The organism is Quyinboa ferrireducens (assembly GCF_042436675.1).
GTDB lineage: Bacteria > Bacteroidota > Bacteroidia > Bacteroidales > UBA5342 > JBHJHP01.
Genome location: NZ_JBHMVA010000006.1, coordinates 57,672 through 173,014, shown reverse-complemented (window position 1 = coordinate 173,014; position 115,343 = coordinate 57,672). Strand labels below are relative to the sequence as shown.

Genomic DNA, 115,343 nt, shown 5'->3' with positions numbered 1-115,343 from the left:
ATAAACCAGGTCGTAAAACAGCTCCAGCCAGCTGACCCGTCTTTCTTCCTGAGGGCGGTCAAATTTTTTTGGCGGCCCCCACCATGATGCAGAAGTTGTAGGTAATCGCATAATAGTATGTTTGCCGTGGGATGAGATAAATATACGATGAATTGGCGGTAATGCAAATAGGAATTTAATTTGTTAGGCAATTTCTAGGTCCATCATCTAACGAAGTATTCTTGTGATTTCGATACTACTTTCAAATTATTTATGGACTTATATTTAGAAGGCTAATGTGTAATTTTTGTAAGTGGCTAATATACATCAATTTCCTGACCATCGTTTTCAGGTAAAGTTGAATCTATGAAAATAAGTTCTGGCTCGAAATACTTCCATTTGCCTAAATCGAATTCAATATTTAATGGATATACTTTTTTTAGGGAATCTAACATTTGAGAATTTATATCGCATAAACTAATTCCTTCCTGTAGCATTAAACCTTCAATATAATCAGCGTGCGTTTTTGTAATGATGTTTAATACCTTGTCAATAATTGAGCTATCTGAAATGTTTGACCAGATTAATTTATAATTCACTTCACTGTATATTTCGGGAACATTTGGATCATTACCTACACTGTTAAGATAATGTTCTATTTGATAAGATAATGAATCCAATGAACAGGGTTCTTTTTCTGCTAAAAGTTGATTTTGTTGATTGATAATAATATCAAAATAATACCTGCTCCTGAATGAAACAGGACAGTCCTTACAAACAGGAAAGCCATAATCCACAAGAACACCCAGATATCCGTTCTCTTCATTAAACACAAAAGGAACCTTAATTAAAACACGAGTACAAATTTCACAAAGATCTGACCCATAAGCCTCACTAATTTCTTTACGTATGGTTTCTGAATTCTTTGTATAGTCGATTGCAAAGCTCCTCTCTGCCACACGATATCCGATTAAATCCAAATGTTTTACACACTTATTTTCTCCTATACAACTCGTTAAAAGAATTAAAACGAACATATAAAACAGAATTTTCTTCATTGGCTTTAACAAATTGACAATTGAGTATTTAATTGTTCAAATACTATAATTCATCTTTGATTTTTCTTAACTATAGCTAACTTTAAATTACTCTTTGGCTTTTTTTAATTCACGCTAGCGTGCTGAAAATGTTTAGTGCAGGTTTTCGAAGCTCCAAGCTATCAAATCGCAAAATTGGTTATTAAATGCTTTAAGGCTCAAATTTAGTACATCACCCCGCATTACGTATATTTTTTGTTGGCAACCGTTTTTTTATAAATCAAATTTCTTATTATCATAAGTACCCCAACCCTCTGTAATATTTTTATACAATTTATTCGCTCTATCAATGTCCTTAATCCAGTAAAATTGTCCATGATGCCCTTTATTTGGATACTTATTCATTTCTTCACATGTCGATTTTATACCCGATAATCCATCCTTAATTATTAAATTCAGCTCTTTACACTCACCTTCATTAAGATAGCATCTAAAACCAAAATAAGCTTTAGACGAATAATAATATAATTTTGCTGTTAATAATGTTCTTTCATATAAAGAAATCAGTTCTTTATAATCACTTTTAGAGGTAAAATATGGTTTTGCACTTAATATTTTGTTCACAGCCCATTTGGCTTTTTCCACTCCAAATTCCTTTTCACGAATAATATAATTAAGATATTCTTTATTCATCTTTTCGCTAGGACTAACCCAATTGCTATCAATTGCCCAAGGTGCTTCTCTAAATAGAATAGATTGTATTCCAGGGCTTATCTCTTTTGATTTATATCTTGCAGGAGATAAATGCTCAATTATATCTTTCCAGTAGTGAAATTTTTTATTCACATTATGCTCAACTTTAACAGTTGGATTGTCTAACCATTTCCCACTACAATGCCTGGAATAATTGCTTTGGTAATCAAAATCGAGTCTGCTATGAGAATTTGTATGCAGGCCTAAAGTATAAAATATAGAGGTTATTATATCATCTGTCTCAAGGAAGACATCTTTTAAATATGGGACTAGTTTTTCTCCATATTTTTGAGTTATAAATTCTTCTGTTATTACCTCTGCTGAGAGTGAAGTATCTTCAGAAATTCGTTTAAGCGCATAAATGTTTATTTCAGTTGGCCTGCCAATGTTTTGAGATTTATCGTATCTGTCAGTACGAGCAACATATCCAATTACATTTTTTTGTTTCGCATAGTATTTCCATCTATTAATTGTTACCTCAGGCAAGATACTGGCAATAACTCCTTGTCCGTTATATTCATGACCCAAATCAAATTCAATTATCACTTCCTTATCAAATTTTTTTATAAATGTAGAAACAGGATGGGTAAGGAAAAAATCATGAGGGACTTCTTTGGTCATAATTTTAACCTTTGGATTTCTAATCAAATTGACACAATCTATCAAAGCATTCAATTCTTCTTTGTAATACATAAATGTTCTAATATAGAGTTGCATGTTCCGTTCGTCAATTACTACGCTTGCAATTGAGTCTACTAAATTTGCCAGCTTTTCTGAATCTGTTGTCCATTTTGTAGAATATTGATTTTCAATGCGGGCACCGGTCTCTATAAACGTAAGAACTATACCGTTCAAATCAGGTATACAATCCAGCATTGACCTGTAATCATTTTTAAACCATTTCCAAAATTCAGGATCGTCTAAATTGATTAAGCCTTCTTTATTTTTAAATTTATCTGGATAGTAATCAAGATCGTATATGGCATGATCCCAAACTAATACATTTTGAATACCTGACCGATGTGCTTTTTTAATCAATTTACAAGTCGCCTTTAATTTTTTCTTTTTTCTCACATCTTTTAAATCCATTATCAATTCGTGAGAAAGTTGTAAATGATTAATATTATAATATTCTGCAGAGTTGAGGGCTACGTTTCCTTTTTCAACTTCACTTGATAAAATGTTCCAACCTCTAATTTTTAAGTTTTCATAATCATTAGTGGATTCATTATTCTTTTTGGAAGTACAGCTTAAAAATCCCAGAAAGACGAATAAGTAAAGTAATCTATAGAATTTCATATTAATCAGAAAATTATGATCAAATTTGGATTTAACACTATTTTTTAATTTAAAGGGTTGCCAACGTTCCCGCGGTATGGTGTCGTGCGGTTGACTGTCCCACGAAGTGGAGACTGTCAAGCCGAAAACGACGGCATACGGAATAAGGTTTTGCAGATTAAAACAAAACCGCATGCACTATGACTTCTTGTTGGCTGCCGTAGTTTCATTTCGTTTTCAATTTTCAACATATTCTTTAATAAAATCTTCGTAGGTAGTAATAAGTTGATTCTCTGTGCCTAAAACATCCTTTAAATAAAAGCTTACCATCTGCTTACTTTCTTTTGAATTGTTAAACATATTTGGATAAATAAAATCACTAAGTTTTTCTATTTTGGTATCAATCATACCTGATAAATAATTCATAAGGATAAGTTTCGACATCATCTTGAAGTCGATAGAATTAATCTGGTCTTTTTTATAAAAATCTAATCCTGCATTGCTTACTGTGGCAATTGTTAAACCTCCTTTTTCCTGGAATATATCGAGAAGTGTTCTGGAAGATTCTGTGTATTTGGTCAGAGAGTCTAATAAGTTAGTTTGTTTCTCAATTACTCCTTTTAAGTTAGAATAATTGTCTTGCACCTCCATATTTATGGTTCTCATTGATGCGATGTGATATTTTCGCGCATCATTACTTTCTTTAAGGTTATTCAAAAATAATGCAAGCAAAACACCAGCAGTAACTATTGTGAACTCGATTAGATAAGGCTTTATTTTTTTCATTATTAGTATATAAAATCAATAAATTTCTCAATACGTTTTTAAAATAATATTCTTTGCGATAAAACGTTCCCGCGGTATGGTGTTGTGGCAACTATCGCATGTATCATACCTTGTGTTGGCGATCGTTTTTTTATTCCAGCATAAAGTTAATGGGTATCGTATATGAAACCGGAATTAGTTTACCATGTTGTCCCCCTGGTTTCCACTTTGGCATACTTTTAATAAGCCTCAATGCTTCTTTGTCTAATATAGGGTTGACACTTTTCTCGATTTTGCAATCCATAATTTTCCCGTTTTTTGCAACGGTAAATCTAACGAAAACTTTTCCTGCAATTTTCTTTTTGCGTGCCTCTTCAGGATATCTGATGTTATCACTTAAATACTTCATTAATTCAGCGTCCCCTCCTTTAAACTCAGGCTTAGGGTCAACGACGATTATTGTGTCTTTCCCATTGGTTCTGTACTCAATGCCATTTTTCATAAATGCACTGTATTCCTCTTTTTTTTCCTGAGCATAGGTCGCCGAAAAGAATAAGATAAGTAATAAGATTGCTGTAGCCTTTTTCTGTGTCATCATTTATATAAGGTTATGGTTATTGCAACCGTTTTTTATTTAGAATTTTATATCAAAAGTCATTCTTTACACATCTCACCCCATAGCCATATTGATTATAGATATCTATGCTAAAATGACCAGGTTGATTATATACTAAAAAGAAAACTCTGGTAATGTCAGAATGATATCTTGATACAGTTGTACTCCACAATGCACTATTAGTTCCCCATGCAACAAAATGACCATTTTCACCGCGGGCACCTACCGGAAGTGCATTGAATCCACTGGTATTATTTGAAGCTTGATTATTCCCCACATCTCCTTTGTACCCGGATTCTTTCCATCCTGAAGTTGAAGATAATGATTTTCCAATCTCCCATTTATATCCAACGATATCCGACCAGCTATATCCATTTTCAATGAGATAATTATCAAGTTTCAACCAATCATCTTCACTTGGAACATGCCATCCTTCGGGACACAATTTGCTTGTATTAATGGTGAATCCATTATACAGTCTACCATATAACAGGCCAATATTTTCGTCATTATCATAATTGCAATAGGCGGCAGTAGTCAAATTACTCCATATCGTATCAACGGTTACATTTGGAATTGCTGTACCATCATTATATTTGGTTGTTCTTAAGTTTTCAGCCATCCATGCCTGGTCTCCAATTTTTATTATTTTATATATATTACCTTCAATGTCTTCTAGTGAGTCTGTCCAGGCTGTAATAAATGAATATGAGTAACCGTATCCTGTGCCAGCACTATTTGTAGCATATGCCCGAACATAGTATTTTGAATATGCTTTTAGACCTGTGATTGTATTTGAAAATTTACTTATATCCGAATTTTCCAATATAATATTATCATCAATTGTAGGTGAGATTTTAGTATTCCAGCAAAGTCCCCGGGATGTAATATCTGCACCACCGTTTGAAATAATTTCTCCTCCACATAGGGCTGATGTTTGTGTAATTTCACTTGCTCCTATTGTGGTAACTGTTGGTATTTCAACTTTTTCATCGTCATCTTTTGAACAATTGTAAGTGAATAATAAAGTAAACAGGACTAATACTGTTTTCGTTAAGTTTGTTATGTTCTTCATTACCATATTTATATATCCTTTGTTTTTTAGATTATCATTTTTTTTCTGTTATCCTGTTAAAGCTTCAGAGATAGCTCGCTTCACCCGGAATGACAGGCAGTTGCTGGCTGTTGGGCTGGAGGATGGATTGGTTTGCTACGGATTCGAAAACCACCCCATCCTCCAAGCCCATATGAACATAAGAGACTGTCATTCTGAGCGTAATAAAATGAAGCGAAGAATCATTAATTATTACCGGTTTTTTAACCGGACAACAATAGTTTTTTTCATTAATTGGTGAAATTTATTCATCTCTTATCAGTTTAATTGTTCCCTAACGGATTGGTATTTGATACGTTAGGCCTTTCGACACACTTTCCTGTCAGGTTACAACTACCGGAGAAAAGGGCCGGAACGTTCTGTTAACCACTTACTGCCAATGTTATATCTCTGATGTTATCACTCGATCTTTTTTATTCTGTCCACCGTTTTTTTCTTTTTTCTTTGTACCATAAAGCAAGTCCGAGTAGGATTATCATTAGTATTAAACCGGGCTCGCTCATTCTCTGCGTGTCTTCATCAAGGTCTAATGATTTGTTGCCTGCCAAAGTTTGTTCCTGTTTCTTTTTTAACATAGCCTTTTGCGCTTCATTCTCTACAACCAAATAGGATGTTACTGGTGTCATTACTTTTGAGATAAAACTGTATTTTACCAGATTCAACCATTCCCTGTCTGAGTTTTCAGGATGCAATTTTTGCGAATTCCATAGTCCCTGCATGGTCAAGGCCGTTTTCCAATCCCTTTCTTTAACATCCGTTTGCCTGACATCAAATACATCCTTTTTCAAAATGATATCTGGCTCATGGTTGTTTCTTAAATAGGCAATTGAATTGTCTGATAGCTTGTATTCCAAAACTGTTTCGCAAAACATACATTCTCTTAATGTTTCCGGCAGTTCTTTTTTTGGATTTTCCATTAAGGAATGTTCTCTTAAATCTCCGTTCTTATCAAGGCAAAAAAACAAGTCATTTTCAGGATATGTGAATTTGAAGTCTGCAAAATCTCTGTCCAAAACGGCATTTTGAATACTGTCGGTTACGACCACAATTACAGGATATGTTTCTGATTTGTCCTGATAGGCATTAACCAATGTTGTTTTTATTGCTCTTTCCAGGTAAAAACCGCCTTCAAAAGTTTGATTTTTATATTGTTCTTTCCAATCATTACCTAATGTTGTAGTCGTTACGTAAATATTTACAAAGCTGATTTTTGCGTTCTCCGAAAGTGGTTTATTGTTTGCTAAAACCTTTTCAATTCTTTTGATGAAATCTGTTGACTTATTGTTTTGGTTTTCAGATGCGTCAACCAAAAAATGAAAATAGGATTTGCGTTTAACAGACTTCAAATCTTGTTTTTGTTGTGCTGAAACATAAGCCATATTTTCGGTTTCAATGTTTTCATAAATTGTTTCATCAATGTTTCCTAATTCAATGACATTATGGTCAATGTTTAGTTTTACAGGCTCTTTATGTAAGAATTCAATTCCTGTTTTTCTTACTTCATCTTTTGCGAACGGAAATACTCTGAAAGCAACTCTGTTTCCTGTCAGATAATATAGAATTCCCGGATCTCGGTTTTCATTTCGGATGTTTGAAAATATCCACATTGCTGATTTTTTCTCTGCTAAAATACCCGGCTCTTTTACGTCTCCAACATAAAGATAGTAATCGCTGATCCAACAACCATAAGGTAAATCTATCGTTGTGGCATATTCAGATAGCCAGGGGTTTCCGTTTTTGTTGGTTATTTCTAAATCAACCCAACTTTTCCACGTATTTTGAGTTTTGTCGTAAGTGCTTTTTGTGCTGATATTACTGATTTGAACATTGTAATTCTGGATATTTTCAGGCGGTAACTCAAAAGATGGTGTGCCGAAAAATATTTTTTCAATTGTATTAATTTTAGCGTCAGACAAGGTAAGATTGTCCATGACCAGCCAGTTAAAATACGATGACAAATAGGGAATCCCGTTGCCAAAAATTCCACCCGTGCTAACTCTGTGGTCTTTATGACTTTTTATAACATTGAGTGTTTTTTGAAGCGAAACTTTATCAATGTCATAGTGCTTTGAGTAGTCAGGACTATATAAATAAGATAGTGTTTCATTTAAAACGCTTTTATCTTTCAGGTATGTTTTGGTAATTATTGCCGGAATGACCAGAATGCCCAATATCGAAATTCCGATAATAAGTTTTTTTGAAATCTGCGTTTTCAGGAAGGTAAAATCCTTTGAAAGTTCGTTGATGTGAATAACGAAAAGGAGTAAAGGGGATAACATTAAAAAACCTGATCCGATCACAATAATTGCAACTACTGATAGAGGCAGGAAAGGGAGAAACACCAAAAAGAAATAGAATGTGTAAGCAAATGTTATGCTTCGGCCAATAAATACAAGTAATCGGTATAACTTATTTTCAAGGTTGGGTAAACAAAGCATTATAGCATTTACAATGGCCAGAATATAAAACCAGGCATTATTGAAATCTCCAAAAATTCCGGATCCACCCGGGCCGAAACTATTAAACAGGTAACCATTGTTTACTGATAATCCCAGCAATGGTAGTACCAGTGCAATTGGAATTTTCCAGGCTAACTGGTATTTCTGCCAAATTTCCGTCTTTTTAGACGCAAGTATAAAAACACCCCTGATTAAGAAAAAGAGAAAAGCTAATGTGGCAGCAATAACAAGAACCACAATCGTATGAATAAAAAAATCACCCTCAACACGTTGCCATAACGGAAGTATGATTTGTGAAAATAAGTACCCTGAAACAGGAATCCCAATTGCAATTAGAAAATTAACCCAGGCTTTGTGTTCCCTGTTCTCAGGTGTGAAATGAGAAACTAAAACAAATAAAGAATAGACAAGCGTTGGCATCAGGAATGTTCCAACGAATAAATAGATGTTACCCGAAAGCATCCATGACGGAATTGAAAACGGAAAGATATGGTCTAAATGATAGCCGTACAGGTAAATGTAAGGTATATAACAAAGCAGGGCAATTAAACCATACCAAACAGAAATACTCTTCTTTTTTAAAGTCAAATAAACCGCATAAAAAAGATTAAGTAAGCCAAGAATTCCTAACGACAGTCCGAAAGTTTTCCAAAGCTGGATACTGTTATCATCCAATAAAGTTTTAATGATATTGAACTGACCAAAGAAAAGAATAAACAGGACCACTAACGGTAAGGTGTTTATAATAAAAAGCCATTTCGGGTTAAGTAAATTTCGCATGGTTTCGTTTAGTTATAAATTTTTTTTCAATTAGAATATAAGCCAAAATAAGGAATGACAGGTTTGTAATTATTCCAATAGCTTCATGTATGATATGTTGCTGGTTCTGGAAAATATTTTTTGTCTGTGTTTGTACAACAATTGAAGCAATAATCCGCGATGTATTTACAAAAATTGTCAGGATATATGCTCCGGTTAAAGCTGTCGGAATGGAAAGGATTTTAATTATTGCTTTATCAAAATGCCTTACGGTCAGATAAGTAAAGAGCAGAAAACCTAAAACCCAAAAGTTAAAACCTGAACAGGATTTGTCAATAATGATGTTGAGTTGTTCGTGGAAATATCCGCTATCCGAAAGATATACAGAAGGCGAACCTGTTAAAAGTCCAACAAGTTTGTCGGTCGGTTTGAGAAGAAAAATCAAATCGTTATTGTCAGCAAGTGTAAAGGCAAATTTCAGCAAGATGAAAAGGCCTGCTGCTGTCAAATAATACGGTATATTCTTGTTTGTCTGCACTATATTTTTAGTAGAGTGGTAACTAGTATATATCCCGACATTCATTCGGCTTTACGCATTTATTTGGGATGTAAAGCCCAGGTATTATCTGCTTTAATTTTTGTGTCTTATGATGATTCTTTTGCATGACAGGTTATATCAGAGCGCATCAAAACGATACAGGTTCTTTTCATTATGGTGAGACTAAAATACATAAAAAAGTGATATAAAAGACAAAAGGGGATAGGATTAACTCAACAAAAATCACTTTCGTAACCCTGTAGCATTACGTTTAAATAATTTTGGTTTCAGGGCATAATGTACTGGTCTTTAGTTCAGCAAATCTGATAAGGTATCATTTTGGATTATGAGGTATAGTCCGTGCATTGCTTGCCGGACAATCTTGTGTGTATAGCCGGGTGTAAATAATACGCTGTGACGGCAATAAAATTTACAAAACCTTAGGACTGGTCTTTCTTATTATTTTCAATAAACGACCATATTCAATATCCGCTAAATTCCAGTTGTATAATTTAGGGTCTGTTGTATTTGTAAATTGAATGACTACTGCGTCTATGTCTTTGTGGTATTTGGCAATGCTTTGGTATCCCGGAACCCAGCCTTTATGTTCATATTCATAAATGGACGAATAAATTTCCTGTTCTCCTTCATCAAACACTGTTCCATCGTTTAAGGCACGCAAAAATATGCCGACATCTTCGGCTGATGCTACCATTCCCCGGTCGTCGGTTTTTAAATCCAGAGGGTAGCCAACATGGTAGCCGCTCATCACGCTATCGGTATTGACTTCATTAACCGAAGCGAACGTGTTTTTAAGATGAAGCCGGTTTAAAATTCCCTCCTGAATAAACTGATAATGAGGATACCCCAGAACGGTATCCATAATTTCGGAAAGGAGCAAATAGTTCGTATTGCAGTATTCATACTTTTTGCCCGGCTCAAAATCAGCGGGCTGATCAAGAATTAATTCGAGGTTTTCCTGGTTGCTTTTTGGCGGAGTTGCCCAATAACCCGGGGTAGCGGTATAATTGGGTATGCCACTGCGATGCTTAATCATCATTCTCAGTGTAATTTTCTCAGCATTTTCAACCCGCCCTTTAAGCTCAGGTAAATAATCAGCCAATGTTTTATCCAGTGATAAACGTCCGCTGTGTACCAGTTTTGCGACAGCAACCGCATTATAAAGTTTACTAATACTGCCAATCTTGAATAAGGCGTGTGGGTTGGCTGGTGTTTTGTTTTCGCGGTTGTTTAGTCCGGCAGCATAAAACGCAGGTTGCTTACCAGCTTCGTCAACATAGACAATAATGCCATCAAATCCAAGGTCAACAGCTTCATTCAATTGTTCCTGAACTGTGTCAGGTAGTGGTAAAATCCAGGCCTTAACTAAAATCCACGGCACAAAGAACATGGAGGCGATTGTTCCAACCAGCAATGCTATTCTGACGATTCGTTTTATTGGTTTATTCATTGGTTCATTATTAAAAATGTATGCAATTGCAACTAGTTTATTCAGAATCTGTACCCAACATTGAATTGAGTGGCAAGATTAAATCCTAACTCATCAAACAGTTTATTTTTAGCAAAGCCCGGGTAGGGATTTTCGGAGTCTTTGCTGTAAGTGAATGATCCGATACTGATATTCGTTCCTAAGTATACACCCTTAAACGCGTTGATTTCAAAACCATATCCTCCGTTTAGAAAGAGATAATTATAAGTGGTCGGGAAATAGGTGTCTCTCGCATTATAGATGTAAGAAAAACGAGTGATCAGGTACATATTAAATTTGTTAGTGGTTCCGTTTGGAAAGTATTTATAATTCAGGTCACAGCTTAATATTCTTTGATCTTTTCGGGTAAACGGATTAAGTCCAAACCCAAGTTCCAATTGATTATTCCCTTTATTGTAGGTTACGCCCGGACCCAATCGGATTGGATTAATCTCTCCATTCAGGCCTGAATTTATCACAAATCCGAATTTACCGGTTGAGTCACTGTTTTGTGCGTCACTAAATAAAGGGATCATGCTGATCAGAGTTAAAAGGAGATAGTGCTTCATAGTTTGTTTAATGGTGTTTTAATAATCTTTTTCCAGGATCCTCACAATCCTGTTATAAACCCTTTTTAGTTTTAACCAGTACATCTCATTGCTGCTGGTATTTACAAATTGAACAACCACGGCATCTATGTCGCTGTGATATCGGGCAATACTTGTATAACCATCCATCCAGCCGGTATGCTCATATTCGTAAACAGAGGAATAAATGGCCTGTTCTTTCTCATTGAGTAACGTGCCATCGATCAGGGCCCGTAAAAATATTCCAACATCTTCCGCCGAGGCCACCATCGATCCTCCCGGCCTGGTAAAGTCGTTTGATTTCAGATCGGCTTCGTAACCGATGTAATAGCCACTCATCACATCGTTGGAGTCTGCTTCGCTGTATAAACTATATGTGTTGTTTAAGCCCAGCGGAACCAGAATATTGTTTTTAATATAATCGTGATGTGAATACCCTAAGGTTCTGTCGAGTATTTCTCCGATCAGCAAATAGTTTGTGTTGGAATACTTGTATTTTTTATCGGGAGGGAAATCAGCAGGTTCATCATATATTAATGAGGCAGTAGTTAAATAATCCTCTTCGGTATTGCTGTTCCTGAAATCGGGATCGAATAAAAAATCGGGAATACCGCTCCGGTGCTGTAACAGCATTCTCAGCGTGATCTTGTCTGCATATTCAATTCTTCCTTCAACCTCCGGAATGAGCCGGGAGAGTGTGTCATCCAGTGACAGGTACTGACCGGCAACCAGTTTGGTGGTTGCAGCGGCTATGTAAAGCTTACTGATACTCGCTATTTTGAACAGTGCATGAGGATCAGCCGGAATCTGATATTCTCTGTTCTTCCATCCGGCACTGTAAAATGACGATTTACCGGCCTGATTGACGTAAACAATCATGCCGTCAAATCCGTTCTCAACAGCTTTGTTTACTTCTGTTTCAATTGAATCGGGCAGAGCCTGCAAGTCCAGTTCACATCCTGATATCAATAATGCTGTGCTAATTATTGTAACAAGCCTGATCATTATACGAAGTTTTATTCTTTTAATCATTATGCTGAGATTCACTAACAAGCCTAAATTTTAACAACGGAGTAGCCCAAGTGTTTAGGACATGATAGCATATAGTTCTGTGAACCCGTTTTAAATTATGAGTTCTGATGCGACTCTTTCCTTTTTTTGTTCCACATTATTAATCCAAACTGACCTTAATACGGAACACTACTTTGTTTTTGGTGAGTGAACTCCGGACCGCCTTTATAGGCGGTTACTAAACGTGACTCGCAATCTTCCGGTACGTTTTGGTTTGAGCGGAGCAGACTATTTGCTTACAAATAGGAATGGCTATTGTTTTTACTCCATTGAAGAGAATTTTCTAATGCATCTTCCAGGCTGGTATTCCTGACTTTCGGGTACATTTTCTTTAATTTACTGTCATCAAGTATGATACTATTCTCAAACTGATAAAAATTTTCTTTCAGTTCTTTTAATTCGGGAATAAATAAACCCAGGATGTTCAGCATTAGCTTAGGAGCTGTTTTAACATGATCCGGGTTGCCTTGAATTTCGCTGATTTTTTTACTAAACGTTTTCATGCTGTCAACCGTAATCCCTCCATAATTAATCAGGAAGAATTCCTGCAATGTATCTTCCTGCGAAAGCAGATAGAAATATCTGGCCACATCCGGCGTATAGGCAAACTGGTGTGGAATATCGGCGTTTATCATCCATTTTACAGGTTTATTATTTACCGCTTCATTAAAAATGGGTTTTATCAGACCATTTGTAACATTGGGGCCAAAAAAATCAGGTAATCTGATAATAACTACTTTGCATTCTTTTTTATCTGCGGCTGCCTGTAAGCGATTTACCAGATTCAATCTGATTTTCCCCTTTTTAGTACCTGGTTGTGGAACCATGTTTTCTGTAATAGGCGTGCCGATGTTCCCAAAGGCATAGTTATTTTCTGGAAATAAAATGGTTGACCTGTTTTGTCCGGCGGATGCAATAACATTTGAGATGATCCTTTCCATCTGTGTTTCCCACATCTGGTAAGGGGTGTTTATCCCGCAAAAAATAAAATTCTTATTGGATGCAGCTTTCTTAAGCTCCTCACGATTGGTTACATCACCAACTATAATCTCAATCAGAGGATTGTTTCCAAACAATGCTTTTGCTTTTTCTTCATTTCTTACAAATACGGAGGTTCTTATACCATTTGCAATTAATTCATTGGTAAATGCGTAACCTATACCACCTGTTGCTCCTAATACTAAATAACTTTTGTCCATCTGTTTATTGTTTTAAATTATCAATGGATCAAAATTACAGCAAGTGATAATGGTAAGTGATTGACCTGGATCAAGAAATTATTTTGTTGCTATTTTTTTTCGAATCCTGCTCAAAGTTTCTGGTTTAACGTTAAGGTAGGAGGCTATCAGATATTGAGGAACCCTTTGAACCAGGTCCGATCTTTTTGATATTAACTTTAAATACCGCGTTTCCGCATCATCAATCATCATCGATTTTGCCTTTTCCTGGGTATTGATGAAAAGGCCTTCTGCCATAATTCTACCTACTTTTTCAAAGTCAGGATTATTCCCATACTCAGAATTTAACTGATCAAACGGTAATACCAGCAAATCGGTATCTTCAATACACTTTACATTTTTTACAGCCGGCGTATTGGTTAAATAACTGAAATAGTCTGTTATGAATTCATAATCCAAAGAAAACTCATCGATTACCTGTTCGCCATCCTTGTTGTAATAGCAAAGCATGCAGCCTTTAATAATTAACCCCAGCTCTTTTTTTAATTGTCCCTCTTTTATAAAATATTCTCCTTTCTTCAGGTGAACCCTTCTGAACTTATTAATAAAGTCTTCCAGTTCGCTATCCGATAATGGCAATATCTGCTTTAGATGTAATAATAAGTCTTGGTTCATCTTTAATTCTATTCTTTTGTCAAACGACAATTTTCGGTGGCATCTGTGTTTTTCTACTACCGGATACCAGAGCTGTTTTAGCTTACACTCTTACATACAACATATTTTTTATCCTTAAATGTTCATTATGGGTGATATAAATTAGGTACAAGGGGTGGGTTTGCAGAGGTTGGTACTGCTTACCTGGACAGAAGCTAATGCGGAACTAAGCCCCGCAGGCCACTGAAACCATCTGTTTTATGACCGTGCGTTGTGTGTCGTTTTTTTATTCATTTTTTCTATTGTAGCTAAGAACCATTTCAATCGTTTCATAATATGCAGCGTAAAGTATACTGAAAGAATAATTGCAATTTTATCATGAATCTCGATGAAAGCTTTGCGATTCAATTCACTTCCTTCCAATAAATCTATAATCCATGGAATAAATCCGGTAATTGCAACAACAACAAAAATTACCGTTAATGTAAACACTTGCTTATTTTTAGTTACCAATCTTTTTGCAATTACTGTTTTATACCATTTCCAATGCCTTGAAATATGAAAAACAGCCAAAACAGAAAGCATAATAATTGAGATCTTATGAATCACCGACCATGAAGAATAATCCAGTCCTAATGAATATTTATTTGCTATGTCATTACCATGATTACCGATATGATATTGCACTTGAATTAAAAGTCCTGAAAACACTGTTGTGAATCCCCCAAAAAGTAATCCAAGGTTTATAATGAGCCTGATATGATGTTTTTTCATCTGAATCACTTTTAGGACAGTTTAAAAATGGCACTTGCGGTACATATATTAATGCATTTCATACAACCAATGCATTCAGAACGGTTAACAAATTTAACGTGTTTATGCCATGGCAGATTAATACGGCTAATCACATTTTTGGAACATATATTTATGCATTTCCAGCATGCGTTACACTTCCGTGTATTAAGACCTAAAAATGAAGTAGATTTCGATTCTGTTTTGAAGAAGTTTTGTCTCATATTTTTTGAGCAAAGTTCTTCAATGGTTTTCCATTCAACGATAACAATTGTTAATTAATCATTTTGGTTTTCTGTTTCTAATCCGGCTAAGCGAAATGGATGTTATCCCTAAATATGATGCGATATAATGTTGTGGTATTCGTTTAATTATTTCCGGGTGATTATTAATGAGATCCTGATATCGCTCTGTGGGTGTATCCTTTATCCTTGAAAGGAAAAGCTGTCCATAATTTCTGAATCGTTGAAAAATGAAATCCTGAAATCCGGTTTTAAATGCAGGGTAGATATTTAATAATTTTTCAAAGTCTGCTTTGCCAATTGTGTGAATAGTAGTTGGTTCAATACTTTCAATTGTAAAAAGGCTGGGTTCCCGATTCATAAAGCTGTCAATTGATGCAACTGGTTGTCCTTCAAAAAAGAACTGGAATGTTATATCTTTCCCGTCTTTATTGAACCACTCACGTAAACAACCTTTTTTAATAAAATAAATATTGTTTGAAATCTCTCCCTCGTTCAACAGAACAGTTTTCGATGCAACTTCATTTTCTATAAACAAATCATGAAACTGTTTCCAGTTATCCTCATTTTGCTTAATTGTATGTATCAACTTATCTATCATTTTTTCTGAAAGTATTTCTAAGTTCATCCCCAAATTTATATTTTCATAAATCTTATTTTGGGAAAATACTTCACGTTTTTATCGTTATATATCCTTACCGAGTTAATTAAAATTAATATGAAGTTATAAACGTATAATAAAACCAAGCATGCAATTGCTAATAAATCGGAAAAATCAACCATTCCACTGTGGAAAAACAGACCTTTAATTAAAAGAGTAAAAAAGAATAATAAGAAGGGTAGTGCAATTAAGTTCCAGGTAATTTGGTAATTAACAAGTGAACTGCCAATCTTATTGATATCTTTAATTTTATCCTTTTTAGCAGTTAACATGATAAATGGAATTAATACTCCAAGAATCGGAAATAATATAAAACTGAGTGAAGAAAGATTTAGAAAAATTAAATATCCTCGATTCTCCTTAATCGTCCAATCAATCAGTTCATCGGGAGATGCTCCTAAGGATGTTGCTATTTTTTTCAAAGAATCACCTCGTGGTTCAGTTTCTCCGTTTTCAATTCTTTGAATGGTTCTTAAGCTAAGTCCTGTCTCTTCCGATAATTCTTCTTGCGATAATCCTTTACGGATTCTTAATCCTTTAATTCTTTTTGATAGTTCTAGATTTTTCATTGCTTTTGATTTTTAAAATTCGTTTCAAATCTAGATTTTACATTAAGCCACTCTAGCGTCATTATTATGTCATTTTTACGTCATGTCTGTCAAGACATTGATTATCAGATTAAATACTTTCCATTTGACAAATTTTTTTTTAACGTTTCCATTGTAATTCTTTCTTTTTCGGATAATTCAATTAATATATCAGAGGCTTGATTTACGTAAATAATATTTTTTGTATCTCCAATTTTCTCAAATAAATCTGCTACCTGTTTCCATAAAATTGCTATTTCCTCATAGTTTTCGCTAGCTTCTTTTAACTCTTTTGATTCCAAAATCATTGAACTTTCCTTAAGGAAATCGCGATACATATTCCTGAAAAGAGAACCGCCTGTCCCTCCTCGTTCCATTAACGAGGCAGACGTTTTGAAATCCTTTTCACTATTCTCACTATCCTTAAACCACTTTTTGATTTCTGAACTTGTTTTGAGAATTCCTTTATAGCCTATATTTTGTATTGGCGGATTCAGAAAATCAGTTGCATTGTTAAGAATGGCCCTTTTTATTACCTTTTTCAAATCGGGCAGTTCTCCATTTTTTGTAATTGTATAGGAGCGATTTCTTGATGACATCGGACCTCTTTCATTGCGTGCTAATTTTAAATTTTCTAAAGTCGTACGGGCATCTCTTCCTTGTTGATTCGTGTCGTTTAGGTAAGCTAATTTGTCATCATAGCCGTAGATAGATGCGTAATGCCCGGCGAAATGAATTTTATTAGTGAAGTAATCCAGGTGATAACAGTCAAGTTTAAGCCCAACCGCTTTCCCAGTGTCTAAATGGCATTTCACATTATCCCAGGCTTTTTTTATAGAAGAAGTTTCTTTTACATCAAGGTGCAGATTTAAATTTCTGCAGATATTCTCTGTTAAGACATCTGGCTTTATTCTTCCTCCTATAAACGGGAAGTCCATAATTTTCATATTCCAGAAAATGTACCCCAATCCTTCTCCGATTCCAAAGAGCATCGGCTCAGAGAGTTCAATCCCAAGCTGGTAGAGCAGACTTCCGGTTGCTGTAGTTTCGCAATGCTGTCCGTTAAAGGTTTTAAAATTTTGAATAATCATAATTCCAACTGTATGTTCGTATTAAATTGTAGCTGATGGTTTTGTAGATCCGCTATTGTGGACTGTGCCATTTTTCATCAGGTAAATAATACTTAATCCAACGAGAATACCCGAAATAATCAGCAATTCATAAGAGCCCAAATAAATATTGAACCTATCCGGTTCGCTTACTCTTAAATGATCCGACACATACTGATGCGCACTTCCAAACATTACCGCCATCCACCCAAAATGGAGAGCCCAGGAATAACCAATATGTCCGGTTTGAATTATCAGGTTGTTTCTAATAATTCCAACGAAGAATAAGGTAATCAGGGTTGCAACCTGGATAATTCCCCGATCATTAAACAACCACTTATAGAAGACAAAATGAATTACAGAAAATAATAATGCTAAAATCACCGATGCGATAATCGGTTTTAGTTTCCACTTCTGGACGAGTAATATCAGAGGCATTGCTCCAAGAATGATTTCCTCATTCAGAACATAAAATACACCATGATAATAACTTTTCCAATTAGTGAATTTAATTAATATTTCCTCCTTATCAGCGATATATTTCATTATCAGGTATGTTACGACTGTTAAAATAATAGCAGCAACAAGTGATTTAAGAATTATTATTGGTTTCATTTTAAGGCCTGTCTGTCCAAGAAAATCATTGCCCCAAATAAAGAAGCTAAAGGTCAAAATGGCTATTGTACCAATTGATGAGTGCCACCAGCCCCCAAAATAATTGTAGGATAAAAATACATACGATAATCCGAGTAAAGCAAAGAGTGTAAATTTCTTTGATAATCGAATTACTTTGGAGAAGGGATTCATTTCGATCATATTCCGGGAATCATTTGTTTGTAAAGTGTTGTCTGAATGTAGGATCTTCATTATTAATCATGGAACAAAAGAAGTTTGTTTTTTCTATAAATGGTATGTTTTTTCAAATTAATCACTTTGTAGGTTGTTATGTGGTATTGCCTATAATGGTAAATTGTGGTTTCGGATTGTATTGCATTTTCCTGCATCGCCTTTGCCAATCTATGGCGGAGCGAGGTCAAACCTTTACACAATGAGCGTGATACAAGCCTTGATATTTAAAAAATTACCTGCCAATACTTATACAAAATCTCAATTATTACTTTTTACTTTAAGTCTTTCGATTCTTTTCTTGTAGAAATCATTACCACTTAATTTAAAAGCTTTAGTTGCATATTTGATTGCATTATCAAAGTCGCCTTGTGCTTCATAATAATCAGCCATAGAATCATAAGCATTTGCACTTTCAGGATAATATTCAGTGGCAAGTTCAAAGTACATTTTCGCTTTTTCAGGTTGTTGCATGTCCATATTCATATAACCTGACATGTTTAAAAGTTCTTCCGGATAAGGCGGTTCAGGATAACCAAAATGTTCCTTGAGCTTCTTTTCTCTGTGTTTTATGATGCGAAAAAGCTCTTCTTTTGGTGTGTCAAATGAATTTATTTTATCAGTATTTTCCATTTGATACCATTCAAAAAGTGAAATTAAACCGTCCATGATAGACGGAAAAGGAATTGTACCATGTATATCTCGGGGGTAAAATTTCCATTCAAACGACAATCCGTTTTTAGCATTTTGCTTAACCAATTTTGAAAAGGCAATATTTGAACGGGCGAACAATGTGAAATCTGTTGTATCCTGCATTACATTGTCTATCGTTATTTGCGGGTTCTGCATGTGCAATTGTCCGCTTAATGACATAAATAAAGCTTTGTTTTCATATTTCCTGTTAGGAATTATTTCCCGCGCTTCGTTCAATAGTTTTTGGTCATCCCAATCCAGGCTGGGGTCAATGGCTAAATAATTCGCGAATAAATTGGGTTGATTAATTAATGTGGATATAGTGAACAAACCTCCATAGGAATGACCAATTAGTGTTCTGTAATTGGTAACCGGATATTTGTTTTCTATAAAGGGAATAAGTTCTGTTGCGATAAATTTTCTAAAGTTATTAGCTTCTCCATTTTTTTCATTAAAAGGCATCCCGTATTTAGTAGTTATAGATGACGTGGTTAGGTCTCTTAATCTGTTTTTATCATTCGAGATACCGACCAATACCATTTCAGGCGTAAAACCACCGCTGTAATAATTTTGCACATCATTTACCGTAGGAAGAAAAACTTCTCCATCCAAAATATAGGCTACAGGGTATTTTTGATTTTTCTCAGGGGTATAACTTGCAGGCAGTTGCACATAAATCTTTCTTGTCTCGTTTAGTATTTTGGAATAGAGGCTATCTAAAACGCCTACTTTCTGTAAAAACTGTTGGTTTTGATTTTCCTGAGCTTTTACAAATTGCTGAAAGAAAATAATGAGTCCTATTGTCAATACTAGTTTTAATCCTTTAATCATTTTATTGTCCTTGATCATTCTTATTTTGTTTCTCATAACTAAAATTAGCGGTTTTGCGGTATGAAATGGGGAGAACGGGGCGCGTTACTATCTGACGTTACAAAAAGTTGATGCGTGGCAGAATGCTCGAATAACCACCTTACCCCAACTGTTTTATGACCTCATATTAGCAACTTGAATTTAGTAATATGTTCTCATTTTTTTCAATGTATCTTTCGAATAATAAATATCTGAGAATTCAGCTGTAAATTTTTCACCTTTGGAACAATGAGCGGCAAATCCAATCATTAGTTTTTTAGTATCACATTTTAAACTAAAATGCCTGATAAGTTCCCATTTTATTTTATCAGTTGAATAATGAAAGGAAAATTCGTCACCTTTTTTCGCAATCAAAAAATAGACATAATCCTCTGAAATCTTTACAGAGTTACAATCATCTGAAAGGTTTCTTGTAACAACAGACACAACAGTTGTTTCTTTATTTACAGAATTTTCGAAACAGAGTTTTGCCCATAAATTATCATCCTGATATACTACCAATGATGCCACATCATATACTTCTTTTAATTTTGCAGTTATTTTCGCACTTATTATGAAGTTACTATCAGGTTTAAACAATACCATAGGTGCATTTTTTACGGAATAATTGCCGTTTGGGCTATTAAAAAGATTGGTTTTTCCAGTTGATGTTATTTCGATGATTGAGTCTCCTTTAATTTTTAAATCCAAAGGATTATTAAACACTTTTAAGTTATATGGGATTGTTTTTACTATAAGTGGATCTTTCCCCTGGGCGTTGATATTTATACAGACAAATAGTCCAATCAATAAGTAGATTGAGGGTTTAATTAAATTGCTTTTATTTTTCATTGTTTTTAATTTAGCATGGGGCTTAATCATTCTTGTTGCTAACGGTTGGCGGTACAAAATCTTTGCGCACTTAAATGCGTTTCGGTATCAAACCGCTATGCTGTTTATTAAATGTTATTTCGTTCAAATATAGCACTATCCACGCAATGTTTTATGACCGCTTGTTGTGCCGTCGTGCGTTTTTACTTTAGACTATTTAAATAAATTTCTAACATAGTATATCCATCTGAAGATATGCTATTTCTATCATCAGGATTTTTTTTATCAAGATTATTTTTATCCTCCCAATTATCAGGCATACCATCATGGTCAGAATCTTTTGGAGCAGGGATACTATTAAGTTTTGGCCATCCCCCAACGTCACTCTCTGAGTCAATGATCCCACAAATGACGGTTGTATCGGCTACCTGGAGTTCTTTTTTATAGGTTGAACCTTCATAAGTAGCAAAGCCACCCTGAACTTCCTTTATAATGCGTGTATCTATGATATCTCTTTTGGGTAATTTTGCTCCGGCATTCTCAAGTACAAGTTTATAAGCTTCTTCTGCTTTTTGTTGATTAATTGGCATTGATGGCCATGGCTCTTCAAGTTTGATTTTTTCGAAAGATAGTTCAGTTTGCACTCCTCCATTCCAATTATCAGTTGAAACTTCTTTGTTGCCCTCAACTGTATTTTCGGCAATATACCATTTACCGTAATCATCATTACCATCACCTCTGAATGACGGATTTGCAATTCTGTACATTACCTCTCCTGGTTTTGTAGCTGGGCCTGGTTTATAATAGTTAGCCACAATATTTAAGTTTGTAAAATTGAATTTATCATTTCCGCTTTGAAATTTTTCACCACCATAAAGACTTTGATAGCCCCAATTGTAAATTACATTATTTCTGTAATCTGTATTTCCACATCCTGAAGCCATACGTGGATTACGACTTGAATGATGAGCTAATAAATTATGATGATATGTTCCGTAATTACTTCCCCATATTCCACCAAATCCGTGAGAACCTTTGACATGATTGGAATGGCTCAAGCTTTCAGAAACTATACACCATTGCACTGTTATACTATCACAATGATAAATAGACATACACTCATCTACACTCCAACTTGCAGATATATGGTCTAAAATAATATGTTTACAATATCTACTCGACATTGCATCATAATCGTTGCCTGATTCATCCCCTAATCTTACCCGTAAATATCGTATTATCACATTATCTGCTCCAATATTTAGCGGGTGTCTCCGTATGCAAATACCATCTCCGGGTGCAGATTGACCAGCTATTGTAATAAAAGGGTGTCTGATAGTCAAAGCGCTTTCAAGTATAATAGTTCCTGATACTCTAAAAACAACCGTTCGAGGTTCCGAAGCTTCAATTGCAGCTCTCAGGCTACCTTCTCCACTATCATTCAGGTTAGTGACTTCATAAACTACTCCACCTCGTCCGCCTTTTGTATATTTCCCATATCCCTCGGCAGACGGGAATGCCAATTGCTGAGACCATGAATTAATTAAGGTCGTTATTAGAATTAGTCCTGTTAATATTGTTCTTTTCATTGCATTAGTTTAAATAATTGCAGAATGTTTCTCCGTGTGCAACACTATAGGAACCCCCGCAATGCAATTTACAAATTGTTGGCAGCAGTTTTTTTCTGTTCATCAATATATTTTATTATTCCTTTTAGGTCATTAAAATCATTAACACTAAAACTGTCTAACCATAGATTAATCTTCAGTCCTGTAGTCATTTCGTACTCTAATCTGACAAATCCATATTCTTCAGAAAAGTAACTTTTTAATTTTGATATCCCAATTTCTGATTTTGCAGTGCTTTCAACCACGAAACATTCTAATTCTCCTATACCAGTCTTTATGTTAGTCTTTTTAGAAATTTTATAATCATAGAATAATAACAACTTCTTTCTCCAAACGCCCCACAGCTCATTAGACCATTGGCCTCCAATTTTCATTTTATCTTTCCATTCTTTACCAATTTCGATAGGTAATTGAATATATGGAAAAGGACAAGTTTCTAAAGACATAAAAATACCACTTCGGGGAGGATGAATCCAGACATTGTTTTTATTTTCAACAACTCCGGTTCCACTCATAAATGATAAATCAGGAGTATACATATACTTAATCTCTGTCTGATTTTTATTCGTTTTTTCAGATTTTTCAATTTTTGGAATTATGAGATGTATTTTTGAATTATTCGTGTCCTTGCTTTTATTAACAAGTATAAACTTGTTGTCTGGAAGTCCTTCAATATAACTCAACTTATATACCGAATCATTTTTAATGATCTCATAATCATATATAAATGCTTTTCCGGTCTTGAATATTTTATTGTTGCTGTCAATATTTTTCTTTTCAATATTAAGGGTTTTGAATCCTTGTGAAAAGCATACTTGTCCAGTAAGGAGGAATATTAAAAACAGTTTTTGTTTCATCATTTACGTCTATTAAAATTGTTGCCAACGTTCCCGCGATATGGTGTCATGCAGTTGACTGTTCCACGAAGTGGAGGTAGTCAAGCCGAAAGTGACGGCATACACAGGTTTAAACAAAACCGCATGCGCTATGGCCGCGCTCTTGTGCGTTCGTTAGTTATTTCATAGTGTTATTATTACATTTCCTTTTTTATGTCCTTTGTCAACATATCTATGTGCTTCAACTATTTGCTCAATTGGGTATGTACAATCAATAACAGGTTTTATTTTATTTGTTTCTGCCATGTCTTTAAGAATCATTAAACTCTCTTTACAAACTGCATTAGTTCCAGGACTACCGTCATCAACAGAAATAAATTTGCCATTTATTTTCAATGCTCTTTTATATTCTATTCCAGAACTTTTTTTTCTTCCTACTGCATCAAAAATCAAATCATATTTTTCATTCTCAAGTTTGAAGTCTTTGCTTGTATAATCAATTGCGGAATCTGCTCCTAATCCTGTTATAAGTTCTAAATTTCTGCTACTGCATACGCCGTCAACTATGGCTCCATATGTTTTTGCTATTTGTATAGCAAGAGTTCCGATTGCACCTGATGCTCCATAGATTAAAATATTTTGTCCTTTTTGAATTTTTGCCTTTTGTAAAAAATAAAGAGCTAATGTCCCTCCATAAGGAATTGCTGCGCTTTCTTCAAATGAGAGATTTTCCGGCATTGTTATCACTGCTGCTGATTCGGGAAGAGAAATGTATTCTGCATAACTTCCAAATTTCATAAAGCTATGAGCAAATATTTTTTCTCCAATTTTGAATTCCGTTACTTTATCACCAACATTCTCAACAATTCCGGATAAAACAAGTCCAGGTATTGATTTTCTTGGTTTTGTAAATCCTAAAGCTAACAGAGCCGGAATTTTCTTAAATAAGGGTAAATTTAGTCTCCGAACAATGCAATCGCTTGCAGTTACAGATGTCGCAATTATCTTAATCAGAATTTCATTATTCTTCGGAGTCGGTTTTTCGATATCCCTAAGTTCTAGTACTTCCGGTTCTCCATATCTTGTGCAGACCACTGCTTTCATTTTCAAGTATCTCTTTTAATGTCTTGTTGCTATGTTTTATGTATTCACGTCTTATTGTGCTGACTTTTAACTTGTTGCTAACGGTAAATTGTATGAAGTTTTTAAATATTATCTGATTTCGTAAAAAATTCAATTACTTCTTTGTCATTTGACATCAGGTTTTCAATGTATTCGTCCATTTCCTTTGAAGACATAATTGGTGAATTTAACTGTAATGAACGTAGGGTTCCGTCTTGTTGTGGTGCAATTAGAACTATTCGCCCAATTCTTAAATCAAACAGTCTCATATTAACTATTGCATAGTTATTTCTATCTGCTGTTATAAAAGAAATAAAATCTATTTCGTTGAATTTAGTTTTAACAAAACCTTGTCCGACATAATGAGGATGGTTTCTGGATGTAATACTAACATCAGTGTGTGAATATCCTTTCAAATCAACACTATCTGTCAAAACTGCAATTGTAAAAAAAACTTCGTTTGCTTTGTTGTTTATAAATTCTTTGTTTACTGCATTTTTGTTGACATACAATGAATGATATATTACTTTCTTTCCCTTCAATTCAAATCCTTCCCAGTTTCCCGAATTCCCTAATCCATTGAAAGTGCTGTCAATTAAATCATATTCCGGGACAGGAAAAACGCCACTTATTATTGGTTTTCCCCACAATTCAAAATCTGAAGTATCAGATTCCCAGTTTTTCGAACTCCATTTTGTTGAATCATTTCTATTTTCATTATGGATTTTTTCTTTTTCAGGATTCCATTTAAATTCAATCTCTTTTTCTTGTACTTTACAGCCAAAAGTAAGAACTAAAAAAATGTAAGTTATTATTCTATTCATGTTGTTTTTTAAATTAGACAACGGTTTTGCCGTGCGAAACACTTGGTAGAACGGGCCGCGTTACTATCTGCTGTTACAAAGAGTTGATGCGTAGTAGAATGTTAGAATAACCACCTTACCCCAACTGTTTTGTGACCGCATGTTATGCACTGGCAATTATTAATATCCATAAGAATAAAACATAAATATCCTCAATGGTTTCCATTTTTTCAAATATCTATTTACGAAATTTTTCTCCTTTTCTAAATCAGAAATTAAATCAGGCATTCTATCTCGTGCTTCTGTTATCAAGTTATTAAGCTCACTATTTGAAGAAAATAATCCGTAAAAAATTTCATTTGATACATAAATTCCTTTGTTGGCATTGTCAATCAATTCCTTTACTTGAGAATCTTCCAATTTTGGATTTCGAAACTGTCTATTTTTATGATTGATATACAAATTGTAATTGTCAATACCGTAATTTAAAGTATCGATGGCTAAATTGTATTTTCTATTTGTAATTTGAAGAATATTTTCATCAATTTGCTTTTGAATCAGATTGTTCCTAACTCCATTTTTAACTATCCGTTTATTTGAATTTTCCAGTTGTACCAATTCATTTTGACCTTCAAATTGTTGTATTGAATCTTCAAATGCATAAAATCCATTTGTGTCTAGTTTTGAAAAGTCCTTGGATATAAAGTCGTTGTTATTAATCGGATTGTCTATAAACTGCCAAATTGGGTCAAAAGGCATATGATCTTTAATAAAATCTTTCGGTGATTTTAAAAAGTAGTCGTCTCTGAATTTATGGATATACTTACCTTTAAGTTCGTATCCAGCGGCCCAGGTTACATCAATCAGGAAGTAAATAGAATCAATTTTTATCCCATTCCACGCATGACTTAAATCTGCGATCTCACCAAAAACATCTCGTGTATAACCATTAATCAAGTAACTCTTTAATCCAACCGAATTGCTCATTGCGAGAAAAAGCTCTGAGTAATGCTGACAAACACCTTTTCTATTATTAAGAACTTCGTCCATGATTTCCTGGTCAGAATCATAGCGTGTGCCTGAATTAATTTGAGTCAGGTCATATGTGATATTATGAGCAATCCAAATATATATTGCTCGTGCCTTTTCCATATCTGTTTTTAAATCATTAGTTAGATAATCTGCAATTGCTTTGCAATCAGTTAACGAATCAGGAACAGTTTTTGAATTCTTATCAATCGTTGAAAAATCAGTTTGACTAAATCCAAGTGCAGATATTATCAAAAATCCTGAAAGTAAAATCTCTTTTATCATCTATAATTTAATATTTTACAGTTCGCCCTGCTTGCGCATAACGATAACCTGCACCAACACCGCAATGCAATATATAAAATGTTAGCGTTTCGTGTTTTTATTTATTATTTGTCTCTCTCTTTTTATTGTGTAGGTAGCTACTTTATCAGTTATTTTTTCCTTAGATGATAAATCAAGATAACCATAGTTTTTCATCCCATCGTGATTGTTATTTAAATCAAATTGCATTGGATAAATAAATGGAACTGCCTGAAGACTAACACCTATTTTTTCTTTTATACTGTAAGGAATGCATGTTTGAAATGCAAAATTATTATAGGACATAAAGAATATTGAATGTGGAATATTTTTTGGGCAGCAATCTTTTCTCTCTAAGATTGCGCATGCGATCTCCTTTGTTTGGATGTTAAAGGGATACATTGAAAATACCATGAATGGTTTTATGTTAGATTGGATTTCTAAATCCATTAACCATTCTAAAGTTCCTTGATAAATATCTAATTTTTCCTCTGGGATTATACTTAGGACAATTTTAATTAAACAACGATAAATATATTCCGGAATGAAGGAAGGAATTTTAATTTTAATTTCAAGGCTGTCTTTTTGGGATTCATGAATAATTGAATCTGGGACATTTGATAAAAAGATCTTCTCTTGAGTATTAGTTATCTCTGGCTGATTTTTTAGTTTGTACTTTGAAATCTTATTTTTCTTTGACTTAGTCCCTGAAAAAATATTGTGAGGCAACATAAAATTAGCGAATTCGTTTTCAAAAATATTGAAGTATTTTTTATTACATGAATCACATTCAAATTTTGAAATCAAACTTTTATTGCCAATAAACTCGGGAATAGTATGCGACTCTGATTTAAATGTAACTTCTGGGAAGGATTTGCCACAAAATCTACATTTATTAGGATTCGAATCACTTAAATACATTTTAGCATCATTATTCTTGAATCTTCTAGAAACCAAAAAGTCATAGTCTTTTGTTATTTCTGAAATATCTTTTAATGTATTTTCATTTATTGGGTAATCAGAAATAATTTTCATAATGTCCTGTTTTTGTGTAGGATTTTAACATAACTGCTAACGGTCTTGGCTATGGGCAGTGGCGGATTGCGTGCGACTTTCCGTCGGGACGACACGAAAGTCAGTGCGGGAGTCCGACGCTCGAAACACGAGCCTCACCTGTCATTGCCTATGAGCCATTGTTAGCGGCTGCCATTGTTATTAATTCTTACTACAATTTCAATTATAAATCTAGCAAAATCAGGAGATAGTTTTAATTTATCTTTGCCAAAATTAAGTGCACCTAAAGTTTTTCCTCCAACAGCCGTTATTGGGGCATTAGGATTAACTGATAGATATTTATCTTTTAATGGATTTATATGAAGATGATGTTTCCACCAATCTGTACCAAAATTTTGTGTAAGATTTTCTCCTCGAACATACCAAGGCCATCTTTCAAGCCAATCTTCATTTTCAATTTCTTCATCTGTAACATATTCTGGGAATGATAGTACTCTATAAACAGAAATGATTTTAGATGTTCCAACTCCATATGAAATTAAAATATCATTTGGTTTTACACCATTTGGTCTTTGTTTTGAAAAGTGAAGTCTTGTTTCTAATTCATTAAATAAGGTTCCTTCTACTATCGGACTATCGGAAACTCCAATAGGCTTTAACCAATATTCGATTGTATTATCCAATTCATTGGTCCAAATAGAAGAATTAAGAGAATCTGTAAGATTTAATTCAATCTCACGTTCTTCTTTTTTAGGATGTTTCGCTAAATAATCATTAGCTTTTTCTTGCATAGATAATATATCTTTCGATGATAGATTTTCATATTCTATACTATTCATAATTGAATTTTCAACTTCTGATATTTTATCTTTATCTGTAATTTCAATTCCCCATTCGTGATTTCGAACTAAACCACTTTCTGTGAAATTTGCAGATGTAATAATTGCAGAAATGTATTTGTTATTTTTCTTAAATATGTAAATCTTTCCGTGTAATTTATTATTAAGAGAAATTTGATATTTTATTTTTTCTGATTTTATCTCAGGATGGTCAATCAAAGATATTAATGAACTAATTTTTCTAATTTGGTCGAATGATTTAGGTTTTAAAGTTGTTATCAAATGAATTTTAGTAATTACAGATAAAGAAATTTCCTCTAAAAAATCTGAAAAATCAGTCATTAAGAAAGGACTCACCAAAATCACATTATCGCAATTATTAAATAACTCTTTTAATCTTGTCGAATGGTTATTTTCGGTTGTTAGGTTGTTAATTAGTTTATAGTTCATTTGTCTTTAATTTGGTTGCTGCTAACAGATGTGTATATTTCACATATATATACTTTTTTTATATCGATTGATATTAAAGTTATTCATTATTAGTTATTTAATTGTGTTTTTGCTTGTTGTGAACGATTGATATTTGCCAGGCATTACTTTCAACAATTTTATGCTCAGAGCCTTTCTGTTAGGAAAAGGAACTTTTTCAGTTTGAAATATAAAATTAATGAAAATATTAAAACGATTACATTTATTATGAATTACATCGATGATTAGGTTAAATATAATGCACTGGTTTATATCATGAAAAATCTTAGTCGGCATTTGGAAAATTTGTCCTCTGTATTCGGAGAAATACATTTAAGCCAGCCTTTATTCAAAGAGTTTTTAAACATTTTATTGTTTTTAGTCTGTTCTTTTATTCCGGTTGATTCAATTTTGTTAAATTTGGTTTGTTAACTCTTAGAGATGCAAAAATTAACGTTACAACAAAAGCTTCAGCAAAAATTATCACCGCTGCAAATTCAGGTGATAAAACTTCTTGAGGTGCCGGCTATGGAGCTGGAGCAGCGTATAAAGAAGGAACTGGAAGAAAATCCGGTGCTGGAGGAGGGAAAAGACGAGGACCTTTCGGTGAAGGAAGAGGATCCGTATGAGGAGAGTGGCGTTGATGACGACTTCTCTTTGGATGAATACATTAACCAGGATGATATTCCCGCGTATAAATTGCGGTCAAGGAATTATTCCAAAGACGATAAGAAGACGGAGATTCCGTTTTCAGTAGGGAAATCATTTCATGAATTTCTGCTGAATCAGCTGGGTGAGATTGACCTCAGCGAAGAGGATCATCAACTGGCTGAATACGTCATTGGTAACATTGATGAAGACGGATATATTCGGCGCGATGTGGAGGCCATGTCAGACGATCTGGCATTTATCATGAACCTGGATGTTCAGGATGCCCATCTGTTGAAGATTCTCAAGAGGATTCAGAAATTCGATCCTCCGGGAGTTGCAGCCAGGGATTTGAGGGAATGCCTGATACTGCAAATTCGCCGCAAGGATCGGTCACGGGATGTGATTTTGCGTGCCGAGGAGATTGTGGATGAGCATTTTGATGCCTTTACTAAAAAGCATTATGAAAAGATTCTCAAGAAAACCGGATGGACACAGGAGCAGTTTAAGGAAGCACTGGACGAGATTCAGAAGCTGAATCCAAAACCGGGCAGCTCCTACAGCAACCAGCAGGTTAAATCGGTTCAGCAAATTGTACCCGATTTTATACTTGATCTGAAAGATGACGAACTGGTTTTATCTTTAAATAACAGAAACGTTCCTGATTTAAAGGTGAGTCAGACGTATGCCGATATGCTTGAAACCTATGCATCATCCAAAGGCAAGCAGTCGCGCGAACAGAAAGATGCCGTGTTATTTGTAAAACAGAAACTGGATTCTGCCAAGTGGTTTATCGAAGCCATAAAACAGCGTCATAATACGCTGATGACCACCATGCAGGCCATTGTTGATCTGCAGCACGATTACTTTGCCGATGGCGATGAAACCAGGCTGAAACCCATGCATCTTAAGGATATTGCAGCCGTTACCGGCTACGATATATCAACCATTTCAAGGGTTAGTAACAGCAAATACATTCAGACGCATTTTGGGATTTTTCCCGTTAAATATTTCTTTTCTGATGCGATGCAAACGGATTCGGGGGAGGAAGTTTCTACCAAAGAGATAAAGACAATTTTAAGTGAAGCGATAGAGGCGGAGAATAAACGCAGACCTTTGACCGACGATAAGCTGGCTCAGCTGCTGAACGATAAAGGTTACCACATTGCCCGCAGAACAGTTGCTAAATACAGGGAACAACTGGGGGTACCGGTGGCCCGTTTAAGGAAGGAATTATAATGAAGGAGAAGTTAGCTAAGACCCTGTCCGTTTTGTTTCACCCGCTTTTTATGCCGACGTTTGGGTTGATACTGTTATTTAGTTTTGATAACCTGTACGGTTTTTTTCCGCCGGTTTACAAATGGTTTAATATTCTGGTTATTGTTGTATTTACCTTACTGATCCCCTTGATCTCATTCTGGATCCTGATGAAAACCGGCCAGATCTCTGATATTAACATCCGTGATAAAAATGAACGGCTTGTTCCGATGATCCTGACATTTCTGTCGTATACAGCTGCTTATATATTGCTGCTACGGTTTAAAGTGCCGCAGATTGTAACCCGGTTTGTACTGGGAGGTGTGCTAACCCTGTTGATTTCCGGAAGCATTACACCATTCTGGAAAATCAGTGCACACATGACCGGAATTGGTGGTTTTGCCGGTGCTGTTTTTATGTTTGCCCTGGTACTGAATCAGAATTTGTCGCCAATGGTCAGCTTTATCATTCTGATGGGAGGGAGCCTTGGATGGGCCCGGATGCAACTTAAAGCGCACACCCTGATGCAGGTTACGGCCGGATTCTGGCTTGGATTTCTTACAATGATAGCCGTATTCTGGAGTATTACATAAACCCCAAAATGTCAATAAACATTTTTGAACTTTGTGCTGGCGTTGAAGATTAAGTAATTACAATATTTTCGAATTTTAAGTAGCCTTTTCGAAATTATCCCAAATCCCATTAGGAATTATAGCCTTCCGTCAGCTGACGGAGAGGTTTGGAGGGGTAAAAAAAGAGCTACCCATAAAGAATAGCCCTTGTCCGTATTGTAATGGTTAAATGGTTTGTTTTATTGCTCTACGAACCGGTAACCCACGCCTTTAATGGTTTTGATGAAGTCATCACCGATTTTTTCACGCAATTTTCTAATGTGCACGTCAATAGTACGATCGCCGACAACAATTTTGTTGCCCCATACCGTACGGTAAATTTCTTCTCTTGTAAATACTTTTTCCGGTTTTGATGCAAGCAGCATTAACAATTCGAACTCTTTCTTAGGAAGAATAAGTTCTTCTCCATCGTGTATAACAAGATATCTTTCGCGGTCAATAATCAGATCGCCAATTTCAAGTTTTGTAGCGGTTGTTCCACCTGCTTCTGAATGATGATGACGTTTTAATAAAGCAGATACTTTGCTTTTAAGCACTTTAGGTTTAATTGGTTTGGTGATGTAATCATCTGCACCTGCTTCATAACCTGCAACCTGTGAATAATCTTCTCCACGGGCAGTGAAAAATACAACAATCGTGTCATCCAGTTCCGGTGTTTTCCTCAATTCCTCACATGTTTCAATACCATCCATCTCCGGCATCATCACGTCAAGAATAATTAATTGCGGATGTTCACGTTTTGCAATTTCAACTGCCTCTAATCCATTTCCGGCAGCAAAGATCTGATATCCCTCCTTAATTAAGTTGTATTTTAAGAATTCCAGGATATCTGGTTCGTCATCTACAATCAGGACTTTAAAGTTTGTTTCACTCATGGCCTATGTATTTTGGGGCTAAATTTATATAATTTTTTTTATATCTGTTAATTTTTTATTAAATATTTTGAACTTTCTTAGTAAATATGGGGAATTCTACCCATATGGTATGTTTATTTTAGTTCATATTTACATTATAATCTCTAATAATAGTTAATTAATCTTTGAATGATTTTAATTATAGATTAGCCGTGATTATGTAAATTTTTCTTGTGCGCCTGTTATTCAAATTTGCTTATTATCTTTGTGGCTCAAATTAAGAATTATGAATTTTATTGAAGAGTTGAAATGGCGTGGCATGTTGCATGACATGATGCCAGGAACAGACGATCAGTTAAACAAGGAGATGACGACAGCATACATCGGTTTTGACCCGACAGCTGATTCTCTGCATGTGGGAAGTTTTGCACAAATCATGCTGTTGAAACGCTTTCAGCTGGCGGGACACAAGCCTGTGGCACTTGTGGGTGGAGCAACCGGAATGATCGGTGATCCGTCAGGAAAAAGCCAGGAACGAAACCTTCTGAATGAGGAAACCCTTCAGAAAAATCTGGATGGAATTAAGAAGCAGTTGATGAAGTTTATCGACTTTGATTCGGATGAACCGAACGCTGCATTGATGGTGAATAATTACGACTGGATGAAGGAATTCAGCTTCCTGGATTTTATCCGCGATATCGGAAAACATATCACCGTGAACTACATGATGGCCAAAGACAGTGTTAAGAAAAGACTGGGAGAAGAGTCAAAATCGGGCATGTCTTTTACGGAATTTACCTATCAACTGGTGCAGGGGTTTGATTTTCTGTGGCTTAACGAAAATATGAACTGCAAATTGCAGATGGGTGGTTCGGATCAATGGGGTAATATTACTACCGGTACTGAGCTGATCCGGAGAAAAACCGGAAACGAAGCCTTCGCATTGACTATTCCGTTGGTGACAAAGGCCGACGGAGGTAAATTCGGCAAAACTGAATCAGGCAATGTTTGGCTCGATCCCGACAGGACAACACCCTATGAGTTCTATCAGTTCTGGCTGAATACTTCGGACGAGGATGCTGAAAAATACATTAAGATATTTACGCTTTTAGGCAAGGATGAGATCGATGCATTAATAGCTGAACAAAGGGAAGCACCACATTTAAGGGTATTGCAAAAACGTTTGGCTCAGGAGATTACCGTTATGGTTCATTCCGAAGATGACTACAACATGGCCGTGGAGGCGTCGCAGATTCTGTTTGGAAAAGGAACGACCGATTCATTAAAGAAACTGAATGAGAAGACTTTCCTGTCAATTTTTGATGGCGTGCCTACTTTTGAGGTGGACAAAGCATTGTTTGATAACGGAGTAGCTATTCCTGAACTGTTGGTTGAAAAGGCATCTGTCTTTGCATCAAAGGGAGAATTGAGGCGTCTGGTACAGGGAGGAGGTGCGAGCATTAACAAAGAGAAGATAACGGATAGTGAATTAGTGGTCAATGCTAATTCTCTGTTAAATGATAAATATTTGTTAATTCAAAAAGGGAAGAAAAATTATTTTATTCTCATCGCAAAATAGAAACATCAATATAAAAAGGCTGTTCAAAAAGACAAACAAAAATATTTTGAACTTGTAAATTGTAAGCAATCTTTATTTTACCCTCCAAACCTCTTCGTCAGCTGACGGGAGGCTTTAAGTCCCCTTCAGGGGATTTAGGGGTAATTTTGTAAGAACTACTTACAATCCCGTAAGGAAAGATAATTCTGATATCACTTTTTGGACAGCCTTTTCTTTTATGCATCTACACCAAAGAAAATTCTTAGTATATAACCGATCAGAAAGCTCAGGGCGCCCACCCCGAAACAGATCCCGATCATCTCAAGGAACCTCCGTTTAAAATTTACTTCTTTAACTATGGAGATGTAATAGTTGAAGGCAGCGACAATAAGTACTGCAGCAATGAATGTTTGTGCCAGTGAAAAGTAAATATCGCTGAAAACAAGGAAAGGGCTTACAAGAGCAATCACCGTAAATATGTAAGCTATACCGGTATAAATTGACGCTTTACCGGCATGCTTATCAGTTTCTTCCGATTTGGTGGATAAATATTCTGATGCAGCCATTGAAAGTGCTGCGGCAATTCCGGTAACGGCCCCGGTCAGTGCAATAAGTTTTGGATCCCGCAACGCAAGGGTTAAGCCGGCCAAAACACCAGTCAGTTCCACCAGGGCATCATTCAGCCCAAGAACGATGGAGCCCATATACTTAAGATGCTCCTCATCGATCATATCGATAAGGGCCTTTTCATGAATGTTTTCTTCTTTTTGAATGGTTGCAGCTTCGGGAATGTTGTCAATGGTGGAATATGAATCCTGTGCATTCTCTTCACCGCGTTCCATCAGCTTGATGGCAAATGTGATACCGAACAGTTTGAAGATCCAATAGAACAGCTTCACCTTAAACATGTTTGGAGTAGCCTGCTTTTTCAGATACTTTCCCCATATGATGGCATGTCGTTGCTCATCTTCTGCAATCTGCGATAAAACCTGGCTGTTTCCCTGGCTTTTGGTATGCGCAGCCAGTTTCTTATAAATCAGATATTCAGTAAGTTCATTGCGCTGAAAGGAATGGATAATACCTTCCTGTTCCCGGGTTAGTTCCATTGCTACAAATTTTATGTAAATAAAACTATTTTTTCCCGGATTTCATTATTAAAATGAATTATCCATATCCATGCCGTTACCATTTTCCTGTTGCTGATTCTGTTTTCTGTCAGGCATAAAATTATTCAGCTTGTAGGACAGCTGTAACTGAACAATAGGTGATTGCATATCCCATGTTCTTTCACTTTTGAAGTTACTGCCTGAAGAGCGCATATGGAATTTAGCCGTATTCAGCACGTCGTTAACAGATAAAGTAACGCTGAGTTTTCGTTTCATCAGATCCTGACGTACAGCAATATTGGTAAAGGCAAAACCGTCGCGTTCACCCTGAGCTGAAACAGAAGGGCTGCGGTACATGATATCCATCTGAACTCTGTTGTTTTTGAAAGGCTTAAATGTGTTACTCATACGCATACCCCAGTTTTGGCTTTCCCTTGTAACTGGTATCCCTTCAATATTGGTTTCAATTTTGTAGTTGAACAGGCTACCGTTCAGGTTCAGGCTATACCATTTAGCAACGTCATAATTCAGCATTCCTTCTACACCAAGAGCAAAGTCCTTGCCTGAATTTTCTGTTTTCATCAGGATGATGTTCGTGGCAGTATCCATGGTTACAGGATTAACATAAACACTTTGAATCCGGTCGATCCTGTTTTCTGTCATCCTGTAAAATCCTTCCAGCGAAAAGAATCCTTTCTTGAATGTTTTCTGGAAGCCCAGCTCATAAGAATCAATATATTCGGGTTGAATATTCGGGTTCCCCTGGCGGACATTATAAGCGTTCATCCATGTTTCAAACGGTTCAAGATACCAGCTTCTCGGACGTTCAATACGTTTGGAGTAACTGGCCATAAGCTGAAAGTCTGCCGGTAGTGAATATGAAAAATGGATACTCGGGAAAAGATCAAGTCTGTTAATGGTGAAGCTTGAATCTGTGGGTAATCTTGAAGCATTCTTAAAGTTGAAGTCCATGGAACGGTCGGTATATTCTCCGCGAAGTCCGGCTTTATATCCCAATCTTCCGAATTCACCTCCCAGGGTAACATATAAGGAATGGATTTGCCTGAAAAATTCTGACGTTTTATAGTTGGGAGACGATGGGGTCGGATCATAAGAATAGTTAGCCTGTGTATAATCTACACGATCGTACCATTCATTTTGCTTGTCATAACGCCACTGATATCCGGCTTCGATGCTGAACCTGGTTGAAACCGGAAGGGTGTAGTCCGTTTTGAATCGCATTTCGGTTCCATCTCCAACTTCCCAGGATTTAAGTCCGTTTAAAAAGTTGGCACCTACCTGTTCGTTAATATTTTCTTCATCTGATTTTTGATACTGATAGAAAAAGGTGGATATGAGTTTGTGACCATCACCTTTAAATTTCTTGTCATAAGTTAAATCACCACTCACATATTTCCCGTTTCCCTTGTTCAGACTTGTGCTCGTGGATCTTTCATAGTTAAATAAAGAGTCGTGTACTGTTTCCCATGTTTCGTAATCCACGTCATTTGTAAACTTACGTTGGTTAATTCCACCGTTCAGGTTAAAAGCCAGCGATGATGTTGTATCGGGTGAAAGTGTAAAACCGGTTTTAAGATTGTTGGAAGAGAAGCCACGTCCACCATCACCAATCTGTGTGTTAAAGAAGGTGGTATCGTCTTTATAGGTCTCTGTAAGTCCTTCGAAATGCCCCTTGCGTTTGCGGTCAGAACGGCTGCCACCAACATAAAAGCTGTATTTCTCGCGTTGAAAATTCAGCAAAAAGTCGCCGCCTACACTTCCGATGGAATTAGCATCAAGATTCACAATACCGTTCAAACCTTTTAATCTGGTCTTTTTGGTTATGATGTTAATAATACCTGCTGTTCCGTCCGGGTCATATTTTACCGATGGGTTAGTGATGATCTCAATATTTTCAATCTGGCTGGCAGGAACCTGTTCCAGTGCATCGGTAGCTTCGAATGGTGTTGGTTTTCCGTCAATCAGAACCGTAAAGTTTGAGCTTCCACGTAAGGTTACATTGCCTTCCACATCAACCGTAATGGAAGGTGTGTTCGCAAGGATGTCTACTGCTGAACCACCGGCAGATGTAAGATACTGGCTTGGGTTCACTATTTTTTTATCTATTTTGTATTGAATAGCCTTCTTCTCCGCTACAACATCCACACTTTCAAGATTCGAAACCGATGGGGTGAGTTTGATCACGCCGGCATTAAACCTGCGTGAATTCGGGGAGATCACAAAATTTTCGATGCGGGTTTCATTGAATCCAATGAATTTAACTTCGATGTAATATTCGCCGGGATCCAGATTTTTGATGGAAAAATTACCATTGGCATCCGTAATACCACCGGTTATTAGTTCGCCGTTCTTATTGTAAATTGCCACATTAGCATATTCGATGGGCTGGTTATTGGATTCATCTACAATTTTTCCGGTTAAGACACCCGCTGTCTCCACCTCTGTCATTTCCGGTGCGGGTTGTGAGTAGGTTTTCAGCTGAAGACCTGACATGGTGATCAGCAAAAGCAACAATTTATAACGCATATTGATTCTTATTCAGTTTCACACTTGACAACCATAAAACAATGGTTATTCCATTAATGTTACAATTTTTAAGTTTTTTGGGAAATTTTTACAATTTGGCCAGGAAAAGGAGGTGTAAAAAAAGCCGCATTAGCGGCTCATCTTAATATTCATCTTCATTAAAGAAAAAATCATCTTTGCTCGGATAGTCGGGCCATATATCTTCGATACTCTCGTATATTTCACCTTCATCTTCGATTTCCTGCAGGTTTTCAATAACCTCAAGTGGTGCACCCGAACGCATGGCGAAATCGATAAGTTCGTCTTTAGTAGCCGGCCATGGAGCATCTTCAAGTTTCGAAGCTAATTCTAGAGTCCAGTACATAATAGTTGGTTTAGCTAGTTAAATCCTGTTTATATTTTGCGCAAAAGTAAAATAAAATTCCATATAATCAAGAGGGGATCCAAGATAATTCGTCAAAATTATGATCCTGTGATAATTTTCTTCCTAATACAAACAAATAGTCAGAAACTCTATTGAAAAATATGGTGATGTGTTCGTCGATTTCGTCAATTTCTGACAGTCTGACAATAGCTCTCTCACATCTTCTCGTTACGGTTCTTGCAATGTGGCATGCACTGATTTGCGGATCACCGCCCGGGATAATAAAATGATTCAGAGGAGGCAGTAAATTATCAAGACGATCAATTTCATCTTCTATACTTTCAATATCTTCTTCAGTGATGATGGTCGCATCTTTTAAAGGAAATACCGATTGATCTGTGGCAAGGTTTCCTGCAGCAGAAAAAAACTTTTTCTGGATAAAAATAATGAAATCGTGGTCCTGTGCATCCATCGGATACGAACGAATCATTCCCAAATGACAGTTCAGTTCATCAATGGTGCCATAAGCTTCCAGCCTAATATCACCTTTTGAAACCCGTGTGCCTCCAATAAGCGAAGTCTTTCCTGAATCACCGGTTTTTGTATATATGTTACTTTTCTTCATTAATACTTTTTATGCTAAACCTGATTTTAGCCAAAATGTTCCCGAAGGTACAGAATTCTCAGATTATGAAGTAATTTTTTCAGGTGAATTATACTGATTCGTGGCATCTTTTTTGCTTCAGTTTGTAACTGAAATACATACTTCATTATTGTAATAACTTATGACCGCCTCAACAAAACAATATCTCAGGAATTACCTGATGTTTTTTGTTATGACCTTTTGTGTTAGTCTGATTGCACACTCCCAAAACAGTATGAACGGAACAGTTTTAGATGCTGTGACTCAAAGGCCAGTCCCTTTTGCAACGGTATACATTAGTGGCACAACATATGGTACCACTACAGGCTTAGATGGGACATTCACGCTTAATAATATCCCTTTTTCATCGACCCTTATTGTTAGTCATGCAAGTTATGAGCCGAAGGCATTAGAGATAGAAGGGAAAATTCCCACCGGCCTTGTCATTTTGCTGAGAGAGAAAAAAATTGATTTATCTGAAGTTAAAGTTCAGGCGGAAAATCAAAGGAACAAAAACCTTGCGATGTTTAAATCATATTTTTTAGGATCTGACCGCTGGGGAAGTATGGTTACTTTATATAACGACAGTACTTTGCTCTTTTATAATGTGTATGATACGGTTAAGGTCAGGCTGACAGATTCGGTCAGGAATGAAATAGATATGGGGCGTATGTTGAATACCTCTGAGATAAGTGAGGATAGTGCATTCCTGAAAATACCTGAATTATATTCTTTTAAGGCAGTTGCAGGAACTCCGCTTCTTTTGGATATGCCGCTTTTGGGTTATAAACTACAGGTTGACCTTGTGGCCTTTGATCTTGACCTCAGCTCACCCGGAAAGAAATGCAGTTTTCTTGGGTATTATTTTTTTCAACCATATGATTCCCTCAGGAAGTCAAAAGTCAGAAAATACAAAAGAAACAGACGGTCAGTTTATTATAATTCAGGTCTTCATTTTCTGAGGTCGCTTTATGAAAGAACGCTGGCTGAAAATGGTTATGAGATAGAGATCCTGGTTTATGATAAGGAATCCGGTATTGGGGTTAAAACACCGTTTGAACCTGATACCTGCACAACGTATATATCAGGAAACAGGATGCGGATTACAGGATTAAAAAACAGGAAACTGACTATCAACTATTATTCAAAGATTAATGGTTCACCTGTTGATCTTACAAAACAGTCAAAAAACGGGATTTGCCAGAGATCAACACTTTATTTTCTGAGAGATACGTGTTTTATTAACCGTGAAGGAACGGTTTCGAATAATGATGTTATGTTTGGGGGAGCAATCGCTACAAAAAAAGTCGGAAGTTTTCTGCCGGAAAATTATGAGCTGGAAGATCAGCATTTTTCTCCGGAACCTGTTGCTAAAAAGCTTGCAGACTATAATCGCAAAACACATCCTGAGAAACTTTTTCTTGCTACAGACAGGGATATTTATCTCTCCGGAGATACCCTTTGGTTCAGTTCCTGGGTATTGAATTCAACTGATTTTACACCGGAAAAACTTGAAAAGATATTGTATGTTGATCTGATTGGTCCCGATGGGAAAACGGTGTCAAATCATTTATTTGAAATTCAGAATGGGAGGGCATTCGGACAGTTTGTGCTGGAAGAGGCATTTAAAACCGGCCATTTCAGGTTAAGAGCGTATACAAATTTTTTGCGTAATAGTGGACCTGAATTTCTGTTTGAGAAACCAGTATTAATTTACTCGTCATTTTATAAACCCCAAACAGACCAGCAAAATGAATCAGTTTCCTCTTCCGGCCTTTATAAACAAACTGGTAATATCTTTGGTGCCACCGATTCAGACGGTATTAATGTTATACCGTTAGACGTTCAGTTTTTACCCGAAGGGGGCAACTGGGTGGAAAGCATACCTTGCAGAATGGCCTTTGCTGCAACATGTCCTGGTGATAAGCCGCCTGAATTTAACGGTATTATTTATGACCAGAACAACAATTACATTACCGTTTTTAAACCTCAGAATAAGGGGAAAGGTGTGTTTTTTATTCGGCCTGAACCCAATACCCTTTATCATGCTATTATTGAAGATGAATATGGCAATAAAACCAGGTTTGATTTGCCTGTGGCACAGAAACAAGGTTATACTCTATTTGTTAAAGACGGCATCCATTCAAATCAGCTTAAGATTGAGATTAACAGATCGGATGCCACACAAAACTATGACTTTCTATACTTTACGATAACCCAACATCACAATATTGTGCAAACAGTTTCATTCGTTCCGGATGAACAAAAAAATACGGTGTTGTTAAATAAATCTTTGCTAACCACAGGAATTGCTATCATTACACTCTTTAATCATAGAAATGTGCCGCTATGTGAACGCCTTGTTTTTATTAATAACAATGATTATTTACATTTTTCTGCAGATTCAATCCATAGCAGTAACGATTCAATTTGCTACACAGTCAGGGTTCAGGATAAAAACAGCAAACCTGTCAGCGGTTGCTTTGCTGTATCAGTAACCGGAAATTCACTTCTAGGTTCTGAGCAGGCAGGTTCAACTTCGAATATGGTTAATTATCTTTTGTTGAAGTCTGAGCTTCCGGGCATTGATGGCGATTGCAGTTACTTTTATAAAACCGACCCGGTGTCGAAATGGATCACCGATCTGACAATGATGACCAATGGCTGGCGCCGGTTTACCTGGCAGGAAGTACTGGCCGATTCAATTCACAAACCTATCTTTCCCTTAGAACAGAGATTCTATATTTCGGGAAAGATAACCAGATCAGGAAAAAATAACCCGGCAAAAAAAATTGATGTCACTATGGTTGGAATAGGTTCAGACACAATTGGCGGTCAAACCAAAACCAACATACAGGGCGAGTTCATGTTCATGGTGGATTTTTTTACAGATACCATGGATTTCTTCATCCAAACCAAAAACCGGGCTAATGTACGATGGAATTATAATATTAGTTTAACCACAAACATGGGCGATGCACAAAGCAACAGACTCAAATTTATGCACGATCAGTTGACCATGCGATCCACAAATGAACCGATACGAACCATTCCTATGAATAAGAGGAATTTTAAGTTTGAAAAAAATCCGGAATTAAATGCATTAGCATATTTATCCGGTAACGGAACGGGAATAGTTGATTCTATAGGACAACAGGTGTCTTCTGTTATGAAAGAAAGGCAAATGCCCGATAAGCTACAGCCATTGCCTGATACAACAGATGTTGTTCTGGAAGAGATCAGTGTACATGCAGAACGTATTCTGACCCCGATGGAAAAAATGCGTAAAAAGTACGGGATAGCTTCAAGGAAGATGGGTGCAGAACAATTGCATATGGTGGAGGAAAGTAACTTGTGGGGCACAGGCTTATGGAGTTATATCTTTAAACTTATACCGGATTACAGATACTTAAGCGATATTGGCAGGATATATATATTTGTTGATGGGAAGTTACATTATTTTACGCACAGGCCACGCATCCCATTTTGCGTTCCAAGTAGATCCCCGTCACCCTGGTTGGAGTGGTATATTGAAATTTTAGGTGAACTGGATATAAGCGAAATAAAAAGTGTTGAGGTTATTGAAAACCCAAAGTCAAGTCCGATTGCTTTGGCAATGGATTTGGACCCAGGGGTTGAATGTGAGGAAAAATCCGGTCCGGAATATATTATTTCCATACAAACGATAACAGGTAAAGAACTCAGACCAAATCATTATTTTATTGGTATAGCAGAAACGAATATGATTGGTTTCGCGCCCACAAGAAAATTTTATACACCTAAATATACCAATACCTCAGGTAACCGTAACAGATTTTCAACTGTGTACTGGTCTCCGGACCGATCAACCAATATTCATGGAGAGATAATGATTAAATTACCCAAAGATATTCCGCTGGAGGATTATAAGCTTCAGGTTAGTGGTTTGTCGGACGGTTTTATCCCTGGTTTTTTTAGTCATGATTTCAAAACAGGGGCATATGCTTTACTTCCTGGTTCAGATGAATTTGATACTATTCCGAATGCGGTAAAATATGCAGAATTAGGATCAGACAACAAAAATATGGATGTCAGGCAAACCGATACTTTAATCAAAGTTACTGTAGTAACAGAAAATGGACAACGGGTGGATTTTGCAACAATCAGTTCACTCAAAAACAGCTTTCCTGATCAGGCTGTAACAAACGGATCAGTAACTTTGCTTAGAAAGAATTTAATAGAAAGCGACACATTTTTAATATCTGTGCCCGGATGGGGAAACCTGTTTGTAACACCGGACGAAATGAAAGGAAAAGATTACAGGCTGACTATACCTCATCAGGTTTTTGCTGTCGATTCTGCATTTATTACATCAGAATTCATGAACAGTGTTTTTCTGAAAGTTCCGCGGAATATTAAATTAACAGGATACGATGTAGAAGGTGTTTTTCGCCAATTGATTCATAAAGAGAATAAGCTGGTACGATTAACCGATTTTGGATTCACCCATCGGTTTGAAGGTATGGATAATGTAGTCAGAAAATTCAGGCAATCTGTATCTGAACTACATCAGTATCATATCACTGATTTTAAAGAAGAGGTGCCATTCAGTCTGAAGTATGATTCTGTAAATATCATACCTGAATTAAATCCTATGGCAGCATACCTCACATTTATGTATCGTACAAGTGGGTATGAATGGAAATATGCAGGTCAGCAGTATTTCAAGGGACGTCTCTCGACAATTATTGAATTTGAAGCTGTTAGCCGTTATTCCCAGAGTTTGTATTCCGGTATAATGCTTATCGATGAAGAAACCAAAGGTATTGCGCACGTTCAGTGGCATGTGGCATCCGATAAAAAGAAACTGGCTGTTGCAGGTTATTATCTGTTTCCTCAAAAAGATCCCGGACAGTTTTCGTTAGTTCAGGATCAGCATTTTGCAACCTTTGTTCTTAAAGATGAAGACTGGAAATTAAATTGTGCTACGCAAAATCTGGTTTTTACATACAATGATGAAGAGTTTTCGGTTGTAAGTGAAATGGTTAGTACGGATTTCCCGGAAAGAAAAACAAAACGGTTTAAAGCAATAAACTTTCGTGATTTGTTAAAAGAGGAAAAAAATCTGAACGAGATCAATTATGATCCTTCCGGATGGAGAAACAGCGATGTGCTTCTGCCGGATGTTAAATTGCAGGATCAGATTAAACAACTTCACTTACAGACTGTATATAAACATAGGTAGTTAAAGAATTAGAATTGACTTTTTGTACTGATACAATTATCTTACTAATTTCAGGGTAAAGATACCTTCGTAAATTGTGTTTTGAGGTTCAAATTATAAGCATGAACAAAAAAAATATTTCAAAACTTCGTTTAATTAATCAGCAGGTTGTGGATCCGCGGTTCCCTTCGGCCAGCGAACTGGTGAAATGGATGGGTATGATGCAGGCTCAGGATCTGAGCATGGCAAAATGGGCACTTGGAGTGCGATTGCCCGGTTCAACTGAAAATGATGTTACTGCTGCCATTGATAATGGAGATATCCTTCGGACGCATGTATTGCGGTCTACCTGGCATTTTGTGTCTCCAAAAGACATTTATTGGATGCTTGATCTTTCAGCAGAGCACATCAAGACAGCGATGCGTTCACGCGATAAGCAACTGGAGTTGGATGATGCTGTTTTCGCTAAAAGCAATGCAGTAATTGAAAAGGTATTAAGTGGAGGCAACCATTTAACCCGTTTTGAGCTGGGAGACGAAATTGAAAAGTCAGGAATACCTCTTGATAGCAGCAGGTTAGGACATATGCTGGTCCGGGCAGAAGTTGATAAAATTATTTGTAGTGGTAAAATTAAGGGAAAACAGCCATCCTATGCCCTGCTTTCTGAGCGGGCAGAAAAACCAGATATTATGACCCGGGATGAAGCACTGGCAGAACTGGCACTAAAATATTTTACCAGCCATGGACCTGCAACATTAAAGGATTTTATCTGGTGGTCAGGTCTTGCTGTAAAAGAAGCAAAACGGGCGCTTGAAAGTGTGAAATCAGAGTTTATTTTTGATAAAATTGAAGATGAACACTATTGGTTTTCAAATGTCACGACACCCTATAAGACAAGTAAGCAAAGCATTCATTTACTGCCGGCATTTGATGAATTTATAATCAGTTACCGGGACAGGACTGCGGCAATACTGAGCACGGATCATACAAAAGCAGTATCAAATAATGGTGTGTTCAGACCTGTTATTGTGCAGAATGGAGCAGTCATCGGAATATGGAAGCGCATGCTGAAGAAGGATAAGGTTTCATTGAAAACTGAATTTTTTACTTCCGCTCACAAAAATTTGCAAAAGAAAACAGAGAAGTCATTTGGGGCATATGCTAAGTTTTTAGGATTGAGCAGCTTTAATATATCAAGTTGATAAGGTATTACAACTGCAAGGTAGAGTTTGACTTAAATTCTGTATGACTAAATTATTATTAACAATCCGTTATTTCCTTTTTGTGCCTCTTACATTATCTTTATTTTTGAAGGATTTTTAATTCAGACTTAAGATTTCAGACACAAGACTTAAGATTAAATTTGTCTTGGTTCTTATGTCTTACGTCTTACATCTAAAAAGATGATCGTTTGTATAGCAGAGAAACCCAGCGTAGCACGTGACCTGGCCCGCATTTTAGGAGCCGGATCACGAAAGGATGGCTATTTTGAAGGCAGCGGATACCAGGTTACCTGGACATTCGGTCATTTGTGTGGTTTGAAAGAGCCGCATGAATATAATCCCGGCTGGAAACGATGGAGCCTTTACGATTTGCCCATTGTGCCACAACGATTTGGCATCAGGCTGATTGATGATGAAGGCATTAAAAAGCAGTTTTCTGTTATCGAATCCCTGGTTCAGAATGCGGAAGAGGTTATCAATTGTGGTGATGCCGGGCAGGAAGGAGAACTGATTCAACGCTGGGTGCTACAGAAAGCGCAGTGTAAATGTCCGGTTAAACGACTCTGGATTTCATCTCTTACCGATGAGGCCATCAGGGAAGGTTTTGAAAAGCTTTACGATCAGAAAGAGTTTGAAAGTGTATATTATGCGGGATTGTCACGGGCTACAGGCGACTGGCTTCTCGGAATCAATGCCACGCGTTTATACACCTTGAAATATGGTCAGCGCAATCAGCTGTTATCTGTAGGTCGTGTGCAAACGCCTACACTGGCGCTGATTGTGGAACGGCAAAAGGAGATTGACAATTTTAAACCGGAACCGTACTGGGAATTGCGAACCCTTTACCGCGAAGTATGGTTCAGCTATGTAGATGGCAGGTTCAGCAAAAAGGAAGATGCTGATCAAATGTTGGTCGACATCACCGGAAAGCCATTTGTCATTGATTCATCAGAAACCAAAGAAGGCAACGAGTTCGCTCCAAAACTATTCGATCTTACCTCGCTTCAGGTGGAATGTAACACGCGTTACGGATTTACAGCCGATAAAACGCTAAAACTCATCCAGTCGCTTTACGAGAAAAAGGTAACTACTTATCCCAGGGTTGATACTACGTTTTTGAGCGATGATATTTATCCGAAAATTCCGTCCATATTAAAAGGTTTAAAGCAATACGAAGAGTTTACAGCTTCGCTTCTGGAGCAAAAAAACCGGAAAACAAAACGGGTTTTTGATAATAAAAAAGTGACCGATCACCATGCTATTATTCCGACCGGCATACCGGCAATTAACCTTTCTCCGGATGAAAAACTGGTGTACGACCAGGTGACGCTGCGATTCATAGCGGCATTTTATCCCGATTGTAAGGTGTTGAAAACAACTGTGACGGGGCAGGTGGAGCAATACGGTTTTAAAGCAACCGGAAAACAGATTGTTGAACCGGGATGGAGGTTGGTACTCAAAACCAGTGCCTCCGATAATACCGATGAAGATCAGATAATGCCCGAATTTAATGAAGGAGAATCAGGGCCACATGAACCTGATTTGCAGGAAAAGGAAACCAAACCGCCACGCTATTTTACAGAGGCTTCTCTGTTGCGCTCCATGGAAACGGCAGGCAAGCAAATTGATGATGATGATTTGCGTGATGCGTTGAAGGAAAATGGTATTGGCCGTCCTTCCACACGAGCCGGAATTATAGAGACTTTGTTTAAACGGCATTACATAATTCGGGATAAAAAGCGTATTCTGGCTACAGAAACAGGAAAAGAGCTAATCAATACCATTCAGAATGAACTGCTGAAATCGGCTGAGCTTACCGGAATGTGGGAAAAGAAACTACGGCAGATTGAAGACGGAACCTATGATGTGACCGGCTTTATCAATGAACTGAAAGAAATGGTAGGCGATGTGGTTCGGGAAGTCAAGCAGGACAGATCAAATATCCAAATCCCGGTTCACGAAGAACAACCGGCACAAAAAGCCGAAAGCAAACCGGATGAGTTGAAATGTCCGAAGTGTAAAAAAGGTAAAATACTTAAAGGCAAGGGAGCATATGGTTGCTCACGCTGGAATGAAGGGTGCGATTTCAGATTGCCGTTTATTTTATCGGGTAAGAAACTGACCGAAAAACAGGCTGAAACACTCATCGAAAAAGGTAAGTCGCCACTTATAAAAGGAATTACGCTGGGCGAAGAATCTACCGAAGGACATTTTATTCTGAATAAAGAATTTGTGCCGGAATTTGTGGAAAAGGAACCTGAAAAGCTGGTGTGTCCGGCCTGTAAAAAGGGAGAGATTATAAAAGGTAACAAGGCCTGGGGATGCTCTGCATTTAGGGATGGATGCCGGTTTGTGATTCCGTTCATTATTCATGAAAAAGAGATTCAGGAAAGCAGCATGCAACAAATAGTGCTGAAAGGAAAAACCAGAAAGATGAAAGGATTTGTAATTAACGGATCCGAAACGGAGGGTTATCTGTATGTGAATGATAGCGGACAATTGCAATTCGGATCATCATAAATTGTTCTCGCAGATTAACGCAGATGATTTCGCAGAGTATCGCAGAAATTCAGGAATACTGGTGGGGAGCAATAGCAATCTTCAATGGCAGTGAAAAGCTGTTTCAAATATTTTTATTTTACTGTATAGCTTTGATTAAATTATCATTTTACCACGGATTTGTTATAAGGGCAGAAAAAATATCATTCACTGAGAGTTAATATCAGCGATAATAAGTGAGAAACATGTAGCCTTGCAGAGGCGACATTATGATAAAATAAAGGTCACCAATACGGGTACCAGAAAGGTAATCACCACACCACTGTAAATAGAAATCATCACATATTCTTTCCCTGAAAACCGGATAACCACCGGAAGTGTGGTGTCCATGGAAGTTGCTCCTCCTGCAGCAATGGGTGTTAGTTTTCCGGTGTATTTTATCATGAATGGAGTAATAACTAAAGTGAAAATTTCCCGGATAAGATTGGCTACCAACGCAATGGTTCCAAGCGTTTCACCATGAAGTTTTGAGATCAGGATGGAAGATAAACTGTAATACCCCATTCCAGCACTGACAGCAAGTACTTCTCTCAGGTTCAGATCACTAAAAAAGGGTAAGGCAAGAAGTGCAAAAAGTAACGATCCGATAACAGATACAACCGGAATTAAGATAAGCCAGCCGCGCATGCGTTTTAATGCCATCAGCGATTCTTTATCGCTGCCAATGCCAATGCCGACAAATAAAAGCAAGGCATATAAAGCATATTCTGACCAGCTTCCGGCATTAAAACCTTCCGGTAAAATGTTAAATATGCCAAGAATGATCCCGGTTATAAAAATGAGTACTATGATGATGATGTCTCTCATTTTTTCAGGATCAACCGGTTAAATATTACAATGAAGATAATGCTGCCGGCTACAGAAAAAAGACTGATAACCAGTGCTTTTATGCCTATTGTGTCGAAGTGAGCCTGCACCTGGGGATTATGTCCTGCCTCGTAACCTAAGAGAAAAAGAAGAGCCAGCACACTGATAAAGGTCAGCCAGTTACTGGTTTTAATGATCTTCTTCCGTTTTTTTACAAAGTGGCCTGTTAAAATTCCTGCAACAAATATCAGTAGAATAGTCAGCATGGTTAAATAATCTAAAATCTGCAATAAAAGTCGAGCTTTAGCCCTCAAAAGTACCAAAATTATATTTTTATTGTACTTTTGTTGCATTGCAAAAAAGGCTGTATTAATTAACCGGTTTTTAGAAACATCAGAAATGTCGATTGAGATTATCCGAAATAATTTTGTTGAAGCGCAGAAGGTGTTAAACAATTTTATTTCAGAACCTAAAAATTTTGAATCCATATTAAATGCAGGTGAGATCATCGCAGAATCCATTCAGAAGGGCCATAAGGTTTTGTCGTGTGGGAATGGAGGTTCTATGTGTGATTCCATGCATTTTGCAGAAGAAATGACTGGTCGTTTCCGGCGAAACAGGGAGGCATTGCCTGCGTTTGCAATGGCTGATGCATCGCATATTACCTGTGCGGCCAACGATTACGGTTACGATGCCATATTTTCGCGTTATGTGGATGCGTTTGGTAGCAATGGTGATATTTTACTGGCCTTGAGCACAAGCGGAAATTCTCCGAATATTTTAAATGCAGCTAAAGCAGCCAAAGACAAAGGCATGAAGATCATTGGTCTTACAGGAAAAGGTGGAGGAGAACTGGCCGGCATTTGCGATGTGGAGATCAGGGTGGATCATTTGGGGTGGTCCGACAGAATTCAGGAAATACATATTAAAATAATTCATACACTCATCGATTATGTCGAGACAAAGCTCGGCGTTGGTCAGGAGTGAGATGTTCAGAAAATCCTAGAGAGATGAAGAATTATAAAATCTGGAACATTGGTTTAGGCTGGGTCGCATTTGCCATTGCAGCTTTTACTTATTTGTCAACAGTAGAACCTACAGCCAGTTTCTGGGACTGTGGTGAATTTATTGCATCGTCATATAAGTTGCTTGTGGGTCATCCTCCAGGAGCACCTGTATTTATGATGATCGGAAGAATCTTTACGCTTTTTGCGCCGGATCCGTCCAAAGTAGCCGTGATGATGAACTCAATGTCAGCACTGGCCAGCGCATTCACCATATTATTCCTGTTTTGGACTATCACCCATCTGGCTAAAAAGCTGATCGTTGATAACGGATCCGAAATTACAACCGGACAGAGTATTGCTGTTCTGGGAGCCGGACTTGTTGGATCACTGGCTTACACATTTTCAGATACCTTCTGGTTTTCTGCTGTTGAGGGAGAGGTTTATGCTATGTCATCCCTGTTTACTGCTGTGGTTTTCTGGGCAATTCTGAAATGGGAAAACGAAGCAGATAAACCATTTGCCAACCGTTGGATAATTCTCATTGGGTTTTTAATCGGTCTGTCTGTTGGCGTTCACCTGTTGAACCTGCTGGCTATACCGGCCATAATTTTGGTTTACTATTTCAAGAAATATACGCCAACCATAAAGGGAACACTCGTAGCCTTGGTTATTTCCTTTTTCGTGCTCATGGTTATCATGTACGGTATCATACCGGGCATAGTTAAACTGGCATCTGTTTTTGAACTGATTTTTGTAAACGGCATTGGGTTGCCATACCATAGCGGAATGATTTTCTTTATGATTCTGCTGGCAGCCGGTCTGGCATATGGCATATATTATACCTATATTAAAGTGAAGGTACTGTGGAATACGATCCTGACATTTTTGGCGGTGATTATCATTGGCTATTCCGCTTTTGCCATGGTGTTGATCCGTAGTAATGCCAATCCTCCGATGAACCAGAATGATCCGAACGATGCGTTTTCCCTTCTTTCATATCTTAACAGGGAACAGTATGGTGATCGCCCCCTGGTTTACGGGCAATATTACGATACTCCGATCATTGATACAAAACAGACTTCAGCCGTTCGCGATCAGATTAACGGACGTTACGAAATAATTGACCATAGATTACAATATGTATATGATCCTACGTTCGAGGGCGTATTCCCCCGTATGTGGTCGAATCAGCCAAGTCACATCAGCGCATATAAATCATGGGCAAAGATTAAAGGTATTAAAATGAAAGGCCGTGACGGTCAGATGCATGTAAAACCTACTTTCACTGAGAATTTGAGATTTTTGTTCCGTTATCAGCTGGGGCATATGTACTGGCGTTATTTCATGTGGAATTTTTCAGGGCGTCAGAACGAAATCCAGGGGAACGGAGGTTCACAGGAAGGTAACTGGGTGTCGGGAATTAACTTTATAGATAATCCGCGTATAGGAAATCAGGAAAAACTGCCTGAATACATGAAAAATGATAAGGCACGTAATGAGTATTACATGCTTCCCTTGCTTCTTGGGTTATTTGGAATTGCTTTCCAGTTGTTTGGCAGCGATAAGAATAAAAAGAATACCAAAGGATTTGAAAATTTTGCCGTTGTGGCCATGCTGTTTATCCTTACTGGTATTGCCATTGTGATTTATTTGAACCAGTATCCCTATCAGCCCAGGGAGCGTGATTATGCCTATGCCGGTTCGTTCTATGCTTTCAGTATATGGATTGGTATTGGTGTGCTCTTTATATGGGATATGCTGAAAAAATTAACAGGTTCACCTGCTGCGGGAGCTATTGCAACCATTGCAGGTCTGGCTATACCAACTATCATGGGAGCAGAAAACTGGAACGATCATGACCGTTCTGGTCGCTATGCAGCCAGAGATTTTGCGTGGAATTATCTGCAGTCTACAGATAAGGAGGCTGTGCTGTTTACCAACGGTGATAACGATACATTCCCCTTATGGTATGTGCAGGAGGTTGAAGGTACAAGGACCGATGTGCGTGTGTGTAACCTGAGTTATCTGCAGACAGGTTGGTATATAGATCAGATGCGAAAACGGGCTTATGATTCCAATCCGGTGAAATTTACACTTGATGCAGATCAAACCAGGGAAGGACAGCGTAACCTGGCTCTGATAGATAAAGTGCATAATAAGGATAAGGTCATAGATTTAAAACGGGCGATTGAATTTGTTGGAAGCAATAATTCTGAAACCAAAGAAAGCAGATCAGGATATGATTATTTCCCGGGAACCAAATTTTCTATTCCGGTGGATTCAGCTTATGTCGTTGATAACGGAACGGTTCGTCCTCAGGATGCCAATCGCATTGATAAGGAATTTATCGTGGACCTGAGTGGTATCAACCGATGGGTTGGTAAAAATTCAATAATGGTATTGGATATGCTGGCTACGAACCAGTGGCAGCGCCCGGTTTACTTTGCAGTTACTGTTCCGGATGAAAACTATATTGATATGAATGACCATTTCCAGGTTGAAGGACTGGCTTACCGTGTTGTTCCTGTTACCAACAGTAAAGATGACATCCAGGGGCGTGTGGCAACCGACATTATGTACGATAACATGATGAATAAATTCAAGTGGGGAGGCGTTGATACACCGGGAATCTGGATGGATCAGACCATTCTGAGGATGTGTTATAATTACCGGAATAACTTCACACGCCTGGCTGGAGATCTTTTGAAAGAGGGAGATACGGAAAAGGCCCGGAAGGTACTTTTGAAAGCCAAGGAAGTGTTGCCGGAAGAAAATGTTCCTTATAATATGTATTCAATTGTATATGCTCAAATGATGTTGAAGGCAGGAATGGATGATGATGGAGAATATGTACTAAATAGGATTTTGGATCGCACTACTCAAACATTAGATTATTATCTGTCTATGCAGCCAAGGTTTCGCAGAGAGTTAATGCGGGATATTAATCAAGAGGTTGACGTGATCAAGCAGATTTACTTTATTTCCACTCAGTATAAGAAAACTGATTTGACCAAAAAAACAGAGGATACGTTTAATGCATTTCGTGACAGACTTGGATCACTTGATTGATGTTAAATGCTGATTGAGAGGTCACCGTTATTATTGCAATGGGTAACTCCATCTTTGTTGTGGAGAGTAAATACAGCAGATAAGGATGTTTATCTGACATTTGACGATGGTCCTGTTCCGGAAGTAACACCATGGGTGTTGGATGTTTTGGATCAGTATGATGTAAAGGCTACCTTTTTTTGTGTGGGAGAGAATGTGACAAAATATCCGGAGTTATTTAAGAAGCTCCAGGAATGTGGCCATTCGGTGGGAAATCATACATATAACCATTTGAAGCTGTATAAAACAGAGCCGGAAGTATACAGAAAGAATATTCAAAAGGCGGCACTAACCAATAAAAGCTCTTTGTTTCGTCCGCCGCATGGACAGGTTAACAGGTCAATGATTCAATGGTTGCATGCCCATAAATACAGAGTTGTGATGTGGGATGTGTTACCGGCGGACTATGATAAAGACAGAACCGGACAACAATGTTTTGATACGGTGAAGCGTAAAACAAGGCCAGGTTCAATCATAGTCTTTCACGATTCTATAAAAGCGCAAAAAAATCTGATGGAAGCCCTGCCGCTCTCCATCGAATATCTGTTAAATCAGGGATGGAAATTTAAAACACTTATATAAGCAATGGGATTAAATATTTTACTGTTAGGTTCAGGAGGAAGAGAACATGCTATGGCATGGAAGATCAGTCAGAGTGATAACACTGACGAGCTTTATATCTTACCGGGTAATGCCGGAACATCAGAAGTTGGTACGAATGTATCCATGCAGATGAATGATTTTGCCGGCATTAAAGAACTGGTTCTGACTAGAAATATTAATTTGGTTGTGGTTGGCCCCGAAGCTCCTTTAGTAGACGGTATTGCCGATTTTTTTGCATCGGACAATGACCTGAAATCCATTGGTATTGTTGGTCCCGGAACAACGGGTGCTACTCTGGAAGGCAGTAAGGAGTTTGCCAAAGAATTTATGATACGGCACAATATTCCAACTGCTGCATATAAAAGTTTTACCAAAGAAACGCTGAATGATGGCGTGGCATTTTTGAAAACACTTAAGTCACCCTATGTTTTAAAAGCAGATGGTTTGGCTGCAGGCAAAGGTGTTTTGATCCTGAATTCACTGGAAGAGGCCACTCAGGAACTTGAAGAAATGTTGTCAGGTAAATTCGGTGATGCCAGTTCTACCGTTGTCGTCGAAGAGTTTTTGTCGGGGGTTGAACTATCCGTGTTTGTAATGACAGATGGGGAATCGTATAAAATTCTGCCGGAAGCTAAGGATTATAAACGCATTGGCGAAGGTGACACAGGGCTGAATACAGGTGGTATGGGAGCTATCTCGCCTGTTCCGTTTGCCGACAAAGCGTTTATGGCAAAAATAGAAGACCAAATTGTAAAGCCTACCGTTGAAGGGTTGAAAAAGGATAATATTTCTTACAGGGGTTTTATCTTTTTAGGTCTTATTAACTGCGATGGCGAGCCGAAAGTTATTGAATATAATGTTCGTATGGGTGACCCGGAAACTGAAGCCGTAATGCTGCGTATTAAATCCGATTTTGTGGAACTGCTGCAGGGTGTTGCTGAAGGTAATCTTGGAGAGAAAAAGCTGGAATTTGATGAGCGTACAGCAGTAACTGTGATGATGGTGGCCGGTGGTTACCCCGAAGCTTATAATAAAGGTGATGAGATTTCAGGAATTGATGACGTTGAGGAAAGCGTTGTTTTCCATGCCGGAACAAAATTCGATGGTGATAAGGTGGTTACCAACGGTGGTAGGGTGATTGCTGTTAGCTCCTATGGAACAGATATGAAGTCTGCACTTGCAGTATCATACAAGAATGCCGGGAAAATAAATTTCCAGGGGAAATACTACCGAAAGGATCTGGGATTCGATCTTTAAAAAAGACTTAAGAATCAAGACGCAAGACTTAAGACAAAGGATTGTTCTAATTTATTTTAAAGGAGACGGCCTTAGTTATTTTGTCTTGGGACGGAGGATTTGGAAAACCGTATATTACTGTTTTTACTCCAAAATTAAGATATTAAACAGATAACGGTTTCATTGCAATGAAACAAAATCTTAAGTCTTATATCTTATATCTTGTGTCTTGATTCTTGATACCTGATACTATAACTTAAACAGCTTAAATTTTATTTTTTCGTGCATAAGTTCTTCGCCAACCTGACGGGTAATAGTAAGTTTGATTTTGCCTGAAGGTTTACGAAGCATGTCTTTAACCTGTATCAGCGATAAGTTGGATACGGACTGTCCGTCGATACTTTCTATTTTGTCGCCTACTTTAAGACCGGCATCGGCAGCAGGTGACTTGTCCCATAACTCTGCAATTTCGAAAAATGGCAGATGCTGATAAGGCTGCACAATCTCTATACCGGTGGTATTATACGTAAAACGTTGGTGATAGTGTGCGTTACGTTTAATGTACATGGACGAGTCAGGATAATCCAGAATCACATGAAAACGGCGTAGCAGTTCTGAACCTACCGTTCCGTCCCGTTCATTGCTTGAGATGATCATTTCAATAGCAACTGAATCAGGAAATGCTACAATCGGATTTTTAAAGTGGTAGCTTCCAATCTCTGCCTGATCAATTCTGGCAACCGAACCGAAAATTTCACCATTCAATCCCTGACCGATATATGTATAAACTGATTTTTCAGGTATTTCATAGTGTTTAAAATTTGTGTTTACGAGCCACAGTGCCAATTCTGCCCCTGTATCAACAAGAAGTTTAACTTTGTGTTTCTCCTCGTTCAGGGTAACATCGGCTGTCATGTAAGCTTTATGATCTTCAATCGTAAGTGGTACTTCTCTGAAAGAAGAGGGGATTTTGTATGTGTCAGGATTGTAGAAGTACATAAGCTTTTTAATGTAATCGATTTTAACAACATGATTTTTGATCATATCATAACCAATCATTCCGTTAATTTTTGATCCAAGGTGTTTCGATAGTTGAAATATATTTTGCTTAAGGGCATAAAGAGAAACCGTATCTACTCTCAGAGACTCTATTTTCATACTGTTCAATGTACTCAGGTAGGTAGATAATGGTTCACCGTCACCCAATCCGTGTAAAACGACTTCGCGTGCATAATGTAAATCCAGTGAATCTTCCTCATACAATTCTGTTATAATAGTATGCCTGATGCCGGTATCAAATATGAAATTGAGAGGTGAAGAGTTATTGATCACAACGGGAACAATGATATTAGTTCCTATCATTTCAAATTTTATTACGTGTTCAGGTTGATTGTTTTTGCACTGAACGGGCTCATAAAAAAGGAGCAGAAGCAGTAGTATAACAGCAAGGTTTCTCATGACATAAATATAGTAAAATATTTATCACGTTAACAAAAGGTTCAAAATGAAGTTGTTGTGTCTGTTTTTTTTGAGGCTAAAAAATCCTGTGAATTCTTAATGAATGCTTTAGTCCTGTCATAACTTTGTACTACATTTGCGCCAAAATACAGAATATGTCAGACGATAAGAAAGTCATCTTTTCAATGGTCGGGGTTTCAAAAACTTTCCCGCCACAAAAAAAAGTACTGAATAATATCTACCTGTCGTTTTTTTACGGAGCGAAGATCGGATTTATCGGATTAAACGGATCCGGAAAATCTACGCTGATGAAAATAATCGCCGGTGTAGAAAAGGAATACCAGGGTGAGGTCGTGTGGTCTCAGGGATATTCTGTAGGTTATCTGGAGCAGGAACCGCATCTGGATGAGTCGAAAACTGTAAAGGAGGTAGTTAAAGAAGGTGTAAAAGAGATAACCGATGTTCTGGAGGCCTTTGAACAGATTAATAAAAAATTTGAGGATCCGGCAGTTTATGAGAATCCGGATAAAATGGATAAACTGTTGGAAGAACAGGCCCGTTTGCAGGAAAAAATTGATCAACTGGATGCCTGGAATCTAGATACCAAACTGGAACGGGCAATGGATGCACTTCGTTGTCCTCCCGAAGATACAAACGTAAAGGTGCTGAGTGGAGGTGAACGACGTCGTGTGGCTTTATGTCGTCTGTTGTTACAGCAGCCGGATGTGCTGTTACTCGATGAACCTACTAACCATTTGGATGCTGAGTCAGTACAGTGGCTTGAGATGCATTTACAGCAGTATGAAGGTACCGTTATCGCCATTACGCACGACCGTTATTTTCTGGATAATGTGGCTGGCTGGATTTTGGAGCTGGACCGTGGCGAAGGAATCCCGTGGAAAGGAAACTACAGCAGTTGGCTGGAGCAAAAGGCCAAACGACTGGAATCAGAAGAGAAGCAGGCAAGTAAACGCCGTAAAACTTTAGAACGTGAGTTGGAGTGGGTACGGATGTCGCCTAAGGCACGGCAGGCAAAATCGAAAGCGCGTTTATCGGCCTATGATAAATTATTGAATGAGGATGTTAAGGAGAAAGAACAAAAATTAGAGATATTTATTCCCAATGGCCCGAGACTAGGTGATAAAGTGATAGAGGCCAATGACGTCTCGAAGGCCTTCGGGGATAAATTGTTATTCGAAAACCTGGAATTCACCCTTCCGCCAAATGGTATTGTGGGTGTAATAGGGCCTAACGGAGCTGGAAAAACAACACTATTCAGAATGATTATGGGACAGCAAACAGCAGATCAGGGATCATTCAGTGTGGGCGAAACGGTAAAAATCGGTTATGTGGATCAGGCTCATGCAGATATTGATCCGGCTAAGTCTGTATTTCAGGTTGTTTCCGGTGGAGCCGAATTTATTCGTATGGGTGGACGTGAGATCAATGCACGTGCTTATCTGTCCAGGTTCAACTTTACCGGTGCGGATCAGGAGAAAAAGTGTGGTGTGCTATCCGGCGGTGAACGCAACAGGTTGCATCTTGCACTGACCCTGAAATCTGAAGCCAATGTGTTACTTCTTGATGAGCCAACCAATGATATTGATGTAAATACCTTACGTGCCCTGGAAGAAGGCCTGGAGGATTTTGCCGGTTGTGCAGTGGTTATTTCTCACGACAGATGGTTTCTGGATCGTATTGCAACACATATTCTTGCTTTTGAAGGGAATTCGACAGTTGTATATTTTGAAGGTGGTTATTCCGATTACGAGGTCAACCGTAAAAAACGTTTGGGCGACGAAGGTCCGAAACGCATTAAGTATAAAAAACTTACCAAATAAAAAAACAGGCTTTAAAGCCTGTTTTTTTGTCATAAATAAATTCTCATTTACATTTTATTCATTTCTTTCATGGATATGTAACTGGTTGAATTGGTTACATACGAGGAGTACTCTTTATTGAGTTCTTCTGCTTTTTCTTTAGAACCTGCAACCTCTATAAAGGCTTTCCACCATTTAATACCATCTTCGGTACGCTTCCATTCCAGATCAGCTGGTCCGTTTTTGAGGTGCCAGATAAACATGGCATCATATTCCCCGGACATCATCCAATAAATTTTTGGCCCTTCACTCATGGACTTTTTACCGGCTTCCTTAAACATGTCCAGAATTTCATTGACACGTTTAAATGTTCCGGCCTGGTATTTAACCATAACTACTTCGTGCCAGGTTACATCTTTCCATTTTTCGGGTTTGGGTGGTTCATCCTGAGAGTACGCGAGAGAGAGGGTAAACATGAAGACTAATGAGAGAACGATAGTTTTCATGATGAAAGATTTTAATTAATAATGTGTTAAATTTAGGAATAAAAATTATCTTAAAAAAGAATAAATAAAAATAAGACGTGTGAAATACTGTTTGGATGTATGTTAAGCAGCTTAAATAAGGCTTTAGAGTAAGTAAATAAAAAAAAGGACGGCGGGAGCCATCCTTTTTACCACAACATTAATTAACTAAATTACCAATACCTATGAAAAAAACCTCACTGCAAAGATAAGTCGAAAATATGTTATAAAACAAGTTTTTGATGTTAAAAATATGTTACAAAACATATAATTATGCTAAAATAAGCGATAAATTCAGATTTATTGCATCGTAATGTGCAGTATCACAGATTTTTATAGGGAAAAGAAATTGCATAAAAAAATTATAAAAAATTGCTATTTTTTAGTTAGGTTCATTGTTTTAATAATGAGTGACAATTTTGTCCGAAAAAATGGATTTTCAATTGAATTTGTAATTATTCTGTTTTAACTAATCTTCCCGTCCATGTTTTTAGGATCGGCATATTTAAGCGGCACTTCTGTTGCAGGGCTTTAATAATTCTTATCTTTGAGGAAATTTTTTTTAGCATGAATTTGACACAATTCCCTTCGGCATTGTTGGAAGAGGCAGTGAATGAGTTTGCACAGTTACCCGGAATAGGCCGGAAAACTGCGTTGCGGCTTGTGCTATTTCTGCTTAAGCGTGATTCAGAACAGGTTAAGGCTTTTAGCCATGCCATGGTCCGGTTAAAAGATGAAGTTTGTTACTGCAAACACTGTCATAATATTTCGGATACAGAAGTGTGTGGCATCTGTGCACATCCAAAGAGAGACCATTCTATTGTTTGTGTGGTGGAAAACATAAAGGATGTGATGGCCATTGAAAATACGATGCAGTATTTTGGCGTTTATCATGTGCTGGGTGGTATCATATCTCCGGTTGACGGAATAGGTCCGAATGATATAGAACTGGGGTCATTGTTACAAAGGGTAGAGGAAGGAAGTATTAGCGAGTTAATTCTGGCTTTACCAACCACAATGGAAGGGGATACGACCAATTTTTACATCTACAAGAAGTTGAAAGAAAGTGGCGTAAAGATAACAACACTGGCCAGAGGAGTCTCAATAGGTGATGAACTGGAATATACTGATGAGGTTACTCTGGGACGTTCATTAAAGAACAGAACCCTTTTTGAGGATAATTTTAATTGAAACACATCAACTAAAGATAATGAATGAGATTGTAGAATTTACCAGTACTGACATAAAACCTCTCAGGCGTTTTTTTAATCTGTTGTGGCTTATACTTCTTGGATATACGGCAGTATTGCTTTTGACAGTTTTTGACGGAACTGCAATTTTCGTTAGTCCGGTGAGTGATTATATCAAAACGGCGGTTACAATTTTATTGCTGGCAACAATTCCAGCGGTTTTTGGATGGTATACCATGAAGATCAGGAAATTTAAAACCGTGAAAGAGAAAGAAGAAAAACTTAAAAATTATAAAAAAGTTTGGAAGATTAGGGCTTTGGTTGTTTTTATTGTGCTTGTATTTGTTGTTACTGCATATATATTGATTATTGATAAGTCTATGGCGTTTATGGTAGCCATTGCAGCATTTGTTTTTATGTACTGTCGTCCATCGGCAAATACATTAAAGAATGAATTAAACGATTTTCCAAAACTGTAAGTATGCTGATTGCTGTTGATTTTGACGGAACCATTGTTGAACACGATTATCCTGCCATAGGTAAGGAGATCCCATTTGCCATTGAAACCTTAAAAAAGTTGCAGGAAGAGGGGCATGATCTGGTATTATGGACCTACAGGGCAGGAAAGGAGCTGGATGAAGCAGTGGACTACTGCAAAAGCGAGGGATTAGAATTTTATGCTGTTAATGCAGCTTATCCGGGCGATGAAGTGGATGCATATAACAGTCGGAAAATATTAGCAGATATTTATATTGACGACCGTAATGTAGGCGGCCTTCCGGACTGGGGCGTTATTTACCAGCTCATTACAGGGAAAGGTGAGATGGATTTTGAAATGCGTCAGGCTGTTGAGCGTAAAAACTGGCTCATCCGGTTGGGAGAAAAAATGGAGCGTTTAAAGGGTGATGTAAATACCGAAAGAGAACAATAATAAAGATTCATCCGTTAGATAAATCTATAAAAACAAAAATACGTGAAACTCTCCGTAATCATTGTGAACTACAACGCCAGATATTTTCTGGATCTTTGTCTTCAGTCTGTAAAAAGGGCAATGCAGGGCATAGATACGGAAGTTATAGTGGTAGATAATGCGTCAACAGACACATCTGTGAGCATGGTTAAGGAGAAATTTCCCTGGGTAAACCTGATCGAGAATAAGGAGAATTGCGGCTTTTCAAAGGCCAATAATATTGCTATAAAAAAAGCAAAGGGACAGTTTGTTTTGCTTCAGAATCCTGATACCATTGTGGCTGAAGATACGTATGAACAATGTTTGCTGTACCTTGATGAAAATGATTATGTGGGAGCACTCGGAATTCGTATGGTTGATGGGAGTGGTGAATACCTGAGGGAATCTAAACGTGGCTTGCCAACACCAATGACGGCTATATTCAGGGCTGCCGGATTATCATATATCTTTCCAAAATCCAAAATATTTGCGCGCTATTATGTGGGGCATCTTGTAAACAACCGGAATGCAGAAGTGCCTATTCTGGCCGGAGCTTTTATGATGATCCGAAAAACTGCACTCGACACCTGTGGATTGCTGGACGAGGATTATTTCATGTATGGAGAAGATATTGACCTTTCGTACCGGATTGACAGAGGAGGTTTTACCAACAGCTATTTTGGCCTGGCTTCCATTATTCATTTTAAAGGAGAAAGTACCAGCAAGCAAAGCGATAAATATCTAAACAGCTTTTTTGGCGCTATGGAGATTTTTTATCAGAAACATTTTTCAGGTAGTATGTCAGTCTGGATCAACGGTTTGATTCATTGGGGCATTAAAACAAAAAAGGTTTTGAAAAAGCTGATTATCCGGCGGTCTGAGCCGGTTAGTTCCGAATTGCCGAAGAGTCTGGTTATATGTGGCGGGAGCCCCGGAGAAATTGAATTAATAAAAAATACATTTTCAAAAGATCATACTTTTGAAGAAGTGCAATCTGTTGATGGATTAAAACTTAAGGATGAAGGGAAAGGCATCATATTTTCACCTCGTCTGGCCTATAAGGATGTGATCAACTGGGTATCGAACAATGCTACCAAAGCTAAATTCTTTTTCATGTCGGGCGACAGAAGTTTTATTCTTGATAGTCCGAATAAAGATTTCCCAGGGAAAGTCTGGCAGTTAAAAGATACTGAATCATAAAGGCAAATACACTTTTGCCAGCATTTCGTTGTATTCGTCTTCGCAATTACTCATATGAGTAATGCCGCCACCGCTACGGTAATACATTTTCCCCTCGTTGTCTTCTATAAACCGGATCATTACAGAACTTACCAGTTCTTCTCCTGTAAAGATTCCCATAACGCCCGTGTAATATCCTCGCGGACCAAGTTCAGCTTTTCTGATAATTTCAACCGTCTGTCTCTTTGGTGCGCCACTCACTGAGCCCGCAGGGAGCATCGGGAGCAATATATCACCAACATTGTCTTTCCAGTCTGATGGCAGTTTGCCGGTAATTTCAGAACTGATCTGCAGAAGGTCATGTGTCCAGGTATTTATTTCATCCACGTATCGGTATTTTGTAACGGTAACTTCACTGGCAACCATACTCAAATCGTTTCGGATAAGGTCTACAATAGTAGCATGTTCAGCTTCTTCTTTTTTATTGCTCATGATCCGGTGCAACGCGTCCGGAACCTTCGCATCAATGGTTCCCTTCATTGGGTGGGAATGAATGTAGCCATCCTTAACCGTTACAAAGATTTCGGGCGAAAAGACCACAAAGTTACGGTTCATCCATAACCTGAATTTTTGCCTGTTTTTAAAAAAAATATTTCTCAGACTGATATCTGTTGAAACAGCGGTTGCCATTGTAAGGTTGCACAGATAAGAATTTCCGTATTCCAGATTCTGCATCACAATATCGAAAGCACTTCTGTATTTTTCATACGAAATCGGTGCTCTGTGGAATGAGTGATTAGGCTTAACCTCTTCCTCTTCAGGATAATTTTTAATGCCATCAAAATTATACAGAAGCTGGTCTTTGTCTATCTCGTCAAGATAAAACATGACGGGCTTTTCAAGTTCAAAATCTAAAATAAACAGGAAAGGAGCTGTTCGACCCATCTCATTCATTTTCGATCTTATCTCATCGTACTTTCGAAACATGGCGTAAAATTATATAAAAAGATTAATTTTGTACGGATCAGACTAATTAACATCATCCATGTTTATCGTAAATATCACATTTAACGCTTCAATTCAGGTATTTGAAACCTGGAGAAAATATGTGACAAAGTATTTTATTCCCCAGTCCATGAAAGATGGTGGATTTTCCGAATACAAAATTATAAAGGTTCTTGTGGATGAGGAAATGGGCGCACAAACATACAGTGTTCAGTTCATGTCAGAGAATCCTATTAAAGTTGATAATTACCTCAGAGAAATTTTCCCCGATTTTCAGGATGAGCTTATTCATACATTTGGGGAGCAGGTAGTTGTATTTGCCACCCCGTTAAAAGAGACAACACTGGATTAATTGAACAGCGAAGAACGCATCATATTAGGCATTGATCCCGGAACCACCATCATGGGATACGGCATTATTAAGGTAAATGGCCGAAAAGCGGAATGCCTTACACTAGGAGTACTGGACCTGAAAAAGCTTTCAGATCATTATGTAAAACTCAGGCGCATTTTTGAACGTACGGTTCAGCTAATTGATCAGTATAAGCCCGATGAGCTTGCTATTGAGGCACCTTTTTACGGGAAGAACGTACAAAGTATGCTCAAGCTTGGCCGGGCCCAGGGGGTGGCTATGGCAGCCGCATTATCGCGTGATATACCAATTTTTGAATATGCGCCTCTGAAAATTAAAATGGCACTTACAGGGAACGGTAAAGCCAGCAAGGAACAGGTAGCTTATATGGTAAAAAATTATCTTAGTCTCACCGATGTGCCGGAATACCTTGATGCTACAGATGGTCTGGCTGCAGCGGTTTGTCACTTTTTTCAGAATCAGGGGTTAAAAAAGGACAAGTCCTATAACAGCTGGAAAGACTTCATGAATAAAAACCCGAACCGGGTTAAAAAGTAGCTGGATAATAAAGACGCGCGAATCAAGACAAAAGATTCTTGTTTGTAACGATATCAGCGAGTGAGTGCGTGGCTTATATCCGCGCTCTCACTAAAGTTTCAAATGCGTTATTTTACAACGGATCACGCAGTACCGGCATACTCATACAACGTGCACCGCCACCACCACGGGCAAGTTCACTGCCTTCGAGCGCTACCATACATTTCTTATAATCCGTTGGATACTGACTGCTTGAAATTACTTTCTCGGCACTCAGGATTTCAAAACCATCGTTGCTCAGTTCTTCCATTGTATAGGAATTTCTGGCATAACCGATGACTTTCCCTGGTGCAAAGGCAAAGAAGTTGGCCCCACTGTGCCACTGTTCACGCTCCATGATCCATGAGTTTTTCCGTCCTCCGCAGTACAGTGGTTTAAGGTCAAAATCGATGGAATTCAATGCGGAAACCAGGTTTTCTACGGTTTCTATTTTTTTGGAACCATCCGGATCTATTTTTATATGGATAGTCTGGTATTTATTGCGCTTCAGGATCAACGGTTCATATACCATACACCTGTCTTCATCTAAAAAGGTAAATGCCATATCAAGATGGATAAAAGATTCTGGACTATCCGGTAGCTCCTGAACAATAACATGCCATGTGCGGTCTTTTGATGCCGTCAGCTGACTGATCAGGTTATCCACACCTGTTGTGGAAGTTCGCTTTCCTATGCCGATCACCAGAACATTATCGGAAGCTATAAGTACGTCACCGCCTTCAATATTCATACAGTAATTCGGGGTAATGCCTTTGGCTGAATTAACAACCCGTGCTGAAAAGGAATGGTTAAAAATAGAGTTCATGATATGCGTTTCACGTTCACGAACCTTATTGGCCATCTTAGAGATTAGCACATTGTTCCAGATACTCACGGAAGCATCGCGGGTGAAAAAGAAATTGTGTAGTGGCTGCAATGCAAATTTCTCTTTACTCAGGTAGTTTGTCAGGCTGTTATCTTTTAACGGTAATCCTTCAATCAGCGTGTTGCATAAATTTTGCGGGGTCATATCCAGTAATTCATCGCGGTACTGAGGTGCCCGTTCTGCAGTGAGAATATCATTAACAAGATCCTTTCTTATGGCATCTTCCTGCAAAAGGTCGCATAGCAAATCTTTTACGTAATATACGTCGGTCACATGATTCAGTACATCTTCGAACTGCTTGTATTCTTCGTTAACCACAGTAAGGTTCAGAATGTCACTGTATAAAGCACGTTGTGCATTTTCAGGCGTCATGTTTTCCACTTCATGACCCGGCTTATGAAGGATAACCCCGCGTAATTTCCCAATTTCAGAGTTGACGTTTATTGTCAGGCGTTTGTTCATTTGCATTTAATTTTTGATTTTGTTCAAAGATCCGAAACATCAGATGCAAGCATAAGTTTTGTCTGTGATCCTGAGTATTGTTATTGTTTTGTGTGTCTAATAAATCGGTTATCAAATATACGGAAAAGGCAAGACATAAATGCTAAACTTAATCATGTCATAATCCGGATTTATACCTGCACCAAAGTTTAAAACGTATAGGACAGTTGAAAGCCTTGTGACTGAGGAGTGAAAACCGGAACAAAGCTAAGATTTGCTGAGTGATAACTTTTAACGATCATTTTTCCAATAACGGTTCCAACCACGGCGCCGAAGAAAACATCAGAGGGCCAGTGTTTCCCGTCATGGATTCTTGACAATCCAGTGAGCGTAGCACTTGTATATGCGATGATCGGAATCGCTTTATGATCCTTGTACATTTCTGCAATTACAGATGCTACACCAAATACCGTGGCGGTATGCCCTGACCAGAACGAGCGACCTCCCAAAGGACCATTCCATACATTTGGGTTCAGGGGATCGGTATGATAGGGTCTGACGCGACCTGCCAGTGTTTTGGGGATCAACGTAAAAACACCTGTTATCAGATAACTCTCTGTAGCAAGGACTGCAGCTGTTACAGGCTTTTCCTTATGAAATGCCAGTCCGTAACCGGCCATTCCGGCCAGCAATGCAAATGTGGCATAGTTACCCTGTGGCTCAAGAAGATATTTGGATGTAAATTCTGTAAATGGTGTTTTGTTTCGGTTAATGAAGGTATAAATCGGTTCATCAAGTTTGTAAATTGTAACGCCTGTTGCCAGAATAATACCTGCTTTTAGGAACTGACTTTTATTCCATTGAAACGGTGAGGCAAAGATTTGCCCCAAATCAGAAAGTGATTTACGATAAATATTCAGGGGAGAGTGAAGGTCATTGAGCCGGAATGATAAGCTATTATTAAAACAAACGTCTGCCTTTACATTAACTGTGGTGTCATTACGTGTTGGATCTTCGGAAAGTACATTAACAGAAAACCAGAGTAATACGATAGCTAAAATTCCTCTTGTCATAGTCAGCAAAATTGTGGCTTAAAAGTATGGAATATATCATTTAAAACAAATCAAATACCGCATGAACCGGATTGAGTTACAATAAATTCAAGGTTTATATAGTCGGTTTTCGTTGTGATAAAAATCATGGAATTGATCGTTTTTTTGTGAGAATTCTCATTTTTTCAAGGTCATATCGTGCCGTATTTTAGCCTATGCTAAATCATAAAAGCAATGATAAACAAACTCATAGCAAATATAATTCCATGGTTCCCGAAACCATTTATATGGCAATTTTCTAAAAAATACGTGGCAGGTGAAACACTTGAAACAGCTATGCAGGTTTCCCGGGAATTAAATGAAAAAGGCATGATGGTAACCATTGATATGCTGGGAGAGTTTATCAAAAATATGAATGAGGCGAGAGACCACGAAACATCGTATTACGGTATTATTGACGCAATAACGACCAATAAGATTAAAGGTGGTGTTTCACTGAAACCAACATTTTTCGGACTTACAATTGATGAGAATGAAAGCTATGCGCTTATAAGGAATGTCGTCAAATATGCCGCGGACCGATCGTGTTTTGTCAGGATCGATATGGAAGATTCTGAATGTACAACAGATGAAATAGAATTATTCAGAAAACTAAAGGCTGAGTTTCCAAAAGATGTGGGACTGGTATTGCAGGCTTATCTGAAACGTACCACAAATGATGTCCTTTCGTTACAGGATATACAAATGAACGGCACGCCTTTAAATTTTCGTTTGTGTAAAGGCATTTATGTTGAACCGGAAAAAATAGCTTACAAGGATTATCAGAGAGTGCGTGATAATTATCTGGCTCTGCTGGAACAGATGATAAAAGCAGGCAATTATGTGGCAATTGCAACACACGACCGTTTCCTGGTGGAAGGGGCATTTAATCTGATTGACAAATATAAACTTCCTAAAACTGCATATGAGTTTCAGATGCTGTATGGTGTGACACCAAATTTAAGGGACGAAATTGTGGCAAACGGACACCGAATGCGGATCTATGTTCCGTATGGTCAGGATTGGTTTGGCTATTGTACGAGGCGTCTGAAGGAAAATCCCAAAATGACAAGCGACATTATAAAGGGAATTTTTGTAAAAGGGTAGTAAAAAATACAGACACAAGATTCAGGACAAAAGAATCAAGATACATTTTTCACTGTTCATTATTCATTTAATGTCACCCGTAATTGCTTATCTGGCCGATGTGTTTCTAGTGAATTCCGTTTAAAATATCCTGCAGTGCATCCGGATTATTTTCGAACAATGTGCCTATCACAGCAATATCAGCTCCGGCATTAAAGAGGGATTTAAGCTGATCCGCTGTTTTTATGCCTCCGCCAACTATTAAAGGAAGATCTACTGTTGATTTTACTTTTTTTACCAATTCGGGAGATGCCGTATGTGTGGCGCCACTTCCTGTTTCCAGATAGATCATTTTCAATCCTAGGTATTTCCCTGCAAGGGCAGTAGCCACAATAATATCGTGTTGTTCCGAAGGGATTGGATTCGTATTACTGATATAGGAAACAGCAGTTTTTTTACCGCCATTTAATACAATGTACCCGGTCGGTATAGGTTCCAGGCCATACTCCATGATGCGGGGCGCGGCCAGTACATGGTTGCCGATGAGATATTCAGGATTCCTGCCAGAGATAAGGCTGAGCATTAGCATGGCATCGGCGTTGGCAGAAAGCTGGGTGACGTCTCCCGGGAAAAGTATAACCGGAATGCTGACCATTTCTTTTATACGGGCAATCACATCTCCAATATGCTTGAATGTGAAGCTGCCTCCCACAAAGATCAGATCGATCCGTTTTTCATGACACTGCAGCGCATTAAGCTGTTCCCCTGAGAATTTGTCAGGATCAACCAGCACTGCAACCTGCTTTTTGCCGGCTTTTATTTTATCATTTATCAGTTCAAATATCATTATTATTAACTCCCCAAACCAGTACGATATCTTCAAATATTTTATAGGACAGAGCAATGTCTGCTTCCTGATCTTCTTTTTTAATGGCAGTTTTTAACGTGCCTGAATCCGTGATGTTATCCGATTCAATAGAAAGGTTAGTTTTAAAGTTGATGCCTTGTCGGATACACATTTTAAACAGTGCTTCTTTGGCACTCCATAAGAGAGTCAGCAACTTATCGTCGTTTCCTGCCAGTTCCAGTTCTTTTATGCTCAGGAATTTCGATTTTACCCTTCCGGCACGCGGAGATATCATTTCCACATCCATACCGGGCTGTCCTTCTTCGGTCAGCATAACTGCAATATACCCTTCGCAGTGAGAAATACTGATTTGATTTCCTGTATTTAAAACAGGCCGGCCAGACTCTTCATACAGCAGTGGCTCCCTTTTGCCAGTCATCACGCGAAGTAAAAAGCGCGCAGCAGCATACTCCAGTTTCCTTCTGTCACTTTGCAGACTAAGGAACAGTTCAACTTCACTTGGGAAAAGAATAATCCGTTCCAGAAAATACTGGACCGGTTCTTCAATCTTCCAGAGCGTCAGATTGATATGGTCGTCCTTATGTTTGAAACAAAGAGCCATCAGTTTTCCCAGTTAAGGGTTTCTATCAGATGAAGCACGTCCTGTCTCACGTAATTTATGACAGGATTCAGACTGTCGCGGTCCGGTACCGCATTAAAATAGAGTGAGCCCAGTAAAAAATTATTGGTACTGTCGGTAGCAAAAAACTGCACTGCTGATGCGGCATTTCCCCCGATATCGTACAACATGCCGTATACATTTTTATCGGCGAATCCAAAAACTGATTCATCAATGGATGTGGCTAATACAGCATGCTTGTATGCAAAACGCCTTGCATCCTCGGTCAGAGGTTGAAGGCTGGTATCATTCAAAGTAAAATAGGTCAGATAGATCCGTCCTTTCCACTCCGGATAATTGATGTTGAGCCATGTACCGGATCCTTTCTTTTTAGGATCAGTGACTGATGCATAATCCGATGATTCAAATGAAAAGAGCGAAGGAACCGTAGTTTCCTTGTACACATGATCCGAAGGAACATCGATCCGAAGAATCCCCCTTTGACGTGGTACAGGATTATCCTTGCAGGACGCCATGACTGTCAAAAGTAAAAGAATAAAAATACTAATCTTCGTTCTTCTCATCCTCTTCCTCCAGTTCAATATAGACCCTGATTTTTTTGATTCTCCTGTCATCAGCTGACAATATTTTAAACCTGCAGTGTGCAATACTTATTTCTTCATTTTTATCAGGGATCTCACCTCTTACTTCCAGGATCAGACCCGCCAGGGTATCGGCTTCACCACGAACATCTTCAAAATAACTTTCATCGACACCTGTAATCTTAAAGAAATCATTCAGCAGGGTTTTGGCTTCAAAAATATACGACCCGTCACTTTCCTTAGTGAATGATGTTTCATCTTCATCGTATTCGTCACTGATCTCACCCACTATCTCTTCCAGAATATCTTCCAGTGTTACCAAGCCGGAAGTTCCACCGTATTCATCAATAACGATGGCCATGTGAATTTTATTGGTCTGAAATTCCTCCAGCAAATCGTTTATTTTTTTGGTTTCCGGAACAAAATAGGGCGCCCGGATCAGTGACTGCCAACGGAAATTTTCATTTTTACTTAAGTGAGGCAGCAGGTCCTTAATGTAAAGAATCCCCTTTATTTTATCCGGAGAATTATGATAAACCGGAATACGGGAAAACCCTGATTCCACAATGACTGCCAGTACTTTATTATAGTTGCTTTTTATGTCGAGGTCAATCATATCGATCCGGGAAGTCATGATCTCTTCTACCGATATATTTCCGAACTTTATAATGCCTTCCAGCATCTCCTTGTCTTCCGTCAGTTCTTCAGAGGTAAGCTCCAGTACCGAAGACAGATCATCCATGGAGATGTTTCCCGATTTGCGGGCCATGCGTTTATTGACAAAATTTGTTGAATTTACCAGAAAGGAGACAAAAGGACCGAATCCTTTTTCGGTATACCTGAGAGGAAGAGCCATAAATCTTGCCATCTTCATACCATGTTTGGTGGCGTAGATTTTGGGCATAATCTCTCCAAACAATAACAGTAAAAAGGTGATGACCACTACCTCGAGTATAAATCCAAGGATGGGTGCCGATGAAAAATCGAACACTCTGTTGCTAAAGTAGGAGAGCAGAATAACGATGCCTACGTTTATAAAATTATTGGCGATAAGTATGGTTGCCAGCAATCGGTCCTGCAGTTTCAGAAAATCAAGAATCTGCCTGTTTTTAGAATCTGTATCGTTTACTCTCAGCTTTTCAATATCTCTTGGTTCAAGTGAAAAAAAAGCTACTTCAGAACCCGAAATGAGTGCTGACATGCCAAGAAGAACAATGGATAGCAAAAGACTAATAACAGCGCTGACTGTCAGCGGGTGCAGATGAATGGTTCCCGTAAGTAGTAAAATTGAATGGCAACTAAAAGGGTCTGGTTCCAACGGTTATCAATTTAAATTCAACATATGCCCTTAAACATTAAAAGGGCAAATCATCTTCAGAGGAATCGTCAGCCTCGAAAGGCTGGGAATTTTCCTGCTGAGAAGAATTTCCGGCTGTCTGTTTGGCCTGTGCCGGCGCAGATGTTGATCCTGAGTCTGTGGCAGGATTATCAGCCTTACGACCCAGAAGCTGAATGGTATCTGCTACAATCTCAGTCGTATATTTCTTTACACCGTTCTGATCGTCATACGAACGGGTACGTAATTTACCTTCTATGTAAAGTTGGGTTCCTTTAACAATATAACTTTCCGCCAGCTTTGCCAGTCCACGCCAGGCTACAATATTGTGCCATTCGGTGGAATCAGGTACCTGTGTACCGTCTCTCCTTGTAAAACCGCGTTCGGTAGTAGCCAGTGAAAATGATGCAACAGCAAGGTCCTGATCGATGTATCTGATATCAGGGTCTTTACCTACGTTTCCTACAAGAATAACTTTATTAACTGACATAATCTGAGGTTTAAAATGATTGGTTGTAAAAATACGTATTTTTTAATGGCTTTGAAATTTTTTAAAGTTTAAAAAACGTTATTGAAGGTTTTAGCGAGAGTACAGGAGGAAGTCGCAATGGCAATCCAGAGTGAGTTGAATAGAATTATTGACCCACCCTGGTTTTTATCAAACCTGCAGGTTTCGCATTTACTTCCCTCCCTAAACACTCTCTTCGGTCGTGTTCATGGAGGGTGTTTGTACAAGCGATTTTTGTTGGGATGCGGGAAATAATTTGCCTGAAGGGCAAACAGCAATTCAGTCCATGGCGCGCAGCCATGGGTTTATAAGTCATGTAAATCCAAAGCCGCGCACAGCAGTTGAAAAAATTGAAGATCGTTCTTGTCGGCTTTTTGTAGCATGTTGAAATAATATTTTGAGTCAATTTATCTGACCCACCCTGGCTTTTGGCAAACCTGCAAGTTTCATGTTTACTTCCCTCCCTAATACTGACGCTTCGGTCAGTACCATGGAGGGTGATCTGACACGTTGTTTTCGTTGGGATTCGGGAACTATATTGCCTGAAAGGCAAACAGCAATTCAGCCCAAGGCATGGCCTTGGGTTTATAAGTCATGTAAATCCAAAGCCGCGCAGAGCAGTTGAAAAATTGAAGATCGTTCTTGTCGGCTTTTGTAGCATGTTGAAATATCATTTTAGTTACAATTCTCCTTATTGCTACCGAGGATCAGTTCTAATTCTTAAGAAATATCCTGGTTGTGGTTTTTCCACTGAAAAGTTTAATATGTGCCAGGTACATCCCCGTATCCAGATTATCAAGATTAATTGTATTGGTTTGGCTGAGATCAAATACCTGGACCTGCCTGCCATTCAGTTTAGTCAGTGTGACTGAAACAACGCGTTCGGGTGCCAGAATGTAAAGTTGATCGTACGTCGGATTAGGGTAGAGGCATACATTTTCAGTTCCTGGATGGAGCGTGATAGTTCTTATTGCTTTTAAAGCCGGTTGTATAATCATGTTCCTGGTGACCTTCAGTTTCAGGGTCATGACATTGCTGTAATACACTCCGTTAATTTCCCAGTGATCGAAGGTATCCACCAACGCAGAATCAATTGTTAGCTCCATTTCAGATCCCATTTCATAAAGCCCTTCAAATGTATTTCCGCTGAACGGTTTCCCATTGATATAAAGCGCGAGAGGATGAAGAGAATCATTTTTTAAAGCTAATTCAAAGAGTTGGTAGTCTGCCATAAATTCACGGTACTGTTGTGTGACGAAGTCTGCCCTTTTTTCGGCAAAATAATTCATGCGGTTAATATCGTTTTCCCAGGTTGCATAATCCATGTTCCAACGACCGGCATGCCATTGCATTTCATCCGCAATTGATGCAGCTGTGGCTGTGATCACAGATTGCACATGTGATGCTGAAAACCGGGTATTCAGCTCGTAAAAGAGACGGTCGGTGAACTGTTCCCGGAATGTCCGGATCTTCATCAGCTTCATAAACAGCAAAACGGTGTTGGACGTATTGATATCCGGATCATCATATATGGACTGAAGTTTTGTAAACAGGTTGTTGCCTTCGCCGCCCGGACGGAAGGCAAAGCCGAAGTCGGTATCGTACAAAATCCAGCGCCACCGGCCATCCGAAGAACGTTCCCGCCAGTACCGTACATTGTTGACGGGCCAGTCGGTGTTTCCACTATAGATCTCCGCCACCATGTACCTGATAAACTCATCCACATCCATTTGCTGCTCCAGGTTTTGCCAGTTCAGGGAATCATTTAGGTCAGATGATTTAACCAGACCGATCAGTTGAGTAATGTTGATGGTATCACCGTGTTTCACTTCATCCAGATTTTCCAGCATGTCGATGTTATCCGAATCTGTACCGTGATTTTCAGCCGTATAGTGCTCGTTAAGCTTTTCCCGCATGTTATACAGGCCCCAGTATGCTCCGTTCAGATAGACGGTCACGGGTTCGTAAGCCTGGTAATCAACACCCGAATCATCTTCCATGAGACGGCTCATCAGACCATCGCGCATCATGGAATGTCCGTTATCATTGCCGGAGTTTCGTAAAATGAATGCTTCGAATTTTCCGATGGTTTTGGATGTGAAGAACGGATATTTAAAATTCTTATCGCCGTATTTTTTACGTGCATACAGCGCAAAGGATTTTTGCGGAAAGTTCCGGCTGCAGTTGCCGTGGATTTTCAGGCCCGCATTGGCTTTATACAAAAATGAGCCATCCGGTGCAAAATATTCAAAGAACGCCGCCCTTTCCCAATCCCGGCAAAAATTTCGTTTGATCTGGTTATTGCAATACCCCGTGATGCCGTTTTTGCCAACTACATAAATTCCGGTGGAATCGCCGAACAGATCTTCCGGATCAGCAGAAAGAGAAAGGATCGGAATCGTATGGTGCCTGCCGGTAAACAGATAGGAGTTGGTTGTAACTGAAGAATGTATTCCTTCGGTACTTACTGTAACAGACTTCAAAATTACAGTACTGTCAATAGTTAAAGGCGAGGTGTAAAGCTTGTCTGTTTCATCGGGTTTTGATCCGTCTGTGGTATAATAAATGGTTCCTTCCGGATCGGAGGAAGTCAGACTGACGCTTACCGGTTCGGCGTAGATTCCCCCATTGACAGAGCATACCACGGTTTGGGTAGATGCTGTAAAGCTCCACAATGCAAATAGAAAAGTTGATATGAGAATTTTAAGTTTCACTGCATAAAAGGATGAAATTTGATGTTGATCTCTTACTCTTTGCCGGAGGTTTTCTTTAAAATTGGCCGTCCCGGAGGGACGTAATATAGGTAACTGATGTCGAACATTACACATTGAAGTCCCTTTGGGGACGCAATACACAGGGATTATTTTCATTTTAAATTGAAAAAAGCTTTTTTAAAACGCCATTGCAACCCTCCTGACGGAGCACCCTGAATAAGGTCGTTAATCCGGCCCGCAAGCAGCAGTTTACAGCAGTCATTATACGGCTTTACTGCCAAGGATTGCAATGACGTAAAAGTTATCCGGTATTTTTCTTAACCATCAGAATACATCTCCCCTGCGTTCAGGGGAGATGTAAGGGACCCTTAGTTTGTATACAGATTGTCAGGATGATGTGTTATTCCGTTTTAACTAATCTGCCGGTCTCGGTGAATTCCGCTGTTTTAACCTTGTAAAGGTACATGCCTGCACCTAGGTCATTCAACGGTAACTGTAAATCATGATCACCCGCAACCACTGCTGATTGTGTAGTTGTATAGACCATTTGTCCCTGTAAATCGTATATGCTGACCCGGACATCCGACGATCTTTCCAGGCTATAGTTCAATGCAACGGTATTGCTGAACGGATTCGGATACATAACTATTCGCGTTCCGGTGTTGTATTGCAGATACTGAACCGGAGTAGAACCGCCTTCTTCCGATTTTCCGAGGATGGCCCAACCGATGTTGTTCTCTTCATGAACCTCGGTCAGTACATTCTGCGGATCGATGTAGGCATAAATCCTTGGGAATGATGTCAGTCCTGACGGTACTTTCCATTTCATGCTAACCGTTTTAAAGGATTGCTCAGTGATAAGATCGTCAGTGTAAAACAGCGATTCTCCGTTGATATCTTTAATTAGCTGACCGCCATTCATCGGATCACCTACATAAAAACTGACCGGTATCTTTCCAGCCGTTGGATACGGACTGAAATCGTTGATAACCGCTTTTACGGTAATTACATCACCGGCTTTCGGGTCAGACGGAGAGAAGGTAATGGATTTGGTCCGTGTGCGTTTGGTTTCATCTTCAAGCTTAAGTCCTTTTTCAGGATCAAGGCGCCATGGCAATATGAATGCAGGATCAGGAATGTCGTAGTTGGAACTCCACCAGGTATCTGTTCCACCCGGCTCTGGCATAATGGGGCGTGCTGCATAGTCAACGACAAGCGCACCATTTTTAGACCAGTAAATATATGGTGTTACATTATAACCGGTTTCACCGATGGAACGGTTCACGCCACCAAGATGGACAGTAATATCCAGGGCTTTTCCCACAGATACCGAATGCGTGCTCAGATCATTGCGATCATAACTGGCTGTACCACTTAACTCAATACCCCAGTTACTGATGCTGCCTCCGACTTCCACGCCCACCTCGCGTTCTTCGACTACTTCATCGTTGAAGGTATTACTCAGGTTCACAGAAAAGGTGACATCGGTGTTGCCATCCAGATCGTAACTGTCACTTCCGTATGAACCGCGAACCTTGTCTTCCCCGTCGGGATTAATAAGATCTTTATACGGGGTGTAGGACAGGATGTTGCCCACTTCGTGTTTGGGGATGTATCCGGATGCGCTCTGTTCCTTACTCGGGAACCAACGGTTTTCTGTCAGTTTTGGTTTCAGGGTAATGATATTGCCAGTAGGTTTATTCTGCACATTGTAAACCACATATTCCCACATTTCGTAATCACATACGGTGGCATAGATCTGGTCATCGTAGGTAGCCGTAACGGACTGTGTGATCATTACCGTCTGTGAACTTCCTGCAGTTTTCTCAAAATGCTTACCGTATTTGCCTTCCACATAACCTTCTACTCCGGCGCCAAAAATCTTGCCTCCGGCTTTTGCCTTGGCACTGACAGCCCAACTTTGTTGCACTGTGGTGCTTACAGCCACTTCGGTGGATGAGGAGGTCGTGTAATTGGCATAACTTTCACAGCCATCTCCTTCGTGACAATTGTTCACATCGTACGGTATTTCATCGAACATATCGAAATGGGTGGGCGGTGCATTAAGGATCACCAAAGGCTGAACCACATCTGTTTTGGTGTATTTTTTACCCGGACCGATCCGGAACATGTCCCCATCGAAATCTCCCACTGCCAGGTAGGCTGATCCAGGATTTTTACCCCACAGGTTCAGATAGTGTTCCACGATCATGGTCGGATTGTTATTTTCATCCACCTTGTAGACTGACAACACAAAATCGCTGGAAATATCGTGCAGTAATACGATTTCTTTTCCATCGGCTGTATTGTTATTGATCTCTGCAATGTTCACGTATCTGGCTACATTTCCCCAGATATAATCCAGATAAGTGGCGGTGAACATCAATGAAGTGTCATTGTCAAGATGCAGAATCTGGCATTCGGTTCCGGTGGTTACAATTTCATCTTTCCCGTTACCGCTTAAATCTCCGGAAACCATATTCAGTTTCATACCGTTCCAGTTCTGTTCCATGTAAAACATATTTTTTACATCGTACATGATGGCTTCAAACGGATCATCGAAATCTGTATCCGGATCATCACCCACCTCAGCAGGAAATACATACAGCGCTCCGGGTTCGTTGTATACCGAAAGACCTGCAGCTACCTCCTGAATGGAATCACCATCGAAGTCACCTGATGTGACATCCACTGTCATATCGATCTCGTTGTCGACATAGTTTTTTGTAACAGCAGTATCCAGTAGCTGACGGGCATGGGGCGTTACCATCAGATCGGGATCAGCCATGAATGAGTAAATCTTCAGGTATAATCCGGGCTTGGGATCTTCTGAATAAAACAGGGAAAGCAATTCTGAGTTTCCATCTATATTCAGATCTGCCAGTTTGCTGCTGAGCATTTCGGAATTCATATTCATGCTGAGCTTTTCATCCGAAAATGTGAGCAGTAATTCCGGTTCATACATGGCATTAATTGTATAGACAGAATTGATGATGTTATTATCCTTATCAGCATAGGTGATCACAAACTCTGCTTTACCATCACCATCCAGATCACCGGATGAGGCGTAAATATGATTTTTAAAATCATCACCCAGGTTACTTACCGGTCCCTCGTTCAATGTACCGGTGACTACGGTGTCGAACTTTAGACCTGTAAGACCGGGCAGTGTATAGTGAATGGTATCGCCTTCACCGTGACTGAACACGATATACTCAATATCGCCGTCACCATCAAAATCACCTTCCGTACCGGTGATGATGGCGTTCCCCAGGTTATCCATCACATTGGAGGTGTCCCCTTCGTTAAGGCGCAGATTAACATCACTAATCAGCTCGTAGTCATCTTTCAGGCGGTACGCACTGTGCGTGAATGTAATGCCTTTACCATTGTTATTGTACCCGCTGTTTTCCCATATAACAGCCATTTCGCTCTTACCTATAAATCCGTCCGTAGGTGTGATGGGTCCCTGAGCACTTGAGGTTCCCTCGGCCATAAATCCCAGACAGATGAACAATGTTGTAAAACGTAAAAAAATTTTCATGATATATTGTTTTTAACGACCTGTTACAAATTTAGAATGAGATTAAATAAAGGGGTTAATCATATGTTGCATTGTGTTGTACTTATGTTGCAATTTTGGTTACTTTGTTGCATTTTCAGCGAGGGGAGCTGGTTTTTATGACCCTCCCTGGTTTCTTACAAACCTGCAAGTTTCGAATTTACTGCCCTCCCTAAACTCTCTCTTCGGTCGTGTTCATGGAGGGTGATCGGACAAGTGGTTTTTGTTGGGATGAACCTGAATCATTTTGGCTGGTCCAATCTGTCCCTCTTTGTCACGAAATGCAGTGTAGTGATAGAGAGGGTTGTCTTGCGATTGACGATAAAGAAGTGAGGTCCGGGGTGAGTCATTTTAGTATTTAACCGGAATTGTAAATTTCTTACCATTGCATCCTCGTTGTAAACGAGGCTGAGTCATTTACACCGGGTGGGCGAGTTCGCCGGGGGTGATGCCGAAATAGGCCTTGAAGCATTTATTAAAGTAGGCGGGACTGCTGAAGCCAACCATATAGGCCACTTCAGAAACGGTTCCGGCTTTGTTGGACAGAAATTCCCTGGAGCGTTTCAGCCGGTAATTGCGCACATACTGACTGGCAGAGAGGCCGGTGAGGTTATGCAGTTTGCGGTGCAACTGACTGCGGCTCATGCCAACGGCACTACTCAGTTCTTCGATGCTTAAGGCCTCATTGGAAATATTCTCTTCTATGATGTGGGTCAGCTTTTGGAAGAAGCGGTCATCAACCGAGCTCACGCTGTTTTCGCCGGGTTTGTAAAACAGGTCTTTGGAAAATTTCTCGCGGAGTTGAGCCCGGATGGCGATCAGGTTCTGCATGCGTTGTACCAGCTCATCGGGCTGAAAGGGCTTCAGCAGGTAATCGTCCGCTGCGGCTTTTAAGCCCTCCAGTTTGCTCTCCTGAGATGCCTTGGCGGTCAGCAGGATGATCGGAATGTGCGAGGTCTTTTCGTTGTTCTTCAGGGTGGAACAGACCTCCATGCCGTCTATGCCGGGCATCATCACATCCGACACAATGATATCGGGAATCTGCTCCAGTGCTGTGGCCACACCCTTTACACCGTCTTCTGCAGCGATGACTTTAAACGAAGGAGTCAGGCACGACTTAATGAAAGATCGCAGTTCGTGGTTATCTTCGATGATGAGCGCCGTTTCAGCATGTTCCGGTGTTTTGGAATTTTCCAGAATAGTGGCCGGGCCAACCAGTTCCTGCCGTTCTTGTGCAGAGACTTCAACCGGTGAATCTTCGGTTACGGCATTGAGCGGCAGAACCAGGATAAACGTCGTGCCATCGGCTTCGCTGCTTTCCACGGTAATCTTTCCTTTGGCCAGGTTCACCAGTTCGCTGGTCAGTGCTAGTCCGATGCCGGTGCCGCTGCTGTGACTGCCATTGTCGGTTTCGGTTCCGGTATAAAAGCGGTTAAAGATCTGAGTGATGCGTTCCGGCGGAATGTACGATCCGGTATTTCTTACCCGGAAAGTTGCTTTCTGTGCGTCGCCCGGAACAGCTGCACTGAAAATGACTTTCCCGTTGTCCGGTTCATTTTTAAAGGCATTGGACAGCAGGTTATTCAGAATCACCTCCAGGTTTTCCGGATCATAATTGAACAGTATTTTGTCTTTCGGTGTGTCGGTTTCAAAAGCGATATTCCGCGATTCGGCCAGGGAACGGAACGATGCCGTAATGCGGTTCAGGAACACGGAAAGATCCTGACGGACCACTCTTGTGCTCACACCTCCGGATTCCAGCCGTGCCAGGTCCAGGATCTGGTTGATAAGGCTCAGCAGGCGCCGCGCGTTGTGTTCAATCACCGACAGCAGCGGTTTGAATTTCTTTAGCTCTTTTTCCTTGTTCAGTTCGTACAGCGGACTCAGGATCAGGCTTAACGGGGTACGGAACTCGTGCGATATGTTGGCAAAAAAACGGGTCTTCATGCGGTCCACCTCGGCGCTTTTCTGCACCAACTGACGGTTTTTCCGGTTCCGCATAAACAGCATTACCACCACAGCCAGGGTCAGGGTCACCACTAAAATGGCAATAAGCAGCAGGTTACGGCGGTTTTTACCGGCCAGTTCGTTTTCGGTCTGAAGCTGTTGAATGACGGCCCTGTTCTTTTCGGATTCATATTTCGCGGTAACCTCGGCCAGCTCTTTCGACTTCTCATCGCTAGTCACCGAATCGCTGTATGCCGCATACAGTTTGTACCACGACAGCGCATTTTTAAAATCGTTCTCAGCTTCGTAAACCTTTGCCAGGTAACCGGTGATGTCCTTCATGTAGCTGTCCTCATCGAACTCCTTCATAATGGCATTAGCCTCCGTCAGGTTGGCTTTGGCCTCACGCAGCTTCCCCTGTTCGTACTCCGATTTTCCCATGCCCAGCAGGTTGGTTCCGGTATAATAGCGGTCCTTCTGTTCACGGTTGATCCGGAGGGCCTGCCGGTAGTCCTTTTCGGCCTGCACATAATCTTTCATGTTGAACCGGAGGTTTCCCCGCGACAACAGCGTCTTGGCCTGTTCGGGCACAAAGTTGCCATCCAGGGCTATCCGGTACGAGTGGTTCAGTACCGTATCGGCTTCATCGTAGCGTTTGAGGTCATTCAGAATATCGCCCTTATAACGGTAGGCCACGGCCAGAAACTTCTGGTTGTCGGATCGCTCATAGTTGGCGATCACGGTATTGATCATCTCCAGCGCCTTCTCTTTTTCGCCCTTCAGACTGTAAATATCCACCAGGTTATTCAGGGTGAACATCTCCCACTGTTGCACATGGTGCCGCTGAAAGATGCGCAGTGCCTCCAGTCCGGTTTCCATGGCTTTGGTGTACTGACCCAGATCGGCATACATGCCAATAATAAGGTAGCGCGTGGCCGCGTACCCGATGGAATCACCGTGGCTTAAAAAGAGGGCGGCAGCCTTATCGGCGTAATACAGGGTGGAATCGAACTTGCTGAGTTCGTAATAGATGTTGCCCAGGTTATAGTACACCGATCCGAAAATTTCGTAGTTCTGCGGGGTTTGATTGGCTTCGTAGGCTTTCAGATAACTCTGGCGGGCTTCGTCCTTTTTGCCCATGTGAAACAGGGCACTGCCCTCGCGCTCCCAGGTGCGGGCCAGGGCCAGATCAAAGTTGTTTTTTATGGCCAGGTAGCGGGCCCGGCGACAGTATCCCAGCGCTTCCTCACCATTGGTATAGGTGGTATGATCGCAAAGGGCCATCAGGTAGACAATACGCATGGAATCGGTTTTGGCATGCTGCAATCCGGTCTTCAGGCTGTCGGTAATGGCAGACTGCCCGAATGCGCTGAATCCCAGTGCCAGAAACAGATATACAATACTAATCCGTAACGCTTTATGCATGTCCTAATGGTGATGATTTTTATTAACCTGTGGAGAGTATCATTAAAACAACTGGCAGGTATGGGTTGTTTAGATTAATTATGAATTAACAATGAATAGTGAACAATGAATAATGAACTATGAGAATGAAAGACTTGAGATGTTTTTTGAATTTGTTGGGATAAAGTTACGGGTTACGGGTTACAGGTGACAATTGATGAATAATGAACAATGAATGATTAACCACGAGGGGTGGTATTTGTAGCCCGGGGTAAATAATAGAAGAGAATGCAAAATCAATTACGAATTATGAATTGCAATCTGGACATATGAAATATTTATTCCTCTTCAGAATTTGCATTCATACTATCTACAACTTCTTTTGGGTTAAGTAATGGAAGTGGGAAACAATCCCAATCGGTTCGTTTGGTATTTGAGCTTAATAGACCTCTTGTTGTTCCTATACAAATGCCCGCTAGCATTACCACAAATTCATCTTTAATTTCCAAACCATTATTTTCTTTTTCTGTAACTACCTCTTTAAGGTTTTTTACATTAAAAGTAATTTCATTTGTAAATTCTAACGATGGGTCCTCCTCATTTTTAAAGATATAATTTACTGTTGTTTGCATGAAAAAAAGCTCAGCTTCCTTATCAATCTTAAATGAGAAACTTAATCCTAAACTAAGATTATCTCCAAGTGTTATTTCTTCCATAGGTAGCGGAAAAGGTTTAAAAGAAAATGAAACTTCTTTTATCTTTTCAATACTCACATATACTTCCTGAGATTTTTCCATTCTAATTCAGAATTTTTCCTTGTGTTAAAGAATGAGAAACATATTTCATATTTGTACGAGGATGCACCCAGGCTGAATCTGGTTCTGATTCAAAAGTTATCCCTCGCTCCCTGATATAAATGACAGTAGATTGCCCCGCTTTTTTATGATTTGATACATTTAGTATAGATTCTCCCAACACTGATTCTATTTTACTTATTGTTTTGATTGTAAAATTGTGTGTTCCTGTCATCCATTTACTAATCTCACTTTCTTTTTTCCCTAATGCAAAAGCAAGATCTTTTTGTTCTTTACCTTGTTTTTCGAGAATCTCATAGATTCTGTCAACAATATCAAAAGATCTTTTAACGAAGATATCAATATCCTTTGATATCTTCTTTCTTCTCTCTTCGAGACGTCTGTTTTTCATTTTATTTTTGACTTAGGTAAAATGATAGATTTCCACTTAAAGTTGTATTGTGGATGACTATCTTTTTATTAATCAATCTGTTTCTAATATAACCGCTAATTTCTTGTAATAGTTCGACATGAGTGTTTAATTCATTATCCTCATTATATGTATTAGTAGTTTTAATTCCACCATTTCCAAGAATTACCACATTCTCTGAAAGTCTAATCACGTATAGTCTTAAATTACAGGTTTCAATTGGAATTGCATATACATAATCTGTGTATTTCCCCTCAGGTCTGAAATATCGTTCTAAAGCTCCTTTTCCTCCGATTTGATCAATCCATTTAATTAAAATATCGATGTCTTCGTCATATTCACAACCTTCCGGGAATTTATTTAAAAACTTATCAACCTCAGTTTCATCTTTTTCAAAACGTAAAGTATAAAAGTTTACTTCATCATGTTGTTCAAAAAGCTCTATTTTAAGTTCTAACTTCACTTATAAGTTAATTACAAATTAAACGGATTTTTTTTTCCTGCCAAAATATTTCAAAACTTATTAACAAAGTTTGTAATAAGGATTTTGACTAAAACATTTATTTCGAATTTATTACTGTGTTTTTCTCATAATGTTCAAGTAGTATTCTGAATACTTCGGGCAGATTCAAAGATACGTAATTTTTAATTGATTATTGGATTTCGTCTGTTTTGCGTAGTAATACCGATTAGCAATTGAATTGAGTCTTAAAATCGTTTCACTCTTTAAGCCTTGTCAATTGTCTATCGGCATTAACCATTGTAATCTCAAAATATCGCTTAAGGCTCATTTTGAAAAACAATTGGTGTAATACTCCCCGAATACGATGTGTTTTGGAAAATTGGCGCGTTGTATTGTGATTCCTGTTGTGGCTACTTTTTTTATCCCATCCTTTTACTTCTGAAACCTCCCTGCTATAAAATTTTAATCTCCTGCTGCACAGAATTGCAAAACCGACCCGCTGACCGGCGAAAAATGCTGCAAAATCGAAAAAATTTTCCCGCAGTCCGGGATTTAACAGGCTCAGAAAGTTGAAAATCTGGCACTGGGAGGGGAGAAAAGGGGCAGAGCTATAATTTTACTCAAATCCAAATCGTTTTCTGTGGGTTTTTAGATGAACCTGTGAAGGATAAAACCTTTCTTCGGTTGGTAAATGTATCTCTATATTCTCATATTTTCTAAGCCCTGAATCCGGGTTGAAATCTCTTAAGCCAGGATTGACCAGGACTTTATAACTATCAGAAATAGATATTAATCCTTTGTCAAATGCTCTGTGGAATGTTGGAGACATAGCAATTCCATTTCGAATTGTATCTATGTATGATTCAGCAAAGGGAGTGATGTGACAAGCATCTACTAAAGGATTATTCTTTAAGTCTAATACTTTTAATCCACTGATTGAGCATTGATTGTCATATATTTCAAGAATCGCCTTTCTAAAAATTGATCCTCTTAAAACGATTAATTCTTCTTTTTCTTCCTTAGGAACTTCAGAATATTGTTTTATGATTTTACGAGAATAATTCTCATCCGGGTCGTAAAGAATTTCTTTTTTTATCACTGCAGAATATCTCAGTTTATCAAATTTTCGATAATCGTCTTTAACTCCAAGATATTTTTCAAGAATTGCATCTTTTAATTCTTCTCGTGTTAATGGTGATAGCAGGCTGGAAAAGAATTCGTTTGATAACTGAACAGCTTGTACCGTATCATTTAAAGCTTTGAAACTTTTTATAGATTTACTTTTAGTTGTCGGTATTTGTTTCCCTGGAATTGTAATTAATTTCCAAAAATCACCCTTTTCATTTTTAAGGTGATAAAAAGGCAAAGAGAAGTTAGGTGTATGAGGGGTTTTTACTAATAATCTCCATATATCATGAAAATGTTGAAATAAATCATCTGTAATTTCTATCCAATTATCTGTAATTTCTCCATTTTCAAAAGATTCAATAACCGCCAGTAATAAAATAGGTTTGTGAGGTGCCGGACCATATTTGGTTACACCTCTATTTAATGACAATATGTTTTGAATAATAGAATTCATATTAAATCGAAACCAATTTCCTTAAGATAATTGTATGTGGAATTATAATATTCGGGTAGTCTCGTTGGATCATCTTTGTCTCCTTCTGGTATAACTATTACCATTCCTTGTCTAGCTCTAGTAAGTAACACACGATAAGCATTCTTTAGATAATGTTTCCGAGTTTCATTTTTTATATTCTGCCATTTCTTTCCCTTAAAAGACTTAAATATCCAGCCATTTTCATTAAATCTTAAATCACCATCCCATGCAATACAGGCCCAATCTAATTCAAGTCCTTGTACATGAAATTCAGTTGCTACGTCTTCTAAATAATATGAAGATCGTATGTCGTCTTTACCATTTAAAAACCAGTTAACTGGATCAATTGGTGATTTTACGTCTATAGCATACGGTTTTAATCTTTGCGCCTGGGAAGATACAACAATACCATACCTCTCAGATCCTCGCGCTTTTTCTTTTAGCCATTGCTTAGCATTTTGAAAATCCCGAGTCAAAACAATCGGATATTTTTCTTTGATATCTATTAAAGTTTGGTGAGCTTTTTTCTTATCTAGATCAAGTAATTGTTTGATTAAAAGTGAAACTTTCTCTGCTCTAAATGATCGCATAGAAACGGATAAATGAAGTGAATCGGAATGAATAATATTTGTCCTAAGTTTGATTCTTTTAAATATTTGACTTGTATTATATTCACTATCAGTTAATTTTGTTGACATGTATATTTTCCATTCAGGAAATGAGCGTTCAAGCGCTTCAATCCATTCTGAAATGCCAGCTTCTCCCGTATTGATCTCTTGACCTCCACCAACCAAACAGACAACTACAGCCCAGTCAGGATGTCGATCCAAACACGAAATAAGAAATTCAGGTTCAGACATATTAAAATTGTGTACTCCTTTCTTTTGACGCATAAAATTGCATGTCTGTTCAAGCGTCCATGCACGTTGTGCTTCATCAAATAATGTTACATGTTCAATTGGAGGGGCACTATCTCGTAGTCCTTCATCTCTAAAATGATGAACATTTTGTATGAAAGCTTTAACTTCACTACTCGCTACCTTTTTAGTTATTTTTTCTCCGTTAGCTTTTTTCTGTTTTACCTTATCTCTTGCCAGTGCTTCCTGAAGGATCTTTACTAAAGGGCCATTTCCAGATAAGAAAACGCTATATAATTCACTTTCTTTATCAAAATGAGTTGTTGCAATGTTAAGCCCAACCAAAGTTTTACCAGCTCCGGGTACTCCAGTAACAAAGCAGATTGCCTTTTCCGAGTTGTCCTTGGATTCTTGAATTATAGCTGAAATTTCATCAGAAGTTTCAGTTAAATTAATTGCATTTGCATCACTTCTAGAAATATCTTTAACTGAATGATTTGAGTATAAACAAGTTGCTGCTTCAATGATTGTCGGTGTTGGTTGATATCTTCCATCTTCCCAAATTTTAATATCAAATTGTGCTTGTCCATTTAAAAATTTCAGCGCATACGAAATAATATCTCCAAGATTTTCAGTATTTGATTTAACAGGATCAAAAAGATTGTCATCATGTTTTGATGCAGTAAGAAATATATCAGAGTTTTTAGCTTTGGTTGCTAGTAGTATAGGGACAATTATCTTATCATGACTTGTTTCATGAAAATTTCTCAGGTCCAAAGCATAATCCCAAACCTGATCAATGGAATGGGAATGATAATCCGTTTCTCCAACCTTAAATTCTATAACAAAGATTATCGACTTGATGATGAGAAGGACATCAATTCTTTTACCCATTCTGGGTATAGCATATTCAAAATAAATTGATCCTGAATATCCAACTAGTAATATTTGGAGATATTTTATTTGAAATATCCATGCATCCCTCTGTGTTTGCTCTGTAGAAAACTCATTTTCAAGAGTAAGTGCGCCTAATATCTCAGTTTCAGATTTATGAAGAAAGTTATTAATAATATCAGAATAGTATGCACGATTCATAAGTTAATACTATAATGTTTTGCCAATAAAATTATTATGTTCAATTATAATCCTCAGTTGGTGTATTGTGCTTTATAAAATTTAATTCAGGTAATATTATTAGAATCTCGTATTCTAATTCTTCTTTTTGCCAATATACAATATAGTTTACTTTCGATTCTGAAACAATATACCCAATATTCTTATATTCCATTATTTTTTCTTTAAAACTATTGGAAAATTTGATGACACATGTTCCATTTTTATCGTAACAACCATCATTGTCAACTTTTAGTATATCTCCACTTTTGAGATTTGATATTATTCTTTGCTTAGACAAGAAGTAGTCTAACCATATATCTTTATGAGTAAGATGTACAACTAATAAATTGGGAAGTTCATATTGTGTATTATCAACTTTTCGTTGTATTCCTTGGCAAGAAATATTGTCAAGGAAATTAGTATTTATGTGAATATCAAGGTTTTGTTTTGCTCTGGTCATGGCAACATATAACTCACGTTTCTTTGCATCCTTATCAGGGTTGATATTATCCAGCATTAAAAATACGGTATCAAATTCTTTACCTTTTGATTTGTGAATAGTTGATACAAAAATTGTTTCTCCATTTGTATTACTAAAATCTTCAAATTTTGATTCTCTGACAAAGACTTCAAAATCAGAATGGTATTTTGTTTTTGGATTACTCAACTCGAAATCTTTTATGAGATTAATACAAATTTCAACTTTACTACTTTCCTTATATTTGTTCCATATTTTACGTTTGGCAGCTTTCCAGTTTTCTTCTGAAATGATGTACCTATTTTCATTAAAATTCAATTGGTGTATGAAGTATCTGACCTCAGCTAAATCATATAAACAAAACCCATCATTAGTTTGAATTAATTTGGCAGGTAAACCTTTATGAAGTAAAAGTCCTGTTATTTGTATAGCTTCTGAGTTTTTATGCGTTAATACACATGTAGTTCCTTTCAGACTTGTCGATAATATGCTTTTAACCAATGGGTCAAAAAGGTTGGCACTGGAATACTTTGATAATCTAACTAAGCCCATTTCATTCGAATGTGGGATAATAGGAGTTTCTTTGAGACGATGAGAAATATTTTTAACAAATTGATTAGTAAATTCCACAAGATTTGCCTTGCTTCTATAATTTTCAGTTAACTCAAATTTTTTAGCTTCTTGTTCAGTTATAAATTGCTCCAGATATTGTGAACTTGCCCCCCTGAATTCATATATATTTTGATCGTCATCACCAACTGCAATTACCCTCATATCTTCATTCTGCTCCATTAAAGTTTTTATTAACTCAAATTCATGGACATCCATATCCTGAGCCTCGTCAATAACCAAAACAGTCTTTGTGATACGATTAATTTCAATATCCTTAGTTTTTATTTTATCAATAGTGTTGCATATAATTGTTTGTGACTTCTCAATTGAACCAACTTTTCCTAATAAATCAAAACAAAATGAATGAAATGTTTTTATTTCGATAAAACTAGCTGCATTCCCAATTAATTGATGTAAACGTTGCTTGAATTCAGTTGCTGCTGCTCTTGAAAAGGTGACCATTAGTAATTGATCATGCTTCACATCTTCCATAAGCAGCAAAGATGCAAGCTTATGCACTAATACTCGCGTTTTCCCACTGCCAGGGCCAGCTGCAACTGCAATGTATTTTGAATTATTATCTTTTATAATACCTAACTGGGAAGGTGATAACTCTCCAAAAAGTTGTCTGAATTTCGTTGGAGTAATATTTCTTTTTATTTCATTTTGCCTACTACCTTTAAAATATTTATTTAGGAAGGAAGTGTAGTTAAGCTGAAAGTAATCTTCAACAAACTGGAGTGCTTCTTTATAATCCCGAATCATTTTACTGGCATATTCACCAACTATGTGTATTTGTTGTATTTTATTTTCATAAAACTGATTTAACTTTTTATAGTCTTCTGCTTTATATCTTTTTTTATTATCTTGTTCTAGCCTCTCTATGGTAAGTTTATTATAAACTACAAGGAATCCTCCTTCTATTTTTATTGCGTCAATTCTGGATAAATAAAATAACGCATCTTCAATATCTGATAGTTTTATATCAAGTTTGAAAAAAGCATTTTGGTTTTCATATTCTTCTTTGAGCTGATAAACTGAGAATTCAACCAAAACTTGTTCTTTTTTTATGTCAATAGATGAGAGATTTTGAGTACTTTTAATGTAAAGATAATCAACGATAAATCGGGCTAATTCATGTCTTTTCTCTAGTCTATTTTTTAATTCAGTTTTCGAATAATTTGATAATATAATTAGATGGTTTTTTATAAAGTCCTGCTGTTTCCGTTTTATCCAGTTCTTGATAGTCCAAAAGTTGATGATTGTTCTTATTTTATTTGGTGACACATCAGTACATCCATTTTCCTCTGCTAGTTCGTTAAGTTCTTTTATGTGAAAAGTCTTTTCTTCTTCTTCAAACTGAGAGAGCAAAAACATCTCGATTCCACCAATTGAGTTTAGAATGCCAAGCGAACGATTTTTATTTTCTCCTTGTTTGATAAATGCTGTTAAGTCTTTAGTATCTGCTAATATTTTTTCTTCGCGCAGTAAATTAACAACATTAATAACCTCCTCTGTAACAATGCCCAAATGGTCTGATATATAGTCTATCCTTGATTCTGCTGTTTCATCAGTTACCTGATTCTTACTTTTACTAGAGAACAATTTCCTGATAATGCGAACGGCTTGTTGTTTTTGTTTCTCATTGAATTTTTCTGATAAATTTATTTTCTCAATGGCTTCCTGTGCATTTTTTGAAAGAATACTATTGGCAAAAATGCGAGGTGCATTCTGTCCTCTTTTAATGTATCCTGCTTCCTCAAGTGCTGATATAGCTGTAATTACCCTAGTTTCGATTTCAACTACACTATCATCCCAACCAGCTTTACGTGCAATTTCTAATGCGGAATTGGAAACTCTTGATCTAAAACGTGTTATGTCTTTAATGGCTTTCCAGACTTGTTGAATTTCTTTAATGTGCAACTTTGTTTGATTGAGTAATATAAAATGCTTGCTTAAATCTTCTTCATTGAAAAGAACATAACATTCAGCAGTAATATTCTCATCTCTTCCTGCTCTTCCTGCTTCTTGGACATAATTTTCAAGAGAATCTGATAATTCATAATGAACCACCATACCAACATCCTTTTTATCAACTCCCATTCCAAATGCTGAAGTCGCAACCATAATATCCACATCGCCACGAATAAATGCATCTTGATTTTCCGATTTTTCTTGCTTATCCATTTTCCCATGGTATGGTTTTGCCATATATCCATCACTTGTAAGTCTTTCAGCAATTTTATATGCTCTTCGTGTTCTTGCAACATAGATGATTGTCGGACATTTTTTCCCATCAATCAAATTACGCAAAGTATTGTATTTATCCTCATCGTTTTCTTTAGGGATTACCTTATAACTTAGGTTTGTACGAGATCCTTTAGCGTTGAAAAATTCTAATTGAACTGATAATTTTTCCTGAAAATAATCTTTAATATCCTGAATTACATTTTGTTTAGCAGTTGCAGTAAAACAAGAAATTGGAATTGCACTTTCAAGGTTTTTCTTTTCTTGCAACGCTTTTATAAAATCTCCAATATAAAGATAATCAACCCTGAAATCCTGTCCCCAAGATGAAAAACAGTGGGCCTCATCAATAACGAATCGTACTACATTTCGCCCTAGTAATAATCGTTCAATTGATTTTGACCTTAACGATTCAGGTGAAATATATAAAATAGATGCATCTCCATTTTCGATTCTAGTGAAAGATTTTGATCTTTCAATTGGATCTAATAGTCCATTTATTGTTACAGCTTCCGTGATGTTTGATTTTTCCAGATTATCTACCTGATCTTTCATAAGAGATTGTAGAGGTGAGATAACAACTGTCAGTCCTTTTACACTTTCACCGCTCATTAAAGCTGGTACTTGAAATGTGATTGACTTACCACCCCCAGTAGGAAAAACTGCTAAGATAGATTTATTGTTAATTGCCGCTTTAACTGCATTTTCTTGCAAGGCTAAACCGTCAAACGTTCTATAAGAATCAAAACCAAAGTATTTCTTTAATCCATACCTTGAATTGAGAGATTTGTTGCAATAAGCACATCCTTCCAAACAAGGATTATTTCTTAATAAATACATAACTCTTTCTACTTCGGGATAATTCTTAGTTACCCATGGAGGTGTAATTGAGCGGCGATCATTAGCATTTATTAATGCTAAACAATAGGCAAGTTCAATTGGATTATTTTCTATAAGTATTTCAATGTTAGTGTCCTGACAAATAATTCCATAAAACCTATTTTGAATGAGTCTGGCAACATTAAATGCAAAAAATGAATAGCTTAAAAATTCAAAAAATGCTTTAAATTCATTTATATTCTTAAGTAACGAATAATAAATCTGTTTTAAATCATTATCTAGTTCCTGAAATGTCGATAATTCAGAATAAAACAAGTCTTTAGCTTTTAAAGCATCATTAAGAGGATTATTTAACTCTTCAGTTTGTAGTTTATCATCTTTTAGTAGCGCATGATATGGCCTTTTAGGAAATAAAAGTGGAGATAAATATAGAGTGTCAATGGGTTTGAATTCTGCCATACTCTTATTTGAAGATTTTTCAATGTATAGTAAGTCATGTTTAATGATGTTATGGCCGCAAATATATTTTTTGTGACTAATAAAACTTAAAAGTTCCGAAACCGAATGAGAATGCAAGTTTAATCCATTTTCTGTAGTACATCCAACATCAAGGATTTTCTTACTTTTGACATCTATCTCTGTATCGATAAAAGCGATATTATTCATTAATTTTAATTCGATTTCTAATTTGATAAATGGCTATCGAATTAGCCCTAGCTACAATATTCAGTTACAATTATTTTGCATTATATATTTAATATAACAACGGATTTTAGGTTGCTTTATACTTATCTATAAATGAGTTACTTTTTTTGAACTTCACCTTTTATTAAATTTTCTGATGACAGTATCAAAAATATCTTAAAACAGGTCAAAAACTCAGCTAATTTACAAAATATTCGCATTTGTAAAACAGCAAAATCAATTTAAACGCAATCAAAACAACTCCACCTCAAAATGCAAAGCCGCAACTTATTCCCGGCCAGATTAAAGATGATTTACCGTTAAAGCTAAAGTCGCCAAAGCGGTTGGTCAGGTAGAGCAGTCCGGCACGGAATACCATTCCGCCGTCGGTTCTCTGGTAGCGGTAGCCCAGCCGGAAGGTCAGAATGCCGCCATTGTCTTTCATATTGGTCCGGCCAAAAATAAGCAGGTAGGTATAACCGGGTCCCAGCTCAAAATAATGGCTACGCCCGGATACCGGAATAAGAGCATTCAGCTCAAACGGAAAAGAGCTTATGCCGTATTGCTTATCAAGTAAATTGGGTGTGTAACTAAATCCAATGCGTGGTGCAATGGCAAATGTTGGGTTAATGCGAAACATGTGATCCACATTGATGGAATAGGAATAGGCATTTCCACCGGCTTCAAGATAGTACGCCGAATTGGTTTCATAAATGCGGGGTTGCGCCATGGTATAGGCAGAGCCAATGATGTAAAGTAAAGCAAGTAAAAGTTTGTGTTTTTTCATAAAGGTGTTTTGTTTTTTATTTATTATGAAAACTCAGATTTAAAAAGCATAGCCAAAGCTAAGTCCGACCCAGGGTTGCCAGTTGCTTCGGCCTGAGCTGCCGGTATAAAAATTGTAAATACCAAGCAGGCCTGCCCTGAAAAGAAATCCGCCTTCCGGTTTTTGATAGCGGTACCCCGCCCGTATGGTCAGGGCTTTCATTTTATCGTTGGTCAGGTACTCTCCAAAGGCTCTTATAAATGTAATTCCGGGACTTACATCCAGGTAATTGTTGTAGTTCTTAAAGGGCATTAAAAAGGACAGCTCAAACGGGAACGCAAAGAAGCTGTCTTCACCGTTAAATAGTTTTGATGGTGTGTAACCATAGCCTGCACGTGGCGCAATGGCTACTCCGGATTCCATCCTGAACCAGTGGTCCATATTAAATGTGTAGGTCATGCCGTTTCCGCCAAGTTCCACGTAAATACTGTTGTTACTTTCTGGAAGCGATGATTGGGCATGCAGATATGACCCTGTTGCAGAAATTGCACTGATCAGTAGATATAGTATAAGTCTTTTCATTTGTTGTGTTTTAAATCCGTTATTACTCCATCCTTTCTGTTTTCATAGTGCTACACCTACACTTAGTCCGGCCATCAGGTTCCATGAATGATGTGGATTTATTATATCGGGACGACTGGAATAGAAGTCCAGCATCGGAATGATACCGGCACGAAATACAAACCAGCTTCTCTCGGGTTGATACCGGTATCCTGCACGAACTGTCATAAATCCAACGTTTGTACCATCCATATTTGCCAGGGTAAGACCGGGCCCTACTTCCAGAAAATGCCGGGTTTTATACAGGTTCATCATGGCTGTAAATTCCATAGGCACAGATATAATAGTATAGCCCCTGCCCAGAAAATTATCTTTGGTGCCAATACCTATACGGGGCACAATAACAAGGTCGTGATCCATCCGGAACAGCAGGTCCATATTAATGGTACTGGTCAGTCCATTGCCCCACAATTCATAATATAATGTCATATTACTGCGTGAAGGTTTTGTTTGTGCATTTAACCATACAGATGAAAGAAAGAGACCTGATAATACCAGGATAAATAAGAATTGCTTTTTCATACAGGTAAAATTAAAGGTTTAATTATCCCGACGCTACGGTCGGGATCAGTTCGTCTGAATAATTACAGTTGAATAGTTCCTGTAATTATAGTCTCACTGATCAAACAACATGCTAAAGTAAGAAAAAGCGGGTAATAAAATCCGGGGAGGTGTTATTTATACGGAATTTATATTGTGACCCACCCGGCTTCATGACCCACCCTGGCTTTTGGTAAACCTGCAAGCTACTGATTTACGGCCCTCCCTATCCCGACGCTACGGTCGGGACATGGAGGGTGCTTTGAACAGGTTTTTGTAACTGGGATTAATCGGTTTACATGTCTGAACTGGCCCTCTTTGTCACGCAGTGAAAGAGAGGGTTGTCTTGAAAGGAACGAGCAGGAACTGTAATCTGGGGTGAGTCAAACTTTAATAACCCACCCTTGCTTCTTTCAAACTTGCAAGCTACTGATATACTGCTCTCCCTATCCCGACGCTACGGTCGGGGCATGGAGGGTGCTTTGAACAGGTTTTTGTAATTGGGATTAATCGGTGTACATGTCTGAACTGTCCCTCTTTGTCACGGAATGCAGTGCAGTGATAGAGAGGGTTGTCTTGAAAAGAACGGGCAGGAACTGTGATCTGGGGTGAGTTAAATAAATCAGTTTTTCTTAAATTTGAAATAAAACCCTATGGAAAAAAGACTTACACCTATACAGGTTGCCCGTGAATTACGAAAAAACATGACTCCATCAGAAAGAATTCTTTGGAATGAGCTCAGAAATAAAAAACTGGGAGTAAAATTTCTTAGGCAACATCCGGTAGTTTATGATGCATCAGCTACACCTGTAAAATTCTTTGTGGTTGATTTTTATTGTGCTGTTAAAAAACTTGTTATTGAACTTGATGGTGGAATACATGAGACACAAAAAGACTGGGATGTATTAAGGGATTTTGAATTGCAAAAAAGAGGTTATAAAATTATCAGGTTCAAAAATGATGAAGTTGAGGATATAGAGCGTCTAGTCAAAAGGATTCGTGAAATTTTGAATAATGAAGACGATTGATATCATTTGACTTGAGTCAAAATTCATGACCCTCCCGGGTTTCTTTCAAACCTGCAAGTTCCGGAGTAACTGCCCTCCCTAAACCCGATTTTCAATCGGTTCCATGGAGGGTGCTTTGGACGGGTTTTTATAATAGGGATTTTATCGGTTTATATATATGATCCGGCCCTCTTTGTCACGAAATGTAGTGTAGTGAAAGAGAGGGTTGTCTTGAAAAGAACGGAATGGAACTGGAGTATGGGGTGAGTCAAATAAAAGACCAGTTAAGTCAGATAATATCAACCCGGGTGAGTTTAAAATACAAAAAAAAGGCACAGCCAGAAGCTGCACCCTCACGAATAATGAGCCACCCATGGGAATCGAACCCACGACCTACGCGTTACGAATGCGTTGCTCTACCGACTGAGCTAAGGTGGCAAAAGCAATTTCTGAACGACTTGCGTTCGTAAAAACACCTTTTCAGAATTTAAGATTCTGAAGAGGCCAAAAGTATAAAAAATTCTTTTCTGCAAATATACTCCTGTTATATTTTAGTCCTTTTCTTTATACCTTACTTTCGGGCATACGTTTCGACGCCAATAATTTATTATCTTTGTTATCATCCTTCCCATTCAATGTTTTAAAAGAATATGATCTGATTTTGTGTCAACGTATGAATTTAAAACATAATTATGAAAGCTATTATTCCTTCAATTGCATTTTTGTTTTTGCATGCCGTTTTAATCGCTCAGCCGTTTGGCAATGCAGCGTCGGGTTACCGTATTATTCGTCAGAACTACGAAAACAGTTCAGGTGAATTTGCTCATACTGTATTTCTTTACAACCATAAGGGTACTATCTATAAGGCTTTCTGGACGCTGGATGACAGTTCGCGTTATTCTGTAAATTATTATGAGTACGATAACAAAGAGAACCTTGTTTCTGCGTTCAGGGATTTTTCCGATAATCTTACCTCATTTGAAAAATTCTCTTACGATGCGTCCGGGAATAAGATGTTTGAGATATTCTCACGATCTGATGGGAAAACCGGATCAGCAGAATACACGTATGATGGTTTGATATTGAAGAGAGCTGCTTTTGAAAATTATAAGGGCTGGCTAAAATGTGATGTTACCTATATTTATGTAAATGGCAAGCGACAAAAAGCCAATATATCCCGTGGTGATGAAGAGATTGGGACGATAAGCTATTCTTACGATAAAGCAGGAAATCTGATCTGCGAGATTTGGGATTTTAACGGGAAATGGAGTCAGACATTTACGTACAGTTACGAAAATAAGAACCTCCCTGTATATTATTATGCTAGTCCGTTTTTATCCGGATCACCAGATAAAATAATAAGGGAGGACTATACGTATAACAACGAAACCGGAGGACCATCCGAATATTTTTACAGCGATGGATTGCTGGAGGAAAAGGTATTTACGCGAAGCGATGGCCTTAAAACGATCACAAATTACACATATGATGCTGACAAAAAACTGGTTGCATCTACCCGGGAGTATGCAACGGGAAAGATCTCAAGGTTCACTTACGAATATGATGAAGATAATCATCTGATAATGCGGAATTGTTATGACAGAGATTCCCTTATAGCATATGAAGCTTACCTGTATGATTCTGATGGTATGCTGACCAAAGCTTATTTGAGAAATTTTGATGGCTGGTTAACGGGCAATGTAATCTTTAAGGTTGATGAAGCCGGACGGTTGAAAACCGGAATTTTCAAAAACGAAAAAGGTCCCGATGCTGAAATAATGTTTATTCCGAATTCAAATGGTTTTCCTGAAAGTATCCGCTGGAATTTTTCAAACGGGAAATATCAGCAGTACAAATTCTTTTATGAACAGAAATACCGTACTAAACAGGAATAACTAACTTCTTAAAAATAAAGTCGCAATAATATTAACATAATTGAAGTAAAACATAAATAATTCTGTCATATTGAAAAGTTAGTTTTGCCAATTGGAGAACATTTGTTATTTTTAGCTTGTTTCTTTATTGGAAAACATAATTTTTAAGAGCATAAACATGACAGAACCGTATTTGGGGAAGATTGAATCCTGGCTGGAACGTATTGAACCGCTTGAACTACGTCCTACCGGTGCTGTGCCGTCCTATTCAAAAGAGGAGGGAATTAAGGCCGTGGTATTTGATATTTACGGGACCCTGATTATCTCTGCATCCGGTGATGTGATGCAGTCTGAATACTCAGCAGATATGTATAAGGACGCCTGTATTGCAGCAGGAATTGAGATCACTGCCAACGAGGATGAGGCACTGATCTACATGCACGATATTTACGAACTCATGGTTAAGGTTCACAAAGAGAGAAGCCGTAAAAAAGGTATTCCTTTCCCTGAGGTTGATATTGAAAAAGTGTGGACGGATGTACTCGCTGATGCGGATCAGATTGGCCTTATAAAACTTAATGATACCTACGATTTGCGCACGTTTATATTTGTGTTCGAATTGAAAAGCAATAAAGTATGGCCAATGCCCGGCTTAAAAGAAGCCCTGGAAGGGATACGGAACAAAGGCTACAAAATGGGAATCGTTTCCAATGCGCAGTTTTATACTCCGGTCATCATGAATTATTTTTTATACCACAAGATAGAAGGGAAGCCTTTTCTCGATAAGTTTGATGAGGGATTATCGGTGTTTTCGTATAAGCTTCTGAAAGGAAAACCTGATACAGCCATATATAAAGCACTTTTCCTCGGAATGGAAGAACAGGGTATCAAACCTGAAGAAATATTATATGTGGGCAACGACATGTTGAAGGATATCTGGCCGGCCAACGAGGTGGGGTTTAAAACTGTGTTTTATGCAGGCGATCAACGGGCTTACCGTTTGCGTGAAGATCATCCCCAGGCATCACTGACCAAACCGGATCATATTATCACATCGTTAACTCAATTACTCGAAATAATTTAAAATTTTACGTTATGGGCGATTTTTATCAGGACGGTTATGTAACAACCCTGCACAATTTCAGAAAAACACCGGTTGAAGAACTGGAAAAACGACTGGTGAAATTTGCGAAACGCCGTCCCATGGGCCTGATTATTCCGGCTCTTTATTCGGAACTGGAAAAACCTGCACTGGCTAAGATAGTGGATACACTGAAAGATATACCGTATATCTCGGAAATTGTGATTGGTTTGGATGCTGCAGACCAAAAGCAGTTTGAACATGCTAAAGAATATTTCAGCGTACTGCCTCAGCATCACCGTATTCTATGGAATCATGGTCCGAGGTTGCAGGAATTGCGTAAAATGCTGATCAGTAAAAAAATTCATTATGGCGATGCTGGTAAAGGTCAAAATGTGTGGTTCTGTTTCGGATACATGATTGCTTCCGGAAAATCCGAGGCGGTGGCACTGCACGATGCCGACATTATTACCTACAGCCGTGATATGGTGGCCCGTTTGTATTATCCGGTGGCTGATCCGACATTCAACTATAAATTCTGTAAGGGATATTACTTCAGAGCCGATGACGAAAAGATAAACGGCAGGGCTACGCGTTTACTGGTTACGCCACTGATCCGGACCCTGAAAAAGTTCTTTCCCGATGATGAGTATCTGGAATTTATGGATAGTTTTCGTTACATTCTTTCAGGTGAATTCTCCATGCGTGCAGACGTGATGAAAACGGTTCGTATTCCGTTCGACTGGGGACTGGAAGTTGGTATTTTATCAGAGGTTCAGCGCAATAACTCATTTAACAGGATCTGCCAGGTTGAGATTGCAGACTCATATGATCACAAACATCAGCCTGTATCACAGGATAACCCGAACAGTGGTCTTTCAAAAATGAGTTTTGATATTGCACGTAATCTGTTCGTGAAAATGGCTATTAACGGCCGCATTTTCACTAAAGGGACGTTCCGTTCCATAAAAGCGACCTATACACGTATCGCCATCGATTTTGTAGAACGTTATACCGCCGATGCGGTCATTAACGGATTGTCCATCGATCGTGACGCTGAAGAACAGACGGTTGACCTGTTTGCACAAAATATTTACCGAGCCGGTATTGAATTTCTTGATTATCCTGATCTGGTTCCTTATATCCCTTCATGGAAGCGGGTAATCAGTGCGATACCGGAATTTTCAGATATGTTTTACGATGCGGTAGAGGAAGATAACGCTTAAGAGAAATAATATGTTGATGGAGGAGATGAAGGCGCATCTGTACGCAGTGTACGGGGCGGCTGTGGACGACAATTATTTTAAATTATTTAAGGATCTCATTGATCAGACCCGGATAAGCAGGGAACGGAGTGAGTTGTGGAATGAAAAGGACATTTTTCTGATAACCTATGGTGATACGTTTCTGAAGGAAGAAGAGATACCGCTTAAAACCCTGCATTATTTTCTTGTCAGGCATTTTAAAAATATATTTTCTACGGTTCATATCTTACCTTTTTTTCCTTACAGCAGCGACGATGGGTTTGCAGTAAAGGATTTCTACAAAGTGAACCCTGAGCTTGGTGACTGGTCAGACATACAAAAAATTAGTAACGATTTCAGACTCATGGCTGATCTGGTGGTCAACCATGCCAGCAGTCAGAGTGATTGGTTCAGGCAATTTCTGATGGGAGAGGCACCGGGAAAAGATTATTTTTTTGTGCCGGAGGAGGATTTTAACAGCCGGCTTGTTGTAAGACCCAGAAGTACTCCTCTTGTTACAAACTACCAGTCGGTAAACGGTGTAAAAAGAGCCTGGACGACCTTCAGCGCAGATCAGGTGGATTTGAATTATCATAATCCGATGTTGTTGCTGGAAGTTGTAAAAATTGTGCTTTGGTACATTAAAAACGGTGCCAGAGTGATCCGGCTTGATGCCATTGCGTTTATCTGGAAATCCAGTGGAACGCCGTGTGTGCATTTATTTGAAACGCATGAGATTATTAAGTTACTGCGTCTGGTTATCGATTACTGTGCACCGGATGTGATCCTGATCACGGAGACTAATGTGCCGCATCTGGAAAATATAAGCTACTTTGGGCGAGGTGATGAAGCACACATGGTCTATCAGTTTCCGCTACCGCCACTACTGTTGTTTACCATGAACATGGGCAATGCAGGTGCGCTAACCCGTTGGGCCTCATCATTGTCAGATCCGGGTGAAAACCGCACATGGTTCAACTTTACCGCATCACACGACGGCATCGGTGTTCGTCCGCTGGAAGGTCTGGTGAGCCGTGCGGAGATCAATGGCATGGTAGATAATATGATCAATTTTGGTGCGCTGATCTCTAACAGAAGACGATCGGATGGAACTGAAGAGCCATATGAGATCAACATTACTTATTTTGATGCCATGAAGGGTATCGGCAATAAACCGGATAATTTCCAGGTGGACCGTTTCCTCTGTTCTCAGCTGATTATGATGAGCCTGAAAGGTGTGCCGGCTTTTTATATTCACTCCATGTTTGGAACACCGAACGACTACAATGCGGCCGCCATGCAGATTAAAAACCGGGCCATTAACCGCAGAAAATATTGGTTATATGAAATTGAATCATTGATTTCAGGCAGATCATATCAGGCTGGTGTTTTTGGATCGTTACAGCATTTTATTAAACTCAGAAAAGAACAGACTGCTTTCCATCCGGATGCAGGACAGGAAATCCTTGATATCGGTATGTCATTTTTCGCCTTCATTCGTTCCAACATAGAAACAGAACAACATATTTTGTGCATTTCAAACATTACACCCGGAGAACGCAGAATAGTCTCTGTAAAAGATATTCAGCATTATAAGTACGATCTGCTGAGCCGCCAGACCATAGGATCACAGGAGATTGTACTAAAACCTTACCAGACGGTTTGGCTGGTATAAAACGAATAAACATGAACATCGTTATTGCTATCGATTCCTTTAAAGATTGTTTATCATCAGCTGGCGTGGCAGAACGTGTTGCTGACGGGATCCGGAAGGTTTATCCCGATGCGCTTATTCATGAAATTCCGATTGCCGATGGTGGCGAGGGAACGCTGGATGCCATGTGCCTGTCTCTGGGCGCAGAGAAAATCCCTGTTAAGGTTCACGATCCGTTGATGCGCCCGGTTATGGCAGCTATAGGTTGGCACGAAGAGCGCAAACTGGCGGTAGTTGAAATGGCTATGGCTTCGGGTATTGAACGGTTGACCGCAAACGAGCGCAACCCGATGCTTACCACCACATTCGGAACCGGTGAGCTGATGAAAGCGGCTTTGGATAAAGGATGTAAGGAAATGATACTGGGCATTGGCGGAAGTGCAACCAACGATGCCGGAACAGGAATGGCAAAAGCATTAGGCGCAAAATTTCTCGATCAGGAAGGTGTTGAACTTCCTCAGGGGGGAGGCGAACTTGCCAAATTGCATAGGATTGATATATCCGGTTTGGATCAGCGATTGAAAAATGTAAAGGTAAGTGTGGCTTGCGATGTGACCAATACACTGACAGGGATAAATGGTGCATCAGCGGTTTTCGGTCCTCAAAAGGGAGCAACACCCGAAATGGTTCAGCAACTGGATGCTAACCTGGCTCATTTTGCCGGCATCGTAAAAAACGATTTAGATACAGATGTTTTGCATATCGAAGGCGGTGGTGCAGCAGGAGGTATTGGTGCAGGCTTATACCTGTTTGCAGGTGCAGAGCTGGTTCCCGGTTTCGATCTGGTCAGTAATGCTGTTAAGCTGGAAGAGAAAATTGCACAGGCTGATTTTGTGATCACCGGAGAAGGAAGACTGGACGGACAGACAAAAAACGGGAAGACACCATATGGCGTTACAAAGCTGGCTCAAAAATACACTAAACCGGTTATTGCCATCGCAGGTCAGCTGGGAGATGGCTACAGGGATTTGTTTTCGTTTGGATTTGGTGGTATCTTTACAATTAGCGATGGACGGGGAAGTGTGGAAGACTCGATCAGGCGGGCGCCGGAACTCCTCGAAAGTCTGGGAGAACGCATATTCAGACTAATAAAAACAATACAATGATTATCCCTGACAGACTTAAAAAAGGTGATGCCGTAGCCCTGGTATCGCCTTCAGGACGAATTGAAAAAGATATTCTGGAATTAGCCGAATCGTTTTTAACGGAATGGGGATTGGAGGTAAGAACAGGAAAACACGCTGCAGGATCACATCATATTTACTCCGGCACAGTAGATGAACGTATAAACGATCTGCAATCAGCCATGGATGATCCGGACGTTAAAGCTGTTTTTTGTGCGCGTGGTGGTTACGGAGCAGTACAGTATATTGATCGGGTTTCGATTTCAGAGATCAGTGATTTCCCGAAATGGGTGGTTGGTTTCAGTGATATTTCGGTTTTGCATAGCATGCTGAACCGGAGTGGTATTGCAACCATTCACGGGCCTATGCCAAAAAATTTTGAAGCGCTGATTACGGATAGAGAGGATAAATCACTGGAATACCTGAGGCAGTTACTTTTTGAGGGCAGTATCGAATATTCCTGGAAGGGTGAATCAACGCATAACGAATTTACGGTAAGCGGCGAACTGGTGGGAGGAAACCTGTCTGTTATGGCTGGTTTAAGAGGTACGCTTTATGAACCTTTTTACGATGGGAAAATCCTGTTTTTGGAGGATCTGAACGAAAACCTGTATCATGCAGATCGTTTGTTGCAGAATCTTAGACTGGGAGGCATATTTAACCGTATCAATGCATTACTTGTCGGTGCTTTTACCAATATGAAAGACTCTGATCCACCTTTTGGAAAAGACATACATCAGATTATTCTGGATATAACAAAAGATTCAGATATTCCGGTTGTATTTGGTTTTCAGGCTGGTCACCAGAAACCAAATTATCCATTACCGTTTGGGGTGAGGATGCTTTTAATGCGTGATAATGGAATAAATAACCTGCATAATATTCTTGGCATAACTTAATTCTGACAACGCTTTCATTTTGGTATGATCAAACTAAAAGTCAGATATAACAACATTCTGGTTTTATTTATAGGATTACTTACTGTAACCGGTTGCACTAAAAAACAACCCGTCGATTATGTCAATCCTTTTATTGATACCCACAAAAGCCGTTGGTTTTACTTTTCATCAGCAAGTATGCCATTTGGTATGGTGAATCTGAGCCCGGATACATGGACGAAAGGGAGTTGGCAGAGTGGGTATTTGTATGATTCGTTGTATGTTAGGTGCTTTAGTCATATACATGCCTGGCAGATGGCTGGCATACCGGTCATGCCGACCACAGGAATATTTGAGGGAAATATGGGCTTGGAGGCTACAAAATCACCATTTTCACACGATACCGAAATAGCACAACCGGGATACCATAAGCTGGTACTGGACAGGTATAACATAAAAGCTGAACTGACATCAACCACGCGAGTCGGTTTTCACCGCTATACCTTCCCTGACACAGATAGTGCTTATATCAGTTTTTACACAGGAGCTTTTCTTGCACATGGAGGAGTGGACTCTTCTTATGTAAAACTGATAAACCCACATGAGCTTGAGGGATTCTCTGTGATGAGCGGCACCGTTCGCCGTAAAAAACCAACATATGTGTATTTTGTGGCTAAACTGGATCATCCTGTAATAGGATTTGGTGGATGGAGGGATAGTAGTTTGCTGAACATTGAAAAGGAAATACGCGGTAAAAGCATTGGCGCATTCGTAAGGATAAAGGCAGATGGGAAACCTGTATTGATGAAGGTAGCCATATCCTATACAAGTATAGAAAATGCGCGCAACAATATGCGGGAGGAACTGCCTGGCTGGGATTTTGACGCTACAGCAAAAGCAGCTCGCATTGAATGGAATAACATGTTGTCCGGAATAAGTGTGGAGGGTGGCTCTGAGGATCAGCGCATAAAATTTTATACCGACTTGTGGCATGCACTTCTGGGACGTCGGATTGTAAGCGATGTGAACGGACAGTACTGTGATATGACTGGTGATATACCGCAAATAAAACAAGTCCGACTGGATGAAAACAATCAGCCTTTATTCCCACAGTATAACTTTGATGCATTGTGGGGCAGCCAGTGGAACCTGAATATCCTGTGGTCCATGGCATATCCGAAAATAATGGATGGATTCTGCAATTCTATGGTGAATATGTATAAGGATGGAGGGATGATTCCCCGTGGCCCATCCGGAGGAAACTATACCTATGTAATGATTGGTGCCCCGGCAACTTCTTTTTTTGCAACAGCCTATAATAAAGGTATTCGGAATTATGACGTGAAACTGGCCTATGAGGGATTGCGTAAGAATGCATTCCCGGGAGGAATTCGCGACAGGGCGGGTTATGAGTCAGGTCCAGACCCAACAGGTGGTGGAATGGACTACTATATTGAAAGGGGATATGTGCCGGAAGGTATTGAAACAACCGGTTATCATCAGGATGGCGCATCAATGACACTGGAGTATGCGTACCAGGACTGGTGCCTGTCGCAGTTGGCCAAATCGCTTGGGAAGGATTCGGATGAAGTGTATTTTAAAAACCGATCACTGAATTACAGAAATCTTTGGAATAAAAAAGATATGCTAATCCATCCTAAAACTTTGGGTGGTGACTGGACAGAGAATTTTAAACCGGTTGGTGAAGGGTTTAATACAGTGGGATTTTGCGAAAGCAATGCAGCCATATACACAAATTTTGTACCGCATGATATGGCTGGTTTAATCAATCTGTTTGGTGGGGACAAAAGCTACAGATATTTTCTTGAAAGTTCGTTTGAAAAGGCCCAGCCAAACAGATTTGTGGCACCTCATGGTAAACATGCTCAGAGTTGGGTGGATTATGAAAATCAACCTTCCTGTCAGATGGCGCATCTGTTTAGTTATTGCAGGGCACCATGGCTGACCCAGAAATGGGTGAGAGCGGTTAAAAGTGAGACATTTGGTGATGTAACTCCGCATGGCGGGTACAATGGGGATGAGGATCAGGGACAGATGGGAGCACTGGGTGTACTGATGGCCATCGGTTTGTTTCAGACAGACGGCGGAGCTTCAGTTGATTCCGAATATGAGATTACATCTCCAATATTCGATAAAGTTGAAATTATGTTGAATCGGGATTATTATCCTGGAGATAAGTTTGAAATAATTACACATAATAACGCTACCGATAATATCTACATTCAGTCAGCCAGACTCAATGGAAAGGAATGGAACAATTTCAGGTTCCCGCATAAGTTATTCCGGGAAGGTGGTCACCTGGAGATTTACCTGGATAGTATTCCAAATAAGAATTGGGGTATTGTTGAATAATATTATCAATAGTAATCCCAAAGGGATAGTATTAATATAAAATGCATGTGAAATATTAACCCAAAGCCAGCGGTTTGCATTATAAATGTATGTTCCAGTTTTGCAGGAATAGTTAGAGTTTACTATGTCATCCTTTCAGGATTTTTTTTCATCAATGTATGAGAACAGTTACAAAAATATCAACCCTTCGGGTTTCGTAGCTTAGATCATCTGCTGGTGTTTTTTAATCCCGAAGGGATGCTATTATTGTAATAAATAAGGTCAAGATGTTGAATCATAAACCCGGAAAAGTTTGCATTATGTATGTGTGTTTCACTTTTACAGGAATACTTAGAGTTTACTCTGTCATCCTTTCAGGATTTTCTTTCATCCGGACATGATTACAGCTATAAAAATATCAACCCTTCGGGTTTAGTAGCTTAGATCATCTGCTGGTGTTTTTTAATCCCGAAGGGATGCTATTATTGTAATAAAAGACGTCCTAAATGCTTTATCGTAAACCCGGAACGGGAGGTATTATTCTAACCAATTGAATAGATACTTTTCATTAAACTCAATTCCATATTCTTTTAGAAATTCTATGTATTCCTCTCTGAAAGTCCTGGTCTTGTGATGTTCTTCCTGATTTTCGATATAATTATAAACATTTTCAATTTGCGAATGGGAATAAGAGAAAACACCATATCCCTCCTGCCATCTAAACCTTCCCGGGACATACCTCTGGTTATTAATAAAATTAGATGAATTGTTTTTGATATCCCTTACCAAGTCAGATATTGGCATTGATGGTTGTAGTCCAACAAATGCATGAACATGATCCAAATAGCCGTTGACTATGATTGGTTTTTGGTTTTTCCCTTTAATGATTCCTGCAATGTATTTAAATAATTCTTCTCTCCATTTCTTGTGGAGAAGGTTTTCTCTTCCCGATACTGCAAATACATATTGCACGTAAATTTTTGAGTATGTGCCAGGCATTTGTTATACGTTTTAGGTTTGTTGTAATTAAAATTATTATGTTTAGTACAATAGTAATCAATAATAAAATTATGAAAATTTATTATAACTCCTCTGATTTAATTTAATGTATTCTATCCCTATATTGTCAATTAGGGTTCTGTCATCCCTTCGGGATTTTTTTTCATTAGGACATGATCGTAGCTATAAAAATATCAACCCTTCGGGTTTACTATAAAAGGTTAGTGATGGACCTGTTCTCTACCTTTCATTATTATAATCCCGTAGCATAACTGATCGCAAACCGTGTGGGGCACGCAATCCCGAAGAGATGCCATTATTGTAATAAAGACAGCCAATATACTGTATCGTAAACCCAGAACAGTTTGCATTATAAAATGTGTGTTTCAATTTCACAGGAATACATAAAGTTTACTCTGTCATCCTTTTAGGATTTTCTTTCATCCGGATATGATCACAGCTATAAAAATATCAACCCTTCAGGTTTTGTTGTGTAATTATTGCCGGTCCGTAAATTTGGTTTAATCCCGAAGGGATGTCAATATTGTAAAAAGGACAGTTAATATACGGTACTGTAAACCCGGAACGGGTGGTATTATTTGATGGCTTTATACTTATGTCGTATCTTTATAATTCCTTAAACTCAAACCAGATGACACAGAACAACCGTAAAAAAGGTAACCGGGGCGAAGAACTGGCCCGGATATATCTGCAACAACAGGGATACCATATCCGTCATACCAACTGGCAGTTTGGACATAAAGAACTCGACATTGTTGCTGAAAAAGATGACTTACTGGTGGTTGTGGAGGTGAAAAGCCGGACCACTGATATTTTTGAAAATCCCGAGGATGCCGTATCAAAAAAGAAAATCCGTATGATTATTGATGCTACTGAAGCGTACCTCGAAACCTATGACGTGGATATGGAGGTACGGTTTGATGTCATAGCGGTCTTGTTTCAGCCCGGCAAAGCACCTGAAATTGAACATTTTGAGGATGCGTTTATTTCCCCCGTCTGGTAAACATATTGCGTATTGCATGAAAAATACATTCATAAAAAAGAATCTTATGTCTTGATTCTTAAGTCTTGTGTCTGTTATTAAGCTAATATCTGCATTCGGTTTGAATCCAGTTTTAAGAAGATAAACAGCAGGATGGTAAAGCCCCATAACGATGACCCCCCATAACTGAAAAATGGCAGTGGAATTCCAATGACAGGTGCCAGCCCGATCGTCATGCCAATATTAATAATAAAGTGAAACAGGAAAATTGAAAATACGCCATACCCGTAAATTTTCGAAAACAGGCTTCGCTGTCGTTCAGCAAGAAAAATCAATCGGATAAGGAAGAAGGAGAAAAGTGCAATAACAGTGAATGTTCCCATAAATCCCCATTCCTCACCAACGGTACAAAAAATAAAGTCGGTGCTTTGTTCCGGGACATATTTGAATTTTGTATAGGTTCCGTTCAGGAATCCTTTGCCTGTGAATCCACCTGACCCAATGGCGATCCGGGACTGTTTGACATTATAACCGGCACCGCTCGGATCACTTTTTATCCCCAGCAGCACTTCTATCCTTGTGCGCTGATGATCTTCCAAAACTTTTTCAAAAACATAGTTTGTGGACAAGGTGTAGCCAATGGAAATTATCAGGAACAATCCTGCAAGTGTATAAGTCCGTGATTTATCAACCAGTGCTCTGAAGAAAAGATATAACGCACTTAAAATTATAACTATGGAGAGAATAATTTTAAGATCCGGTTTATAAAAACCAAATACATTCAGGAGTAAAAGAATTCCGGTTGTTGAGGCTGCTGTAATCCCTATTCCCAGCAGAACTTTATATTTTCTCTGAGCCAGAATTCCAATTACAGCCAACGCTAATATCATGATAAGCACAAGGCTTTGTGAGTAGATAAGAGATAGAATAAAATACAAAACAGCCAGAATGGCGGCGGTAAGAAAAATTCCGGATAACCCCTGGCGGTACATTACCAGAACAAGAGATGCATACACCAGTGCTGATCCGGTATCGTTTTGGAGCAGGATCAGCACAGATGGGAAAAAGGTAATAAAAAAGGCCAGAGCCAGATCTTTAAGTCGGTTAAAACTAAAATTGAACCGGGACAGAACTTTGGCCAGGGCCAATGCCGTGGCAAACTTCATGAATTCAGCGGGTTGAAGTCTGAACGACCCGATGGCGATCCAGGAAGTAGCTCCCTTAACCTCTACCCCAATAAGCAGAACAGCCACGAGTAACAGCAAAATAGCTGCATATATGGGATATGCGAAAGCTTCAAAAAATTTACTGTCTGTAATTAATACAACCAGAGCAAGAACCACTGACGCTCCGATCCATAATAATTGCTTTCCCGCTCGCGTGTCCATGCCAATGGTCATGGAAGGCTCATCGCCAAGGCTGGATGCAAAAATGCTGATCCATCCGAATGCAATGAAAAACAGGAATAACGCAATGGTTATCCAGTCAAGTGATCGTATGCTACTCTGTCTCCTGTCCATGTTCAATCAGGTTTGCATCAAACATCTCTTGTTCTTTGGCTTTATGATATGGAGGAATACTGTCCGTAATGTATTTCTCCATTAACAGTGTAGTTATAGGAGCAGCATAGGCGGATCCATATCCGGCATTTTCAACCAGGGTAGATATGGCAATTTGTGGATCATCAAAGGGCGCGAATGCAAGAAACACAGAGTGGTTTTCACCCTGTGAGTTTTCTACTGTCCCTGTTTTTCCTCCCATCTGCATAGATCTGTTCCTGTACCATCTTGCAGTACCATCTTCACCGGAATAAACTTCTCTCATGCCTTCCCTGATGAGTTTGAAATTTGATGAATCAACTTTTGTGTAGTGCAATTCCGTATATTTCTCCCGAACATATTTCTCATGTCCGATTGATTTTACAATGTGTGGGATGTAGTATTTGCCACTGTTGGCCATCACAACCGCTTCGTTGGCAATCTGAATAGGCGTAACCAGCAATTCTCCCTGGCCTATTGCCAGTGAGCGGATGGTGTTTGCCCGCCATACTTTTCGGTAGAGTTTGTCATAATAGGATGCTTCAGGAACAGAGCCGTTATATTCGTAAGGTAAATCAATCCCCAGTTTTTTACCAAAACCAAAGCTTTGTACATAATCAGCCCATTTTATATACTGAGATTTTACTTCTTCCAGAGTAGGCCTTTCTATGGTTTGGTAAAACGTTTTGTAAAAGAAAGGATTACAGGAAAGTTCTATCGCAGTAACAACATTTAGTGGTGATACGTGAGAATGAGAACAATTAATAGGTTTAGAGGCCTCACCCTGACAACTGAAAAGGGTGTATTGATTTATGGATTGTTCCTGAAGCCCAATGGCTCCAACCACCATTTTAAATGTTGAACCGGGAGAATAATTCCCTTGTATAGCCCTGTCTATAAGTGGCTTAAGAGTGTCTGTATTGAGCTGATTAAATGCATCTGAACGTAACCTGCCTGTTAAAACTGCCGGATCAAATGTTGGAGCTGAGACAAGGGCGAGAACTTCACCTGTTTTGGGTTCAATGGCAACAATACTGCCAAGTTTGTTCTGCATCAGTTTTTCTGCATAGATTTGCAGGTCGATATCGATCGACAGGGTGATGTCTGATCCTGTCACCGGAGGCTGGTCATAGGATCCGTTTTTGTATGATCCTTTTTCTCTTCCAAAGCGATCCACCAGAATCAGACGTTGTCCTTTTTCACCTCTGAGGAATTCTTCATAGGTTTTTTCGATGCCACTCATACCGGCATAATCACCGGATTTATAGAAGGGATCATCCTTGATCATTTCAGGCGTTACCTCACCCAGATATCCCAGAACCTGTGCTGCATTTGGATAATTATAAGCTCTGATGGTGCGCTGCTGTACATAAAACCCGGGGAATTGATACAGTATCTCCTGAAGAAAAGCGTAATCTTTCGCTGAGAGTTGTGAGAACAGAATGGAAGCCCGGTTCCATGACCAGTTTTTAGCTTTTGTCATCTGTTTTTCCAACGCCTCAGGTGTGACATTTATGGCATTGCAAAGTTTTAGTGTGTCAAAAGCTTCCAGTTTCCGTGGTAGAACCATTAAATCATAGGCCGCCTTATTATAGACCAAAAGTTTACCGTTTCGGTCAAAGATCTTTCCACGTGACGGGTAGACAATCTCAGTCCGGATGGTATTATCATCTGCCGATAATCTGGCTGTTTCGTCCACTACCTGCAGGTTAAACAAGGATATGATGAATGTAAGGGAAATAATTAATACGATTCCCCCCAGAATGAATTTTCTGCTATCTGTATCTCTGAAACTATTCACTGAGCAAAGTTCGTTTTGATGTGCTCGACTGTGATAAAATGATCAGGATCAGCGTAAATACCGAAGAGTATAAACTGTAGAGAAGGGTTGTCCCTGAATTTTCCATGGAAAAAGCATCCAGAAAGAAGAGCGCAACATGGTGAAGTACAACCAGGATGATTGCGTATCGCATATACCATGCCCAGCCGTATTCTGCCACCGAAGGATGCGTTCCGGGTTCGTAGTTATCCCTTGGTTCCAGAAAAGGAAGTAATATATTTCTGAGAAACCCCATAAATACTGTAGCTGCAGTATTTATTCCGGGTGTCCCCACAAACATATCAATCGTGAAGCCCATCAGGAAACTAAGTAGCAGAACACCTGATTTTGATACGCTGAACGGAAGGGCCAGGATAAAAAGTATGTACAGATAGGGATTTATATGGTCCATAAAATTAATATGGTTCAGTACCGTTACCTGCAACAGAACCAGGAAAATAAAATAAATAACATATTTTGCTATGAGTCTAATCATCTCTTTCCTCCAGCACTTTTAATGAATCAACTTCCCACTTGAATTCATTTCCTATCACTTCCACAAAATATAATGACTTAAAGTCTACTGCAAGTTTAACCGTAATATCATAAAAATCATCATCCTCGTCTGAAACAATATCATGGATGTATCCTACTGTTAATCCCGCAGGGAAAATTGAACCGAATCCTGAAGTAAATATTGTGTCGCCAATAGCTACATCAGCATGGTTTTCAATAGCTTTCAGTTTGGCATACTGATAATCTGTACCGTCCCAGACCAGAGAACCGAAAAATCCGGTTTGCCCTATTTTGGAACTTATAGCCTGTTGTGTATTCAGAATAGGTGTTACAATGGAGTAATGCTTCGAGGTGCCTTTAACTGATCCAACCAGTCCTCTGGCAGATGTTACTCCCATTTCTGCTTTCACTCCATCTGCCCATCCTTTATCTATCGTTATATAATTCATTCTGCGGTGAACCGAATTATTAACAACACGTGCAGGGATGAAGTAAAATTCCGTTTGAGGCATGGAATCATTGAAATATGAAACGTAGGCTGAATCCTTTTTGTTATAGAACAAAAGATTCTTTAATGCAGCATTTTCAACTGATAAGTCATTGTTTTCCTTTTGCAGCTGGAAATAATTACTTATAGATTTTGACTGGTTATAAACGTAACCTGCTATATCGCTTCCGGAGTTCAGAAAGGTGGCACGTTGATAAGGATTGTTGTTAAAAATGAGCAAAAAAGCTATGGCCTCAAGAAAAATAAAGAGGAAAATATTCTGAAACCGTATGAAGAAACGGATCAAATTCCGCATAAATCAGTATCCCATATTTGTTGCCTTGTGGCAGTTTAACGAAGCAGGAACTGGAATTTATCCACGTTTTTAAGCGCAATACCTGTGCCCCTGGCAACGGCATGCAACGGGTCATCTGCAATATGAACCGGTATATTTATCTTGTCGCTCAGGCGTTTATCCAATCCTCTTAACAGGGCTCCACCACCGGCCAGAAATATCCCTTTGTTTACAATATCGGAATACAATTCCGGAGGTGTTTGTTCCAATGCACTTAAAACCGCAGCCTCAATTTTAGAGAGTGTCTTTTCAAGGCAGTGGGCAATCTCCTGATACGAAACAGGAACTTCCATTGGGAGTGCTGTCATAGCATTTGGTCCGCGAACAATATAATCCTGTGGTGGATCTTCAAGGTCAGTTAATGCTGCCCCCACATTTATTTTAATGAACTCGGCAGTACGCTCACCTACTTTAATGTTATGCTGGCGACGCATATATTCCATAATATCCTGTGTCAGGTCATTACCTGCAATACGAATGGACTTGTTGGATACGATACCGCCCAGTGAAATTACGGCGATCTCCGTTGTTCCACCACCAATGTCGACGATCATGCTTCCTTCCGGTGCTTCCACATCAATACCGATCCCGATTGCTGCCGCCATTGGTTCGTAAATCATATAAACCTCCCGGCCACCTGCATGTTCCGAGGAGTCACGTACAGCTCTGATCTCAACCTCTGTACTTCCGGATGGGATACAAACCACCATTTTCAATGAAGGGGAGAATAGCCGCGGTTTTTTATTGATCATTTTAATCATCCCCCTGATCATAAGTTCTGCAGCATAGAAGTCTGCAATAACCCCATCGCGCAACGGGTGGATAACCTTTATGTTTTCATGTGTTTTCCCATGCATCTGACGGGCCTTTTCGCCTAAAGCAATAAGCTTATCGTCCCTTCTGTCCAGTGCTACTACCGAAGGCTCGTCCACTACGATTTTGTCGTTATGAATAATAATTGTGTTTGCAGTCCCCAGGTCAATTGCAATTTCCTGAGTTAAGGAAAATAATCCCATGTTAAGTTTGTTTTTTAATGTTTAAAGTGGCGTCTGCCGGTAAATAACATTGCAATTCCAAATTCGTCACATGCTTCAATAACTTCGTTATCGCGGATGCTTCCACCCGGCTCAACGATGTATTTTACGCCGTATTCGTTGGCAGCTTCAATGCTGTCCCTGAAAGGAAAGAAAGCATCAGAGATCAGAACAGATTGTTCGATTTCAACGCCTTCCTTGAGGTTAAAACGGGGCATTGTTAAATGTCTCAGACTGTCAAGTCGGTTGGGTTGACCCATACCGGCACCCGTCAGCCAGAAAGATCCGTCTGCCTGTTCTGTTACAATTGCAATGGCATTGCTTTTTAAATGTTTGCATGCTGTAATTCCAAAACGGGCAAGATTCATTTTGTTATCTTCAAACTTTACCTTGGTTACCTGTGTAAAGTCGCTGTCCATTCCTTCATCTTCATCCTGCACCAACATCCCACCGCTGATGGAACGGTACAGTTTTTCGCCGGTTGTTTCATTTTTTACCGGAATTTCAAGAACTCTCAAATTCTTTTTCTTTGCCAGAACCTCTTTGGCTTCCTCGCTGTATGAAGGCGCAATGATAATTTCAATAAATTTTTTACTGAACCATTCTGCCACCTCCTTTGTGACCTCTCCGGTGAAACAAATAATACCTCCGTAAGCACTGACCGGATCACCGGCCCAGGCCAGCTCCAGCGACTTCATTATATTGTCAGTGACAGCCAATCCGCAGGGATTCAGATGCTTAATAACAGAAACTGCCGATTTGACGTTGAGGTGTGTCACAGAATGGAAAGCATCACTGGCTGATTTCCAGGCCGCGTCTGCATCCAGAAGGTTATTATACGAAAGTGCTTTACCCTGAAGTATTTTTGCATTTGCCAGGGAAGCTCCTTCGTCCACATTGTTGAACTTGAAAAATGTGGCACTCTGATGCGGATTTTCTCCATAACGCAGCACGTGTCCTTCATTCAGACTAATACGTTTGGTATCGGCATCCTGATTGAAATATCCGAATATGGCAGCATCGTAATGTGAAGAAACAGCAAAAGCATCTCGGGCAAAAGATTTTCTTTCTTCAATAGAGCTCTGTGCCCCTTTTGAATTCAGGATATCAAGTAGTTTGCCATACTGTTCCTGAGAAGGAACTATAATAACATCTTTGAAATTTTTGGCTGCAGCACGGATCAATGAAATTCCGCCAATATCAATTTTTTCTATGATGTCCTGTTCCGCTGCACCTGAAGCAACCGTATCTTCAAACGGATAAAGATCCACAATAATGAGATCAATTTCCGGTATGTCGTATTCGTTTAACTGGTCATTATCTCCGCTGTTATCTCTTCTTGAAAGTATCCCTCCGAAGATTTTAGGGTGTAAAGTCTTAACGCGACCGCCTAGTATTGAAGGGTAAGAAGTAAGGTCTTCGACCGCTGTACAAGGGACATTCAGAGATTCTATAAAACTTCTTGTTCCCCCGGTACTTATGAGCTTGACACCTTCGTTATGTAATTTGGTAATAATTTCGTCCAGATTTTCTTTGTGGAATACAGAAATAAGAGCGGATTTAATTTTTTTATTTTCAGACATTTACACTGTTGTTAAAATAATTAAATGCAAAAATATAAAAAATAGCCAATTGATTCAACTTGTTTAATTTTTTTGTGCTTTGATTTATTAACTTTTTATTGTTGAAATTATTGGTATGTGTAGATGTGAAGAGTTAAGTAGCTTTATATCAGTTATATGTGGGTATTCCAGGAGGTTTGTTGAGTGAGAATAGACATATTAATATATCTAAAAATAGCTTATTCGTACTTTGATGGAATTAATTTTAATGATTCTCAATATTTTTCATCAAATTTTTTGCAGGAATAAAAACTTAGCATATATTTGCACCGCATTTGAAAAAATGTAACACGGGCGGTTAGCTCAGCTGGTTCAGAGCACTTGGTTTACACCCAAGGGGTCATAGGTTCGAATCCTATACCGCCCACGAAGCTTCACGAAAATGTGAAGCTTTTTTTATGCCCTGAATATTTTGCCTCCCGGGATTCAGCATTTTTTAGTCTAAACCTTATCCGGCTTAAATTTAAATTGTTGATAAAATAATTCATTGTTCAGGATTTTTTAATAGACATATCATTTTAAAGTTCGTATATTTAGCGTTCTCAGTCCCTTAGCATTTTATTTGTTATTAAACCTTTTACATGCCATTAGGTACGAAATTATACGTTTAACTCATTTAAATTTTATATGATCATGAAAAGACTTTTTTTTACCTCACTTATTCTATTTCTTTTGTTTAGTTTTAATTCTAATGCCACAAAGTGGCGGGTCAATAATACGGTTGGCATTGATGCAGATTTTACTTCATTTAAGGAGGCACATGATGCCGCAGCTCCGGGAGATACTTTAATGTTCGAAGGCTCAAATCTGGCCTATGGGGATAAAGATACCTTATATAAGAAGCTTGTAATAATTGGTCCTGGCTATTTTCTTGGTGAAAATGAAATTGGAAATGATAATATTCTTCCTGCCGAACTAGGTGTACTATACGTTGATTCTGCTGGTCGGGGATCCGTCATTATTGGGATGTCAATCGTAGGAGGTTTTGATGCACTGCAAGTGGATGCAAGTGACCTGATAATTGAAAGAAATCATATTAATGGTACAATTGCATTCTGTTATGAAAAAGCGGTTCAAAATTGTATTGTCTCAAAAAACTACTTAGCCAGTATTGATACCCGTTGGAGTTCGGAGACCTTATTTGCCACTGGTTTAATTATAACAAATAATATTGCCACAGGATCAATAGGTTTTAATGCAAAAACAACTGCAACGATTACAAATAATATGGCTGGAAGTGACATTATTGCTTTTAATTCGGGTATTAAAAATAATATTTCCGGTTATATAAGCACAAGGGATGGTTCAACCTACCAGTATAACATTGTAAGTCATGATGCTCCGGCAGGAACAGGTAATGTTGGAAATGTTGTGTGGGATGATCTTTTTGTTACAGGTGATACATCCACGGACGGAGAATATGTATTATCAGAAACTTCCGTGGCTAAAGAGGCTGGAGAAGGTAGTGTCGATTGTGGACCATTCGGCGGAGATGATCAGTATATTTTGTCCGGCTTGCCACCCATGCCATTTATTTATAACGTTGAAATTCCTGCAACAGCAACCGGAAGTATGGTTGTAAAGATTAATGCCAGAAGTCAAAAATAAGCGCTATGAAAAAATTATGTTTGATTTTTTTGGTATTCCCGTTGTTGTGTTTTGGACAAACACTCACACAGGGAGAGTATTTTGTAGATAATGATCCGGGATACGGAAATGGTTACTTAATGAATTTTACGCCAACAGAGTCGCTGACACTGGCCTCAGAACTTTCACTTGAGACCGTTTCTCCGGGATTTCATACCTTGTATTACAGGCTAAAGGATGATGTGAATGGTTGGGGGCAAACTTTTTATCAGAATGTGTTTGTGTCATTACCTGTACAGAATATTACACGACTGGAATATTTTATCGATGTTGATCCGGGTTATGGAAACGGAATCAGTCTTTTTGAAGGTTCTGCTGATGTAGCAGATATCAATTCGGTTATTTCACTGGAAAATATTGAACCGGGCTATCACGTATTATTTTACCGCTCGCAGGATGAAGGATCTTGGGGTGAGACATTCCGGCATCCATTTTATAAGACGTTGACTCCAAAACTAAATGCCGTTCTCTATTCTTTTGATGATGAAGAATCTTTATATACGTTGAATCTTAATCCTGAATTGTGGGAGGTTGATGAAGATTTTGATATTGATATCAGTTCTCTTGGCAACGGAGATCATGTCATACATATTTGGGTTCAGAATACCGAAGGAACTT

93 protein-coding genes and 2 tRNA genes (2 of these 95 cut by a window edge) are annotated in these 115,343 nt (G+C 38.6%); 30 read left to right on the top strand and 65 right to left on the bottom strand.

Annotated elements, in window-relative coordinates:
• From ACE01N_RS11155 to ACE01N_RS11020, 28 genes are all read right to left on the bottom strand, one after another.
• Positions 1–111, bottom strand: the beginning of a protein-coding gene (locus ACE01N_RS11155) for a low temperature requirement protein A (RefSeq protein WP_380588578.1). 1,080 nt of this gene lie to the left of the window's left edge; 111 of the gene's 1,191 nt are visible here — the first part of the coding sequence; its start codon is at positions 109–111; its stop codon lies beyond the left edge, outside the window.
• Positions 112–296: 185 nt separating this feature from the next.
• Positions 297–1,037 (bottom strand): hypothetical protein, encoded by a 741-nt coding sequence (locus ACE01N_RS11150; protein WP_380588575.1) that lies wholly within the window; start codon positions 1,035–1,037, stop codon positions 297–299.
• Positions 1,038–1,289: 252 nt separating this feature from the next.
• Positions 1,290–3,068 carry a hypothetical protein gene (locus ACE01N_RS11145; protein WP_380588572.1) on the bottom strand — a complete coding sequence of 593 codons (1,779 nt, stop codon included), beginning with the start codon at positions 3,066–3,068 and terminating at the stop codon, positions 1,290–1,292.
• A gap of 216 nt (positions 3,069–3,284) precedes the next feature.
• Positions 3,285–3,833: a hypothetical protein gene (locus ACE01N_RS11140; protein ID WP_380588570.1), complete on the bottom strand. Its 549-nt coding sequence runs from the start codon at positions 3,831–3,833 to the stop codon at positions 3,285–3,287.
• A gap of 130 nt (positions 3,834–3,963) precedes the next feature.
• Positions 3,964–4,410: an energy transducer TonB gene (locus ACE01N_RS11135; RefSeq protein ID WP_380588567.1), complete on the bottom strand. Its 447-nt coding sequence runs from the start codon at positions 4,408–4,410 to the stop codon at positions 3,964–3,966.
• 49 nt (positions 4,411–4,459) lie between these two features.
• Entirely contained in the window at positions 4,460–5,503 is a 1,044-nt protein-coding gene (locus ACE01N_RS11130) for a fibrobacter succinogenes major paralogous domain-containing protein (RefSeq protein WP_380588564.1), read from the bottom strand.
• A 452-nt stretch (positions 5,504–5,955) separates the two neighbouring features.
• Entirely contained in the window at positions 5,956–8,781 is a 2,826-nt protein-coding gene (locus ACE01N_RS11125) for an MSEP-CTERM sorting domain-containing protein (RefSeq protein ID WP_380588561.1), read from the bottom strand.
• Positions 8,765–9,298, bottom strand: coding sequence for an exosortase K (gene xrtK, locus ACE01N_RS11120; RefSeq protein WP_380588558.1), 534 nt, complete (start codon positions 9,296–9,298; stop codon positions 8,765–8,767). Before xrtK ends, ACE01N_RS11125 begins: the two co-directional genes overlap by 17 nt.
• 430 nt (positions 9,299–9,728) lie before the next feature.
• Positions 9,729–10,769 carry a serine hydrolase domain-containing protein gene (locus tag ACE01N_RS11115; RefSeq protein WP_380588555.1) on the bottom strand — a complete coding sequence of 347 codons (1,041 nt, stop codon included), beginning with the start codon at positions 10,767–10,769 and terminating at the stop codon, positions 9,729–9,731.
• 41 nt (positions 10,770–10,810) lie between these two features.
• Positions 10,811–11,356, bottom strand: coding sequence for a hypothetical protein (locus ACE01N_RS11110; protein WP_380588552.1), 546 nt, complete (start codon positions 11,354–11,356; stop codon positions 10,811–10,813).
• An 18-nt stretch (positions 11,357–11,374) separates the two neighbouring features.
• Positions 11,375–12,379 carry a serine hydrolase domain-containing protein gene (locus ACE01N_RS11105; RefSeq protein WP_380588549.1) on the bottom strand — a complete coding sequence of 335 codons (1,005 nt, stop codon included), beginning with the start codon at positions 12,377–12,379 and terminating at the stop codon, positions 11,375–11,377.
• Between the two features lie 302 nt (positions 12,380–12,681).
• Entirely contained in the window at positions 12,682–13,644 is a 963-nt protein-coding gene (locus tag ACE01N_RS11100) for an SDR family NAD(P)-dependent oxidoreductase (protein ID WP_380588546.1), read from the bottom strand.
• A 78-nt stretch (positions 13,645–13,722) separates the two neighbouring features.
• The gene (locus tag ACE01N_RS11095; RefSeq protein WP_380588543.1) at positions 13,723–14,298 is read right to left on the bottom strand and encodes a Crp/Fnr family transcriptional regulator; all 576 of its coding nucleotides are present in this window, start codon (positions 14,296–14,298) and stop codon (positions 13,723–13,725) included.
• A 237-nt stretch (positions 14,299–14,535) separates the two neighbouring features.
• Positions 14,536–15,051: a DUF4405 domain-containing protein gene (locus ACE01N_RS11090; protein ID WP_380588540.1), complete on the bottom strand. Its 516-nt coding sequence runs from the start codon at positions 15,049–15,051 to the stop codon at positions 14,536–14,538.
• Between the two features lie 11 nt (positions 15,052–15,062).
• The gene (locus ACE01N_RS11085) at positions 15,063–15,293 is read right to left on the bottom strand and encodes a 4Fe-4S binding protein (protein ID WP_380588538.1); all 231 of its coding nucleotides are present in this window, start codon (positions 15,291–15,293) and stop codon (positions 15,063–15,065) included.
• Between the two features lie 58 nt (positions 15,294–15,351).
• Entirely contained in the window at positions 15,352–15,939 is a 588-nt protein-coding gene (locus ACE01N_RS11080) for a Crp/Fnr family transcriptional regulator (protein ID WP_380588536.1), read from the bottom strand.
• 8 nt (positions 15,940–15,947) lie between these two features.
• Positions 15,948–16,541, bottom strand: a complete 594-nt coding sequence (locus tag ACE01N_RS11075; RefSeq protein ID WP_380588533.1) for a magnetosome magnetite crystal formation protein family — start codon at positions 16,539–16,541, stop codon at positions 15,948–15,950.
• A gap of 104 nt (positions 16,542–16,645) precedes the next feature.
• Positions 16,646–17,650, bottom strand: a complete 1,005-nt coding sequence (locus ACE01N_RS11070; protein WP_380588530.1) for a BtrH N-terminal domain-containing protein — start codon at positions 17,648–17,650, stop codon at positions 16,646–16,648.
• 21 nt (positions 17,651–17,671) lie between these two features.
• A complete protein-coding gene (locus ACE01N_RS11065) occupies positions 17,672–18,535 on the bottom strand; it encodes a CPBP family glutamic-type intramembrane protease (protein ID WP_380588527.1) in 864 nt (287 codons plus the stop codon).
• Positions 18,536–18,775: 240 nt separating this feature from the next.
• Positions 18,776–20,074, bottom strand: coding sequence for an alpha/beta hydrolase-fold protein (locus ACE01N_RS11060; RefSeq protein ID WP_380588524.1), 1,299 nt, complete (start codon positions 20,072–20,074; stop codon positions 18,776–18,778).
• Between the two features lie 144 nt (positions 20,075–20,218).
• Entirely contained in the window at positions 20,219–20,908 is a 690-nt protein-coding gene (locus ACE01N_RS11055; RefSeq protein WP_380588521.1) for a DUF1349 domain-containing protein, read from the bottom strand.
• A gap of 182 nt (positions 20,909–21,090) precedes the next feature.
• Complete coding sequence (locus tag ACE01N_RS11050; RefSeq protein WP_380588508.1) at positions 21,091–22,476, bottom strand: pectate lyase family protein; 1,386 nt, start codon at positions 22,474–22,476, stop codon at positions 21,091–21,093.
• Positions 22,477–22,544: 68 nt separating this feature from the next.
• Complete coding sequence (locus tag ACE01N_RS11045) at positions 22,545–23,375, bottom strand: hypothetical protein (protein WP_380588498.1); 831 nt, start codon at positions 23,373–23,375, stop codon at positions 22,545–22,547.
• 159 nt (positions 23,376–23,534) lie between these two features.
• Positions 23,535–24,455 (bottom strand): NAD(P)-dependent alcohol dehydrogenase, encoded by a 921-nt coding sequence (locus ACE01N_RS11040; protein ID WP_380588495.1) that lies wholly within the window; start codon positions 24,453–24,455, stop codon positions 23,535–23,537.
• Between the two features lie 101 nt (positions 24,456–24,556).
• Positions 24,557–25,297 (bottom strand): hypothetical protein, encoded by a 741-nt coding sequence (locus ACE01N_RS11035; protein ID WP_380588492.1) that lies wholly within the window; start codon positions 25,295–25,297, stop codon positions 24,557–24,559.
• Positions 25,298–25,456: 159 nt separating this feature from the next.
• Positions 25,457–26,590 carry a transglutaminase domain-containing protein gene (locus tag ACE01N_RS11030; RefSeq protein WP_380588489.1) on the bottom strand — a complete coding sequence of 378 codons (1,134 nt, stop codon included), beginning with the start codon at positions 26,588–26,590 and terminating at the stop codon, positions 25,457–25,459.
• An 81-nt stretch (positions 26,591–26,671) separates the two neighbouring features.
• Positions 26,672–27,643, bottom strand: coding sequence for an HNH endonuclease (locus tag ACE01N_RS11025; RefSeq protein WP_380588486.1), 972 nt, complete (start codon positions 27,641–27,643; stop codon positions 26,672–26,674).
• A 161-nt stretch (positions 27,644–27,804) separates the two neighbouring features.
• On the bottom strand, positions 27,805–28,911 hold the full coding sequence (locus ACE01N_RS11020) for a restriction endonuclease PLD domain-containing protein (RefSeq protein WP_380588483.1): 1,107 nt from the start codon (positions 28,909–28,911) through the stop codon (positions 27,805–27,807).
• A 459-nt stretch (positions 28,912–29,370) separates the two neighbouring features.
• Between ACE01N_RS11020 and rpoN the strand changes: the two genes are divergently transcribed.
• Both rpoN and ACE01N_RS11010 read left to right on the top strand, forming a co-directional pair.
• Positions 29,371–30,816, top strand: coding sequence for an RNA polymerase factor sigma-54 (rpoN, locus tag ACE01N_RS11015; RefSeq protein ID WP_380588480.1), 1,446 nt, complete (start codon positions 29,371–29,373; stop codon positions 30,814–30,816).
• Positions 30,816–31,427 (top strand): hypothetical protein, encoded by a 612-nt coding sequence (locus ACE01N_RS11010; RefSeq protein ID WP_380588477.1) that lies wholly within the window; start codon positions 30,816–30,818, stop codon positions 31,425–31,427. The genes rpoN and ACE01N_RS11010 overlap by 1 nt, the downstream gene beginning before the upstream one ends.
• A 218-nt stretch (positions 31,428–31,645) precedes the next feature.
• Here ACE01N_RS11010 and ACE01N_RS11005 read toward each other — a convergent pair whose 3' ends face one another.
• Positions 31,646–32,341: a response regulator transcription factor gene (locus ACE01N_RS11005; RefSeq protein WP_375730091.1), complete on the bottom strand. Its 696-nt coding sequence runs from the start codon at positions 32,339–32,341 to the stop codon at positions 31,646–31,648.
• A gap of 265 nt (positions 32,342–32,606) precedes the next feature.
• Here ACE01N_RS11005 and tyrS point away from each other — a divergent pair, with 265 nt between their 5' ends.
• On the top strand, positions 32,607–33,899 hold the full coding sequence (gene tyrS / locus ACE01N_RS11000; protein ID WP_380588473.1) for a tyrosine--tRNA ligase: 1,293 nt from the start codon (positions 32,607–32,609) through the stop codon (positions 33,897–33,899).
• Positions 33,900–34,114: 215 nt separating this feature from the next.
• On the opposite strand, the gene ACE01N_RS10995 is transcribed toward tyrS, so the two are convergent.
• From ACE01N_RS10995 to ACE01N_RS10980, 4 genes are all read right to left on the bottom strand, one after another.
• The gene (locus ACE01N_RS10995) at positions 34,115–34,984 is read right to left on the bottom strand and encodes a VIT1/CCC1 transporter family protein (protein ID WP_380588470.1); all 870 of its coding nucleotides are present in this window, start codon (positions 34,982–34,984) and stop codon (positions 34,115–34,117) included.
• A 48-nt stretch (positions 34,985–35,032) separates the two neighbouring features.
• Positions 35,033–37,531: a TonB-dependent receptor gene (locus tag ACE01N_RS10990; RefSeq protein ID WP_380588467.1), complete on the bottom strand. Its 2,499-nt coding sequence runs from the start codon at positions 37,529–37,531 to the stop codon at positions 35,033–35,035.
• A gap of 142 nt (positions 37,532–37,673) precedes the next feature.
• A complete protein-coding gene (locus ACE01N_RS10985) occupies positions 37,674–37,895 on the bottom strand; it encodes a DUF2795 domain-containing protein (RefSeq protein WP_375719610.1) in 222 nt (73 codons plus the stop codon).
• A 67-nt stretch (positions 37,896–37,962) separates the two neighbouring features.
• The gene (locus tag ACE01N_RS10980; protein WP_380588464.1) at positions 37,963–38,520 is read right to left on the bottom strand and encodes a cob(I)yrinic acid a,c-diamide adenosyltransferase; all 558 of its coding nucleotides are present in this window, start codon (positions 38,518–38,520) and stop codon (positions 37,963–37,965) included.
• Positions 38,521–38,773: 253 nt separating this feature from the next.
• Between ACE01N_RS10980 and ACE01N_RS10975 the strand changes: the two genes are divergently transcribed.
• From ACE01N_RS10975 to ACE01N_RS10965, 3 genes are all read left to right on the top strand, one after another.
• A complete protein-coding gene (locus ACE01N_RS10975; RefSeq protein WP_380588461.1) occupies positions 38,774–43,762 on the top strand; it encodes a carboxypeptidase-like regulatory domain-containing protein in 4,989 nt (1,662 codons plus the stop codon).
• A gap of 101 nt (positions 43,763–43,863) precedes the next feature.
• A complete protein-coding gene (locus ACE01N_RS10970) occupies positions 43,864–44,943 on the top strand; it encodes a winged helix DNA-binding domain-containing protein (protein ID WP_380588458.1) in 1,080 nt (359 codons plus the stop codon).
• A gap of 201 nt (positions 44,944–45,144) precedes the next feature.
• The gene (locus tag ACE01N_RS10965) at positions 45,145–47,484 is read left to right on the top strand and encodes a type IA DNA topoisomerase (RefSeq protein ID WP_380588455.1); all 2,340 of its coding nucleotides are present in this window, start codon (positions 45,145–45,147) and stop codon (positions 47,482–47,484) included.
• A 246-nt stretch (positions 47,485–47,730) separates the two neighbouring features.
• Here the strand turns inward: ACE01N_RS10965 and ACE01N_RS10960 are convergent, their stop codons facing one another.
• A complete protein-coding gene (locus ACE01N_RS10960; RefSeq protein WP_380588452.1) occupies positions 47,731–48,330 on the bottom strand; it encodes a LysO family transporter in 600 nt (199 codons plus the stop codon).
• Complete coding sequence (locus ACE01N_RS10955; RefSeq protein WP_380588449.1) at positions 48,327–48,596, bottom strand: LysO family transporter; 270 nt, start codon at positions 48,594–48,596, stop codon at positions 48,327–48,329. The genes ACE01N_RS10960 and ACE01N_RS10955 overlap by 4 nt, the downstream gene beginning before the upstream one ends.
• A 133-nt stretch (positions 48,597–48,729) precedes the next feature.
• Between ACE01N_RS10955 and lpcA the strand changes: the two genes are divergently transcribed.
• From lpcA to purD, 4 genes are read left to right on the top strand one after another with little or no spacing between them, the layout of a single operon-like run.
• Positions 48,730–49,317 carry a D-sedoheptulose 7-phosphate isomerase gene (gene lpcA, locus ACE01N_RS10950; protein WP_380588446.1) on the top strand — a complete coding sequence of 196 codons (588 nt, stop codon included), beginning with the start codon at positions 48,730–48,732 and terminating at the stop codon, positions 49,315–49,317.
• Positions 49,318–49,340: 23 nt separating this feature from the next.
• On the top strand, positions 49,341–52,406 hold the full coding sequence (locus tag ACE01N_RS10945; RefSeq protein ID WP_380588443.1) for a protein O-mannosyl-transferase family: 3,066 nt from the start codon (positions 49,341–49,343) through the stop codon (positions 52,404–52,406).
• A 6-nt stretch (positions 52,407–52,412) separates the two neighbouring features.
• Positions 52,413–53,027 carry a polysaccharide deacetylase family protein gene (locus ACE01N_RS10940; protein WP_380588440.1) on the top strand — a complete coding sequence of 205 codons (615 nt, stop codon included), beginning with the start codon at positions 52,413–52,415 and terminating at the stop codon, positions 53,025–53,027.
• A 3-nt stretch (positions 53,028–53,030) separates the two neighbouring features.
• The gene (gene purD, locus ACE01N_RS10935; RefSeq protein ID WP_380588437.1) at positions 53,031–54,305 is read left to right on the top strand and encodes a phosphoribosylamine--glycine ligase; all 1,275 of its coding nucleotides are present in this window, start codon (positions 53,031–53,033) and stop codon (positions 54,303–54,305) included.
• 228 nt (positions 54,306–54,533) lie between these two features.
• Here purD and ACE01N_RS10930 read toward each other — a convergent pair whose 3' ends face one another.
• Positions 54,534–55,646: an aspartyl protease family protein gene (locus tag ACE01N_RS10930; protein ID WP_380588434.1), complete on the bottom strand. Its 1,113-nt coding sequence runs from the start codon at positions 55,644–55,646 to the stop codon at positions 54,534–54,536.
• Between the two features lie 251 nt (positions 55,647–55,897).
• Between ACE01N_RS10930 and ettA the strand changes: the two genes are divergently transcribed.
• Complete coding sequence (gene ettA, locus ACE01N_RS10925) at positions 55,898–57,583, top strand: energy-dependent translational throttle protein EttA (RefSeq protein WP_380588431.1); 1,686 nt, start codon at positions 55,898–55,900, stop codon at positions 57,581–57,583.
• 47 nt (positions 57,584–57,630) lie between these two features.
• Here the strand turns inward: ettA and ACE01N_RS10920 are convergent, their stop codons facing one another.
• Entirely contained in the window at positions 57,631–58,068 is a 438-nt protein-coding gene (locus ACE01N_RS10920; protein WP_375730075.1) for a hypothetical protein, read from the bottom strand.
• A 585-nt stretch (positions 58,069–58,653) separates the two neighbouring features.
• On the opposite strand from ACE01N_RS10920, the gene recR reads away from it, so the two are divergent.
• From recR to ACE01N_RS10900, 4 genes are read left to right on the top strand one after another with little or no spacing between them, the layout of a single operon-like run.
• Positions 58,654–59,277: a recombination mediator RecR gene (gene recR / locus ACE01N_RS10915; protein ID WP_380588427.1), complete on the top strand. Its 624-nt coding sequence runs from the start codon at positions 58,654–58,656 to the stop codon at positions 59,275–59,277.
• A 19-nt stretch (positions 59,278–59,296) separates the two neighbouring features.
• The gene (locus ACE01N_RS10910; RefSeq protein WP_380588424.1) at positions 59,297–59,755 is read left to right on the top strand and encodes a hypothetical protein; all 459 of its coding nucleotides are present in this window, start codon (positions 59,297–59,299) and stop codon (positions 59,753–59,755) included.
• A gap of 2 nt (positions 59,756–59,757) precedes the next feature.
• Positions 59,758–60,207 (top strand): BT0820 family HAD-type phosphatase, encoded by a 450-nt coding sequence (locus tag ACE01N_RS10905; RefSeq protein ID WP_375730072.1) that lies wholly within the window; start codon positions 59,758–59,760, stop codon positions 60,205–60,207.
• Positions 60,208–60,249: 42 nt separating this feature from the next.
• A complete protein-coding gene (locus ACE01N_RS10900) occupies positions 60,250–61,425 on the top strand; it encodes a glycosyltransferase family 2 protein (protein WP_375730071.1) in 1,176 nt (391 codons plus the stop codon).
• Here the strand turns inward: ACE01N_RS10900 and ACE01N_RS10895 are convergent.
• Positions 61,420–62,391 (bottom strand): aminodeoxychorismate synthase component I, encoded by a 972-nt coding sequence (locus ACE01N_RS10895; protein WP_380588419.1) that lies wholly within the window; start codon positions 62,389–62,391, stop codon positions 61,420–61,422. The genes ACE01N_RS10900 and ACE01N_RS10895 overlap by 6 nt on opposite strands.
• 58 nt (positions 62,392–62,449) lie before the next feature.
• On the opposite strand from ACE01N_RS10895, the gene ACE01N_RS10890 reads away from it, so the two are divergent.
• Positions 62,450–62,761, top strand: a complete 312-nt coding sequence (locus ACE01N_RS10890; protein WP_375730069.1) for a DUF4286 family protein — start codon at positions 62,450–62,452, stop codon at positions 62,759–62,761.
• Positions 62,762–63,319, top strand: coding sequence for a crossover junction endodeoxyribonuclease RuvC (ruvC, locus tag ACE01N_RS10885; RefSeq protein ID WP_375730068.1), 558 nt, complete (start codon positions 62,762–62,764; stop codon positions 63,317–63,319).
• A 112-nt stretch (positions 63,320–63,431) separates the two neighbouring features.
• Here the strand turns inward: ruvC and ACE01N_RS10880 are convergent, their stop codons facing one another.
• Together ACE01N_RS10880 and ACE01N_RS10875 are read right to left on the bottom strand one after the other, a co-directional pair.
• The gene (locus tag ACE01N_RS10880; RefSeq protein WP_380588414.1) at positions 63,432–64,685 is read right to left on the bottom strand and encodes an arginine deiminase; all 1,254 of its coding nucleotides are present in this window, start codon (positions 64,683–64,685) and stop codon (positions 63,432–63,434) included.
• A gap of 188 nt (positions 64,686–64,873) precedes the next feature.
• Positions 64,874–65,737, bottom strand: coding sequence for a phosphatase PAP2 family protein (locus ACE01N_RS10875; protein WP_380588411.1), 864 nt, complete (start codon positions 65,735–65,737; stop codon positions 64,874–64,876).
• 213 nt (positions 65,738–65,950) lie between these two features.
• Here ACE01N_RS10875 and ACE01N_RS10870 point away from each other — a divergent pair, with 213 nt between their 5' ends.
• On the top strand, positions 65,951–66,862 hold the full coding sequence (locus tag ACE01N_RS10870) for a proline dehydrogenase family protein (RefSeq protein WP_380588408.1): 912 nt from the start codon (positions 65,951–65,953) through the stop codon (positions 66,860–66,862).
• A 106-nt stretch (positions 66,863–66,968) separates the two neighbouring features.
• Here ACE01N_RS10870 and ACE01N_RS10865 read toward each other — a convergent pair whose 3' ends face one another.
• The 17 genes from ACE01N_RS10865 to ACE01N_RS10785 form a co-directional block, all read right to left on the bottom strand.
• A complete protein-coding gene (locus tag ACE01N_RS10865) occupies positions 66,969–67,688 on the bottom strand; it encodes a phosphoglycerol geranylgeranyltransferase (protein ID WP_380588405.1) in 720 nt (239 codons plus the stop codon).
• A complete protein-coding gene (locus ACE01N_RS10860; protein WP_380588402.1) occupies positions 67,678–68,310 on the bottom strand; it encodes a 4'-phosphopantetheinyl transferase superfamily protein in 633 nt (210 codons plus the stop codon). Before ACE01N_RS10860 ends, ACE01N_RS10865 begins: the two co-directional genes overlap by 11 nt.
• The gene (gene gldD, locus ACE01N_RS10855; RefSeq protein ID WP_380588399.1) at positions 68,310–68,891 is read right to left on the bottom strand and encodes a gliding motility lipoprotein GldD; all 582 of its coding nucleotides are present in this window, start codon (positions 68,889–68,891) and stop codon (positions 68,310–68,312) included. The genes ACE01N_RS10860 and gldD overlap by 1 nt, the downstream gene beginning before the upstream one ends.
• Positions 68,872–70,227, bottom strand: a complete 1,356-nt coding sequence (gldE, locus tag ACE01N_RS10850) for a gliding motility-associated protein GldE (RefSeq protein WP_380588396.1) — start codon at positions 70,225–70,227, stop codon at positions 68,872–68,874. Before gldE ends, gldD begins: the two co-directional genes overlap by 20 nt.
• Before the next feature lie 37 nt (positions 70,228–70,264).
• Positions 70,265–70,735 (bottom strand): single-stranded DNA-binding protein, encoded by a 471-nt coding sequence (locus ACE01N_RS10845; RefSeq protein WP_375730060.1) that lies wholly within the window; start codon positions 70,733–70,735, stop codon positions 70,265–70,267.
• A gap of 731 nt (positions 70,736–71,466) precedes the next feature.
• The gene (locus ACE01N_RS10840; protein ID WP_380588392.1) at positions 71,467–73,467 is read right to left on the bottom strand and encodes a CotH kinase family protein; all 2,001 of its coding nucleotides are present in this window, start codon (positions 73,465–73,467) and stop codon (positions 71,467–71,469) included.
• A gap of 400 nt (positions 73,468–73,867) precedes the next feature.
• Positions 73,868–77,011: a T9SS type A sorting domain-containing protein gene (locus ACE01N_RS10835; protein ID WP_380588389.1), complete on the bottom strand. Its 3,144-nt coding sequence runs from the start codon at positions 77,009–77,011 to the stop codon at positions 73,868–73,870.
• Between the two features lie 435 nt (positions 77,012–77,446).
• Positions 77,447–80,401 (bottom strand): hybrid sensor histidine kinase/response regulator transcription factor, encoded by a 2,955-nt coding sequence (locus ACE01N_RS10830; protein ID WP_380588386.1) that lies wholly within the window; start codon positions 80,399–80,401, stop codon positions 77,447–77,449.
• 317 nt (positions 80,402–80,718) lie between these two features.
• On the bottom strand, positions 80,719–81,177 hold the full coding sequence (locus tag ACE01N_RS10825) for a hypothetical protein (RefSeq protein WP_380588383.1): 459 nt from the start codon (positions 81,175–81,177) through the stop codon (positions 80,719–80,721).
• A 1-nt stretch (position 81,178) separates the two neighbouring features.
• The gene (locus tag ACE01N_RS10820) at positions 81,179–81,586 is read right to left on the bottom strand and encodes a helix-turn-helix domain-containing protein (RefSeq protein ID WP_380588380.1); all 408 of its coding nucleotides are present in this window, start codon (positions 81,584–81,586) and stop codon (positions 81,179–81,181) included.
• A gap of 1 nt (position 81,587) precedes the next feature.
• The gene (locus ACE01N_RS10815) at positions 81,588–82,067 is read right to left on the bottom strand and encodes a hypothetical protein (protein ID WP_380588377.1); all 480 of its coding nucleotides are present in this window, start codon (positions 82,065–82,067) and stop codon (positions 81,588–81,590) included.
• 616 nt (positions 82,068–82,683) lie between these two features.
• Entirely contained in the window at positions 82,684–83,649 is a 966-nt protein-coding gene (locus ACE01N_RS10810) for an HNH endonuclease (protein WP_380588374.1), read from the bottom strand.
• A complete protein-coding gene (locus ACE01N_RS10805; protein WP_380588371.1) occupies positions 83,646–85,622 on the bottom strand; it encodes a DUF2075 domain-containing protein in 1,977 nt (658 codons plus the stop codon). Before ACE01N_RS10805 ends, ACE01N_RS10810 begins: the two co-directional genes overlap by 4 nt.
• Before the next feature lie 40 nt (positions 85,623–85,662).
• Positions 85,663–90,486, bottom strand: a complete 4,824-nt coding sequence (locus ACE01N_RS10800; RefSeq protein WP_380588368.1) for a RecQ family ATP-dependent DNA helicase — start codon at positions 90,484–90,486, stop codon at positions 85,663–85,665.
• 286 nt (positions 90,487–90,772) lie between these two features.
• A complete protein-coding gene (locus ACE01N_RS10795; RefSeq protein WP_380588365.1) occupies positions 90,773–91,291 on the bottom strand; it encodes a hypothetical protein in 519 nt (172 codons plus the stop codon).
• A gap of 39 nt (positions 91,292–91,330) precedes the next feature.
• Complete coding sequence (locus ACE01N_RS10790; protein ID WP_380588362.1) at positions 91,331–91,852, bottom strand: hypothetical protein; 522 nt, start codon at positions 91,850–91,852, stop codon at positions 91,331–91,333.
• 42 nt (positions 91,853–91,894) lie between these two features.
• Positions 91,895–92,413, bottom strand: a complete 519-nt coding sequence (locus ACE01N_RS10785) for a hypothetical protein (protein ID WP_380588359.1) — start codon at positions 92,411–92,413, stop codon at positions 91,895–91,897.
• Positions 92,414–93,084: 671 nt separating this feature from the next.
• Between ACE01N_RS10785 and ACE01N_RS10780 the strand changes: the two genes are divergently transcribed.
• Positions 93,085–93,459, top strand: coding sequence for an endonuclease domain-containing protein (locus tag ACE01N_RS10780; protein ID WP_380588356.1), 375 nt, complete (start codon positions 93,085–93,087; stop codon positions 93,457–93,459).
• Between the two features lie 344 nt (positions 93,460–93,803).
• Here ACE01N_RS10780 and ACE01N_RS10775 read toward each other — a convergent pair.
• A tRNA-Thr gene (locus ACE01N_RS10775) sits at positions 93,804–93,876 on the bottom strand.
• A 254-nt stretch (positions 93,877–94,130) separates the two neighbouring features.
• Between ACE01N_RS10775 and ACE01N_RS10770 the strand changes: the two genes are divergently transcribed.
• From ACE01N_RS10770 to ACE01N_RS10740, 7 genes are all read left to right on the top strand, one after another.
• A complete protein-coding gene (locus tag ACE01N_RS10770) occupies positions 94,131–95,333 on the top strand; it encodes an RHS repeat domain-containing protein (RefSeq protein ID WP_380588353.1) in 1,203 nt (400 codons plus the stop codon).
• A 157-nt stretch (positions 95,334–95,490) separates the two neighbouring features.
• Positions 95,491–96,396, top strand: coding sequence for an HAD family hydrolase (locus ACE01N_RS10765; RefSeq protein ID WP_380588350.1), 906 nt, complete (start codon positions 95,491–95,493; stop codon positions 96,394–96,396).
• An 11-nt stretch (positions 96,397–96,407) separates the two neighbouring features.
• Positions 96,408–97,619 carry a glycosyltransferase family protein gene (locus ACE01N_RS10760; RefSeq protein WP_380588348.1) on the top strand — a complete coding sequence of 404 codons (1,212 nt, stop codon included), beginning with the start codon at positions 96,408–96,410 and terminating at the stop codon, positions 97,617–97,619.
• A 16-nt stretch (positions 97,620–97,635) separates the two neighbouring features.
• A complete protein-coding gene (locus ACE01N_RS10755) occupies positions 97,636–99,312 on the top strand; it encodes a sugar phosphorylase (protein WP_380588345.1) in 1,677 nt (558 codons plus the stop codon).
• An 11-nt stretch (positions 99,313–99,323) separates the two neighbouring features.
• Positions 99,324–100,457 carry a glycerate kinase gene (locus ACE01N_RS10750; RefSeq protein ID WP_380588342.1) on the top strand — a complete coding sequence of 378 codons (1,134 nt, stop codon included), beginning with the start codon at positions 99,324–99,326 and terminating at the stop codon, positions 100,455–100,457.
• Positions 100,454–101,374, top strand: a complete 921-nt coding sequence (locus ACE01N_RS10745; protein ID WP_380588339.1) for a S66 peptidase family protein — start codon at positions 100,454–100,456, stop codon at positions 101,372–101,374. The genes ACE01N_RS10750 and ACE01N_RS10745 overlap by 4 nt, the downstream gene beginning before the upstream one ends.
• A 24-nt stretch (positions 101,375–101,398) precedes the next feature.
• Entirely contained in the window at positions 101,399–103,726 is a 2,328-nt protein-coding gene (locus ACE01N_RS10740; protein WP_380588336.1) for a GH92 family glycosyl hydrolase, read from the top strand.
• Positions 103,727–104,242: 516 nt separating this feature from the next.
• Here the strand turns inward: ACE01N_RS10740 and tnpA are convergent.
• Positions 104,243–104,704 (bottom strand): IS200/IS605 family transposase, encoded by a 462-nt coding sequence (gene tnpA, locus ACE01N_RS10735; RefSeq protein ID WP_380588333.1) that lies wholly within the window; start codon positions 104,702–104,704, stop codon positions 104,243–104,245.
• A 652-nt stretch (positions 104,705–105,356) separates the two neighbouring features.
• Between tnpA and ACE01N_RS10730 the strand changes: the two genes are divergently transcribed.
• Entirely contained in the window at positions 105,357–105,728 is a 372-nt protein-coding gene (locus ACE01N_RS10730; protein WP_380588330.1) for a YraN family protein, read from the top strand.
• Positions 105,729–105,805: 77 nt separating this feature from the next.
• Here the strand turns inward: ACE01N_RS10730 and rodA are convergent, their stop codons facing one another.
• Genes rodA through purH form a run of 6 tightly spaced genes read right to left on the bottom strand, consistent with a single transcriptional unit; the run spans position 105,806 to position 113,039 of the window.
• On the bottom strand, positions 105,806–107,227 hold the full coding sequence (gene rodA, locus ACE01N_RS10725; RefSeq protein WP_380588327.1) for a rod shape-determining protein RodA: 1,422 nt from the start codon (positions 107,225–107,227) through the stop codon (positions 105,806–105,808).
• A complete protein-coding gene (gene mrdA, locus ACE01N_RS10720) occupies positions 107,208–109,046 on the bottom strand; it encodes a penicillin-binding protein 2 (RefSeq protein WP_380588324.1) in 1,839 nt (612 codons plus the stop codon). The genes rodA and mrdA overlap by 20 nt, the downstream gene beginning before the upstream one ends.
• Positions 109,039–109,560: a rod shape-determining protein MreD gene (locus ACE01N_RS10715; protein WP_380588321.1), complete on the bottom strand. Its 522-nt coding sequence runs from the start codon at positions 109,558–109,560 to the stop codon at positions 109,039–109,041. Before ACE01N_RS10715 ends, mrdA begins: the two co-directional genes overlap by 8 nt.
• Positions 109,553–110,383 (bottom strand): rod shape-determining protein MreC, encoded by an 831-nt coding sequence (gene mreC, locus ACE01N_RS10710; protein ID WP_380588318.1) that lies wholly within the window; start codon positions 110,381–110,383, stop codon positions 109,553–109,555. The genes ACE01N_RS10715 and mreC overlap by 8 nt, the downstream gene beginning before the upstream one ends.
• Positions 110,384–110,418: 35 nt before the next feature.
• A complete protein-coding gene (locus ACE01N_RS10705) occupies positions 110,419–111,438 on the bottom strand; it encodes a rod shape-determining protein (RefSeq protein ID WP_375730027.1) in 1,020 nt (339 codons plus the stop codon).
• Between the two features lie 14 nt (positions 111,439–111,452).
• Positions 111,453–113,039 carry a bifunctional phosphoribosylaminoimidazolecarboxamide formyltransferase/IMP cyclohydrolase gene (gene purH / locus ACE01N_RS10700; RefSeq protein ID WP_380588314.1) on the bottom strand — a complete coding sequence of 529 codons (1,587 nt, stop codon included), beginning with the start codon at positions 113,037–113,039 and terminating at the stop codon, positions 111,453–111,455.
• 331 nt (positions 113,040–113,370) lie between these two features.
• On the opposite strand from purH, the gene ACE01N_RS10695 reads away from it, so the two are divergent.
• The 3 genes from ACE01N_RS10695 to ACE01N_RS10685 all read left to right on the top strand — a co-directional run.
• Positions 113,371–113,445: transfer RNA gene (locus tag ACE01N_RS10695), tRNA-Val, on the top strand.
• A gap of 266 nt (positions 113,446–113,711) precedes the next feature.
• Positions 113,712–114,686: a hypothetical protein gene (locus ACE01N_RS10690; RefSeq protein ID WP_380588311.1), complete on the top strand. Its 975-nt coding sequence runs from the start codon at positions 113,712–113,714 to the stop codon at positions 114,684–114,686.
• 5 nt (positions 114,687–114,691) lie between these two features.
• Positions 114,692–115,343 carry the 5' portion of a T9SS type A sorting domain-containing protein gene (locus ACE01N_RS10685; protein ID WP_380588308.1) on the top strand. 287 nt of this gene lie beyond the right edge of the window, so 652 of the gene's 939 nt are visible here — the first part of the coding sequence; its start codon is at positions 114,692–114,694; its stop codon lies off the right edge, out of view.

Coding starts and splice junctions, on each gene's coding strand:
- ACE01N_RS11150 (WP_380588575.1), bottom strand. CDS start 1,037: ATGAAGAAAATTCTGTTTTATATGTTCGTTTTAATTCTTTTAACGAGT.
- ACE01N_RS11145 (WP_380588572.1), bottom strand. CDS start 3,068: ATGAAATTCTATAGATTACTTTACTTATTCGTCTTTCTGGGATTTTTA.
- ACE01N_RS11140 (WP_380588570.1), bottom strand. CDS start 3,833: ATGAAAAAAATAAAGCCTTATCTAATCGAGTTCACAATAGTTACTGCT.
- ACE01N_RS11135 (WP_380588567.1), bottom strand. CDS start 4,410: ATGATGACACAGAAAAAGGCTACAGCAATCTTATTACTTATCTTATTC.
- ACE01N_RS11130 (WP_380588564.1), bottom strand. CDS start 5,503: ATGAAGAACATAACAAACTTAACGAAAACAGTATTAGTCCTGTTTACT.
- ACE01N_RS11125 (WP_380588561.1), bottom strand. CDS start 8,781: ATGCGAAATTTACTTAACCCGAAATGGCTTTTTATTATAAACACCTTA.
- ACE01N_RS11115 (WP_380588555.1), bottom strand. CDS start 10,769: ATGAATAAACCAATAAAACGAATCGTCAGAATAGCATTGCTGGTTGGA.
- ACE01N_RS11110 (WP_380588552.1), bottom strand. CDS start 11,356: ATGAAGCACTATCTCCTTTTAACTCTGATCAGCATGATCCCTTTATTT.
- ACE01N_RS11105 (WP_380588549.1), bottom strand. CDS start 12,379: ATGATCAGGCTTGTTACAATAATTAGCACAGCATTATTGATATCAGGA.
- ACE01N_RS11100 (WP_380588546.1), bottom strand. CDS start 13,644: ATGGACAAAAGTTATTTAGTATTAGGAGCAACAGGTGGTATAGGTTAC.
- ACE01N_RS11095 (WP_380588543.1), bottom strand. CDS start 14,298: ATGAACCAAGACTTATTATTACATCTAAAGCAGATATTGCCATTATCG.
- ACE01N_RS11090 (WP_380588540.1), bottom strand. CDS start 15,051: ATGAAAAAACATCATATCAGGCTCATTATAAACCTTGGATTACTTTTT.
- ACE01N_RS11085 (WP_380588538.1), bottom strand. CDS start 15,293: ATGAGACAAAACTTCTTCAAAACAGAATCGAAATCTACTTCATTTTTA.
- ACE01N_RS11080 (WP_380588536.1), bottom strand. CDS start 15,939: ATGAACTTAGAAATACTTTCAGAAAAAATGATAGATAAGTTGATACAT.
- ACE01N_RS11075 (WP_380588533.1), bottom strand. CDS start 16,541: ATGAAAAATCTAGAACTATCAAAAAGAATTAAAGGATTAAGAATCCGT.
- ACE01N_RS11070 (WP_380588530.1), bottom strand. CDS start 17,650: ATGATTATTCAAAATTTTAAAACCTTTAACGGACAGCATTGCGAAACT.
- ACE01N_RS11065 (WP_380588527.1), bottom strand. CDS start 18,535: ATGAAGATCCTACATTCAGACAACACTTTACAAACAAATGATTCCCGG.
- ACE01N_RS11060 (WP_380588524.1), bottom strand. CDS start 20,074: ATGAGAAACAAAATAAGAATGATCAAGGACAATAAAATGATTAAAGGA.
- ACE01N_RS11055 (WP_380588521.1), bottom strand. CDS start 20,908: ATGAAAAATAAAAGCAATTTAATTAAACCCTCAATCTACTTATTGATT.
- ACE01N_RS11050 (WP_380588508.1), bottom strand. CDS start 22,476: ATGAAAAGAACAATATTAACAGGACTAATTCTAATAACGACCTTAATT.
- ACE01N_RS11045 (WP_380588498.1), bottom strand. CDS start 23,375: ATGATGAAACAAAAACTGTTTTTAATATTCCTCCTTACTGGACAAGTA.
- ACE01N_RS11040 (WP_380588495.1), bottom strand. CDS start 24,455: ATGAAAGCAGTGGTCTGCACAAGATATGGAGAACCGGAAGTACTAGAA.
- ACE01N_RS11035 (WP_380588492.1), bottom strand. CDS start 25,297: ATGAATAGAATAATAACTTACATTTTTTTAGTTCTTACTTTTGGCTGT.
- ACE01N_RS11030 (WP_380588489.1), bottom strand. CDS start 26,590: ATGATAAAAGAGATTTTACTTTCAGGATTTTTGATAATATCTGCACTT.
- ACE01N_RS11025 (WP_380588486.1), bottom strand. CDS start 27,643: ATGAAAATTATTTCTGATTACCCAATAAATGAAAATACATTAAAAGAT.
- ACE01N_RS11020 (WP_380588483.1), bottom strand. CDS start 28,911: ATGAACTATAAACTAATTAACAACCTAACAACCGAAAATAACCATTCG.
- rpoN (WP_380588480.1), top strand. CDS start 29,371: ATGCAAAAATTAACGTTACAACAAAAGCTTCAGCAAAAATTATCACCG.
- ACE01N_RS11010 (WP_380588477.1), top strand. CDS start 30,816: ATGAAGGAGAAGTTAGCTAAGACCCTGTCCGTTTTGTTTCACCCGCTT.
- ACE01N_RS11005 (WP_375730091.1), bottom strand. CDS start 32,341: ATGAGTGAAACAAACTTTAAAGTCCTGATTGTAGATGACGAACCAGAT.
- tyrS (WP_380588473.1), top strand. CDS start 32,607: ATGAATTTTATTGAAGAGTTGAAATGGCGTGGCATGTTGCATGACATG.
- ACE01N_RS10995 (WP_380588470.1), bottom strand. CDS start 34,984: ATGGAACTAACCCGGGAACAGGAAGGTATTATCCATTCCTTTCAGCGC.
- ACE01N_RS10990 (WP_380588467.1), bottom strand. CDS start 37,531: ATGCGTTATAAATTGTTGCTTTTGCTGATCACCATGTCAGGTCTTCAG.
- ACE01N_RS10985 (WP_375719610.1), bottom strand. CDS start 37,895: ATGTACTGGACTCTAGAATTAGCTTCGAAACTTGAAGATGCTCCATGG.
- ACE01N_RS10980 (WP_380588464.1), bottom strand. CDS start 38,520: ATGAAGAAAAGTAACATATATACAAAAACCGGTGATTCAGGAAAGACT.
- ACE01N_RS10975 (WP_380588461.1), top strand. CDS start 38,774: ATGAACGGAACAGTTTTAGATGCTGTGACTCAAAGGCCAGTCCCTTTT.
- ACE01N_RS10970 (WP_380588458.1), top strand. CDS start 43,864: ATGAACAAAAAAAATATTTCAAAACTTCGTTTAATTAATCAGCAGGTT.
- ACE01N_RS10965 (WP_380588455.1), top strand. CDS start 45,145: ATGATCGTTTGTATAGCAGAGAAACCCAGCGTAGCACGTGACCTGGCC.
- ACE01N_RS10960 (WP_380588452.1), bottom strand. CDS start 48,330: ATGAGAGACATCATCATCATAGTACTCATTTTTATAACCGGGATCATT.
- ACE01N_RS10955 (WP_380588449.1), bottom strand. CDS start 48,596: ATGCTGACTATTCTACTGATATTTGTTGCAGGAATTTTAACAGGCCAC.
- lpcA (WP_380588446.1), top strand. CDS start 48,730: ATGTCGATTGAGATTATCCGAAATAATTTTGTTGAAGCGCAGAAGGTG.
- ACE01N_RS10945 (WP_380588443.1), top strand. CDS start 49,341: ATGAAGAATTATAAAATCTGGAACATTGGTTTAGGCTGGGTCGCATTT.
- ACE01N_RS10940 (WP_380588440.1), top strand. CDS start 52,413: ATGCTGATTGAGAGGTCACCGTTATTATTGCAATGGGTAACTCCATCT.
- purD (WP_380588437.1), top strand. CDS start 53,031: ATGGGATTAAATATTTTACTGTTAGGTTCAGGAGGAAGAGAACATGCT.
- ACE01N_RS10930 (WP_380588434.1), bottom strand. CDS start 55,646: ATGATAGGAACTAATATCATTGTTCCCGTTGTGATCAATAACTCTTCA.
- ettA (WP_380588431.1), top strand. CDS start 55,898: ATGTCAGACGATAAGAAAGTCATCTTTTCAATGGTCGGGGTTTCAAAA.
- ACE01N_RS10920 (WP_375730075.1), bottom strand. CDS start 58,068: ATGAAAACTATCGTTCTCTCATTAGTCTTCATGTTTACCCTCTCTCTC.
- recR (WP_380588427.1), top strand. CDS start 58,654: ATGAATTTGACACAATTCCCTTCGGCATTGTTGGAAGAGGCAGTGAAT.
- ACE01N_RS10910 (WP_380588424.1), top strand. CDS start 59,297: ATGAATGAGATTGTAGAATTTACCAGTACTGACATAAAACCTCTCAGG.
- ACE01N_RS10905 (WP_375730072.1), top strand. CDS start 59,758: ATGCTGATTGCTGTTGATTTTGACGGAACCATTGTTGAACACGATTAT.
- ACE01N_RS10895 (WP_380588419.1), bottom strand. CDS start 62,391: ATGTTTCGAAAGTACGATGAGATAAGATCGAAAATGAATGAGATGGGT.
- ACE01N_RS10890 (WP_375730069.1), top strand. CDS start 62,450: ATGTTTATCGTAAATATCACATTTAACGCTTCAATTCAGGTATTTGAA.
- ACE01N_RS10880 (WP_380588414.1), bottom strand. CDS start 64,685: ATGAACAAACGCCTGACAATAAACGTCAACTCTGAAATTGGGAAATTA.
- ACE01N_RS10875 (WP_380588411.1), bottom strand. CDS start 65,737: ATGACAAGAGGAATTTTAGCTATCGTATTACTCTGGTTTTCTGTTAAT.
- ACE01N_RS10870 (WP_380588408.1), top strand. CDS start 65,951: ATGATAAACAAACTCATAGCAAATATAATTCCATGGTTCCCGAAACCA.
- ACE01N_RS10865 (WP_380588405.1), bottom strand. CDS start 67,688: ATGATATTTGAACTGATAAATGATAAAATAAAAGCCGGCAAAAAGCAG.
- ACE01N_RS10860 (WP_380588402.1), bottom strand. CDS start 68,310: ATGGCTCTTTGTTTCAAACATAAGGACGACCATATCAATCTGACGCTC.
- gldD (WP_380588399.1), bottom strand. CDS start 68,891: ATGAGAAGAACGAAGATTAGTATTTTTATTCTTTTACTTTTGACAGTC.
- ACE01N_RS10845 (WP_375730060.1), bottom strand. CDS start 70,735: ATGTCAGTTAATAAAGTTATTCTTGTAGGAAACGTAGGTAAAGACCCT.
- ACE01N_RS10835 (WP_380588389.1), bottom strand. CDS start 77,011: ATGAAAATTTTTTTACGTTTTACAACATTGTTCATCTGTCTGGGATTT.
- ACE01N_RS10830 (WP_380588386.1), bottom strand. CDS start 80,401: ATGCATAAAGCGTTACGGATTAGTATTGTATATCTGTTTCTGGCACTG.
- ACE01N_RS10825 (WP_380588383.1), bottom strand. CDS start 81,177: ATGGAAAAATCTCAGGAAGTATATGTGAGTATTGAAAAGATAAAAGAA.
- ACE01N_RS10820 (WP_380588380.1), bottom strand. CDS start 81,586: ATGAAAAACAGACGTCTCGAAGAGAGAAGAAAGAAGATATCAAAGGAT.
- ACE01N_RS10810 (WP_380588374.1), bottom strand. CDS start 83,649: ATGAATTCTATTATTCAAAACATATTGTCATTAAATAGAGGTGTAACC.
- ACE01N_RS10805 (WP_380588371.1), bottom strand. CDS start 85,622: ATGAATCGTGCATACTATTCTGATATTATTAATAACTTTCTTCATAAA.
- ACE01N_RS10800 (WP_380588368.1), bottom strand. CDS start 90,486: ATGAATAATATCGCTTTTATCGATACAGAGATAGATGTCAAAAGTAAG.
- ACE01N_RS10795 (WP_380588365.1), bottom strand. CDS start 91,291: ATGAAAAAACACAAACTTTTACTTGCTTTACTTTACATCATTGGCTCT.
- ACE01N_RS10790 (WP_380588362.1), bottom strand. CDS start 91,852: ATGAAAAGACTTATACTATATCTACTGATCAGTGCAATTTCTGCAACA.
- ACE01N_RS10785 (WP_380588359.1), bottom strand. CDS start 92,413: ATGAAAAAGCAATTCTTATTTATCCTGGTATTATCAGGTCTCTTTCTT.
- ACE01N_RS10780 (WP_380588356.1), top strand. CDS start 93,085: ATGGAAAAAAGACTTACACCTATACAGGTTGCCCGTGAATTACGAAAA.
- ACE01N_RS10770 (WP_380588353.1), top strand. CDS start 94,131: ATGAAAGCTATTATTCCTTCAATTGCATTTTTGTTTTTGCATGCCGTT.
- ACE01N_RS10765 (WP_380588350.1), top strand. CDS start 95,491: ATGACAGAACCGTATTTGGGGAAGATTGAATCCTGGCTGGAACGTATT.
- ACE01N_RS10760 (WP_380588348.1), top strand. CDS start 96,408: ATGGGCGATTTTTATCAGGACGGTTATGTAACAACCCTGCACAATTTC.
- ACE01N_RS10755 (WP_380588345.1), top strand. CDS start 97,636: ATGGAGGAGATGAAGGCGCATCTGTACGCAGTGTACGGGGCGGCTGTG.
- ACE01N_RS10750 (WP_380588342.1), top strand. CDS start 99,324: ATGAACATCGTTATTGCTATCGATTCCTTTAAAGATTGTTTATCATCA.
- ACE01N_RS10745 (WP_380588339.1), top strand. CDS start 100,454: ATGATTATCCCTGACAGACTTAAAAAAGGTGATGCCGTAGCCCTGGTA.
- ACE01N_RS10740 (WP_380588336.1), top strand. CDS start 101,399: ATGATCAAACTAAAAGTCAGATATAACAACATTCTGGTTTTATTTATA.
- tnpA (WP_380588333.1), bottom strand. CDS start 104,704: ATGCCTGGCACATACTCAAAAATTTACGTGCAATATGTATTTGCAGTA.
- ACE01N_RS10730 (WP_380588330.1), top strand. CDS start 105,357: ATGACACAGAACAACCGTAAAAAAGGTAACCGGGGCGAAGAACTGGCC.
- rodA (WP_380588327.1), bottom strand. CDS start 107,227: ATGGACAGGAGACAGAGTAGCATACGATCACTTGACTGGATAACCATT.
- ACE01N_RS10715 (WP_380588321.1), bottom strand. CDS start 109,560: ATGATTAGACTCATAGCAAAATATGTTATTTATTTTATTTTCCTGGTT.
- mreC (WP_380588318.1), bottom strand. CDS start 110,383: ATGCGGAATTTGATCCGTTTCTTCATACGGTTTCAGAATATTTTCCTC.
- ACE01N_RS10705 (WP_375730027.1), bottom strand. CDS start 111,438: ATGGGATTATTTTCCTTAACTCAGGAAATTGCAATTGACCTGGGGACT.
- purH (WP_380588314.1), bottom strand. CDS start 113,039: ATGTCTGAAAATAAAAAAATTAAATCCGCTCTTATTTCTGTATTCCAC.
- ACE01N_RS10690 (WP_380588311.1), top strand. CDS start 113,712: ATGAAAAGACTTTTTTTTACCTCACTTATTCTATTTCTTTTGTTTAGT.